General features: G+C 40.0%; 104 protein-coding genes, 2 tRNA genes, 1 pseudogene and 1 riboswitch (2 of these 108 running past the window's edge). Of the genes and pseudogenes, 57 read left to right on the top strand and 50 right to left on the bottom strand.

Annotated features, from left to right (window positions below):
- The 3 genes from OD757_RS14110 to OD757_RS14100 all read right to left on the bottom strand — a co-directional run.
- Positions 1-318: the start of an SCP2 domain-containing protein gene (locus OD757_RS14110; RefSeq protein WP_263032261.1), read on the bottom strand. 351 nt of this gene lie to the left of the window's left edge; only the first 318 of its 669 coding nucleotides appear in the window; it begins with the start codon at positions 316-318; its stop codon lies off the left edge, out of view.
- A gap of 11 nt (positions 319-329) precedes the next feature.
- Positions 330-1277 (bottom strand): bifunctional demethylmenaquinone methyltransferase/2-methoxy-6-polyprenyl-1,4-benzoquinol methylase UbiE, encoded by a 948-nt coding sequence (ubiE, locus tag OD757_RS14105; protein ID WP_004640878.1) that lies wholly within the window; start codon positions 1275-1277, stop codon positions 330-332.
- Between the two features lie 147 nt (positions 1278-1424).
- The gene (locus tag OD757_RS14100) at positions 1425-2132 is read right to left on the bottom strand and encodes an FFLEELY motif protein (protein WP_263032260.1); all 708 of its coding nucleotides are present in this window, start codon (positions 2130-2132) and stop codon (positions 1425-1427) included.
- A gap of 209 nt (positions 2133-2341) precedes the next feature.
- On the opposite strand from OD757_RS14100, the gene OD757_RS14095 reads away from it, so the two are divergent.
- A complete protein-coding gene (locus OD757_RS14095) occupies positions 2342-3760 on the top strand; it encodes a polyphosphate kinase 2 (RefSeq protein WP_009393220.1) in 1419 nt (472 codons plus the stop codon).
- Positions 3761-3782: 22 nt separating this feature from the next.
- Here the strand turns inward: OD757_RS14095 and OD757_RS14090 are convergent, their stop codons facing one another.
- Positions 3783-4289, bottom strand: coding sequence for a hypothetical protein (locus OD757_RS14090; protein WP_009393267.1), 507 nt, complete (start codon positions 4287-4289; stop codon positions 3783-3785).
- 169 nt (positions 4290-4458) lie between these two features.
- On the opposite strand from OD757_RS14090, the gene OD757_RS14085 reads away from it, so the two are divergent.
- The 3 genes from OD757_RS14085 to recD all read left to right on the top strand — a co-directional run bounded on the left by OD757_RS14085 (position 4459) and on the right by recD (position 13659).
- Positions 4459-8094, top strand: coding sequence for an exodeoxyribonuclease V subunit gamma (locus OD757_RS14085; protein ID WP_263032259.1), 3636 nt, complete (start codon positions 4459-4461; stop codon positions 8092-8094).
- A gap of 3 nt (positions 8095-8097) precedes the next feature.
- The gene (locus OD757_RS14080; RefSeq protein ID WP_263032258.1) at positions 8098-11799 is read left to right on the top strand and encodes a UvrD-helicase domain-containing protein; all 3702 of its coding nucleotides are present in this window, start codon (positions 8098-8100) and stop codon (positions 11797-11799) included.
- 108 nt (positions 11800-11907) lie between these two features.
- Positions 11908-13659 carry an exodeoxyribonuclease V subunit alpha gene (recD, locus tag OD757_RS14075; RefSeq protein WP_263032257.1) on the top strand — a complete coding sequence of 584 codons (1752 nt, stop codon included), beginning with the start codon at positions 11908-11910 and terminating at the stop codon, positions 13657-13659.
- A gap of 699 nt (positions 13660-14358) precedes the next feature.
- Here recD and OD757_RS14070 read toward each other — a convergent pair.
- Complete coding sequence (locus OD757_RS14070) at positions 14359-15657, bottom strand: serine hydrolase domain-containing protein (RefSeq protein WP_263032256.1); 1299 nt, start codon at positions 15655-15657, stop codon at positions 14359-14361.
- Positions 15658-15867: 210 nt separating this feature from the next.
- Here OD757_RS14070 and rpsO point away from each other — a divergent pair, with 210 nt between their 5' ends.
- The 3 genes from rpsO (at position 15868) to OD757_RS14055 (ending at position 19780) form a co-directional block, all read left to right on the top strand.
- A complete protein-coding gene (gene rpsO, locus OD757_RS14065; protein WP_002114951.1) occupies positions 15868-16137 on the top strand; it encodes a 30S ribosomal protein S15 in 270 nt (89 codons plus the stop codon).
- A gap of 258 nt (positions 16138-16395) precedes the next feature.
- The gene (pnp, locus tag OD757_RS14060; protein ID WP_171061986.1) at positions 16396-18483 is read left to right on the top strand and encodes a polyribonucleotide nucleotidyltransferase; all 2088 of its coding nucleotides are present in this window, start codon (positions 16396-16398) and stop codon (positions 18481-18483) included.
- A gap of 85 nt (positions 18484-18568) precedes the next feature.
- Positions 18569-19780 (top strand): magnesium transporter CorA family protein, encoded by a 1212-nt coding sequence (locus tag OD757_RS14055; protein WP_009392974.1) that lies wholly within the window; start codon positions 18569-18571, stop codon positions 19778-19780.
- A 246-nt stretch (positions 19781-20026) separates the two neighbouring features.
- Here OD757_RS14055 and OD757_RS14050 read toward each other — a convergent pair whose 3' ends face one another.
- From OD757_RS14050 to OD757_RS14025, 6 genes are all read right to left on the bottom strand, one after another.
- Complete coding sequence (locus OD757_RS14050) at positions 20027-20356, bottom strand: chaperone modulator CbpM (protein WP_263032255.1); 330 nt, start codon at positions 20354-20356, stop codon at positions 20027-20029.
- Between the two features lie 11 nt (positions 20357-20367).
- Complete coding sequence (locus OD757_RS14045) at positions 20368-21324, bottom strand: DnaJ C-terminal domain-containing protein (protein WP_009393078.1); 957 nt, start codon at positions 21322-21324, stop codon at positions 20368-20370.
- 146 nt (positions 21325-21470) lie between these two features.
- On the bottom strand, positions 21471-22082 hold the full coding sequence (locus OD757_RS14040; RefSeq protein ID WP_009392984.1) for a LysE family translocator: 612 nt from the start codon (positions 22080-22082) through the stop codon (positions 21471-21473).
- 138 nt (positions 22083-22220) lie between these two features.
- Positions 22221-23096, bottom strand: coding sequence for an Hsp33 family molecular chaperone HslO (gene hslO / locus OD757_RS14035; RefSeq protein ID WP_009393077.1), 876 nt, complete (start codon positions 23094-23096; stop codon positions 22221-22223).
- A 166-nt stretch (positions 23097-23262) separates the two neighbouring features.
- The gene (locus OD757_RS14030; RefSeq protein ID WP_263032254.1) at positions 23263-25107 is read right to left on the bottom strand and encodes a monovalent cation:proton antiporter-2 (CPA2) family protein; all 1845 of its coding nucleotides are present in this window, start codon (positions 25105-25107) and stop codon (positions 23263-23265) included.
- A 76-nt stretch (positions 25108-25183) separates the two neighbouring features.
- Positions 25184-27412: a primosomal protein N' gene (locus OD757_RS14025; RefSeq protein ID WP_263032253.1), complete on the bottom strand. Its 2229-nt coding sequence runs from the start codon at positions 27410-27412 to the stop codon at positions 25184-25186.
- Between the two features lie 148 nt (positions 27413-27560).
- On the opposite strand from OD757_RS14025, the gene gspF reads away from it, so the two are divergent.
- The 4 genes from gspF (at position 27561) to OD757_RS14005 (ending at position 30471) form a co-directional block, all read left to right on the top strand.
- Entirely contained in the window at positions 27561-28766 is a 1206-nt protein-coding gene (gene gspF, locus OD757_RS14020) for a type II secretion system inner membrane protein GspF (RefSeq protein WP_263032252.1), read from the top strand.
- Positions 28767-28789: 23 nt separating this feature from the next.
- Positions 28790-29374 (top strand): type II secretion system major pseudopilin GspG, encoded by a 585-nt coding sequence (gene gspG, locus OD757_RS14015; protein WP_263032251.1) that lies wholly within the window; start codon positions 28790-28792, stop codon positions 29372-29374.
- 268 nt (positions 29375-29642) lie between these two features.
- Entirely contained in the window at positions 29643-29987 is a 345-nt protein-coding gene (locus OD757_RS14010; RefSeq protein WP_009393060.1) for a hypothetical protein, read from the top strand.
- A 145-nt stretch (positions 29988-30132) separates the two neighbouring features.
- Complete coding sequence (locus OD757_RS14005; protein WP_263032250.1) at positions 30133-30471, top strand: tRNA-binding protein; 339 nt, start codon at positions 30133-30135, stop codon at positions 30469-30471.
- 1 nt (position 30472) lies between these two features.
- On the opposite strand, the gene lnt is transcribed toward OD757_RS14005, so the two are convergent.
- Positions 30473-32032 carry an apolipoprotein N-acyltransferase gene (lnt, locus tag OD757_RS14000; RefSeq protein WP_263032249.1) on the bottom strand — a complete coding sequence of 520 codons (1560 nt, stop codon included), beginning with the start codon at positions 32030-32032 and terminating at the stop codon, positions 30473-30475.
- The gene (locus tag OD757_RS13995) at positions 32029-32868 is read right to left on the bottom strand and encodes an HlyC/CorC family transporter (protein WP_009393056.1); all 840 of its coding nucleotides are present in this window, start codon (positions 32866-32868) and stop codon (positions 32029-32031) included. The genes lnt and OD757_RS13995 overlap by 4 nt, the downstream gene beginning before the upstream one ends.
- A gap of 185 nt (positions 32869-33053) precedes the next feature.
- Between OD757_RS13995 and tusA the strand changes: the two genes are divergently transcribed.
- Positions 33054-33311 (top strand): sulfurtransferase TusA, encoded by a 258-nt coding sequence (gene tusA, locus OD757_RS13990; protein ID WP_263032248.1) that lies wholly within the window; start codon positions 33054-33056, stop codon positions 33309-33311.
- A gap of 47 nt (positions 33312-33358) precedes the next feature.
- On the opposite strand, the gene OD757_RS13985 is transcribed toward tusA, so the two are convergent.
- The gene (locus OD757_RS13985) at positions 33359-35071 is read right to left on the bottom strand and encodes an electron transfer flavoprotein-ubiquinone oxidoreductase (RefSeq protein WP_263032247.1); all 1713 of its coding nucleotides are present in this window, start codon (positions 35069-35071) and stop codon (positions 33359-33361) included.
- Between the two features lie 186 nt (positions 35072-35257).
- Here OD757_RS13985 and OD757_RS13980 point away from each other — a divergent pair, with 186 nt between their 5' ends.
- From OD757_RS13980 to OD757_RS13960, 5 genes are all read left to right on the top strand, one after another.
- Positions 35258-35869: a DUF1285 domain-containing protein gene (locus tag OD757_RS13980; RefSeq protein WP_263032246.1), complete on the top strand. Its 612-nt coding sequence runs from the start codon at positions 35258-35260 to the stop codon at positions 35867-35869.
- 46 nt (positions 35870-35915) lie between these two features.
- Positions 35916-36782: a glutamate racemase gene (murI, locus tag OD757_RS13975; protein WP_263032245.1), complete on the top strand. Its 867-nt coding sequence runs from the start codon at positions 35916-35918 to the stop codon at positions 36780-36782.
- 119 nt (positions 36783-36901) lie between these two features.
- Positions 36902-37906 (top strand): DUF4062 domain-containing protein, encoded by a 1005-nt coding sequence (locus OD757_RS13970; protein WP_263032244.1) that lies wholly within the window; start codon positions 36902-36904, stop codon positions 37904-37906.
- A gap of 73 nt (positions 37907-37979) precedes the next feature.
- Positions 37980-38996 carry a ferrochelatase gene (gene hemH, locus OD757_RS13965; protein ID WP_263032243.1) on the top strand — a complete coding sequence of 339 codons (1017 nt, stop codon included), beginning with the start codon at positions 37980-37982 and terminating at the stop codon, positions 38994-38996.
- Between the two features lie 23 nt (positions 38997-39019).
- Entirely contained in the window at positions 39020-39664 is a 645-nt protein-coding gene (locus tag OD757_RS13960) for an MBL fold metallo-hydrolase (protein ID WP_263032242.1), read from the top strand.
- Here OD757_RS13960 and OD757_RS13955 read toward each other — a convergent pair.
- Entirely contained in the window at positions 39661-39855 is a 195-nt protein-coding gene (locus OD757_RS13955; RefSeq protein ID WP_002114956.1) for a DNA gyrase inhibitor YacG, read from the bottom strand. The two genes, OD757_RS13960 and OD757_RS13955, sit on opposite strands and share 4 nt — an antisense overlap.
- 87 nt (positions 39856-39942) lie before the next feature.
- On the opposite strand from OD757_RS13955, the gene OD757_RS13950 reads away from it, so the two are divergent.
- The 5 genes and pseudogenes from OD757_RS13950 to OD757_RS13930 all read left to right on the top strand — a co-directional run bounded on the left by OD757_RS13950 (position 39943) and on the right by OD757_RS13930 (position 43177).
- The gene (locus OD757_RS13950; RefSeq protein ID WP_263032241.1) at positions 39943-40581 is read left to right on the top strand and encodes a tRNA (guanine-N(7)-)-methyltransferase; all 639 of its coding nucleotides are present in this window, start codon (positions 39943-39945) and stop codon (positions 40579-40581) included.
- A complete protein-coding gene (locus OD757_RS13945; protein WP_263032240.1) occupies positions 40571-41776 on the top strand; it encodes a TIGR03862 family flavoprotein in 1206 nt (401 codons plus the stop codon). The genes OD757_RS13950 and OD757_RS13945 overlap by 11 nt, the downstream gene beginning before the upstream one ends.
- 77 nt (positions 41777-41853) lie before the next feature.
- Positions 41854-42264 (top strand): GFA family protein, encoded by a 411-nt coding sequence (locus OD757_RS13940; RefSeq protein WP_009393039.1) that lies wholly within the window; start codon positions 41854-41856, stop codon positions 42262-42264.
- Positions 42265-42309: 45 nt separating this feature from the next.
- Positions 42310-42376, top strand: a riboswitch (Fluoride riboswitch).
- A 125-nt stretch (positions 42377-42501) separates the two neighbouring features.
- Positions 42502-42882 carry a fluoride efflux transporter CrcB gene (gene crcB, locus OD757_RS13935; RefSeq protein ID WP_005045024.1) on the top strand — a complete coding sequence of 127 codons (381 nt, stop codon included), beginning with the start codon at positions 42502-42504 and terminating at the stop codon, positions 42880-42882.
- 166 nt (positions 42883-43048) lie between these two features.
- Positions 43049-43177 (top strand): annotated as a pseudogene (locus tag OD757_RS13930) (hypothetical protein).
- A 132-nt stretch (positions 43178-43309) separates the two neighbouring features.
- On the opposite strand, the gene OD757_RS13925 reads toward OD757_RS13930, so the two are convergent.
- The 3 genes from OD757_RS13925 to OD757_RS13915 all read right to left on the bottom strand — a co-directional run bounded on the left by OD757_RS13925 (position 43310) and on the right by OD757_RS13915 (position 45547).
- A complete protein-coding gene (locus tag OD757_RS13925) occupies positions 43310-43642 on the bottom strand; it encodes a HopJ type III effector protein (RefSeq protein WP_263032239.1) in 333 nt (110 codons plus the stop codon).
- Between the two features lie 251 nt (positions 43643-43893).
- Positions 43894-44148, bottom strand: a complete 255-nt coding sequence (locus OD757_RS13920) for a type B 50S ribosomal protein L31 (RefSeq protein WP_003654672.1) — start codon at positions 44146-44148, stop codon at positions 43894-43896.
- 100 nt (positions 44149-44248) lie between these two features.
- Positions 44249-45547, bottom strand: coding sequence for an ABC1 kinase family protein (locus OD757_RS13915; RefSeq protein WP_263032238.1), 1299 nt, complete (start codon positions 45545-45547; stop codon positions 44249-44251).
- 257 nt (positions 45548-45804) lie between these two features.
- Here OD757_RS13915 and OD757_RS13910 point away from each other — a divergent pair, with 257 nt between their 5' ends.
- The gene (locus OD757_RS13910) at positions 45805-47052 is read left to right on the top strand and encodes an SfnB family sulfur acquisition oxidoreductase (RefSeq protein WP_263032237.1); all 1248 of its coding nucleotides are present in this window, start codon (positions 45805-45807) and stop codon (positions 47050-47052) included.
- Between the two features lie 32 nt (positions 47053-47084).
- A complete protein-coding gene (locus OD757_RS13905) occupies positions 47085-48335 on the top strand; it encodes an acyl-CoA dehydrogenase family protein (protein ID WP_263032236.1) in 1251 nt (416 codons plus the stop codon).
- Positions 48336-48368: 33 nt separating this feature from the next.
- Here the strand turns inward: OD757_RS13905 and abeM are convergent, their stop codons facing one another.
- Both abeM and OD757_RS13895 read right to left on the bottom strand, forming a co-directional pair.
- A complete protein-coding gene (gene abeM, locus OD757_RS13900; protein WP_034678983.1) occupies positions 48369-49715 on the bottom strand; it encodes a multidrug efflux MATE transporter AbeM in 1347 nt (448 codons plus the stop codon).
- A gap of 32 nt (positions 49716-49747) precedes the next feature.
- Positions 49748-50209, bottom strand: a complete 462-nt coding sequence (locus OD757_RS13895) for a DMT family transporter (protein WP_263032235.1) — start codon at positions 50207-50209, stop codon at positions 49748-49750.
- A gap of 116 nt (positions 50210-50325) precedes the next feature.
- Here OD757_RS13895 and hemW point away from each other — a divergent pair, with 116 nt between their 5' ends.
- Positions 50326-51480: a radical SAM family heme chaperone HemW gene (gene hemW / locus OD757_RS13890; protein ID WP_263032234.1), complete on the top strand. Its 1155-nt coding sequence runs from the start codon at positions 50326-50328 to the stop codon at positions 51478-51480.
- A 45-nt stretch (positions 51481-51525) separates the two neighbouring features.
- Here the strand turns inward: hemW and OD757_RS13885 are convergent, their stop codons facing one another.
- Positions 51526-52281 carry an SDR family oxidoreductase gene (locus tag OD757_RS13885; RefSeq protein WP_263032233.1) on the bottom strand — a complete coding sequence of 252 codons (756 nt, stop codon included), beginning with the start codon at positions 52279-52281 and terminating at the stop codon, positions 51526-51528.
- Between the two features lie 112 nt (positions 52282-52393).
- On the opposite strand from OD757_RS13885, the gene OD757_RS13880 reads away from it, so the two are divergent.
- A complete protein-coding gene (locus tag OD757_RS13880; RefSeq protein WP_263032232.1) occupies positions 52394-53290 on the top strand; it encodes a LysR family transcriptional regulator in 897 nt (298 codons plus the stop codon).
- Positions 53291-53353: 63 nt separating this feature from the next.
- On the opposite strand, the gene OD757_RS13875 is transcribed toward OD757_RS13880, so the two are convergent.
- From OD757_RS13875 to OD757_RS13860, 4 genes are all read right to left on the bottom strand, one after another.
- Positions 53354-53429 (bottom strand) — tRNA-Lys (locus tag OD757_RS13875).
- 22 nt (positions 53430-53451) lie between these two features.
- Positions 53452-53527 (bottom strand) — tRNA-Lys (locus tag OD757_RS13870).
- Positions 53528-53647: 120 nt separating this feature from the next.
- A complete protein-coding gene (locus OD757_RS13865; RefSeq protein WP_263032231.1) occupies positions 53648-55489 on the bottom strand; it encodes a long-chain-acyl-CoA synthetase in 1842 nt (613 codons plus the stop codon).
- A 191-nt stretch (positions 55490-55680) separates the two neighbouring features.
- Positions 55681-59028: an Rne/Rng family ribonuclease gene (locus tag OD757_RS13860; protein WP_263032230.1), complete on the bottom strand. Its 3348-nt coding sequence runs from the start codon at positions 59026-59028 to the stop codon at positions 55681-55683.
- Positions 59029-59749: 721 nt separating this feature from the next.
- Here OD757_RS13860 and OD757_RS13855 point away from each other — a divergent pair.
- From OD757_RS13855 to OD757_RS13840, 4 genes are all read left to right on the top strand, one after another.
- Positions 59750-60682 carry an RluA family pseudouridine synthase gene (locus OD757_RS13855; RefSeq protein ID WP_009392985.1) on the top strand — a complete coding sequence of 311 codons (933 nt, stop codon included), beginning with the start codon at positions 59750-59752 and terminating at the stop codon, positions 60680-60682.
- Positions 60679-61353, top strand: coding sequence for an HAD-IA family hydrolase (locus OD757_RS13850; RefSeq protein ID WP_263032229.1), 675 nt, complete (start codon positions 60679-60681; stop codon positions 61351-61353). The genes OD757_RS13855 and OD757_RS13850 overlap by 4 nt, the downstream gene beginning before the upstream one ends.
- A gap of 67 nt (positions 61354-61420) precedes the next feature.
- Complete coding sequence (locus tag OD757_RS13845) at positions 61421-62113, top strand: helix-turn-helix transcriptional regulator (RefSeq protein ID WP_009393201.1); 693 nt, start codon at positions 61421-61423, stop codon at positions 62111-62113.
- Positions 62114-62162: 49 nt separating this feature from the next.
- Complete coding sequence (locus tag OD757_RS13840; protein ID WP_263032228.1) at positions 62163-62768, top strand: glutathione S-transferase family protein; 606 nt, start codon at positions 62163-62165, stop codon at positions 62766-62768.
- 60 nt (positions 62769-62828) lie between these two features.
- Here OD757_RS13840 and OD757_RS13835 read toward each other — a convergent pair whose 3' ends face one another.
- Both OD757_RS13835 and hcaR read right to left on the bottom strand, forming a co-directional pair.
- The gene (locus OD757_RS13835; RefSeq protein ID WP_263032227.1) at positions 62829-63506 is read right to left on the bottom strand and encodes a DUF1345 domain-containing protein; all 678 of its coding nucleotides are present in this window, start codon (positions 63504-63506) and stop codon (positions 62829-62831) included.
- 269 nt (positions 63507-63775) lie between these two features.
- Positions 63776-64681, bottom strand: a complete 906-nt coding sequence (gene hcaR / locus OD757_RS13830) for a DNA-binding transcriptional regulator HcaR (protein WP_263032226.1) — start codon at positions 64679-64681, stop codon at positions 63776-63778.
- A 657-nt stretch (positions 64682-65338) separates the two neighbouring features.
- On the opposite strand from hcaR, the gene OD757_RS13825 reads away from it, so the two are divergent.
- Positions 65339-66391, top strand: a complete 1053-nt coding sequence (locus tag OD757_RS13825) for an MBL fold metallo-hydrolase (protein WP_263032225.1) — start codon at positions 65339-65341, stop codon at positions 66389-66391.
- 73 nt (positions 66392-66464) lie between these two features.
- Here OD757_RS13825 and katG read toward each other — a convergent pair whose 3' ends face one another.
- The 3 genes from katG to OD757_RS13810 form a co-directional block, all read right to left on the bottom strand.
- Positions 66465-68621, bottom strand: a complete 2157-nt coding sequence (katG, locus tag OD757_RS13820) for a catalase/peroxidase HPI (RefSeq protein ID WP_263032224.1) — start codon at positions 68619-68621, stop codon at positions 66465-66467.
- A gap of 519 nt (positions 68622-69140) precedes the next feature.
- Entirely contained in the window at positions 69141-71435 is a 2295-nt protein-coding gene (ptsP, locus tag OD757_RS13815; RefSeq protein WP_034678987.1) for a phosphoenolpyruvate--protein phosphotransferase, read from the bottom strand.
- Positions 71436-71520: 85 nt separating this feature from the next.
- Positions 71521-72006 (bottom strand): RNA pyrophosphohydrolase, encoded by a 486-nt coding sequence (locus OD757_RS13810; protein ID WP_004794866.1) that lies wholly within the window; start codon positions 72004-72006, stop codon positions 71521-71523.
- A gap of 182 nt (positions 72007-72188) precedes the next feature.
- On the opposite strand from OD757_RS13810, the gene OD757_RS13805 reads away from it, so the two are divergent.
- Positions 72189-72848, top strand: a complete 660-nt coding sequence (locus OD757_RS13805; protein ID WP_263032223.1) for an HAD family hydrolase — start codon at positions 72189-72191, stop codon at positions 72846-72848.
- Positions 72849-72929: 81 nt separating this feature from the next.
- Positions 72930-73181, top strand: a complete 252-nt coding sequence (locus tag OD757_RS13800) for a hypothetical protein (RefSeq protein ID WP_263032295.1) — start codon at positions 72930-72932, stop codon at positions 73179-73181.
- A gap of 5 nt (positions 73182-73186) precedes the next feature.
- Here the strand turns inward: OD757_RS13800 and OD757_RS13795 are convergent, their stop codons facing one another.
- Together OD757_RS13795 and OD757_RS13790 are read right to left on the bottom strand one after the other, a co-directional pair.
- On the bottom strand, positions 73187-74047 hold the full coding sequence (locus tag OD757_RS13795) for a LysR family transcriptional regulator (RefSeq protein ID WP_009393236.1): 861 nt from the start codon (positions 74045-74047) through the stop codon (positions 73187-73189).
- A gap of 115 nt (positions 74048-74162) precedes the next feature.
- Entirely contained in the window at positions 74163-74417 is a 255-nt protein-coding gene (locus tag OD757_RS13790) for a DUF2061 domain-containing protein (protein WP_171056858.1), read from the bottom strand.
- A gap of 237 nt (positions 74418-74654) precedes the next feature.
- Here OD757_RS13790 and leuC point away from each other — a divergent pair, with 237 nt between their 5' ends.
- From leuC to leuB, 4 genes are all read left to right on the top strand, one after another.
- Positions 74655-76073, top strand: coding sequence for a 3-isopropylmalate dehydratase large subunit (leuC, locus tag OD757_RS13785; protein WP_263032222.1), 1419 nt, complete (start codon positions 74655-74657; stop codon positions 76071-76073).
- An 18-nt stretch (positions 76074-76091) separates the two neighbouring features.
- Positions 76092-76739 (top strand): 3-isopropylmalate dehydratase small subunit, encoded by a 648-nt coding sequence (leuD, locus tag OD757_RS13780; protein ID WP_003654711.1) that lies wholly within the window; start codon positions 76092-76094, stop codon positions 76737-76739.
- 112 nt (positions 76740-76851) lie between these two features.
- Positions 76852-77436: a hypothetical protein gene (locus OD757_RS13775; RefSeq protein WP_005302052.1), complete on the top strand. Its 585-nt coding sequence runs from the start codon at positions 76852-76854 to the stop codon at positions 77434-77436.
- Positions 77437-77474: 38 nt separating this feature from the next.
- Positions 77475-78554 carry a 3-isopropylmalate dehydrogenase gene (leuB, locus tag OD757_RS13770; protein WP_151964032.1) on the top strand — a complete coding sequence of 360 codons (1080 nt, stop codon included), beginning with the start codon at positions 77475-77477 and terminating at the stop codon, positions 78552-78554.
- Positions 78555-78607: 53 nt separating this feature from the next.
- Here leuB and OD757_RS13765 read toward each other — a convergent pair whose 3' ends face one another.
- Complete coding sequence (locus OD757_RS13765; protein ID WP_263032221.1) at positions 78608-79015, bottom strand: hypothetical protein; 408 nt, start codon at positions 79013-79015, stop codon at positions 78608-78610.
- A 174-nt stretch (positions 79016-79189) separates the two neighbouring features.
- On the opposite strand from OD757_RS13765, the gene OD757_RS13760 reads away from it, so the two are divergent.
- A complete protein-coding gene (locus tag OD757_RS13760) occupies positions 79190-79561 on the top strand; it encodes a lysozyme inhibitor LprI family protein (protein ID WP_263032220.1) in 372 nt (123 codons plus the stop codon).
- Between the two features lie 51 nt (positions 79562-79612).
- Here the strand turns inward: OD757_RS13760 and infA are convergent, their stop codons facing one another.
- On the bottom strand, positions 79613-79834 hold the full coding sequence (infA, locus tag OD757_RS13755) for a translation initiation factor IF-1 (RefSeq protein WP_001284370.1): 222 nt from the start codon (positions 79832-79834) through the stop codon (positions 79613-79615).
- A gap of 263 nt (positions 79835-80097) precedes the next feature.
- Here infA and OD757_RS13750 point away from each other — a divergent pair, with 263 nt between their 5' ends.
- Positions 80098-81108: an AraC family transcriptional regulator gene (locus tag OD757_RS13750; protein ID WP_009393102.1), complete on the top strand. Its 1011-nt coding sequence runs from the start codon at positions 80098-80100 to the stop codon at positions 81106-81108.
- A gap of 22 nt (positions 81109-81130) precedes the next feature.
- Here OD757_RS13750 and truA read toward each other — a convergent pair whose 3' ends face one another.
- From truA to asd, 5 genes are all read right to left on the bottom strand, one after another.
- Positions 81131-81928, bottom strand: a complete 798-nt coding sequence (gene truA / locus OD757_RS13745; protein WP_009393235.1) for a tRNA pseudouridine(38-40) synthase TruA — start codon at positions 81926-81928, stop codon at positions 81131-81133.
- 14 nt (positions 81929-81942) lie between these two features.
- Positions 81943-82914, bottom strand: coding sequence for an asparaginase (locus OD757_RS13740; protein WP_263032219.1), 972 nt, complete (start codon positions 82912-82914; stop codon positions 81943-81945).
- Positions 82915-82972: 58 nt separating this feature from the next.
- On the bottom strand, positions 82973-84265 hold the full coding sequence (locus OD757_RS13735; protein ID WP_263032218.1) for a hypothetical protein: 1293 nt from the start codon (positions 84263-84265) through the stop codon (positions 82973-82975).
- A 59-nt stretch (positions 84266-84324) separates the two neighbouring features.
- Positions 84325-85677: a FimV family protein gene (locus OD757_RS13730; protein ID WP_263032217.1), complete on the bottom strand. Its 1353-nt coding sequence runs from the start codon at positions 85675-85677 to the stop codon at positions 84325-84327.
- A gap of 148 nt (positions 85678-85825) precedes the next feature.
- Positions 85826-86944 carry an aspartate-semialdehyde dehydrogenase gene (gene asd / locus OD757_RS13725; RefSeq protein WP_009393070.1) on the bottom strand — a complete coding sequence of 373 codons (1119 nt, stop codon included), beginning with the start codon at positions 86942-86944 and terminating at the stop codon, positions 85826-85828.
- Positions 86945-87131: 187 nt separating this feature from the next.
- Between asd and OD757_RS13720 the strand changes: the two genes are divergently transcribed.
- Both OD757_RS13720 and gltP read left to right on the top strand, forming a co-directional pair.
- Positions 87132-88241, top strand: a complete 1110-nt coding sequence (locus OD757_RS13720) for an endonuclease/exonuclease/phosphatase family protein (RefSeq protein WP_263032216.1) — start codon at positions 87132-87134, stop codon at positions 88239-88241.
- A gap of 697 nt (positions 88242-88938) precedes the next feature.
- Positions 88939-90225 carry a glutamate/aspartate:proton symporter GltP gene (gltP, locus tag OD757_RS13715; RefSeq protein ID WP_004794835.1) on the top strand — a complete coding sequence of 429 codons (1287 nt, stop codon included), beginning with the start codon at positions 88939-88941 and terminating at the stop codon, positions 90223-90225.
- A 64-nt stretch (positions 90226-90289) separates the two neighbouring features.
- Here gltP and OD757_RS13710 read toward each other — a convergent pair whose 3' ends face one another.
- The 4 genes from OD757_RS13710 to abc-f form a co-directional block, all read right to left on the bottom strand.
- Entirely contained in the window at positions 90290-91387 is a 1098-nt protein-coding gene (locus OD757_RS13710; RefSeq protein WP_263032215.1) for a glycosyltransferase family 4 protein, read from the bottom strand.
- A gap of 269 nt (positions 91388-91656) precedes the next feature.
- A complete protein-coding gene (locus OD757_RS13705) occupies positions 91657-92592 on the bottom strand; it encodes a lauroyl acyltransferase (protein ID WP_263032214.1) in 936 nt (311 codons plus the stop codon).
- 116 nt (positions 92593-92708) lie between these two features.
- The gene (locus OD757_RS13700; RefSeq protein WP_004794830.1) at positions 92709-93341 is read right to left on the bottom strand and encodes a LysE family translocator; all 633 of its coding nucleotides are present in this window, start codon (positions 93339-93341) and stop codon (positions 92709-92711) included.
- A gap of 225 nt (positions 93342-93566) precedes the next feature.
- Positions 93567-95477 carry a ribosomal protection-like ABC-F family protein gene (abc-f, locus tag OD757_RS13695; RefSeq protein WP_263032213.1) on the bottom strand — a complete coding sequence of 637 codons (1911 nt, stop codon included), beginning with the start codon at positions 95475-95477 and terminating at the stop codon, positions 93567-93569.
- A 32-nt stretch (positions 95478-95509) separates the two neighbouring features.
- Between abc-f and OD757_RS13690 the strand changes: the two genes are divergently transcribed.
- Positions 95510-95755, top strand: a complete 246-nt coding sequence (locus OD757_RS13690; RefSeq protein ID WP_009392991.1) for a SlyX family protein — start codon at positions 95510-95512, stop codon at positions 95753-95755.
- 55 nt (positions 95756-95810) lie between these two features.
- On the opposite strand, the gene OD757_RS13685 is transcribed toward OD757_RS13690, so the two are convergent.
- Positions 95811-96821 carry a zinc-binding alcohol dehydrogenase family protein gene (locus tag OD757_RS13685; protein ID WP_263032212.1) on the bottom strand — a complete coding sequence of 337 codons (1011 nt, stop codon included), beginning with the start codon at positions 96819-96821 and terminating at the stop codon, positions 95811-95813.
- Between the two features lie 99 nt (positions 96822-96920).
- On the opposite strand from OD757_RS13685, the gene OD757_RS13680 reads away from it, so the two are divergent.
- The 10 genes from OD757_RS13680 (at position 96921) to OD757_RS13635 (ending at position 105879) form a co-directional block, all read left to right on the top strand.
- Positions 96921-97298 (top strand): winged helix-turn-helix transcriptional regulator, encoded by a 378-nt coding sequence (locus tag OD757_RS13680; protein WP_263032211.1) that lies wholly within the window; start codon positions 96921-96923, stop codon positions 97296-97298.
- Between the two features lie 148 nt (positions 97299-97446).
- Positions 97447-97896, top strand: a complete 450-nt coding sequence (locus tag OD757_RS13675; protein WP_009393208.1) for a hypothetical protein — start codon at positions 97447-97449, stop codon at positions 97894-97896.
- 35 nt (positions 97897-97931) lie between these two features.
- The gene (gene topA, locus OD757_RS13670; protein ID WP_263032210.1) at positions 97932-100568 is read left to right on the top strand and encodes a type I DNA topoisomerase; all 2637 of its coding nucleotides are present in this window, start codon (positions 97932-97934) and stop codon (positions 100566-100568) included.
- An 88-nt stretch (positions 100569-100656) separates the two neighbouring features.
- On the top strand, positions 100657-101415 hold the full coding sequence (locus tag OD757_RS13665) for a hypothetical protein (RefSeq protein WP_263032209.1): 759 nt from the start codon (positions 100657-100659) through the stop codon (positions 101413-101415).
- 135 nt (positions 101416-101550) lie between these two features.
- Entirely contained in the window at positions 101551-102123 is a 573-nt protein-coding gene (locus OD757_RS13660) for an HdeD family acid-resistance protein (protein ID WP_034678993.1), read from the top strand.
- 114 nt (positions 102124-102237) lie between these two features.
- Positions 102238-104217 (top strand): ATP-dependent helicase, encoded by a 1980-nt coding sequence (locus tag OD757_RS13655; RefSeq protein WP_263032208.1) that lies wholly within the window; start codon positions 102238-102240, stop codon positions 104215-104217.
- A 74-nt stretch (positions 104218-104291) separates the two neighbouring features.
- Positions 104292-104531 (top strand): RNA recognition motif domain-containing protein, encoded by a 240-nt coding sequence (locus tag OD757_RS13650; RefSeq protein ID WP_009393068.1) that lies wholly within the window; start codon positions 104292-104294, stop codon positions 104529-104531.
- A gap of 9 nt (positions 104532-104540) precedes the next feature.
- Positions 104541-104882 carry an ASCH domain-containing protein gene (locus OD757_RS13645; RefSeq protein WP_263032207.1) on the top strand — a complete coding sequence of 114 codons (342 nt, stop codon included), beginning with the start codon at positions 104541-104543 and terminating at the stop codon, positions 104880-104882.
- A 102-nt stretch (positions 104883-104984) separates the two neighbouring features.
- Positions 104985-105488 carry a DUF6586 family protein gene (locus tag OD757_RS13640; RefSeq protein WP_263032206.1) on the top strand — a complete coding sequence of 168 codons (504 nt, stop codon included), beginning with the start codon at positions 104985-104987 and terminating at the stop codon, positions 105486-105488.
- Positions 105489-105600: 112 nt separating this feature from the next.
- Positions 105601-105879: a hypothetical protein gene (locus OD757_RS13635; RefSeq protein WP_002114792.1), complete on the top strand. Its 279-nt coding sequence runs from the start codon at positions 105601-105603 to the stop codon at positions 105877-105879.
- A 36-nt stretch (positions 105880-105915) separates the two neighbouring features.
- Here OD757_RS13635 and OD757_RS13630 read toward each other — a convergent pair whose 3' ends face one another.
- The 4 genes from OD757_RS13630 to OD757_RS13615 form a co-directional block, all read right to left on the bottom strand.
- Positions 105916-107625, bottom strand: coding sequence for a cation:proton antiporter (locus tag OD757_RS13630; RefSeq protein WP_263032205.1), 1710 nt, complete (start codon positions 107623-107625; stop codon positions 105916-105918).
- 151 nt (positions 107626-107776) lie between these two features.
- Entirely contained in the window at positions 107777-107932 is a 156-nt protein-coding gene (gene rpmG, locus OD757_RS13625) for a 50S ribosomal protein L33 (protein ID WP_003654787.1), read from the bottom strand.
- A gap of 12 nt (positions 107933-107944) precedes the next feature.
- Complete coding sequence (gene rpmB / locus OD757_RS13620) at positions 107945-108181, bottom strand: 50S ribosomal protein L28 (protein WP_000048256.1); 237 nt, start codon at positions 108179-108181, stop codon at positions 107945-107947.
- Positions 108182-108348: 167 nt separating this feature from the next.
- Positions 108349-109797: a coniferyl aldehyde dehydrogenase gene (locus OD757_RS13615; protein WP_263032204.1), complete on the bottom strand. Its 1449-nt coding sequence runs from the start codon at positions 109795-109797 to the stop codon at positions 108349-108351.
- Between the two features lie 112 nt (positions 109798-109909).
- Between OD757_RS13615 and OD757_RS13610 the strand changes: the two genes are divergently transcribed.
- From OD757_RS13610 to OD757_RS13590, 5 genes are all read left to right on the top strand, one after another.
- Positions 109910-110602 carry a TetR/AcrR family transcriptional regulator gene (locus OD757_RS13610; RefSeq protein WP_263032203.1) on the top strand — a complete coding sequence of 231 codons (693 nt, stop codon included), beginning with the start codon at positions 109910-109912 and terminating at the stop codon, positions 110600-110602.
- A 76-nt stretch (positions 110603-110678) separates the two neighbouring features.
- Positions 110679-111542, top strand: a complete 864-nt coding sequence (gene purU, locus OD757_RS13605; RefSeq protein ID WP_004794803.1) for a formyltetrahydrofolate deformylase — start codon at positions 110679-110681, stop codon at positions 111540-111542.
- Between the two features lie 380 nt (positions 111543-111922).
- Positions 111923-112684 (top strand): energy transducer TonB, encoded by a 762-nt coding sequence (locus OD757_RS13600; protein WP_263032202.1) that lies wholly within the window; start codon positions 111923-111925, stop codon positions 112682-112684.
- A 42-nt stretch (positions 112685-112726) separates the two neighbouring features.
- Positions 112727-113347: a MotA/TolQ/ExbB proton channel family protein gene (locus OD757_RS13595; protein WP_263032201.1), complete on the top strand. Its 621-nt coding sequence runs from the start codon at positions 112727-112729 to the stop codon at positions 113345-113347.
- The gene (locus OD757_RS13590; protein WP_263032200.1) at positions 113347-113751 is read left to right on the top strand and encodes an ExbD/TolR family protein; all 405 of its coding nucleotides are present in this window, start codon (positions 113347-113349) and stop codon (positions 113749-113751) included. The genes OD757_RS13595 and OD757_RS13590 overlap by 1 nt, the downstream gene beginning before the upstream one ends.
- A 57-nt stretch (positions 113752-113808) precedes the next feature.
- On the opposite strand, the gene msrA is transcribed toward OD757_RS13590, so the two are convergent.
- Complete coding sequence (gene msrA, locus OD757_RS13585; protein WP_005036987.1) at positions 113809-114333, bottom strand: peptide-methionine (S)-S-oxide reductase MsrA; 525 nt, start codon at positions 114331-114333, stop codon at positions 113809-113811.
- 100 nt (positions 114334-114433) lie between these two features.
- Positions 114434-115343, bottom strand: the 3' portion of a protein-coding gene (locus OD757_RS13580; protein ID WP_263032199.1) for a DUF4105 domain-containing protein. The gene runs 146 nt beyond the window's last position; only the last 910 of its 1056 coding nucleotides appear in the window; its start codon lies beyond the right edge, outside the window — the gene reads right to left on this strand; its stop codon occupies positions 114434-114436.

Raw genomic sequence — 115343 nt, 5'->3', positions numbered from 1 at the left:
TGGATCGCTGACCAATAATTTAATCAGTTCGACCACATCTTTAACATGCAAAGTTGCTGTTGCTTCAGAAATTTTGAATTGCGCATCAAAAGGGCGTTGTTCAAAAATAGAAGGCTTTTCACTGTGCCCTGTTGCAGTAGGTTCAAGACGTACTTTTTCTTGGTCAAAGAATACATCGACAGAAAGCTGCGGGCTATCAATCACAACACGCAACATTTTGTCCTGTAACTGATTAAGCTGAATGCGTGTAACCGCATCCAGATCGATCAGATGATGAATGATACGTTCGACTGCACCGAGTGCCAGAATCGACCACATATCGTTATCCCTTACAGTTTGAAGCCACGGTGAACAGCAACGATACCAGCAGTAAGGTTGTGATAGTCACAGTTCTGGAAGCCAGCATTTTCCATCATACCTTTTAAGGTGCGTTGGTCTGGATGCATACGAATTGATTCAGCCAAATATTTATAACTTTCTGAATCATTGGCAACCAATTTACCCATAATCGGTAAAGCAGTGAATGAATAGAGGTCATAAAGTTTTGAGAATGGCTCAAATACAGGTTTAGAAAACTCAAGAATAAGTAAACGACCACCTGGCTTCAACACGCGGAACATAGATGCAAGCGCTGCATCTTTATCTGTCACGTTGCGTAAACCAAAGCTAATGGTGAGTAAGTCAAAGCTGTTATCTGCAAAAGGTTCTAACGTTTCTGCATTGGCAAGTACGAAATCAACATTGGTACAGCCTGCGTCAATTAGACGGTCACGACCTACATTAAGCATAGATTCGTTAATGTCTGAGAGAACGACATGGCCTTGAGGGCCCACTTCGCGGCTAAATACTTTTGCCAAATCGCCTGTACCACCAGCAATATCCAACACATGTTGACCACGGCGTACGCCAGACATGTTAATTGCAAAGCGTTTCCATAGGCGGTGAATACCAAATGACATTAAGTCATTCATCAAGTCATATTTGCTTGCAACCGAGTGGAATACTTCTGCAACTTTTTGAGCTTTATCTTCAGTTTTAACAGTTGAGAAACCGAAGTGTGTGGTTTCTCCCACGTTGCCAGTATTGCCAGCACCACGTGGTAAATTGTATTTCGGTACAGAACCATTCACAGGTGTGTCTGTTAAGGTTTGCTGTAAAGTTTGTTGTTGCCCTTGAGGGGTACCTTGCGGTAAAGGTGAGCTTAGGAATGGGCTAACTTTGTCTGAACTTTGTGCCTGCTCAGTTGGAGATGTTGGCTTTTGGTTTTCGTTAGACATATTGTCTCTCCTAGACTCAAACTCAAGTGAAACGGAATAAGTTCTGCATGATGACAGATTTTGTCTATTTTTACAGGCATCATCATGCAAATATAATGAATAAAATCTCAACTTCGTAAGGTTGATTTTTTCTCTGTGCCGACCTTATCACACTCTAAACGGATTCGGATGCCCTGAATGTACATTTTCAATAATTTGGCGTTCTTTTTCAGTAAAAGTCTTGATAAAGTTCTCGGCTGATTTTAACGGTTTCATCGCGCTAAAACCATCTTGGATAAAATCATACATCAATTCGAAGTGATATTTTTGGGCAATACCTTTACACATTTTAAACGCCGTAAACATCATGAATGAACGCATATATTTATCGAGTGCTGCGCCTAAATCATCAAGAAGAGCAAGCTGTTGATAACGCGCTTCTGCCTGATCAAGTTTGGTGAGGGTTAAGCGCATAATCTCGTCGGTTAATACTGTATCTGCCGGATAGTCCTCAAGAAGCTGTATCGCTACTTGTTCATCAAGTTGAGTTGCAAGCACAGCTAAACTGACCGATTTAGTTCCAGTTTTAATTGCATTCTCAGGCAATACTTTTTCTGCTTTATGGGCATATTTCAATAGACGTTCAATTTGTGCTGCAAGTGCATCAAACTCTGGACCACCATATAAACGATTTAAAAAATACTGTGCCATGAGTTTGTGTTCAGGCAAGTTGAAAAATTCGTGATGCGTATCTTTCATCCGTTCTTTTAGCCATGTTTGTACATCTTGCAACCGTTGGGCAAGCACTGGATTATCGTGATAATTAAATGTTTTATATTGTTGTAAAAGTTCATCAAAAGCAGCGAGTTTAGACATGTAAGACTCTAATATTGGGCTATTTACAAAAAATCATAAGAGGCATTGTAACCTTGTACTATGGCGAGAAGATGTAAAAAAAATGATTCATGCGTCAATTTTTAGACGGAATTTGGTCGCAATGACATAATTTGTATAGCAATTCATCATTTAACCGCATAAGTTAAAGATCATCGAAATTAAACAATAAAATATTAGAGCTGTGGACTATGAGTGAACAACAACCAAAATTTGAAATTCGAGATGAAGAACAGCTTTCAGTCGATTTGATTGAAGCACAATATGCTTTAAAAGAAAGTCGAGGCAAACCAAATGCTAAAAGCACACTGATATTAATGAGTGGTATTGAACTGGCAGGGAAAGGGGAAGCCGTGAAGCAGCTTCGCGAGTGGCTAGATCCAAGATATTTGAGAGTAAAAGCAGATGCGCCACGTGTGCTGACAGATACAGAAGCATTTTGGCAATCTTATTCGGAGTTTATTCCTACTGAAGGCCAAATTGTGGTGATGTTTGGCAATTGGTATAGCGATTTGCTTGTCACTGCAACACATGTGACCGAACCTCTAGATGAAGCACGATTTGATGCTTATGTTGAAAATATGCGGGCATTTGAACAAGATTTAAAAAATAATTATGTCGATGTGGTTAAAGTCTGGTTTGATCTTTCGTGGAAATCACTACAAAAACGTTTAGACAAAATTGACCCGTCAGAGCAGCATTGGCACAAGCTCCACGGCTTAGACTGGCGTAATAAAAAACAATATGACACTTTGCAAAAGTTACGCCGCCGTTTTACAGACGATTGGTACATTATTGATGGCGAAGATGAAAAGCAGCGCGATCAATTTTTTGCTCAGTACCTTTTACAACACATGCGTCAGCTTCCAGAGCATGAAACGGTAGCTAAAGGAAAATGGCAGCAAGCAAAAATTCCAGAGAGTTTATTAAAACCCGCTCAGGAGCAGTATGACAAAGCTGAATATAAAAAAGAGCTCGATAAACTGAGTAAAAAAATTGCTGATGCTATGCGTTTTGATAAACGGAATGTTGTGATTGCTTTTGAGGGAATGGATGCTGCGGGTAAAGGCGGTGCAATTAAGCGAATTGTTAAAAATTTAGACCCACGTGAATATGATATTCACTGTATTGGTGCACCTGAACGCTTTGAAGCACGTCATCCTTATTTATGGCGTTTCTGGAATCGTATTAATGAGGCCGAAAAAATTACGATCTTTGACCGAACATGGTATGGTCGGGTACTCGTTGAGCGTGTTGAAGGGTTTGCTTCGCCTTTAGAGTGGCAGCGTGCCTATGACGAGATTAATCGTTTTGAAAAAGATTTATTTGATAGTCAAACAATTGTAGTAAAAATTTGGCTAGCGATTAGCAAAGATGAGCAAGAGCAGCGTTTTAAAGCCAGAGAAGAAACACCGCATAAGCGTTTTAAAATTACCGCAGAAGATTGGCGTAATCGTGATAAATGGGATGATTATTTAAAAGCCGCAGCAGATATGTTCGAGCGAACCAGTACTGATTATGCACCTTGGTATATTGTCGCAACTGATGATAAATATACGGCACGTTTAGAGGTATTAAGAGCAGTTTTAAAACAGCTGAGAGCAGACTAAGCTCTCAGCTAAAATGCACATATTAATTTACAATTGTGCCACGGCTTTTTTGCTGAATACGTTTTGCAAGATTGTAACTGTCATTTAGATGAGTTTCTGCTATTTTCTTCATCATGAAATAGCCTAAACTTGCTGCTACAATTTGCCCGCCTAGCGGTATAAATTTAGTCACCTGTTTCGTTACGATTTTGCCAAAAAAGCCATTAAATGTTTTTTTAACGGTCGTGCGTGCTACCACAAAGCCTGAAAATTCAAAACCGCGTTTACGCAATTCATCCCAATGAATTGTTTTGGTTTTTGGGTCATAGACACTTACGTGTTCAGGTGCTAAGCCAAAACGGGAATTGATATCTGGAATCAGGTGCGACAATATTCCCAAATCTATCACCACGTCAAAAAAAGGAATCGGTACAATTGCCGCTCCTGCTGAGACGTAAGCTCTTTTTTTGATGAGGTCATGGCACTCATCGCGAATTTGTTCCAGATTTAAGCTAGGATCAATATAGTCAGGAATCTTATCAATTTTCATAATGTTTACCTGTATGAGTTTCTTGATGGCGTCATTCAAACCAAGTGTAAGTGACACTTAAAGTTAAATTATGCTGTGTTTAAACCAACGTGACATAGTCAGATTCAGTTGTATAGTAATGAATGTTTATGATTTTGTGCATAAATTATGCAAGCAGGATATGAAATAAATGGGGATTCATGTTATTCAAAGTCAACGTATTGATGTGTTGTTGCAAGGTGTATTAGCGTCTACATCTCAAGCTTCAACGCATCCATTACAGGTTTTGAAAACCCAACATTTTATTGTTCCAAGTCCTGCGGTCGAGCAGTGGCTGATACAAAAACTTGCAGAACAGCAGGGCATGAGTGCCAATTACCAGTTTCATCAACGGGTACGAGGTTTCCAGTGGTTTGCCTATCAGCAAGTATTAACTGCGCATAAAGAGCAGGTTCGTAAAGCGAACATTCCGCGTTTGATTTTTAAATGGCGGGTGCATCAGGCTTTGCACGAATTTATTCAACCTGACACGATGAGCATTGATACATCGCATCCTTTACATTCTATTGTTCAGCGTATTTATGACAGCGCAGATCGACTCGAACACGGCATAGATAAACAGTTAAAAAAACAAAAAATGCTGTATTGGGTCGCTGAGCAGGTTGCCGATTTATTTAGCAACTATATGATTTATCGCGGACAGTGCCAGCGTGGGTGTGAAAATAGTTGTACCTGTCCAGAAAACTGGTTGTCTGCTTGGGGGCAGGGCCGATCATTAGATATTGAAAAATATATTGTACAAAAAGATGAAGATGTGACTGCTTTTGCATTACATCAAACGCAAGAGCTAGAACGCTGGCAGCGTTGGTTGTGGCAACAACATTTTCATGATGACTTTTTGCAGATGCAGCAAATTGATGCGTTGTTTTGGCAAGAATTAGAGCATCCGGACCGCAGTAAGCGTGCTATTTCAAGATTACCTAATCAAGTGGTGATCTTTACGTTATTAGATTTACCGCCAAGCCAGTTACAGTTTTTACGTCGCTTAGGGCAATACGTTGATGTGCTGATTTTGCACTATAACCCCTCACAAGAATATTGGGCCGATAGTGTCGATCCACTGTGGAAGCAGCGTTATGACCTAGGGGTGAAAGAGCGTTTTATTGCGAAAAACCCCAAGGCAACAGATGCTGAAATTAACGATTTCTTTAATAAATTTACACTCAACTTTAATGCTGAAGCGCGTGAGTCCAGACATCCGCTTTTAACCAGATTGGGTAAACAAGCCCGCGACCACTTTTCGCTATTATCAAATTTATCTACGGGTGAAGAAGGTAAGTGGGTTGATGCTTTTGTAGATGATTTTCCAGAAAGTTTACTCGGTAAAGTTCAGTCAGATATTTTGCATTTGGTGGAACCTCAGGCTAAGCAATACGAGCTTACCCCAGATGATGATTCTATTCAGATTCATGTTTGTCATTCGACATTACGTCAGCTTGAGGTATTAAAAGAGCAATTAATCTGTTGGTTGGCTAAACCGCATGAACAGCCGCGCCGTCCAAACGATATTTTAGTTTTAGTTCCTAATTTGGCCGATATAGAGCCTTTAATTCGAAGTGTATTTCCCGCTACTGCCACTGAGCAGGGCGTGCATCTGCCAGTGAAAATCGCAGGTGTTGTATCACTCGATGCACTGAATGCTTGGCGTGCCGTAATTGGGCGTATTCAGCTGATGCAAGGACGTTTTAGCTTTGATGATTTTGCTGATTGGTTAAGTTTGCATGCGACCCAACAACGTTACGAACTTGAGTATGTTCAGGTCGAGCGAATTTTAAATTTACTTGCCGATGCAGGCTTTAAACGAGGGCTTGATGCAGAACATCTCAAGCGCAGTTTGTGTGACGGTGATGACGATTATCGGTATAGCTTTAAATTTGCCTTAGAGCGATTGGCTCTTGGGATTGCCGTGCCTGTGCATGCGACATTTAATCAGGTGTTGAGTTATGCCAAAGTTCAACCGAATGATTTTGAGCTGATTGGTACACTCATTCAGATTTATCAGGATTTGAATGAGCGCCGTGATTGGTTAACCCTACATGAACAGGGGAAAGTTCACACGGTTGAATATTGGCTTCAAATACTCGGTAAAGATATTGTTGAATTTGAGCAAGTTGGTGTTGCTGCTTTAAAAGCTGTTCGGGAAGTTGTTAAAAAACAAGAACGAATGTTGACGCTCGCAAGTTATTACGCCGAGACAGAAACAGGAACTTTACGTAAAATTACCTTGCCTCTACCTTATATTATTGAGGAAATTCAGCGCACCTTAGAAAGCCAAAGTGCACAAGCTGAACCGACTGGGCAGATTACCTTTGCCCAAATTGGACATATTCGACCATTACCTTATCGCTTAATGGTCATGCTAAATCTGGATGCAGGGCAATTCCCAAACCGTGATACGCATGTTCCATTTGATTTGATGGATGCACTGCGCCAACAGTTAGGCGATCGCTCTCGACTTGAAGATGACCAAGGTGCTTTTTTAGATGCTTTATTATTAGCCCAAGACAATTTATGGCTGTTTTATAACGGGTTTGATGTGAACGATGGCGAGGTACGAGAACCTTCCAGCATTCTTCAAGAGTTCCGTGAGCATCTTGCTTTAATTGTGAAAGCTGAAACTGACGTAACTGAAAATATAGTTATTGAAGGAATCGAGATTCCTTCACAGTTAAAACAACTCTATCACTTACATGATTTACAGCCCTTCGACCCGAAAGGTTTTACTGTAGAAAAAAGTGTTATTCGTTACCAAGATCACTGGTTTAAGGTCGCTTCACAAATTCAGCAAGTCTCAGGAAACAGACAACCGTGGGCGAATACGACCTATCCGCTACAAGCGCCTGATATGTTGGTTCTAGATAGCCAGCAGTGGATACAGGATGTGACATTCCCAGCACGGTTATATTTGAAAACTTTAGGGGTAGAAAATTTAGGAAGTGTCGGAGTGCTCGACCAAAATGAACCGTTATTATTAGATGGTTTAGGGCGTTATGCGATTCGACATTTTTTACAGCAATCTGAGCAGCAAGCACAACCTGAAGTATTAATTGATCAGCTGCCTGTAGGTAAAGTCAAATATAGCGCATGGCAACAAGGTGTGTTTGAGCAAGAATGTTTGCTTGAACGCCTTCATCATTATGCGCCAGCAGTGACACCAACGACTCAGCGTATTTGGCGCATTGCTAAACAGCTTCATATGAATATTACGGTTCCGAAGTCTGAAACTCAGGATTGGGTCTGTATGGAGCCTTCAAGCGCTCGGGCAAAAAGACGCGCTAAAGTCTGGTTGGAACACTTACTTTGGTTAGCTTATTTGAATGAGGGAAGTGCAGGCGCTGAAAAACGTCGTATTGTAGTTTTTAGCGATCAAACTGTGATTTGTAGTGGGGTTAGTTCTGAGCAAGCTCGGCAATATTTACAGCCATGGTTTAAAATCTGGCGCCACGCACAGCAACAACCCTTGGTTCTACCAGCAGCCTTATTATTAAAACCATTAGAAAAAGCCAAAGCATATCAGTGGGAAACAGTAAATCAGGCAGAAAAAGTAAAACTGGATGAGAAGAGCTACGCTGAGCTGTTAAAATACTGGAATGAAACAGGGTCATTTACCACAATGGATATGACTCAAAATGAAGCTTGCAAGTTGCATCGAGACTGGAGCTTTATTTTACAAGAACAAGATGCGCAAGCTTTGCTTCAACATGCTTGTGATGAGTTTGCGTATGATCTGTATCATCCAGTTTTTCAATTTCAACATTCGGAGTAAGACATGAACTCAAGAGTACAGGTGTCTTATCAACCTATTATTGATATTGATTTTAGTGGATTACATTTAATTGAAGCCTCGGCGGGCACAGGAAAAACTTATACTTTATCGAGCTTGATGGTCCGTATTTTTCTTGAAAAGTATTTGCCTAGACAAGTGATTGCAACCACGTTTACCCGAGCTGCCGCTGCTGAGTTAAAAAGCCGTATTCGTGCCCGTTTGGTTGAAACGTATCGTTATTTAGATGCCAAGCGTAGTTTTACAGAACAAGAATTAATTACGCAGGCAGAGCAAGAGCCTGACTTATTACTCCAGCATATTCTAAAGCATTTTGCGACGCGTATTGCCTATGCGTGTGAACGTTTAAAATTGGTCATCGATCAGTTAGACGAGTTATTTGTCGGGACACTCGATAGCTTTAGCCAAAAACTATTACGTGAGTTTGCTTTTGAGAGTGGCAAAATTGAGCGCGCTCAAATTACCGATGATGCCAAAATCTATAGTCGGCAACTGATCCATGATGTACTGCGTGAATGGATACAGTCTCAACCTCAGACTGTGATTGATGCGTTGTATTTGGCAGGTGAGCTTAAGAGTGTTGATAATTTTGTTAAACTGGTCGAGGACTCACTTAATTTTAGTTCGGCTCATTTTAAACTTCCCGAAAAACCAACCATTCAATTTGAACAACTTACGCAGCTCAAACAATTAGCGACAGAAATTGATATCAGCCTTTTAGAAGCATATTACTTGCTTGATGGCGAGCACTATAAACATGTGAACGGGACAGTATTTAGAAATGGGGCATTTAATAAACTATTTAGTGAATGTTTACCGCAGCTACTACAAGTTCTAAAGCAAAGCGAAATTATTTTAGTTTTTGATGGGTCGTTAGCCGCACAACGAGAACTTATTTTTAAGTTTTTAGGTCAACTTGCCGATCAAAAAGTTTTTAAGAAATGTCCTGCTGAAATTTCAGATGGTTTCTATCAGCATTCCTGTATTCAGCAAATTCAGAAGCTGTTTGGTGTGCTGAAAAACTACGCCGAGCAGTTCGACCAGCTTCATATTTATTTAAAAGCCTATTTATGTGTAGAAGTTAAAAAACGCTTACCACAGGTTTTGCAAAATAAAGGTGAAACTACTTTTTCTCAGCAAATTCGTACACTTTCTGAAGCTTTAAAGGGTGAGCAGGGGCAACGTTTTGCTGTATTTGTGCAGGCTCGATATCCCTTAATTTTGGTTGATGAATTTCAGGATACCAACCAAGATCAAGATGACATGCTGGCGAGCATTTGGCGCCATCCAGAGCGCTACAAAAAAGGTTGCATGATTATGGTGGGTGACCGTAAACAGGCGATTTACGGTTTCCGCGGTGGGGATATGCTCACCTTTTTAAATGCCTATAAAGATATTCAAGCCAAACATGGTCGTGAATATAAGTTAATTCATAACCATCGTTCTGTTGCTGATTTGGTTGAAGTGGTCGATGCCTTATTTCAAAGGCAAATCGACTTTGGCGAAGAGGTTCAATATGACCCAATTCGAGCAGGAACTCGGCCTCATCCTGTACTGATTGAGCAGAACAATCATAATCCTCATCCTTTGCGCTGGTTAATGCTCAAAGATAAAGAAACAGAGGCTCAGCAAGTTGCATGGAAGATTCGAGATCTACTTAACCAGTCACATGCTGGAGAGCTATATTTTCAAAAAGATGCACAGACTCAAACCTTAAACGAAGATGATATTGCGGTATTGTCTCGTAATCATGATGGGCTGGATAAAGTTCAATTTGAGCTAGAACGTTTAGGAATTCGGGTTAACAGGCCATCAAAACGAAGTGTTTTCGATTGCACGATTGCTCAAGACGTTGGTGCTTTGTTGACTGCCATACTTCATCCTTACGATGAAGCAAAAGTGAAGCGAGCTTTAATTAGTCGTCTATTTGCTATGGATTTAAAGCAACTATTGCAGCTTGAGCAGACAGCCGAAGGGTTAAGCCGGTTTATGACTGGTTTTGATGCTATTAGAGAATTGTGGTCCGCTCAAGGCTTTTTAGTGGCTTGGCAACAATGCCTCATCCAGTTTGATATATGGCAAAATTTGGTTGCAGCTCAAAGTAAAGATAACGAACGCGTTGTGGTGAACTTACGTCATTTAACTGAAATTTTGAGTCAGCACAGCGAAAAATACTCAGGTGCTCAGAACCTTTATCACTGGTATCTCAAACAGTTGCGTTCTCCTCTTGACCGTGACTGGGAGCTAGAACGTAAATTGTCGAGTGAAGCTGGCGTTCAGCTCATGACAATTCACCAGTCAAAAGGTCTGGAATTTAAGATTGTTTTTTTACTAGGTGCAGACAAGCCTTTTCGAGAAACTAATAAAACTCTCAATTTTTCGACTCAAGATATAACCTTGCCTGAATCCAATCAGACCTTAATTCAACGAGTCGTTGCGATTGCTGATAAGACATATTTGAATGAAATTGAACTGAAACAACACGAAGAGCGAGCACTCGCTGAACAGAATCGTCTTTGGTATGTAGCGCTCACGCGAGCAAGTCATCGTGTTTATGCACTTTTACAAGATCTTGATGGTAAGTCAGTATCGGGTCTCGCGTTTTGGAAAAATAGAGCTGAACCCTTTCAACACCGTTGTTGTACGGATGAAATGGTTTTGGAGCAGATGCCTCAGGCAATTCATTTAGCTAAACAATCAACTGTTATTGAATTAGAAGCGCAGCGTTTTCCTGAACAACGTTTTTATTCTAGAGGGAAAACCAGTTTTAGTTATTTGGCACAGCATTTAAAACATAAGGCTGGCACAGATTTATTGGCAAGTCAGAGCAATGATGCTGTATTGGCAGAAGATGAGTTGGACTTGGTCAACACTGTTGAAACAATCAGTGCTCAGTCAATTGACTGGATAAAGAGTAATTTTCCGAGAGGAACGCTTGCTGGTAATTTCTTACATGAAATATTTGAGCATATCGATTTTCAATGTTCAGATGAATGGATTATAGAAATACGTCGTCGTTTTAAAAATGACTATAGTAGCCTTTGGCAAGATTTACTTAATAATTATAAGGAGAGCTTCCCCGAAGAGGAAGAAGACGCCGAAAATCTGCTTTATCAGTTAGTTGCAGAGTGGCTGAAAGATATTTTGCGAACGCCGCTTTATCAAGGTTTTCGATTGAACCAACTTCAACCAGAGCAGTATTTGTCAGAGTTTCCTTTTTATTTGGCACTGTCAGATCGAGTTTTAGCCATGACACGTATTCAGCAACTCTTTGCTGAATACGGTTTGCATATGCCAGAACTGCTTGAGGCTCGTTCAGCGCGTTACCTTAATGGTTCTATCGATTTGGTTTATTTTGATGGGCAGCGTTACCACATTGCCGATTATAAAAGTAATTACTTAGGTGATAATCTTGCAGATTATCGTAGCGATAGCATTGCCCAAAGCATGTCTTTAGCAAGTTACTGGCTACAAGCAGGTTTATATCTCGTTGCATTACATCGTTATTTGCAAGTCAAAATGCAGAATTATCAAATTGAGCAACATTTGGGTGGGGCAACTTATCTTTATTTACGCGGCATGAATGGTGAGACTGAGCAAGGGTATTATTACTGGCAACCTAGTATCGAGTTTATTCTTCGTCTTGATGCCATTTTAGGGTATTTTGCTGAGGATAAAATAGCGTGAAAAATGCTGATAAAGTATGTAATTGTATTATTAACAAATATTTGGCATGTGGATAAGCCTGTCTATAACCATGTGGACAAGCGTGTGGAAAACTAGGTGGATAAGTGTGTGGACAATCTAAATAGCTCTGAACAAGCGGATTTAAGCTGGTTAACAACGTGGAGTAACTTCTTAAATCAGGCTCCATTTACTGAGCAATCGCAAGTGCCAGAAGCCACTTCTTATTTGCAGCAACTGATTGAAGCGAGCTTACAAGGCGATAGCTATATCGATGTCAGTTCTGAGCAAATTGCAGCACTTGGTCAGCTTGTGATATCTGCTGATCAAGCAACTTCGAAAGTTGCCCCTTGCGTCTACGATGAGCAGGGGTTGGCATTATACCGATATTGGCATCTAGAGCAACGCCTTGCAGAACAAATTTGTAGATTAAAACAACAATTAATCCAACCTGTATCTTGTGATGACTATATAAGCCTACTCACAGACCCTCATCAACAGGCAGCTTTACAAATGGTTGCTCGGCAGAGCCTGAGTATTATTACTGGTGGGCCGGGTACAGGTAAGACCTATACACTTGCACGTATTATTGCTGTGCTCGGACAGGCGATTCCACATATTCGTGTTGCGATGGCCGCTCCAACAGGTAAAGCAGCGCAGCGCATGCAAGAAGCCTTACAAAATTCATTTAACGACCCTAAATTGCTTGAGTCCGGATTAATTAGCGAAGAGCTCAGAAATCAGGGAACACAAACAATTCACCGATTATTAGGGATGGGGCATAGTCAAACGCCACGATTTAATCAAAAACAACCGCTTCCTTATGATGTGATTGTAGTGGATGAGGCTTCCATGCTGGATTTAAATCTGGCAACTCTTTTATTTGAGGCCGTACCAGAGTCTTGCCGGATTATCTTATTAGGTGATGCAAATCAGCTCGCTTCCGTCGACGTCGGAGCGGTACTCGCTGACTTACAACAAATACAGGCACTAGCTGACAACAGGGTACAATTACAAACCAGTCGCCGTTTTGCTGAAGGGGCGTTGATTGGGCAGGTGGCACGTTTTATTCAAATGCAAACCAGTCAGATCAATCATGAGCAGGTTTTGCAGCAGTTTGAAATTGATATTGTTCAGGTTTCTGAATTAAAGCCTATAGCTTTACAAAATGACATGCCAGATGTGGTTCAGCTTGAGTATTTGCCAGAAGGGAATCATACAGAAGTCGAAACTTACTATCAGAAACTCATGTTAGGTTTCCAAGGATATGTAAAGAGTCTAAAAAATTATTTAAAAGAAGAACGCTCGATTGAACAGGTCCAAAACGTCGTAAAAGCATTTGATGACTACCGTATTTTAACGGCTGTTCGTCATGGCCCATTTGGGTTGCAGCAGTTAAATCAATATGCACAGCGTTGGTTGCAGCAACAACTTTCAATAGTGACTCTCGGAGGATGGTATATCGGCCGTCCTGTAATGATGACTTATAACGATTATCAGCTGGGTATTTCAAATGGAGATATTGGTCTGTGTTTTGAACATAGAACTCAGCCACAGCAATTTGAAGTATATTTTCCAAGTCTAAATAAATGGGTAGCAGCAAACCGACTACCTAAAAGTATCCAAAGCGCATTCGCTTTAACAATTCATAAGTCGCAAGGTTCTGAATTTACCCACACAGCTGTCGTTCTCGATCAGGCCGCAAAGAATTTATTAAGCCAAGAACTTATTTACACGGCAATTACACGCGCTAAAAAAGTAGTAAGTCTTTTAGTTCATCCAGAAGCTTTACTGCAGTCGTTTACAGTTCGTACTACACGAAAAAGTGGTTTAGTTCAAAAAGTTAATCGGCTAGTTCGTTAAGCCAAACTTAATATTTTTACCTTTGTAAGAAAAAGCTTACATAGATTCGAGATATTTGCTGCTAGAGTACACCCTACGTTTTTGAGATTATAAACGCACAACGAGCTTGGCACGGAATGTCGGGCAAAATCGCACAATAATAATAACTTAAGTCGAGAGACTGCGAACTTACAATGATGTAGGTGTATAAAGAGGAAACTTACAGCCGCTAAGCCTTGTAGTTTTGGGAGAGACTACAGGGCTTTTTTATATTCTCGATTTTATTTACTTCTAACAGTTATTAGCGAATTCCAGATTTAAGCCTCTATTGAAAGAGATTTTTCTTAAAAATTTATATCAATAATATCAATATATTTATCTGTAATATGATTTTTAAACGGCCATTTTTCCTGTGAATTGTTAAGTTATATGTTATACAGAACTGTACGTTAAATGTTAAAAACCTTGATTTATTAAATATTAGACAGACCTGTACGTTTTTGCTTACATGATGATAAGAAAAATACTACTTTTCTTCATAATTGGATGTGTCACAATGCATCACATAAGGAAATAGAAAAAAACAACGGAAGTGAGTTAAAACAACAAGAAGGATGTGACTAGCATCTCACCAACGATAATAAAAACAGAAATAACACGATAAACAAAAACTACAGCGCCAAAAACCCAAGCAGAAATGCTTGGGTTTTTTATTTGCTTTTACACTAAGTTAGTTTCATGAGAGTCGCTACCAAACAAAGATCGGCGCTGATCTCTAGGGATGCGTGGGCATTGTGTTGAAATCTGATAAAGCAGGTTGGCTAAAGCGGGCAGGTGCGTTCCAACCACAGATTTGCCCGTGGTTAACAAAGACACACTAATATCTCTTTCAGGGTCGGCCCAACATAAAATATTGGAGAACCCTAAATGACCAAAAGCTTGACCTGTCATTGGGCCAAATAAACCAATTGGATTGCTACCTAACATTGGCCCCAAAGCGTAACGCATTGGAATTAATAGAGTACGATCAATGTTAACGCCTGTGGTCGGCAGTGTTGCCCTGAAAATCGTTTTCTCACTGAAGATTTGCTGACCGCCATAGCTTCCTCCACTTAAAAGCATTTCAAAGAAGCGCCCAGCTTGTTCTGCACTGGTATAGATATTTCCGGCTGGGCAAATTGTATCCATAAAACGACTATCGTTCGTCACATCAACTGCAAGTTGCAACCCTCCACCCAATACATGGTTCAGGTAGTGATCTGTCCCAAGGCGAGGGTGTAAACCCGTTGCACAGTTTAAGGCAACCTCTGAGCGGTATTCTGGTTTTAAACCATAATTGAAATAAGGCATTCCCATCGGTTTTTCGATAGTTTGATGCACGAACTCACGTAAATCTTGCCCAGTCACCCGTTCAATCACTTCTCCTAAAATATAACCCGCCGTAACGGCATGATAGGCAAGATGGTTTCCGGCAGGAGACACCGGTCTGGCAGCATATAAACGTTTTAAAATTTCATCTTTATTAAATAGTAGTTCGGGTGTGACATCGCCATCAATATAGGGAATGCCACCACGGTGTGCTAATAAATGAAAGATAGTCGCACGGCGCTTACCATTTACGCCATATTCCGGAATATAGTAACTCACTGGATCAAGCAAATTGATTTCACCTTTTTCATCTAATAGATGAATTAACATGGCGGTGATCATCTTTGATGCTGAAAACAGGCAAACAGGTGTATCTGGAGTCGCAATCAGCGCATTCTCTTGTAGTCCTGTCGGAGAGTTCCCTTGAGCATATCCAATGCTTCTGTTCAGCAAAATTTTACCTTGTCTGCGTAAGCAGAAGGTAATGAGTGGATAATTTCCAGTTTTATATAATGCTTCTACACTGTTCCAGATTTTGTGAATCTGGCGTTCAGTCATTCCACCCTGTTCAGCAGCAACCTCATCCTTACGATGAATAACTTGCTCAAGATTGTCCGGTACTGGACAAGTGTTGGTTGAAAAAAATTTCACACGTCCCTCGCGCTTCTTTCTTTTTATTCAAGGGTAGTGTGCAGGGTTAACATGCTGATGTCAGTGTCTAAAATGACAAGTTACTGAAAACTATTTTGCAATCCACCTATAGATACCTTAAAATAGGCAACTTGCTGTAGTGATGCACGGCAGTCAGTTGCCTCAACTGATTCATATCGTTTACTTTTTTAAGCATCTCGGAGAAATCGAATGGCTTTAACTAATGCAGACCGCGCAGAGATCATTGCTAAATTTGCTCGCGCTGAAAATGACACTGGTTCACCAGAAGTACAAGTAGCTTTATTGACTGCTCAAATCAATGATTTACAAGGTCACTTTAAAGCTCACAAACACGACCATCATAGCCGTCGTGGTTTGATTCGTATGGTTAACCAACGTCGTAAATTGCTTGACTATTTAAATGGTAAAGATCACGGTCGTTACACTGCTTTGATCGGCGCTTTAGGTTTACGTCGTTAATTCGATTTTCACTTTGTTTTCGCTATTTCGCATGTCGCAATGCTTTATCGCTGAAAAGAGAGTTTCACTTAATTTTAGGTTAAGTGATTTTTAGAAGGGGCGCTTGTGCGCTCCTTCTTTGCGTTTAATATTATTTAAAATTTTTGGCCTAGTGTGATGGCTTCTAAGCTTTGTCATTTGTCTATCAATAGTTGTAGTCTGAATGCCAAACCTTAGGGGTCTCACTAGAATAAAATTAGGAAAATAGAATACATGTCAATGTTTAATATCGTTCGTAAAGAATTTCAATTCGGTCAACATCAAGTCGTTTTAGAAACGGGTCGCGTTGCACGTCAAGCAAATACAGTTTTAATCACAATGGGTGGCGTAACTGTTTTAGTTGCAGTTGTTGCTCAACCTAAAGCAAAAGCGGGTCAGGACTTCTTCCCGTTAACAGTTAACTATCAAGAAAAACAATATGCAGCTGGTCGTATCCCTGGTGGTTACGGTAAGCGTGAAGGCCGTGCTTCTGAAGCTGAAACTTTAATTTCACGTCTTATTGACCGTCCAATTCGTCCATTGTTCCCAGAAGGTTACTTCAACGAAATCCAAGTAACAGCAACAGTTGTTTCTTCTGACAAAACTATGGATGCTGATATTGCTGCAATGCTTGGTACATCAGCAGCATTGTCTATTGCTGGTACTCCTTTCCGTGGTCCAATCGGTGGCGCACGTGTTGGTTTAATCAACGGTGAATATGTTCTTAACCCGAACTTTGAACAGTTGAAAGAAAGTGACCTTGACCTTGTGGTTGCTGGTACAGAATCTGCTGTATTAATGGTTGAATCTGAAGCTAAAGAGCTTTCAGAAGACCAAATGCTTGGTGCTGTGCTTTTCGGTCATGACGAAATGCAAATCGCGATTCAAGCAATTAAAGAATTTGCTGCTGCTGCTGGTGCAGTTGAATCAACTTGGGTTGCTCCAAGCAAAAATGAAGCACTTCTTGAGCAATTAAAAGCAGCTTTCGAAGCTAAAATCTCTGAAGCATATACGATTGCAGTTAAGCAAGATCGTTATGCAGCACTTGATGCACTTTATGCAGAAGCTGTAGCTCAGTTCGTTCCTGAAAATGACGAAACTGGTATTGCTGACGAAGTAAACGAATTATTCGAAGACCTTAAATACCGTACAGTACGTGACAACATCTTGTCAGGTAAGCCACGTATTGATGGCCGTGATACTAAAACTGTTCGTGGTATCGACGTTCAAGTTGGTGTATTAGATCGTGCTCACGGTTCTGCATTATTTACACGTGGTGAAACTCAAGCGTTGGTAACAACAACTTTGGGTAATACTCGTGATGCATTAATGGTTGATACATTGTCAGGTACTAAAACTGACAACTTCATGTTGCACTACAACTTCCCTGCATACTCTGTAGGTGAGACTGGTCGTGAAACTGGTCCTAAGCGTCGTGAAATTGGTCACGGTCGTTTAGCGCGTCGTGGTGTTCAAGCAGTTCTTCCTGCAGCTGACCGCTTCCCGTACGTTATTCGTATTGTATCTGACATTACTGAATCTAACGGTTCATCTTCAATGGCTTCTGTATGTGGTGCGTCATTATCACTTATGGATGCGGGTGTTCCACTTAAAGCACCAGTTGCTGGTATCGCAATGGGCTTAGTGAAAGAAGGCGAGCGTTTTGCAGTACTTTCTGACATCTTGGGTGACGAAGATCACTTAGGTGATATGGACTTTAAAGTAGCAGGTTCTGCAAACGGTATTACTGCACTTCAAATGGACATCAAGATTGAAGGTATTACTGAAGAAATTATGGAAGTTGCATTAAACCAAGCGTTTGCTGGTCGTATGCACATCCTTAATGAAATGAATAAAGTCATTTCACGTGCTCGTGCTGAAATTAGTGCTCATGCACCGACCTTTGAAGTTATTACCATTAATCCAGATAAGATCCGTGATGTTATTGGTAAAGGCGGCGCGACTATTCGTCAAATTACTGAAGAAACTAAAGCGGCAATTGATATTGAAGATAACGGTACAGTTCGCGTATTTGGTGAAACTAAAGCTGCTGCTAAAGCTGCAATTGCTAAGATTCAGGCAATTACTGCTGAAGTTGAACCAGGTAAGATCTATGACGGTAAAGTAATCCGTATCGTAGAATTCGGTGCGTTTGTAAACATCATGCCGGGTACTGATGGTCTTCTTCACATTTCGCAAATTTCAAATGAACGTATTGCGAATGTAACTGATGTTCTTAAAGAAGGTCAGGAAGTGAAAGTACAAGTTGCTGATGTTGATAATCGTGGTCGTATTAAATTGACTATGAAAGACATTGAACAAGCATAATTGTTCTAGTGACATGAAAAAGTCCGCTTGATGCGGACTTTTTTTATGGCATGATGCAGGTAATACAAAAACAGATCGTTGTGGTATGCAGGTTTATTACTTTTATCGCCATCAAGCTGAAGGATACGTCTTTTTAAGCCGCGAACAGCATAGTGAACATGTTTTAGAATTTTTCTGGATTGATAGTGTCAGAACGGATGTGGTTAACCATAACGAAGAATGGCAACAAGAAATTCAAAAGCTTTCAGGTGTAGTTATTAATGAATTTCATATGCGGGATATTTCCAACATTGAACATCCCTGTGCATTTGACACGCTTGAAGAATATGACCTGTTAATTTTTAAGAAACTGGTCACACCTGACGATGAAATTAAACATGCAGAATCACAAGACAGTGTTTTTGGTTTAGCGACGACACCGATTAGTTTTATCTTGACGCCCGATGTACTGATTAGTGTACGTGAGCAGGGGAATAAGTCGATTGAAAACTATATTCAACGTCTCGAAAATATTTTATGTAAAACTTTAGAAGAACAAAATAAAACCCGTAAATTGCCGAATTCACCCGTCGATTTATCGTTACGACTGTTAAATAGTATGGTTGATGGTTATCTTGATATTCGATCGCCATTGACGAGAAGAGTCGAGCATTGGCAACAACAATTATTGCAGGGTAATCGCCGTTTTAAACAGTGGCATCAGCTATTCCATGAAAATATGGCCTTTCAACAGGTCGAAAATTTATGTGAAGAACAAATTGAAACCTTACAAGAGTTTCGGGATGAAATTGTAGAAAATTATCATCATGTCGTTGGCGGGCACATCCATAATTCTCAAGATATTTTACTGGTTCGTTTAAATGATTTAATGAGTCATGTGGAACGTATTCAGAAACATACTTTGCGGTTACGTAGTGCAATTCAATCAGCAATTGATTTGCATTTTTCTGCTATTGCGAACCAGACCAATGAGAACATGCGGATTCTTGCGATTATTACGGCAGTCTTTGCACCGCTCACCCTTTTAACTGGCATTTATGGAATGAACTTTGAGTTTATTCCAGGTCTTAAATCACCTGTTGGTTTCTGGATCATGTTAGGGGTTATGCTACTGAGTACGATTTTGCTTTTGTACTATTTTTATCGACAACATTTGGTGGGACGTGGTGAAAAAAGTGTCATTGATTTGTTGGCCCAACAGCATCGCCAAGATCGGATGAATTTGTTTTGGTTTTTGGAATATGAACCGATTAAGCAGACTGTGAAGGAATTAGAGAAAATTACTCGGTTGAAATAAATTTTTATTTTTGCACGTTGGGGTCTTGCTGAGTTGTTATTTAATATAGTCATTAACCTTCGGTTCGACCTACTTTTGTTTCGGCAAAAGTAGGCAAAACCATTGCCATCTGCAAAACCTGTTCAATACTTATTTTTAAATAACAGTATTACAAAAGCACTATCTGATTGATACCACGCAGGTTGCAGATGGCTTTCCCGACTATCAGATTTCAACTAGGGTTTTATGCTGTATTAATGCTATTCCTTAATGAAAATGCTTCAACTGTTTTCTAAGTTGTTGTACTTCATCAATCAAATCTAACATCACTGCAACTGCTGCTAAACTTGCGTCAAAGTCACGTTGCAAACGATAAGCTTTACGAGCGCGAACAACGTCTTCACCCATAAACTGGTGCGATTCAGGTGTATTGTCGACTGATAAAATGTCATATTCAATGAGCTGAATAATCCAGTCAGGGCTTTGACCACAAGCTTGAGCGAATTGTTGTAAGTCAAATGTAGATTGTTCATCAACGACCTCCGCGCTAAAGGTATGGCCGTCATATACAATTTCTCGATAATGAATGGTTGTCATGATCTTGCTCCCTAATGAGATGAACGAGGTTCGAATGAAGCAAAAGCTTCAGCCAGTTGTTGATAGGCTTGTTTTTCTTTTTCAGAATGTGCAGGTGGGAATACAATATTTAAAATTAAATAGAGATGGCCTGGCGTTTTATTTGGTATCCCTTTGTCTTTTAAACGTAGCTGTTGGCCTTGTTTTGCATTGTGAGGCAAATTGACGTTTAGAGGTCCGGCTGGTGTTTTTACTTCAATGCCTTGACCTAGTGCAGCTTCCCACGGAGCTACATCTACAGTCAAATATACATCACTGCCTTCGACATGAACGCGGTCTGTATCTTTATACTGGATTTCAATATAAAGATCGCCGTTGGCACCGCCATTGATACCACTTTGGCCCTGTCCACTTAAGCGGATTTGCTGACCTTCTTTCATACCTTTTGGTATTTTTACCTGTAAGGTTTTACGTTGAACTTCAGGCTCACCATAAGCGTTCATGGTTGGAATTTGCAGGGTGATTTGTTGTGTTGAACCGTGATAGGCAATATCAAGATCGACCTCTATGCTGGCATGTTGGTCTTCACCACGATAACTACGCTGTTGTCTTTGATATTGCTGTTGACCACCACCAAATCCTGCACCAAAGCGACCAAATAAATCTTCAAAACCGCTAAAGTCTGCTTGCTCACCACCTGTAAAGCCTTGACGATAAAACTGTGCACCATCAAAACCACCTTGCGCAGCACCCTGACCAAAATTATTAAAACCTTGTGGATGATCTAACATCTGGTCATATTCGGCTTTTTTATCTGCATTACTTAATGTGTCGTAGGCAACATTAATCGCCTGCATCTTTTCTTCTGCATCTTTTTCTTTGCTGATGTCTGGATGATATTTACGGGCTAATTTTCGATAAGCTTTTTTAATTTCATCAGCAGAGGCTTTGCGTGTAACCCCTAATTCTTCATAATAATTTTTTGCCATAATGTTTTATCACGATGGTGTGGTTTATTTCATTATGAAACGATTTTTAGAGTTTTCAATAAGCTAGATTGTATAAGAGTTGTTCTATTCCGAAATAAAATCGAGAGGAAGAGGCATAGATAAATTAAGGCTATGCCTCCCATGATTTAGATAAAACTCTGATATAAGCCGTAAAGGGCAATAAGTAAAAGTAATAAACCACATAGGCCTAATATTTTTGGATATAAATGACTGTTAGAAAGGCGACGGAAGAATATATAAACCAGAGATAAAGTCAGAAAATCTAAAATAATCCATGTCAGGGTAAGGATAGTTAGACTTAAATTTAATTGGGGGGTAATAGAGACAAATTGCGGAAAGAAAGCCGAGAAAAAAATAATATCTTTAGGGTTTGAAATACCGACGAGAAAGCCTTTTTTAAAGCCCCCATTTTGAGCTGAAACTGTTTGTATGGCTTCTGGATGAGGTGCTTGAAGGACTTCTTTGAGAATACTGAAACCCAAATAACCAATATATAGACAGCCTAAAATCCGAATGATATTGAGGTAACTATCGTTAACACTCAGTACTCCCTTTAAAACAAGTACTGAAATAAAAATTAAGACAAGAGATGCTAGATTTGTACCAAAAATGGTTTCAAGTGCTTTTTTATAGCCCCCTTTAAGCCCAGCGCTTGCAACTAAAATCATGACAGGTCCTGGGGTCGCAATCATAATAACTACGCTAAAAATAAAGAGAAAATAATCAAAATAATTCATGGTATTTAGGTATCTTATTTATTAGGCTATAAAGTAGCCTTATATTATCCTAATTAAAATAACATGTTGAAAATTATCATCAAAAAATACAGGTAAATAAAAAGGCGGTAGATCCGCCTTTTTATAAAGTTAAAAAAATTAACTTAAATGTTCACCAAATAACGCTAAGGCTTCTTCAGCGGTAAAAGTGTATTGTGTATTACAGAACTGACAGTCCATACGAATCGGGTTCTGTTCTTCTAGTGTTTCATGAACAGCATCTACACCGATTTGAATCAGCGCATTTGCACAACGTTCTTTTGAACATGTACAGCCAAATTTTAATGCTTCAATTTCTGGTAAACGAACTTCTTCTTCGTTATATAAACGATATAAGATTTCGTTTGCATCTAAGTTGGTAAGCTCTTCAGCTTTTAATGTTTCGGTTAACATCGTCAAACGTGGCCATAAATCTTCATCAACCAAGTTTTGCTCTTCTTCATCATGACGTGGTAAAAGCTGAATGAGTAAACCACCAGAACGCTTATCTGTACTTGCCAACACAATGCGAGTTGGAATTTGTGCAGACAAATCGTAATACTGCATCAAGCAACCTGCTAAAGTCACTTGATCAAGCGGCACGATCCCTTGGTAACGCTCGCCAAATTCCGGTTCAATATTAATAAATAAAACTGGATTAACTAAAGCGCCAAGAACCGTACTACTATCTGTTGCTTCAATGAAGCGTGGGTCTGTTTCGTAATCAGCTAGAGCACGAACTTCACCTAAATGATTACATTCAGCCATTGCCCACTTAAAGGTGCCGCTAGCCTGGATTTGCAAGCTGATACGGCCTTTGATTTTTAGTGTACTTGCAAGTAATGCAGTCGCACTCAACATTTCCCCTAGCAGAATTTTAACCGCAGGCATGTAGTCACGTTGAGCTAAGATAGTTTGTAGTGCTTCTTCTAGATGAACTACTTCCCCACGAACTGGAAAGTTCTCAATATAAAAGCGTTGGCGTAAATCAGACATAATATTCTCCAGGGCCCTAAGCAGAGTATAACTATTTCGTTTTAATCAAGCTTAGGGAATGCAGCGAAGCCGCAAGCCGGACAGGGGCAGCTTATTGATGCCCATTGTCCAATTATTTAGGCAATGTGAATAAGTCCTTAATATAGCCATTTTTTGAAATCTCAAGTTATTCCAGATGATCTCGTGTAATGTCGATACGATTTGGCTGTAAATGACGCTTTAAATTCACATCATGCTTTGAAGTGGCCTGTTGCTGCGCATCACTTTCAAACAAATGTTCAAGTTCGGCTAAGGCATTACGATGTGTTTCAAAGATCTTCTGTTCATCAGTATAAATACTTTGCTGCTGTATGAGCAATTTCTCATCATAATCCCGAAAGATTTCGATATTGTTATAGGCTTGTTCATCAGAAATGCCGAGTTCTCGCAAGGCACGATAAGCCATGCCTAATGAAGATAAATACGTCTCACGCCAAATATATTCAACTCCTAAATCTCTTAAAAGATGTACATGATGGCGGTCACGAGCACGAGCCAACAGCTTTAAGTGTGGATAATTTAATCTAAGATGACGTGCTACATTCATGGAGTCTTCAACATCATCAATCGCTAAAATAAATACTTTGGCTTTTTCAATACCCGCAGAACGCAGTAAATCGGGTTGGGTCACATCGCCATAATAGAGCTTACCGCCATAGCGTCGAACAAAGTCGACTTGATGAAGATTGTTATCGATTGCAGTAAAGCCTAAGTGTTGTAAGCGGGCAATACGCGCGATGATTTGTCCAAAACGACCAAAACCAGCAATGATAATCGGGTTATCCTGCTGAGGAATTTCATCGTACTCAGGTGGACGTTCTTTATTAAACAGAGGAATGACTTTGGTTGCCATAATCCAGTAAATCACTGGGGTAAGTACCATCGACAACGTCACAATAAGAGTCACTGGCTCTAATAGAGCTTGAGTTAAAATCTTCTCACTTTTTGCAAGACTCAAAATTACAAAAGCAAATTCTCCGCCTTGTGCCAAGCAAGTGCCCAAAAGCAAACTATTGTTCCAACTATATTTTTTATAGCGAGCAATGGCAGTCAATATCAGTGTTTTGATAAGCAATAAACCGACTGCTCCCCCAATAATAAGCAACGGCATTTCAATGAGTAGTGACAACTGGGTGGTCATGCCCACGGTCATAAAGAATAAGCCAAGCAGGAGACCTTTAAACGGTGCAATACTCGCTTCAACCTCGTGACGAAATTCTGAATCTGCTAATAATACGCCTGTGAGGAAAGCACCTAATGTTGTGCTAATTCCTAAAGTATCCATGAGCAAGACAACAGCAAGAATAATAAATAATCCTACTGCTGTAATAAGCTCAGTCGCTCCACTTTTGGCAACAAAACGGAAAAACGGACGCATTACATAACGACTAAACAGAAACAAACCCGTAAAGGTTGCAATAATAGCCGCAAAATAAGCGATCCCATGATGGGTTGACTCTGTGCCTGCCAGTAGTGGAATAATCGCAAGTAATGGAATAGCCGCTATATCTTGAAAGAGCAAAATTGAAAAAGACTGCTGACCATAGGTCGTGCTGAGTTGTTGTTTCTCAGTCAAAAGCTGTAATACAAAAGCGGTAGAAGACAGGGCGAGCGCAAAACCAATGACAAAGCTGACAGAAAGCTGCTGTTGAAATAATAAGAGTACGATCAGCATAAGAACGCCACCGCTAATGAGGACTTGCAGACTTCCCATCACAAAAATGGAATCGCGCATTTCCCATAAACGTTGTGGCCTTAACTCTAAACCAATCAGGAACATCAATAAAATGACACCGAATTCGGCAAGTTCCATAATGGCTTCAGGGTCATGAGCAATATTTAAAACACTAGGACCAAGAAGCATCCCTGTAAATAAATAGCCTAAAACTGTTGCTATCCCTAGGCGTTTGCCAAGAGGGACTAAAATCAGAGAAGCTCCAAGAAAGATAGTTGCTTGCAGTAGGAATGACATCCATTGCCTCGAATGTATTAGTCTCTTTTAAGTGTAAAGCCAAAAAGGCTTCTTCACACCATGATATTCAAATCATCTAATTAAATTCTTGCGGATCGACATCAATTGATAGCCTGAGTTGATGCAGTCTTGGTGCCTGAACCAATTGAGACCACCATTGTCTTAAGTAAAAATGTAGGCGAGCACGGTCAGCAGATAAAATCACCATATGGGCACGATAGCGTCCCGCTTTACGTTCCATCGGCGCTGGAATAGGTCCCCAAATATCAACAATTTCACCAGCGACTTGACGAAGTTGTTCGGCAGCTTCATTTAAGAAATGTAAGGTATAGTCACGATCTTTAGACTCTGCCCGTATTAGTACTGCATAGCGATAAGGCGGCAGCAAAGCAACTTTACGTTCAGCCAGCGTTTGTTTGGCAACCGCGCGATAATCTTTTTCGATGAGTGTGGTGAGTAATGGATGATCAGGTCTTAAGGTTTGTAAATAAACATGGCCTTTGTGTTCACCACGACCTGCACGGCCAGCCACTTGCACAATCAGCTGTGCGGTTCGCTCTGGCGCACGGATGTCTACACTGAGTAAGCCTGCATCAATATCTAAAATGGCAACTAAGGTGACATGTGGGAAATGGTGACCTTTTGCCAACATTTGAGTGCCGAGTAAAATTGTTGGTTTGTTTTGATGAATACGGTCATAGATTTTTTGCCAGCTTCCGACACGACTGGTACTGTCACGATCGACCCGAATCACATCATGTTCTGGAAATAGTTCTTGTAAATGTTCTTCGACTTTAGCTGTTCCTGCACCCAAAGTTTTTAAGCTTTTTTGCTGACATTCAGGGCAATGATCCGGTAAGCGATGAATAGTTCCACAGTGGTGACAATGTAAATAAGAATAAGGCTGAGTGTGCAAAGTAAAGTGCGCATCACAATGTGGACAATTGGCTTGCCATCCACAGCTTTCACAGACCAGTACAGGTGCATAGCCACGACGGTTTAAAAAGATTAAAACCTGTTCTTTTCTAGCTAATGTATGTTTGATTTGTTCAATAAGAGGTTGGCTAATCCCATGTTGCTTTTTGACAATTTTAAGGTCTATTAAATGCATTTTAGGCAAAAGTGCATGTCCAGCACGTTTGTTGAGTTGCAGTGCAGTTAATTTGCCAGTTTCAACCAAATAATAACTATCAATACTGGGTGTTGCCGAGCCTAAAATAACAGGGCAATTTTGCAAGTGACCACGGTACAGTGCGACATCACGCGCATGGTAACGGAAACCTTCTTGCTGTTTATAAGATAGATCATGCTCTTCATCTAAAATGATGAGGCCCAAACGCGGCAGTGGCGTATAGATGGCTGAGCGTGTACCTAAAATAATAGACGCTTTGCCAGTCTGTGCCTGTTGCCATGCTTGTAAGCGTTTGGAATCATTTAAGCCTGAATGTAATAAAGCAATGTCACAATTAAAACGAGACTTAAAACGAGAAATGGTTTGAGGGGTTAAACCAATTTCAGGGACTAGTACCAGTACTTGTTTACCTTGCTTTAGCACTTCGTGCATGATGTGCAGATAAACTTCGGTTTTACCACTTCCTGTTAAACCATCTAACAAAAAAGCTTGGTATTGATGCTGCGCATTTATGACATGTTGGGTTGCTTGCTTTTGGTCTTCATTGAGTGTGAGTGGCATTTGTGCCAATTGAACAGGTGCTGGGCTAAAGTCGTGTGGTTCAAGCGTACAGTCTACCAGCCCTTTCTTTTGAAGTGCTTTAAGGGTAGCTGTTTCTACCCCACTTAAATTGAGAATATTCTCTGTCGTTCCGGAAGGGTGTAACTTTAAAATTTGATACGCATCTTGTTGCTTAACAGAGCGCTTTAGCAGGGCTTCAACATTGTCACAAGGAATAATTTTCCAGAGATGGAACAAAACATCCATCGGTTTGCCCTGACGCAATATGGCCGGAAGAGCGGTTTGCATGACCTCGCCAATTGGAAATTGGTAATATTGTGCGGACCATGTCAACAAACTTAAAACTTGTTCATCTAAAATAGGCTGTTCATCTAAAAGTTCAGAAATGGCTTTAAGCTGAAATTTTCCTGTAAATGGCTTATGTGGATTTACTTTTTCAGTAATGATACCAATCAGGTTTTGCCGTCCAAATGAAATGGCGACGCGTGAGCCGACGTGAGCCCGTTCATATTGTGCTTCGGTGAGTGTATAGTCAAAAGTGTCGTACAGATGCACAGGTACGGCTACACGCACTCGATAAACAACTGAATCAGGCTTTGGCGTTATGGTCATAGAGGCTCATTTCGTCAATTTTAAAAAACGGCATAGCGTCGTGAAGAGGACTTGGGTATTCTACACAGGCTATAGAACGAATATGAATGATTGCGTAGCATAGATGCAACAGCAGCGACTATTATTTTTGGAAAATTAGAACATTACCATGCCTGCATATCAATTTACTGCCATTGATGCTTCAGGGAAGCAGCAAAAAGGAGTGCTTGAAGGAGATTCAGCACGCCAGATTCGTCAACAATTACGCGATAAAGCATGGACACCAATTAGCGTTGACCCGGTTGAACAAAAAGATAAACATCAGAGTCAGGGATTATTCCAAAAAAAGTTCAGTGCTTATGATTTGGCACTCATGACCAGACAACTTTCTGTTTTGGTTGCAGCCGCAATCCCTCTAGAAGAAGCTTTACGTGCGGTGAGTAGGCAAAGTGAAAAGCCGCATGTGCAAAACCTTTTATTATCTGTCCGTTCTCGTGTTTTAGAAGGGCATTCACTGGCACAAGGCATGCAGCAATCTGGTCGTTTTCCTGACCTTTATATTGCAACGGTCGCAGCAGGTGAGCGTTCTGGGCATTTAGATCTGATTTTAGATCAGCTCTCTGATTACACCGAAAACCGTTTTGCCATGCAAAAGAAAGTTCAGGGCGCCATGATTTACCCCATCATTTTAATGCTGATGTCTTTTGGTATTGTGATGGGCTTAATGACTTATGTTGTGCCAGAGATTGTAAAAACATTCGACCAAAGCAAAGATGCCTTGCCGTGGATTACAGTTGCTTTAATGAAAGCCAGTGATTTTATCCGTCATGCTTGGGTGTTTATTATTATTTTTGCAGTTGTGGGAATTTTCGCATTCGTACGATTTTTAAAAACGACTGCTGGGCATTATGCTTTTGATCGATTAACACTCAAATTGCCATTATTCGGTAAACTGTCACGTGGTATTAATTCAGCACGATTTGCCAGTACTTTATCTATTTTGACGCGTTCAGGCGTACCTTTGGTCGATGCCTTAAAGATTGGTGCAGCAGTGACCAGCAATTGGGTCATCCGCGATTCAATTGCCCATGCAGCTGAGCGTGTTACCGAAGGTGGTAACTTGGGTACACAGCTTGAGCGCAGTGGTTATTTCCCACCAATGATGGTACAAATGATTCGAAGTGGAGAGGCATCAGGCGAACTGGACCGCATGTTAGAACGTGCATCGACCATGCAAGACCGTGAGGTTACAACATTTATTTCAACCTTACTGGCATTACTTGAACCACTTATGCTGGTTCTAATGGCAAGCATTGTACTGGTTATTGTAATCGCGGTTATGCTACCAATCGTAAATATGAACAATATGATTTAATAACTTTGATATTAGAGATAATGATGAAAGTAAAAAATATTCAAAGCGAAACAGCGATGGAACAACCTAGTGAATCTGCGGTTTCAAATCAGTTTGAGCCAACGTGTCATTCCGAGCATAGCTCTGTATTAAATGACAGCTCCTCAAGCGTAGCTTTTGGACTTGTGGCACGTTCGAGCGGTGCTCGAATGAAACGGGCCTCAGGCTTTACCCTCATTGAAGTCATGGTCGTGATTGTAATTTTAGGCGTGTTAGCAGCGTTAATCGTACCCAATGTCATGGGGCGTAGTGAAAAAGCTAAAATTGATACCACCCAAATTACATTAAAAGGTGTGGCAGGTGCTTTAGATCAGTACAAACTAGATAATGGCCATTTCCCAACCATGCAAGAAGGTGGGTTAGATGCTTTAGTTAATCAACCTGCAACAGCAAAAAACTGGATGCCGGGTGGCTATGTAAAAGGTGGTTATCCTAAAGACAGTTGGAAAAATGATATTCAATATGTCATTCCTGGGGCAGATGGTCGCGCTTTTGATTTGTATTCATTTGGAGCAGATGGCAAAGATGGTGGTGAGGGTAATGATGCGGATATTTATTATCAGCCTTAATTAAAAATATAATAGAGATTATCAATTCAGTTAAAAAGATAAACCGATAAATTCGAATTGATAATCTCTCTCAATCATAAAAATATAATAAATATATGAAAAATATAAATTAAAATTAATAATGATATTTGAGAGTTATAATAAGAATTATTCCCATATTTAATAGTTACAAGAAAGTTAAAATGTAGAGAAAAATAAGCTATATATTTAAATGAAAGCTTTGCATAATAAATAAAAAGCACTTTATTCAATTAAAAGGAGAGATTAAATGAAAGCATTTCTCATATTAGATGAACTGACTCAGTTTCATTGGGTAATGCTCAAGTCTGTCCTATTGATTTTGGGTTTATTGCCGATTGCTGAAGTTTTTTTAAAGCTATGGCTGAGTACTGAGGGAAGTAGTCAAATTATGATTGGCTTCTTTGCATTAAGTATTGTGAGTGCATGGTTGATGGTAAGCTTCTTTACAGCATTGAAAGCGAGTGTCTGGCAAGCTAAACAAATCTCTACTCAATATGAGCAATGGCTTTTTAAAGCTTATCGCTATGTACCAATGGTCTTTTTATCAAGCCTAGTTGCTTATTTATCTTTGGAACTATCTATCGCTTTTTAATGATATTTTAAAACCAAATTTTTAGATAAAACGTAGACTAAACATCTACGTTTTATTTTTTAACTGGACTTAAAAACAGGGTGTTTCTTTATTTGTACATATTATATGCTTCAAATCAGATAATTAAGAACATGAGAAAAAGTAAATGGAACAAATCGAGTGGAATGATTTTTTAAAGGTAGAACTTCGTGTTGGTAAAATTATTGAAGCTGAAGTTTTCGAAAAAGCACGAAAACCTGCCTATATTTTGCATGTCGATTTTGGTGAAGAATTGGGTGTGCGTAAATCAAGTGCACAGATTACCAAGCTCTATCAGCCACATGATTTGATTGGCAAGTTAGTGGTTGCTGTAGTGAATTTCCCTAAAAAACAAATAGGGCCTATCCAGTCGGAATGTTTGGTGACAGGATTTCACAATGCAGATGGGGATGTTGCGCTTTGTATCCCAGAGTTTGAAGTACCTCTGGGAACAAAGTTATTATAAATTAGCGGCGGGATTTAAAAGAAACGTCAACTTTACGTGGACGATACACCCAACCTAAAATCAGCAGTAATACTGCAAATCCTAACACTGGATAATCACCTAAGCGGTTGTAAAGGGTTTGACCTTGCATGGCAGGTAAATCACCTCTCAAAACGAACTCTTTATCGAGCGGTGCTTGTTCAGTGATATGTCCATTTTGATCAATAAACGCTGTTACGCCTGTGTTGGTTGCACGAATAAACCAGCGACCATTTTCTTTAGCACGCATCTGCACCATTTGTAAGTGTTGCCATGGCCCAGCAGTACCTGTAAACCAAGCGTCATTAGATACAGTCACTAAAAAGTCGCTGTCTTTTGCATTACGTCGGGTAAGGTTCGGATAAGCCACTTCATAACAAATTGCAGCAGCAAGCGCATGTCCTTTAATCATGAGTGGTTTCTGGTTACTCTCGCCACGTGAAAAACCGCTCATGCTAATATCATTTTGCATGGCCGGTAATACCCAAGAGAGTAAACCTGATAGTGGAATATATTCACCAAATGGAACAAGGCGCTGCTTTTTATATAAACCACTTGCATCACTGCCAGAAGCCATAATGCTATTGTAATACAGCGGGCTACCCACTTCATGTGATTTGGTCACATCCCAGTAAGGAATTCCGGTTACCCATGCAGTGTGGTTCTTTTTAGCTTGCGCATCCATTGCATCCAAAAACGGTTCAATATCAGTTTGGAAGAGTGGAATTGATGATTCAGGCCATACAATTAAGTCACGGCCCCATTCAGATTGAGTCAGACCAGCATAAATTTCTAATGTTCTAACTTGATATTCAGTTAACCATTTTAAATCTTGTGGAATATTACCTTGAATGAGCGAAACACTAAGTGGTTTAGCAGCTTTAGGTTTTACAAACTGTATATATGATGCTCCCCATGCGCCTAAAACCAATAGGGCAGATGGGATAACCCAGAAAATACGCTTACGTAAAACTTCAACTAAAGCACAGGCTAATACAATGACAACGAAGGAAATTGCATAAATACCGAATAGAGGCGCATAGCCATCGAGTAAACGTTCAGTAAAAGCGTAACCTACAAACAGCCATGGGAAACCTGTAAATACCCAAGTTTTTGCCCACTCAAAAACAATCCAGAGTGGTGCAAAAGTCAGTGGTGTTTCAGGGAAGAAACGTCGGTAAACCCAAGTCTGAAACGCGGTAAATAAGCCCATCACAAGGGCCATAACTGCAATCATACAAACGCTTAGAAACGCATTAGTATCACCATAGACATGGATTGAAGTGTAGAGCCAAAAAGCGCCTACAAACCATAAGCCGAAGCCATAGCTCCAACCAATCGCAAATGCTTGTTTAGCTGAGCGTTTATGTAGTGATGCATAGAGTAGGGCTGGAGATAAAATTGCCAGCCACCACCAATAATAAGGTGCCAGTGAAAAACTGAATACGGCACCTGAAAATAAAGCAATGAGTAAAGGAAAAATTAAAGGAAGCTGTTTTTGTTGTTGCGAAGAATCTAACAGCTTTTCAAAGTATGCTCTCATTGACGTACAGCTCGAATCAGATGAATAGTGCGGGCATCTGCTTCAACGATTGTAAATAACCAATTTCCAAGCTCAACAGTTTGACCTTGTAAATCACTTACCAGACCAATCTCTTGAAGCAATAAACCGCCGACAGTTTCTACTTCATCGTCAGAAAAATCAGCATCTAAAACAGTATTGAAATGTTCGATTGGTGTAAGTGCTTGCACCATCCATGCATTTGCTACTGTGTGGTCATTGTCAGGAACAATGTACTGTGCATCTTCATCAGCAGTGTCATGTTCATCTTCAATTTCGCCAACGATTTCTTCAAGAATATCTTCAAGCGTAACAAGACCTGCTGTTGAACCATATTCATCAATCACAATGGCAATGTGAGTCTGAGTATGTTTCAACATGCGTAGGACTTGATCTGAACGCGCACTTTCTGGAACAAATAACGGTTGACGCATAAGAACTCGAATATCAACTTTGGTATTCGGTTCGGTGAGAAACGGCAACAAATCTTTTGCGAGCAAAATCCCGACAACATTATCAGGCTGATCAGAAGAGAAGACTGGAAAGCGTGAGTGAGCAGACTCGACCAGTACATCAAGAATATCAAGTAACTGATCATCTTCTTGCAAACTGATCATTGCTGTTCGTGGTGTCATGACTTCACGAATTTTTGTAGCGGGAAGGTCAAGAACACCTTCAAGCATGGCAACAGTATCTGGTTCTAAAAAGCGGCGTGAATTTTGGACTAATTTTAATAATTCATCACGGGTTTCTGGTGCTGTACCTAACCATTTTCGTAAGCCGCGCATTCCCCACGACGGACCTGGTTCCTCTTGCATGATCTTTCCTAAAGACTCAATCTATCAAATGAATACTTTGAATCATACCGAAGAAAACATGCTTATGCATCTATAAAACAAGCTAAAAGACAAAACGCATATTGTTATGTAAAAGCCAGTTACAGTTAACAGGTCAGTAATGTGTTTATGCTAAAATATGAAAATTCTATTTGTTCGAGTTTGTCATGTCGGAACAATCAATTTCTCCTACTGTCCAAATTAATACACGTGGTTTACGTTGTCCTGAACCTGTCATGATGTTGCATCAAGCGATTCGTAAGGCAAAATCAGGAGAAGTTGTTGAAGTGTTGGCAACTGACCCTTCGACTTCATGGGATATTCCCAAGTTTTGTATGCATTTAGGGCATGAATTATTGCTCAAAGAAGAAGTTCTGGATGACCAGAACCATAAAGAATACCGTTATCTAGTACAGAAAGGGTAAGGTTCTTCTAGATTAAAAAAGCCCCGAATAATCGGGGCTTTTTTATATTACATATTTGGATAGTTAGGACCACCGCCGCCTTCTGGCGTTACCCATGTGATGTTTTGAGATGGGTCTTTGATGTCACAGGTCTTACAGTGAACACAGTTCGCTGCGTTGATCTGGAAGCGTTTAGAGCCATCATTATCTTCCATAATTTCGTAAACACCAGCAGGGCAGTAGCGCTGTGCAGGCTCATCCCATTTTGGTAAGTTCACATTCACTGGAATTGAAGGATCCGTAAGCTTCAAGTGAGCTGGCTGGTTTTCTTCATGAACAGTGTTTGAAATAAATACAGAAGACAAGCGGTCAAAAGTCAATTTGCCATCTGGTTTTGGATAGTTTGGCTTAAAGCTAGTGGCATCAACCGTTTTCAATGCAGCGAAGTCTTGCTTCAAGTCATGCAAGGTAAATGGCACTTTAAAGACATTCTGATCGATAAAGTTAAATGCACCACCAATCCACTGACCAAATTTATGCATTGCTGGGCCAAAGTTACGAGAGCTATAAAGCTCTTCTTTTAACCAGCTGTTGTTAAATTTGTCAGTGTATGAAGTTAATTCTTTAGTGAATAAATCTTCGCCTTCAGTAACACGTGCAATCGCAAGATCACCACCTTTTTCCACACCAGCAGCAATGGCTTCAAATACAGCTTCACCACATAACATGCCTGATTTCATAGCAGTGTGTGAGCCTTTGATTTTTGCAAAGTTTAAGAAACCTGCATCATCACCAATTAAGCAACCGCCTGGGAAAGTTAATTTAGGCAATGAGTTGAAACCACCTTTCACTACAGCACGTGCGCCGTAAGAAATACGCTTACCACCTTCTAAAAACTGTTTAATTAGTGGGTGAGTTTTCCAGCGCTGCATTTCCATAAATGGATACATGTGTGGATTTTCATAAGACAAGTCCACAATCATACCCAAAGTAACTTGGTTGTTTTCAGCGTGGTATAACCACCAGCCACCAGAAGAAGCTGTTTCAGCCAACGGCCAGCCAGCACCGTGCATGACTAAACCTGGCTTATGTTTTGCTGGGTCAATTTCCCAAAGCTCTTTAATCCCGATACCGTAGTGCTGTGGATCAACATTTTTATCGAGGTTGTATTTCGCAATTAGGCGTTTACCTAAGTGACCACGGCAACCTTCAGCAAAGAGAGTGTATTTAGCGTGAAGTTCATAGCCCGGAGTAAAGTTATGCGTTGGTTCGCCATCTTTACCAATACCCATGTCACCTGTTTGAATACCTTTTACAGTACCGTCTTCATGGTAAAGCACTTCAGATGCAGCAAAGCCAGGGAAGATAGAAACTTCTAGTTCTTCAGCTTTTTGTCCTAACCAGCGAACCACGTTACCTAAAGAGATCACATAGTTACCATCGTTATGCATGGTTTTAGGAACCATCCAGTGAGGCACTTCTTTTGAGGTGGTGTCTGAAAGCAAGAAGAATGTCTTGTCTTCAGTGACTGGTACATTAAGAGGCGCGCCTTCTTCTTTCCAGTTCGGGAAAAGTTCATTGATGGCACGTGGCTCAAGCACAGCACCAGACAAAATATGCGCACCTACTTCAGAGCCTTTTTCAACTACACAAACAGAAAGATCGGGTAAGTTATTTTCAATCGCTAATTGACGGATCTTGATCGCAGCAGACAGACCGGCAGGTCCTGCACCTACGATGACAACGTCAAACTCCATCGATTCACGTTCGATGTGTTCCATGTAGGACTCCTCAATACTTAAAGGTGGCAACCGTCATATTCAGAAATTCGGTGCTGCCGTGAGTGTTTTAATCCATAGGCGCAAATATGCTATTGTGCCTTTTATCGTTTTGGCTAGTATAGTTTTAAACCATGATCTAGCCAATTGGCTGAGTCGTCATATTTTCTCGTCAGCAAGGCATAAACTATGGTAAATCAAAATAATTCCCCATCGGATATGGGAAAAATACCGTTATCTGATGATAAAAACTTAATGAACATTGCACAATACTTAAAAGGTGTACAGCAAAGTCACAAAAGGTCAATTCCACCTTTAGAGCAGTGGCATCCAAAGCATTGCGGCAAAATGGATTTGACGGTTAAAGCCAATGGAGAATGGTGGCACGAAGGTCAATTAATTAAGCGCCAAGCTCTATTAGATCTATTTACCAGAGTCCTATGGAAAGAAGAAGGGAAATTCTACCTGAAAACCCCTGTAGAACAAATTGAAATTGAGGTTGAAGATGAACCTTTATTAGTCAATCAAGTAGATCAAGTTGAAATTTCAGGTGATCAATTTTTACAACTCACAACGACTAATCAAGATGTGATTTTGATCGATGCTGAACATCCAATTTTTATGCGTGAATATGCAGGGGAGTTACGTCCTTATGTACATGTACGTTTTGGAATTAATGCGCTGATTCAACGCCAGGCTTTCTATCACTTGGTGAACTATGGAACACTCATCGAAAATGATAATGGTGAAACCATTTTAGAGCTAAAAAGTGGTAATTTGCTCTTGCAATTAGGCACTTGAGGTTTAAGCTTTAGGAAGTGAAATTTTCTGACACTTCAGTACAGCCATGACAGCCATACAACCTCTATTTACCGATCTAGAACCTATGCCTAACGCATCTGCTGATGCTCCAATTGGTATTTTTGATTCGGGAATTGGGGGAATGTCAGTTGCAGCAGAAATAGCTAGATATTTGCCAAACGAACGTATTGTGTATTATGCCGATACAGCCTATGTTCCTTATGGCCCACGTTCTGATGACGAAATCAGAGAACTTACGGCTCGAGCTGTTGATTGGTTATATCGTCAGGGTTGCAAAATTGCAGTAGTTGCTTGTAATACAGCTTCAGCATTTAGCCTTGACCATTTACGTGAACATTATGGGGAGCACTTTCCAATTGTTGGGTTAGTTCCTGCATTAAAACCTGCCGTATTACAGACACGCTCTAAAGTAGTTGCCGTGTTGGCGACACCTGCTACTTTTCGTGGTCAACTCATTAAAGATGTCGTCGAGAAGTTTGCTATTCCAGCGGGTGTGAAAGTGATGACGTTAACTAATCTCGAACTTGTTCCTTGTGTGGAAGCAGGACAACAAATGAGTGAGGTATGTTTAAACGCATTGAAAGAGGTTTTACAGCCTGCTGCTCAGCAGGGTGCCGACTATTTAGTACTCGGTTGTACACATTATCCTTTCTTAAATGAAGCAATTCATCATCTTTTTGATAACCAATTCACACTGGTTGACTCTGGGTTGGCAGTTGCCCGACAAACAGCCCGTATTCTAATAAAAAATGAGTTATTATGTGACCAAATAGGTCAGAATGTTGCACGTATTGAATGTTATGTCAGCGGTAATAATGCCGAGGCATTGCAATCTGTTTTACAACATATGATTCCACAAGAGTTAACTTGGGCACTTCATAATCTGAACTGATCTTTTTAGTGTCATTTAAAACATAGTGTTTTTTTTAGATTTATTATTTTATTTGGGGCGGTTCGTGATCTTGGCTGATTTTAAGTCACGTACAGATCATGAGGCGAAAGGGTATTGTTATGCTCGATACACGCTATCAGATTTTTATTTCAACGTCCGGCCGCGATATGCAGCCAGAGCGAATTGTTTTGTCACAAACCTTGGTGGGGATGAGTTTCTTTGCTTGGGGATTAGAATATCGTACACCTTTAACAACTACACTTGCACGTCGACAGATTGATGAATGTGATTATGTAATCTTACTTTTAGGAAGTCAGTATGGAGAGCAATCGATTTCTGGGGTAAGCTATTTGTCTTTAGAATATGAATACGCGTTAAGTCTGGCTAAACCTATTATTGTGTTCATGCATGAACAGCCTGAAAACCGTGAAATACATTTACAAGAAACACATCCACAACTTAAAGATAAATTTAGTGCATTTAGAAAAAAGCTATTACTCGAAGCAGATCATATTTTTTACTTCAAAACCCTACGTGAACTAGAGTTAGCAGTTCGTTTAAATATACCTGTAATGATTGAGCAACATAGGGGACAAGGCTGGGTTCCTGCATATCAAGCTCAGCAGTTAGAAGATGAAATTAAGCTATTAAAAAGTAAAATTTCGCAGTTAGAGCAGCAAGTAACCGAGCCGTCAACACAGTTAAACGAAGTCGCACCGCAAGATATTTTTGTATTTGAATATCAGATTCAAGCATTTCAGGACGGCAACTTTAAAGAGCTTAAACGACAGAGACAAATGACGTGGACTCAGTTGTTAAGCGTGCTGGCAAAGCGCTTTGAAACAGCGATGCCAGAAGAGAATTTTGGAACTTGTCTAAATGAATATTTAAATCAGGCAGGCTTGGAAGATGCTCGTCAGGAATTACCTCGTGCACATGCGGTGGCCTGTGCGCAGATTAATCATAAGGCACTGTTTCGAATTAAAAATCAAATGCAATCACAAGGCTGGATTGTTCCAACTCAAACTGAACAATCATATGGGCTATGGAAACTAACCACCAAAGCTCAAAAGATATTGCTGAGCTATAAATGGAACCATCGGGGCATTCGATTAAAAGCTTAGGGCGATTCAATTTATATATGACACTGAAAACTGTTACATTAGTGTCATAAGATGAACTGAAAGGCATTTACACATGTCGTTTGAACAAAAACCGAAAGTTACTGTCATTTTAGCGAATTTAGGCACACCAGATGAGGCAACTGTGCCTGCAGTGCGCCGTTTTTTAAAACAGTTTTTATCTGATTCACGCGTGATTGAAATACCGAAACTGATCTGGTGGGTTATTTTAAATCTGTTTGTTTTACCTTTTCGCCCGAAAAGAGTGGCGCATGCCTATGCTTCTGTATGGTCAACAGATTCACCCATGCGTGAAATTGTGTATGAACAAACCAAACGTGTGCAGGCTTATTTAGAACAAGAAAATAAACAGTTCGATTTAACTGTTTTACCCGCAATGACTTACGGTAATCCGGGTATTGATGCAATTTTAGAAAAATTGGCGACTAACCCGCAAGAGCATGTCATTTTATTGCCTTTATTTCCTCAATATTCTGCAACATCTACAGCGCCGTTATACGATGCATTTGCAAAATGGATTCCAGCCCAACGTAACTTGCCGGGACTGACCATTATTAAAGACTATTATCAACATCCAATGTTTATTCAAGCGTTGGCAGAAAGCGTTTTAGCCTATCAAGAACAGCATGGTAAACCTGACAAACTACTGATGTCATTTCATGGGATTCCACAGCCATATGCAGACAAAGGCGATCCTTATGCAGACCGTTGTCGTATTACAGCAAAGCTGGTGGCAGATGCTTTACATTTAAAAGATGATGAATGGGCAATTAGCTTCCAGTCACGTTTTGGTAAACAAGAATGGGTTAAACCATATACAGACCAGCTTTTACAAGATTGGGCGAAGCAAGGAATTAAGTCTGTTCAGGTATTAAGCCCAGCTTTTTCTGCCGATTGTTTAGAAACTCTTGAAGAACTCGCGATTCAAAACGCGGAGTTGTTTCAAGAAGCAGGTGGTGCTAGCTATGCTTATATTCCAGCTTTAAATAGCGATCAAGCTCATATTGATTTGCTTGCAGGTTTAGTTCAGGCTAATCTTGATGCCCTTACTTATACCTTAGCCCACCGTTAATTGTGTTTTAGCCAGAGGTTTTTATGCTGCAAGTCAAAATTGTTCCAGTTACTGCTTTTGCTCAAAATTGTTCTTTAGTTTGGGACAGTGAAACAAAAGAAGCAGTTTTGATTGATGCGGGTGGCGACGCTGCTGTGTTGAAAAAAGAAGTAGAAGCCTTGGGTTTAAAAGTGAAGGCCCTTTGGCTGACTCATGGGCATTTAGACCATGCTGGAGCGGTAGGTGAGCTTGCCAAAGAATGGAGCGTTCCAGTTATTGGTCCACACAAAGAAGATCAGTTCTGGCTAGACATGATTCAGGAAGTATCAGCACGTTATGGCTTTCCAATTCCCCAGCCTGTTAAAGTCGATCAATGGCTTGAAGGTGGGGAAGTACTAAAATTGGGTGAAGATGAGTTTGAGGTGCGCTTTGCACCGGGGCATACACCAGGACATGTTATTTTCTATAATAAAAACCATGGCTTACTTTGGACTGGCGATGTTCTGTTTAAAGGTTCGATTGGGCGAACAGACTTCCCACGTGGTAACCATGATCAGTTGATTGAATCGATTAAACGTGAATGTTTTAGTTTGCCAGATGATACTCAGTTTATTTCTGGGCATGGTCCAATGAGTACCATTGGCTATGAAAAACAATTTAATCCGTTTGTCGCGGGTAAAGCTGGTTAATCCTCATAATCATCTTCATTTTGACTACCCTTGTTATGCTGAGGCGCATCTTGGGTAGGCAATCTATATTCATCATTTGCCCAAGCACCTAAATCAATGAGTTTACAGCGTTCAGAGCAAAATGGACGAAATTCGTTACCTTCCCAAACACTTGGTTCACCACAACGTGGGCAGGGGAATGTACGTGGCATAAAGCGATATCCTCAAAGTGAAGAGAAATAGATTAGGCAAAAGTCAGGTGACTTGTTAGACTTATGCCGATTTTTATTTAGTTTGATGTGATTATGCAGATTCGTCAATTTCAAGCACAACGTATGCAAGCGCCTCGCGATTTTACCCCAATTGAAAATACCCCGATTTGTGTAGAAATTGGAGCGGGCAAGGGTAAACATGCTTTGCTTTTTAGCGGGCAACAGCCGCAGCACACATTGTATGCAATTGAACGAACCCGAGAAAAATTCTTGGCAATGCAAAAACAGCACGGTCTGGAACCAAGAGATAATTTAATTCCTGTACATGCGGATGCTTTACCTTGGGTAGTGCATGCTTTGCACCCCGCTCAAGTTGAACATTTCTTTATTCTCTACCCAAATCCAGAACCACATAATCCGGCACAGCGCTGGTTGAATATGCCATTTTTTGAGTTCTTAATCTCACGTCTGCAAACAGGTGGAACCATTACTCTGGCAAGTAATATTCCCGACTATATTGAAGAGGCAGAGCAGCAGTTATTAAATATATGGAAGCTGCCTTACCAAAAAGAAAAAATTGCTCAAACCTCTGCACGTACCCATTTTGAAATTAAGTATTTAGAACGTGGTGAGCTTTGTCAGCAGCTCATTATGACCAAGCCTGAAGGTTATCAAACTCGATTTGATGGGTTCGCGCCATTGCAAGGGCAAACACATGGCGAATAAGCGGGTTGCCATTATTGGAGCAGGCCCAGCAGGTCTTATGGCTGCTGAGGTACTAAGCCAATACGCTTATGAAATTGATGTCTATGAACAAAAACCTTCAGCGGCACGTAAGTTTCTGATGGCAGGTAAAACTGGGTTAAACATCTCGCATGCTGAACCTTTAGCTCAGTTCATTGAACGTTATGACCATGCAGAATGGCTCAAACCGTGGGTTGAAAAATGGGATGCAGTCTGGATTCAAAGCTGGATGAAAAGTCTGGGAATTGAATCTTATGTGGGCACCTCAGGTCGTATTTTCCCTGTCGAAATGAAAGCAGCTCCTTTGCTGCGTGCTTGGCTAAACCGTTTGGCAGAGCAACAAGTTAAATTCTTTTATCGTCATCGTTGTATTGATTTGCAAGGTACTTCGGTGACTTTGGAAAACCAGAATAATCAAAGCACTGAAACTTTTACCCGGCAATACGATGCAGTTGTATTGGCCTGCGGTGCGGTGTCTTGGTCACAACTAGGGAGTGATGGCGCATGGCAGCAATGGGTTGATCAATCTAATATTGAGCCTTTCCAACCAAGCAATGCAGGGGTATTGCACGCGTGGTCCTCTTTTATGGAAAGCTGTTTTGGTGAACCTTTAAAGCGTATCAATGCGTGGGTTAAGCCTAACCAAGTTACTCATGGCGATATTGTGATTACTCACTATGGTTTAGAAAGTGGTGTCATTTATAAACTTGGACGAGCTTTAAGAGAACAACAAAAACAAGGGAAAAGCTTAAATCTATTTTTAGATTTATTGCCCGATGTAGAGTTGTCTCAGTTAATTAAAAAATTGCAGGGTGGAAAAAAACAGTCTCTGACTAATATCTGGCGTAAAGCAGGTTTAGATACGGCTAAAATTAACTTAATTAGAGAAGTCGTTGATAAAGCACTATGGAGCCAACCAGAGGTTATGGCTCAGCATATTAAAGCACTTCAAATTAAGTTAGATGGCTTTAGACCTATTGAGGAAGCAATTAGCTGTGCTGGTGGTGTTAAGCAAGATGTATTAACTGAAAGCTTAGAGCTTAAACAAAACTCAGGTGTTTTTTGCTGTGGTGAAATGCTGGATTGGGATGCGCCTACAGGCGGTTATTTGCTTACGGCATGCTTTGCCACAGGGCGAGCAGCTGGTGAAGGTGTACATTCATTTTTAGAAAAATAAGAACTAATTTGGCGCTATGTTTGATATATGAAAAGTGTTATTTTTGAGCGATCAATAATAATAGGAACTATGAAAACATGTCTCAAGCATCACCAGTCTATCAGGGAAGTTGTTTATGTCAGGGTATTCGCTATGAAATTACAGGCGATATCGGAGATATTATTCAATGCCACTGCCAACGATGCCGGAAAGCCAATGGAACAGCATTTGCCACAAATGCTCCAGTTAAAAGTGCAGATTTTAAAATTACTCAAGGTGAAGACCTAGTCAAAAAATTTGCTGTGGAGGGTGTGTACCGTTGGTTCTGTAGTGAATGTGGTTCACCTTTAATTAGCTCGCGTGATGCACAGCCTGAATTATATCGTTTAAGAATTGGCACACTTGATACACCACTGGCCCAAAAACCAACGATGCATATTTTTGCTGCTTCAAAAGCAGAGTGGGAAAGCATTTGTGATGATTTACCGCAATACGATGAACGTCCATGATTTTAAAAAGTATGTTTAAATCAAATTCAAGATGATCTAATATACTTAAAACAGGGAGATGGCATTCTTCCCTTGAAAAACTGCCGTATTGGCTAATGATGCCTACGTTACCCTCATGTATTTATATCGCTGGGTACGTAGGTTTTTGCGTACTTTGCTTATTTTTTGGAGTACGCCATGTCACGTTATGCTTCATTCTTTTTTACTCTTTTAGCATCTATCTAAAGGGGTGTTCTTATGTATTATTCTTTACTTTCAATTGCTTTAGGTTCAGTTCTCGGGGCATGGTTACGTTGGTTTTTAGGTTTAAAACTCAATCCGATTTATCCGCAAATTCCACTTGGTACGGTTACCGTTAATTTGGTCGGTGGCTTTATTATTGGATTTGCAATTGCTTATTTTGCCCAAAGTGATTTAAGTCCAAACTATAAACTTTTTGTAATTACCGGTTTCTGTGGTGCTTTAACTACCTTTTCAACGTTCTCGATCGAGATTGTGACTTTATTACAAAGTGGTAAGTTGGGAATGGCGATGTTGGGAATTTCCATTCATTTAATTGGGTCGTTAATTTTTACGTGTTTGGGATTGGCGACTTATTATTGGGTAGCGGGCAACTGATTATTCAGATGTTGAAGGCGTGACATATAATGCACAGCCTCGGTTTTAAGATATTCTCCAGTACCATTTGTATAGGCATACCTTACTTTTGAAAGATCAAAAGTAAGCAAAAATCTTTTGTTTCGCTGATACTACATCCATATAGCACAGCAAAACAGCGGCATCCATGCCGCTTGTCACGATAGTAAATGACGAATTAAAAACATAGGATTTATTTTGGGATTTGATACGCGTTAAAGTCATCAACAGCCTGACTGAAATTAGCTATATCTTGTTTTTACAATATATTGGATAAGTGCAAACGGGGGACAGGTTCTGTTGATGACAAATGCCTTTGGTTACTTTGGGCAAAACCAAAGTAACAGAATTAGCTACTTTCATTTGAGAATAAACGGTAAGACTCCGTCGTGTATTCACAAATTATTAATTACTTTTCAGTTAAAGCCTGACCTTCAAACTTCATACCATCCCAACCATTTTGCATAAACTGACGAATATTTTGATGGTCAGTGCCTTCTGGAGTAGCCAATACAGATGCGTAGTGTTCTGCAAATAAACTTAAAGTTTGTGCTTGGTCTAACCCTTGTAACTTGGCAAAAGAGAAAACTTTTGCACTGCCTTGATTTTCAGTAGCAGCATTATGCTGTGCGCCATTTTGAAAAGCCGTTGGAGTATGTTGGTAACGCGCTTCAATATGAGCTAAAACGTCTGAAAATTTTGCTGCGCCTGCTTGTAATTGGGCAAGTAACTCTTGTGCCATTATCTTAAACTTCCTAACAAATGAGGACTTAAGCATAGCATCGAATAGGCGCTTTGGAAGCTTGGTCATTATAAAAATTGAAGAGTTATGGGGAAAACTCAGAAGAGTTTTTATACAACTTGTGGATAAGTTCTCTTTTATACACAACTTAAAAAGATCGAAAAAATGCACATAAAAAAAGAAGCCTAAGTGGAGGAGATAGTCTTAGGCTTCCAATGATTTAAGTGTATGGGTCAAATCTTAACGTAAGATTAACTCTTACGATTAAAGCGAGCGAAGCGTTTATTAAAGCTTGCCACACGACCTTCATTACTGGCTTGACGTACTTCGCCTGTGTAGAAAGGATGTGACGCACTCGAAATATCAAGAGTGACATAAGGATAGACCTGTCCTTGATATTCTTTAGTTTGTTTCGTCTGGAGAGTACTGCCAATTAAGAAGTACACATCTGCATTGGTATCATGAAATAACACTTGTTGATAAGCAGGATGAATATCTTTACGCATGAGAGATTGTCCTAAATTATTTTTGATTAAAGAAATGTTATAACATAACAATTAAAAAGTCAATGTAACCCCCACAGGCTATATAGATAAGTAAATTAAGTTAGTGAGAAGGCGGAACTAGCTCTTCAAATAAATCACTGAGGTTATCATGTACTTTTAAATGAATCAGGTTCCAGTAATGCCCTGAAATGGTTCTATTGACCATGAGCGTATCTGGCGATGGTTTAAAGACATCCCAATACTTCAAAGATTTTTTCACAAGTAACATGCCATCATGATGTGATGAGTTCTCGGCAAAATCATAAGTAGTATTAAGTGGGCGCAATAAAACTTCAATCCAGAGTTTATACAAGTCACTTGGGAATTTGCCTTTTTCAGCAAGAGAGTGCAGTTCAAGTAACTCTGTTTCAATCAGATCAATATTTTCATGGCGAGCTGCATTTACCAAACTTTTAAAGTGCTGCACGAGTTCATTTGAAAGCGTTTTAACACTGCCATAGTCATAAATAATGACACTACCATCTTGGCGGAAAGCAAAGTTCCCAGGATGAGGATCACAGTGAAAACGTTTTAAAAAGAACATTTCCTGGCCTAAAGCACGGATCAAGCGGCGTCCAATGGTATTTCGAATTTCCAGAGGCCAAGCGCTAGCAGTTTCAATGCTGTCACCTTGTTCAAGGCTCAAGGTCAAAATACGTCTTGAAGAGTAATCTTTATAAACGGTGGGGATAATAATTTTGTCATCTAACTGGCTATGAAAGGTTTTAAAAACTTCAAGGTTTTGAGCTTCAATTTCATAATTGAGCTCTGCTGACAGGCTATCTTGAATTTCTTCAAAAAGCTGATCTTGTAGCTTTTTATCAATTTTAAGCACGCCCATTAAACGAAGCGCTAAACGTACTTGTTTTAAATCACTTTCACAGGCTTCATCAACACCCGGATATTGCACTTTCACGACGACTTGTTCACCACTAGGTAGAGTAGCTTTGTGAACTTGTCCAATTGAAGCAGCAGCAAAAGGTTCTTGATCAAAGGATTTAAAGGCAACATTGAGTGGTTTTCCAAGCTCACGTTCAACTTGTTGCTGAATAGCAGCAAAAGGCATGGCTGGGGCTTGGCGTTGTAACTTTGAAATTGCTTTAGCAACTTCGGGTGGAAAAATATCTTTATATTGCGATGCGATTTGCCCGACTTTCATGACGGCACCTTTCATTTCTCCTAAGGTGTCAGCAATTTGCAAACCAATATCCTGAAATAGCTTAGTTTTTGAAGCTAGCTTTTGTTCTTCATCTGCGGTCAAGTTTCGAATCGAGTTAGAAACGGTTTTCGTTGCAATGCTCGCGGTCATTCCTGCAAGTTTCATAAATCGTTTGCCGGGTGAACTTGCATTCTTTGCCATATCTTCGATACCTCAATTGACTACAACATAATATTGCCTAGTTTTGATCATAGGTGACAAAGCTTAAAAAGCCTATATGAAATTGTTTATGTGATGTAAGAAAATTTTCAAAAAACAAAATGTTATTTTTATAGTAAAAAATATGAAAAGCTTGTGAAAATCCATTTCATAAACAAAGCTTTAATATCTATAAAGTCTCTGTTTTTTTGGTGCTAATGTGAATGGCAAGTTAAATAAAAATAGAGATAACAAAAGTTATGACAAGTTTAAATTCGGCCCATGGGCGGTCTCAAGCGGTTCCTTTATCTGTATTTGAGCAGTCAAAAGACGCGCATATTATTCGTTCTGATGAAGAAGCAATTGAGATTGCCAAACAACTTGCCCAAGAGTTTGCACAAGAGGCATCGGAGCGGGACAGAGAGCGCCGTTTACCTTTAAATGAAATTCAACAGTTCTCGCAAAGTGGCTTATGGGCCATTACGGTTCCTAAGCAATTTGGTGGTGCACAAGTTAAATATCGAACCTTGGCTGAGGTTATTAAAACAATTGCGAGTGTTGATCCATCTCTTGCACAGCTTCCCCAAAACCATTTAGCTTTTATTGAGCATTTACGCCTTGATGCGAAACCTGAACAACAACAGTTTTTCTTTAACTTAGTGTTGAGGGGGATTCGTTTTGGTAATGCCTTTTCGGAAAAACATAGTAAAACGGTGGCTGACCTCACTACCACATTACGAAAGACCGAACACGGTTATGAAATTAATGGGAAGAAGTTTTTTGCAACTGGCGCATTGCTTGCACATTGGGTTCCAATTGTCGCTGTAAATGAACAAGGGCAGCCTTATGCGGCACTAGTTCCTCGGGAAACTTCTGGCGTTAATATTATTAATGACTGGTCTGGTTTCGGGCAAAGAACCACAGCCAGTGGGACCGTTGAACTTAATCAAGTTCCCGTACGTGAAGAGTATCTAATTCCGATTTATCAGGCTTTCGAACGTCCTACACCGGCAGGTGCAATTTCACAATTTATTCAAGCTGCTGTAGATGCTGGTATTGCACGTGGTGCAATTGAAGAAACAATCCACTATGTCAAAAATCATAGCCGTGCATGGGTTGATTCAGGTCTGGAGAAAGCGAGCGATGATCCCTATACGATTGCAAACATTGGCGATTTAAAAATAAAACTGCGTGCAGCAGAAGCGGTATTAGATTTGGCCGGAGATGCGATTGATCAAGCGATTGCAGATACGACAGAAGAGCATGTAAACCAAGCCACATTACTAGTTGCTGAAGCAAAAGTACTTACTACAGAAGTTGCGATTTTAGCAGCGAATAAGCTTTTTGAATTGTCGGGAACGCGATCTACTTTGTCTGAGCTTAATCTAGACCGACATTGGCGTAATGCGCGTACCCACACCTTGCATGATCCTGTGCGTTGGAAATATCACATTGTCGGTAATTACTATCTCAATGGTGTTCATCCACCTCGCCATGCATGGAGCTAAAGTGAAGAAAAAATAAGATTAGGAGAATAAAGATGACGATTACCCAAATTGAATTAGAAGAACTGTCTGTCGGTGCTGATTATGAAAAGGTAGCAAGTAGATTTCGTCCAGTTTTTGAAAAAATTGCCCAAGGCGCAATTCAACGGGAAAAAGAACGGATTTTACCTTTTGAACCGATTCAGTGGTTAAAAGAACTGAAATTAGGAGCGGTGCGTGTTCCGGTTAAATATGGTGGAGATGGGGTGTCATTGCCGCAACTTTTCCAACTTTTAGCAGAGTTGGCGCAAGCAGATTCGAATATTGTGCAAGCATTGCGTGGACATTTCGCTTTTGTTGAAGACCGTTTAGTTGCCCATAAAGAGCATTCGCAAGACATTTGGTTTCAGCGTTTTGTACAAGGTGATTTAGTGGGGAATGCATGGACCGAAGTCGGCAATGTACAGATTGGTGATGTCGTTACGCGAGTCACCAAAGATGCTTCGGGTAACTTGGTGGTGAATGGTGAAAAGTACTATTCGACAGGAAGTATTTTTGCTGACTGGATCGATTTATTTGCTTACGATGAAGTGAATGACCGCCATGTAATTGCTGCAATTTATCGTCATGAAACAGGTGTAAGTGTGATTGATGATTGGGATGGCTTTGGACAAAAGACAACAGGTAGTGGCACTTTAAAAGTACATCAGGTTCATTTACCAGCTTCGCACCTTATTCCATTTGACCAACGTTTTAAATATCAGACCGCTTTCTATCAGGTGGTGCATCTTGCAACCCTAACAGGGATTGCACAAGCAGCTGTAGAAACTTTTAGCCAAGAAATACGAGAGCGGAAACGTATTTTTAGTCATGGTAATGGTGACCTTGTTCGGCATGACCCACAAGTTTTACAGGTGGTGGGTAAAGCCTCTGCTCAAGCCTATGCAAGTCTAGCAATTACGATTAAAACAGCAGAAGCATTACAAAAGGCTTATGAAAGTCACTTTAGCGAGTTAGAGGTAAAAGAACATCAGTTTAATGTAGATGCAGAGCTTGAGTCAGCACAAGGGCAGGTGGTGATTTCTAATTTGGTACTGGATTTAACCAGCCAATTATTTAATGCTTTAGGCGCATCAGCAAGTAGTCAGGTTAAACAACTCGACCGCTTCTGGCGTAATGCGCGAACGGTGTCTTCACATAATCCACTCATCTATAAAGAAAAGGTGATTGGAGATTGGGAAGTAAACCGTACCGATTTACCTTTTGTCTGGCAAATTGGAGCAAGCCCGCGGGCAAAGTCTGCATAAAATAAAAAAGCCGATGAATAATCGGCTTTTTTATTAGGTTTTGCTTAAACGTTTGGTATTTAAATAAAGCCTTGAAAGTAATAATACACAGGCAATGCTTAAACCAATAATTAAGCCTAGCCACACGCCAGCTACACCCCAATGGGTATAACGTGCTAAATAAAGCCCAATAGGAAAAGCAATCACCCAATACGCCATGAGTGTAATCCACATCGGTGCTTGGGTATCCTGCATACCTCTTAAACAACCTGCGGCACTCACTTGCAATGCATCCATTAACTGATAAGCCATGGCAAACCAGAGTAAATACATCGCAACAGGAACTACGGTTAAGTCTTGAGTATAAATCGATACAATTTGCGCACGGCCTAGGGCAATAAAAGTCATGGTTAATATGGCAAAAAATATTGCTGTGCTGAGACCAATCTTTTGCACCTGATACATTGCCGCCCAGTTCTTTTCACCATAATAAGTACCGACTCGAATGGTCAAGGCAATGGCTAGTGAAAGAGGAATCATAAACAGCACAGAGGTAACGGAAATTGCGACTTGGTGTGCAGCTATAAAAACCTCACCGAGTGGGCTAAGAACCAGCGCACCTGTACTAAAAATACTGACTTCAAAGAACACAGCTAAACCGATTGGCAGACCAAGCTGTAAAATTCTTTTAACCCAAGTCAGATTAATTTTATCAAATCGGCCAAAAATAGACGTGTTTCGATAAGCCGAAGCTTTATAAATATAGCCGGCTAATGTAATTAGCATTAGCCATTGTAAAATTGAGGTCGCAAAACCACAGCCGGCGCTACCTAGTGCAGGTATTGGCCCAAATCCATGCATAAAAATCATGTTAAGAGGGATCAACACCACTAAAGCTAACATGCTAATAGCTGTTACAGGGCGTGGATGGCCTAATGCTTCTGAATAGCCACGTAAAGCTGCATACATAGTCACAGCTGGCATACCCAAGCCAATAGCATGCAAGAACAAGCTTGCTTTAGGTCGTAAGCTTTCAGGTACGCCGAACACATGCAAGAAAAATGGCATAAGCTGCAAAATGAGCATCGCCATTACACCTAAAATAATGGCGACCCATAATGACTGACGGACAATCACTGGAATTTGGTCCGTATTTCTTGCACCCTTTGCTTCGGCTACCAAAGGTGTCGTTGCAATCATAATGCCACTGAACAGGAGCATGACTGGAATCCATAAACCGACCCCTACTGCAATGGCAGCTAAATCGGTTGCAGATAAATGCCCAGCCATAATAGTGTCAATTAACCCAAAGCCTGCTTGAGCAAACTGGGTAATTAAAATCGGAAGCATTAAGTGGAAGAGTTGTTTTAATTCAGACCGAAAAGATGTGACATTCGACACAAAAGGTACTCTTTTTAAATATAAAAATGAAGCTAACGCTGCAAAGTGAGTACTACACCAACAAAGATGATGACTCCACCAAGAAACCGTTGCCATGTAACAGGTGTTTTTTCTGTGCCCAACCAACCAAAATGATCAAGTAACATAGAAATAACGATTTGCCCAAAAACGACTAGCCCTGTAAAGGTTAAAAAACCAAGCTTAGGTGCAGTATAAATGCTCATGCTGATTGCATAAACCCCAAGAAAACCTCCTGTCCAAAGAAGCCATGGAATATTTGATATTTCACCTAAAGTGGGCTTCTCGGCACTTTGAAAGAAAACCATAACCGCTAAAACAATAGTACCTATGAAAAATGATAATAAAGCTGCCTGCAAAGGTGAGTGTAATTGCTCGCGCAGTTGAGCATTAATTGCAGTTTGAAAAGCCATGGCAACACCGATTCCCATAGCTAAGGGCAAAAACAGGAAAAGTTGGCTAGAGAATTTCATCATTTTTATCAGTATTTAAGAATGTTTAAATTCAGTCTAAAGCAATTAAGGTATGTTTTCATAAGCCCATTGATGCAGTCATGTTAAAATAGAAATATTGTGTAAATTGGACCTGCTCCTTGGCCGTATTAAACCCTGCTTCTATCCCTTTATCTTTATATATCCACATGCCTTGGTGCGTGCGTAAATGTCCATATTGTGACTTTAACTCGCATGCAGTACCAGACGGAGCACTTTCGTCAGAACTTGAGCAAACCTATTTAAAAGCATTGGTCGCCGACTTTGAAACTCAACTAGAGATGGCACAGGGACGTTCGATTCACAGTGTGTTTATTGGTGGTGGAACGCCTTCACTTATTTCGGCACAGGGTTATGTATGGTTATTTGCAGAACTTAAATCATTACTTCAGTTTGAAGACGGCTGCGAAATCACTTTAGAGGCAAATCCAGGAACGGTAGAGCATGATCCGTTTGCAGGGTATTTGGAAGCAGGCATTAACCGCTTATCGATAGGTGTTCAGAGCTTTGATACTGATCATTTGCAAAAGCTTGGACGTATTCATTCTGCAAACAATGCAATTGAAGCGATTCAACAAGCAAAGCAGGCTGGCTTTAAGCGAGTGAATGTAGACTTAATGCATGGTTTGCCTGAGCAAACGCTAGAGCAGGCACTTTATGATCTCAAGCTTGCTGTAGAAAGTGGCGCGACACATATCAGTTGGTATCAACTTACTATTGAACCGAATACCGTTTTCTTCCGTACTCAACCCGTTCTACCACAAGATGAAATGCTTGAAGATATTCAAGAGCAGGGTGAAGCATATCTTAAGGCAAATGGTTTTATAAATTATGAAGTTTCGGCATGGCGTAAAGAGCTGCCTTCAGCACATAATTTAAATTATTGGGAATTTGGTGATTATCTTGCAATTGGTGCAGGTGCACATGGCAAAGTGACGCGACCAGATGGGGTGTATCGTTTCCAAAAAACCCGTTTGCCAAAAGACTATTTGGCTAAGGTTCCTGCTGAACATTTGCAAATGAAAAAGATTGAGGCAGAGGAGCTACCTTTTGAATTTATGATGAATGCTTTACGTCTAAATGATGGGGTAAAAGCTGAGTTGTACGAACAGCGCACTGGCTTAAGCTTAGATCACTTAAATGATGTACTCACTTCGCTACGAGCAAGAAAGCTACTGGTAGACGATGTTTCTCGTTTGGCTTGTACTGAGCAGGGGCATATTTTCTTAAACTCAGTGCTTGAAGAATTTTTATAATTAAATAAAACAAAAGCCGCATCATCAGATGCGGCTTTTTTGATTTTAACGAGTGGTGTAGCCGCCGTTTGCAAATATTGTTTGACCGGTAATCCACCATCCGTCGGTCACCAAAAAGCGAACTAAAGGTTCGATATCTTCAATTTTGGTTAATCCACCTAAAGCTGAAGCTGATTTATGGTAAGCCACTGCCTCGGCAGATTCCTGTCCATAAAAGAATGGTGTATCCATAGGACCTGGCGCAACAGCAGTCACAGAAATCTGGCGATCACCAAATTCTTTTGATGCAGCGCGGGTGTAATGTTCAACAGGTGCTTTTAAGCCTTCATAGGTTGAATAGAGTCCAGTGTAAGCTGCAAGAAGAGAGGTAACGATTGAACAGATTTTTCCGCCGTCATTTAAATGACGACCCGCCGACTGAATAAAGAAATAGGCAATTTTTGAGTTGATATCGCTCATGCTATCAAACTCTTGTTCTGTGGTGTCTAAAAACGATTTCTTTAAAACCTTTCCAACTGTATTAATGGCAATATCAATTCCACCAAAATGTTGCTTCGTGTCTAAGAAGAGCTTTTCAATATTATCAATATCCGTTAAGTCTGCTTGAATTAAAACGGCGTCTACACCGAATGCTGTTACCTCTGCGAGTGTCTGTTCTGCATCTGCTTGAGTTTCAGCGCTATTATAGTGAATTGCGATTTTTGCGCCTTGTTCTGCAAATTTACGGCTAATGAGTCCACCTAAGTTTTTTGCACCGCCTGTAATCAGTACAACTTTATCTTTCAGAGTGTGAGTTGCCATGATGATTGTTCCTATGATGACTTGTTCTAATGTTTTTTTAGTCTAGATTGGCGGTAATTTTTGATCAATTATGCTAGTTTGGTTTAACTATTCAGAAAATACGAACAATTAAATGGATCGGTTGCAGCAATTCTTTATTTTCACAGAAGTCGCTAAACGACAAAGCTTTAGTGAAGTGGCAAATCAGCTTGATTTACCCCGCTCGACAGTGACGAGTGCAATTCAGCAACTTGAAACTCACTATGGAGTACGCTTATTTCATCGTACTACCCGTAAAGTCAGTCTTACCCAAGATGGACAAAGAATATTGCCCGAATGCCAAAATCTATTATTTGACTATGAACAGCTCGAACAACTTATACAGGCGCAAAAGCAGCATTATCGTGGCACGCTAAAAGTTTCAATGCCCAGCCGAATCGTGCATCAAGTGATTATTCCTGAACTTCCCGATTTTTATAATCGCTATCCAGATATCCATTTACAACTGAATAGCTCAGATGACATCACTGACTTGATCGAAAAAGGAATTGATTGCGTTGTTCGGGTGGGGCAGCTAGATAATAGTAGTTTGATCGCGAAGTTTGTTGGCAACTTGATTATGGTGAACTGTGCAAGTTCCCATTATTTAGAACAATATGGTATGCCTGAACAATTAGAAGATCTATCTCAGCACAAGCTTATTAACTACGCAGGAGCTGTAGGGGAAAAACAGGGTATATTTTTATATCAAGATGGAACAGTGATGATGGATAGTGCTTTAAGTATAAATAATACAGAAGCCTATATTGCAGCTGCTTGTGCAGGTTTGGGGATTATTCAACTACCTTACTATGATGTTCAGGATAAAATTGAGCAAGGAATTTTGGTTGAAGTGCTAAGCGCATATACTGCTCAATCATTGCCACTTAATATTTTGTATCCGAACCGAAGTTATATTCCTAAACGTTTAGAAATCTTTATGAACTGGGTTAAAGAAGTTTTATATAAGAAATGCATCGTCATCTTTTAGTCATAAAACTAAAATACGATAACAATAAAAAAAGCCTCTCGCAGTGAGAGGCTTTTTAGAATTTGGTGGGTCGTCCGCGACTCGAACGCGGGACCAACGGATTAAAAGTCCGCTGCTCTACCAACTGAGCTAACGACCCAAATAGGTTCAAAACAGATAGGTGGTGGGTCGTCCGCGACTCGAACGCGGGACCAACGGATTAAAAGTCCGCTGCTCTACCAACTGAGCTAACGACCCGTATCGTTTTGATGTCGCGTATTTTAGCAAGTTATTCAACTAACACAAGAGGTAATTCAAAAACATTTGCATGATTGCCTATAAAAAGCACGATTTCCTCTTGTTTAGTTAAAAAATGAACTAAAAACGGTATTTATATGCCTGAATATTGTCAAAAATTTCAGTTGTGACGTCACAATAACTGTTTGCACCAGGTAATAAAGCGAGTAAACGTTCAGAAGTTTTGCCTGGATTAAACGCATCTTCCTTCAATTTATTCTTTTGATATTTAAAAGTACCTGTTGTTTCAACCTTAGCTTGTACACGTAAAAACACAGGTACTGCGTAAGTAGGTAGGCATTTTTTAAATATAGTGACCATTTCTGTTAAATCAGCGTCATTTAACTCAGCACCATCAGCAAGTGTGATTGCTGCCATACCAGCACGACCATTCGTATTTGGAATTTCTACACCATAAACCACTGCTTCAGCGATCTTGTCATACTCACAAACCATGTTCTCAACTTCAGTAGTAGATACATTTTCGCCTTTCCAGCGGAAGGTATCTCCTAAGCGGTCAACAAATTGGGCATGACGGAAACCAATATTACGAACAAGATCACCTGTGTTGAAATATGAGTCACCTTTTTTAAAGACATCTTTCATAATCACAGATTTATTCTTTTCTGGGTCTGTATAGCCATCAAAAGGTGAGCGACTGGTAATTTTACCGACTAGCAAACCGATTTCACCTGCCTTAACTTTTTTACACCAACCCTTTTTATCGCGTACAGGTTCGTTTTTCTCTTTATCAAACTCAATAATGGCATAGGGCGTAGGAGAGAAGCCTACCGTGTTGTCAAAGTTAAAAATATTACTAAAGCCAACATTGCCTTCACTTGATGCATAAAGCTCAAGAACCTCTTGGACACCAAAACGTTGTTTGAACTTATCCCAGATGTTTGGACGCATGCCATTACCGATCATTTTGGTTACGCGGTGGGCATGGTCAATTTCTGTAGGAGGAGCATCCATTAAGTAACGGCAAAGCTCTCCTACATAGCCAATTGCAGAGGCATTAAATTTCTGAACATCTTTCCAGAACGCGCTGGTTGAATATTTACGTCGAATTGCAAGGGTAGAACTTCCTGCAATCACCCCACACCAGCACACGACGACACCCGTTGCGTGGTACAGCGGTAAAGTGACATACATCACATCAGCTGGACCAAGGTTTAAAATGTGACCATAGGTGCCATATGCGAGCGTCCAGCGACTATGTTTGAAAATAACAGCCTTTGGTAAGCCTGTTGTGCCCGAAGTATAAATATAAAACAGGCCATCATTGCCATGAACAGATTGCGTAGTCGATGGGTTAAATTTTGGAAATTGATCAATTTCTATTGCAAGATTGGCATAACCTTGAGGCGCGGTTCCCGCATCTTGACGTGTTGCCTGATCTGCAAACCAATGGAAACGGTCTGTAGGAACATTTAAGTCCTGACGAATTTCATCAATTACAGCTCGAACTTCTTCACCCGCAATTACGGCAATTGGTTTTACAAGATTGATGCTATGAGCGAGGACCTTACCTACTTGAGAGGTATTAACAAGCGCAATAGTTACCCCAATTTTAGCTAAGCCTACAATTGTGGCAATGAGTTCAGAACGGTTCTCAACCATTACCGCAATCACGTCACCTTTACGTGCGCCGAGAGAGAGATAGTAATGAGAAATCTGGTTAGCCCATTCGTTTAAAGCTTCGTATGAGTAACTTTGATCTTCAAATAATAATGCAATGCCTTGCGGATTTCGCTTAACAGCTTTTTCAAAAGCGACACCTAATCCCGTTGGTGTATTTGCTGTTCTTAAGTAAGCCTGTTTAAGACCATTCAGGATATGGGGCACTTTGGGGATGAAGCTAGGAAGTCTTGTGGCAACATCACCAAGCGTAATGATATCGGTCTGTGTTGTCTGGCTCATATCAATCCTATTTATTTTTCGATCAATCCAAAAAAGGTTGCGTTGGCAAAAGTACAGTATTTTTCATGGTTCACCATGCTTTTAAAACTTTTCTTCTAGTGCAATCAACCTAATTGGTTAAAAATAACAAAAAAAACCTAGTCATCGAAATGACTAGGTTTGTTTAAATTAGTTGCAATTGAGCAAATGATTTACTCAGCTACAGGATTTGCTTTCTTTGGTGGACGACCACGAGGACGACGAGGTGGGCGATTTGGTTTGTCCAGATCCGCCTTAGAATCTTCTGATTCAACCTCAGCAGTGGTTTCTGTTGGTGCTACAGCTTGTTCTGCGGCTGCTTTTGCTCTTGCCGATGCTTTCGGTTGTTTTACAACCGGAGCTTCAACCACAGTTTCAGCTGGTGTTTTTTCGCTTGTTTCACTTTGCGCTACTTCACTCACCTGATCAAGCTCAAGCGGTTGTTGTTTTGACTCAACAGGTGCTTGCGTTTCTGCAGCAGGGGCAACAACAGTTTCTTCAACAGCTGGAGCTACAGGAGTAGCTTCTTCCGGTGCAGAGTGTTGTTGTTTAACTTGCTCAAAAGCTTGTTCAGCAGCAAGTTTTGCTAAACGACGACGCTCACGTGGATCATTAGCAACACGCGGTGTTTGCTCTTTTTGTGGCGTCAATGGAAGTACAGGCGCAGGCTCTGCTTCTTGTGATGGCTTGTTGCTTGGAAGCTCTGCATCACGAGTAACAGGTTTCTTGTCTTCATCATCAGACGCGACTTCGGTTACGAGAGTACTTGCATACTGTTCTGCAAATTTCTGCAATGCACGATTAAATGTTGGGACTAAGCCAAACTGTTCAATCAATACTGTACAGTCCTCACCATAAACATGACGAATCAAGCTACCAATCGTATATTGCGCCAAAGTTGGAATTTGCGATGGGGCAATAGATGGTACCGCAGCTTTAGCACGTTTTGCGTTGCGTTGTTCACGGCGACGCATACGAGGGTCATTACTCGCACGTTGAATTTGCGGTTGATTTTTGTTGTCTGCTGGAGGAGTCGTCGTTTCTTCTGCTTCAGCAGCTACCGTCTCTTCTACAACAGCAACAGGGGCTGGAGCTGACTCTTGAGCGACTTCAACAACAGGTGCTGTTTCAGTGCGTTCAACAGGTTGGTCAGGAGTTAAAGCAATAATTTCGCTTTGTGCCTGATCAACATTGATCACTAAGGCTGTATTCATGACTTCATGCTTTGGAGCATCAATCAAATCAACCTTAATTTGTTTCTCATCAACCACTACTGGTGCGGGCGCATTTTGATTTTCATTTAATACGCTTGGATCGCGATGGCGATTTGGACGGTTCGGACGTTGATTATTACGGTCACGGCGCGGCACAGCATTTTCAGTTTGTTGTCCATCATTTTGATGTTGTGGATGTGGCTGATCTGGGTGCTGACGCTTTTGTTGACGTTTTAACTCACGTTGTTCTTGACGTGATAATTGTACAACTTCTTCATGAACCTGTTGTGGTTGTTGCGGTTGCTGTTGTTGTGGCTCTTGAGCATGGTGATGTTGTTCACGTTGCTCTTTATGCTTACGTTTTTTGTTGTTTGGACGTTGTTGTACTTTATTGTCGTCTTTTTCAACATTCTCACGAACTTCCTGTTTAGCAGGAGATTGTGAAATATAAGCATTGTTAGATGGAGCCGAAACCACTTCAGCAACTGCTGGTACTACGACTTGTCCAAACTGGCCACGGCTTACAGCGCCCGTATTCACCATTTGTTCAATTGTAGCAGCAGCATTTTGTGCCGAGCGAGATTGATCAACAGTTTTAGCTTGTTTTTGAACAAAAAGGTTCTCTAACCATGCACAAGGACTTGCCGCTTTTTGAGTGCTTGATTGAGCAGCAGAAGGTTGAGCTGATTGATTTACTTTCTTTTGTCCGGCAGTGTTTGCAGCAGGAGCCGCATGAGTATGGCCATGATCTGCTTCTTCTAAATGCCATTCAGAAGATTCATAACCTAACTCTTTCTCACTTGAACGAGTTGCTTCAGTACGTTCATAGCTAGATGGTGCAAATCCATCTGGATTGTACTGAATTTCATAGTGAGGTGTTTCTAAGTGTGGGTGAGGTAAAATAGTCACACGAACACTAGAAGTTTGCTCTAAGTAAACAAGGCTGTGGCGTTTTTCATTGAGTAAGAACGCTGCAATTTCAACAGGAACTTCTACTTGTACTTCACCATGACGTTCACGAAGTGCAATTTCTTCTACTTTACGCATAATTGAAAGCGAAAGTGAACGTAAGTCACGAACCATGCCTGTGCCATGACAGCGTGGGCAAACATATCCAGTTGCTTCTTCAAGTGATGGGCGTAAGCGTTGACGGCTCATTTCCATTAAGCCAAAACGAGAGAGTTGGCCAAACTGAATGCGTGCACGGTCGCTTTGTGTTGCTTCACGAAGTTTTGCTTCAACCATACGTTGGTTGCGTTCTTTAGTCATATCGATGAAGTCGATAACAACTAAACCGCCAATGTCACGAAGACGAAGTTGGCGAGCAATTTCTTCTGCTGCTTCTAGGTTTGTATTAAGCGCAGTTTCTTCAACGTCATGTCCACGAGTCGATTTCGCAGAGTTAATATCGATTGAAACTAAAGCTTCAGTCTGGTCAATTACGATTGAACCACCAGAAGGAAGTTTTACTTCACGCTCGTAAGCAGTTTGAATTTGGCTTTCAATACCAAAATGAGCAAACAAAGGCTCGTTTAAAGTATAAGTTTTAAGTTTGTCTAATTGACGTGGCATAACTGCTTTAACAAAGTTATACGCTTCGTTATAGGCTTGTTCGCTATCAATTAAAATTTCTGCAACGTCATCACGTAAGTAATCGCGGATAGCACGAGTCACTACACCAGCTTCTTGGTGAACAAGCATTGGAGATGGACCAGAACTTGCAGTGCCTTGGATTTGTGCCCAGAGGTCAAGCAAATGCTGTAAATCTAACTGTAATTCTTCTTGAGTACGGCCAATACCTGCGGTACGCACAATAACACTCATGCCACGAGGTAAATTTAAAGAAGCTAAAATTTCTTTTAATTCTTCACGTACAGAACCTGAAATTTGACGACTGATACCGCCACCTTTCGGGTTGTTTGGCATAAGAACCAAATAACGTCCAGCAAGTGAGATGAATGTAGAAAGGGCAGCGCCTTTATTACCACGTTCTTCTTTTTCAACCTGAACAAGTAATTCAGTACCTTCAGTGATGAGTTCACGAATGTTTGAAGTTTGTCGCGGGTCTGCTTGGAAATAACTATTCGCAATTTCACGCATAGACAAGAAGCCTTGACGGCCTGCGCCATATTCAACAAACACAGCTTCTAAAGAAGGTTCTACGCGGGTTACATGGCCTTTATAGATATTGGATTTTTTCTGTTCTCGGGTACGATTTTCTAAATCAAAATCGTAAAGACGATTACCAGTGATAAGTGCAACGCGGACTTCTTCTGCGTGAGTTGCATTAATCAACATACGTTTCATGGGTGTGACACCTAATAGTGACCCACACAAACATATCGCACAAACTTAAAGGTTCTGAACGAACATCGAACATGACGGATCATTTCCCAGATCTCAAAATATTTGTGGTCTGAGTCATCTGTTACCGGCTACATTTAGCCTTAACTTCGATTCTCGTCTGTGATGTAGGCAATACTGCTTCAACCTTTAAATCAGACTTCCTTAGTGCTTCACTGGCGGGTGAGCGGTGCATTGGTTAATGACTTTCACTGTCATTGTGCGCGAAGTGACTTCTTTTTGGAAGTTTGATACGGAATGTTCATCGTATCGGTGCTTTCGGCAGTTCCAATGCATCAACGCTTTAGCCTGAAGGCAACATTAAGGAGCGATTTGTCTGATGTGTATCAGTTTACGTTCCATAACCAACTAGAGTTGGTAACATATTTTTTTGAACAAACTGAATTAAACGCAACAGTTTGTCATTTTGCCGATATAATAAGCCTTCGGCGTCGGCATAATTCTTTAGGACCTATCCGAGCTGATGGTGAAAGCATCATTTTGATTGAGGTTTCAATCAGGGAAATTCCCTATTAGATGTTCACTTACGGCGGTATCCGTGCGCTGACTATATCAAACCTTGCAGCATCTGCCTATGGGCTAAGCTTAGATTTCTTGTGAAAAAACTAAGCTAAACGGTCATTTATTAATCAAATTTAGCAAAATTTCAGGTTTAAATATTAGTATGAATTCTACACAGCAATGGCAAAGTGTCACTTGGTTTGAGGTGGATGAACATCAAGCAGGACAACGAATTGATAATTTCCTGTTCTCGCGTTTAAAAGGTGTACCTAAAAGTCGTATTTATCGTTTGATTCGTGAAAGTCAGGTTCGAGTAAATAAAAAACGTGTTAAAGCAGAGACTAAACTTGAGATTGGCGATCAGATTCGTGTTGCTCCAATTCGTTACGAACAAAAAGATGAAACAGCCGCTCCCGTCAGTGATAGTGTAGCACAAGGCTTATTAAGCCGTGTGGTCTATGAAGATGAAGGGCTATTAGTTGTTAATAAACCTTCAGGTATTGCTGTCCATGGTGGCAGTGGTATGGCATATGGTTTGATTGAGGCCCTACGTGCAGCAACAGGCAAAAAATATTTAGAACTTATTCATCGTATTGACCGGGATACTTCAGGTCTGGTCATGATTAGTAAAAAACGTAGCACCTTAAAACAACTACAAGATATGTTGCGTGAGCACAAAATCCGTAAAACCTATGCTGCAATTGTTAAAGGCCAAGTGAGCCTAGACAAACAGCTAATTGATGCGCCTTTATTACGATATGAGCTGGCAAATGGCGAGCGTCGTGTACGTGTGACTAAAGATGGCAAACCAAGTAAAACCGAATGGGTGGTAGCAGAGCGCTTTAAGAATGCGACATTGGTCCATGCGTCGCCTTTGTCAGGTCGTACTCATCAGATCCGTGTGCACGGTTTAAGCATTGGACACCCTTTGATTGGTGATGATAAATATGGACACACGACCGAGTACTCTGGCCCTGAAGCACGTCGTTTATGTTTACACGCAATGCGTTTAGATATTCCGGGCTATCCACCGATTGAAGCGCCGTTACCAGAAGACATGACCCAGTTATTAAAGGCTTTGAGAGTGGCAAAATGAGTCTAAAAACCGAATTAGTTATTTTTGACTGGGATGGGACTTTATATAACTCTGTTGGACAGATTGTTGCTAGCTTGCAACATGCCGCAGAACAACATGAATTGCCTTTAACCGATGAAGCAGCAAAAAGCATTATTGGTTTAGGCTTACCTGAAGTCATGCAAACCCTATTTCCAGAAGCGCCTGAGTTACATGATTCAATTTTAAAGGCGTATGGCGATCACTATATTGCAAACTCTACAAATGATGCATGGTTCGATGGTGTTGCTGAGCTACTACATGATTTAAAAGCGCAAGGTTTAAAACTTGCAGTCGCAACGGGTAAAAACCGTCGTGGACTAGATCGTGTAATCGCAAAAACACAGAGTACTCATCTCTTTGATGTGACTCGAGCAGCCAATGAAACCAGATCGAAACCAGATCCGCTCATGTTACAAGAAATCTTAACAGTCACTGGCGTAAGTGTTGAACGTGCGGTAATGATTGGTGATAGTAGCTATGACCTTGAGATGGCTCAGCGGTTAGATATGCCACGTATTGGTGTGGGTTATGGGGTTCATTCGGTTGAAGTGCTCCAACAATTCAAACCTTTAACAATTGCTAAAGATGTTCAAGAGCTTCATCACTTTTTAAAAGGTTATGCTCAGTTACCTGCTGTAGATTTAGTGTAATTTAAAGCAGCACGAGGGGGATATAATTCCCCCTTATTTGAATTTAAATAACAATAAGAAGAGAAAAATGAGTCGTTCTATTCGTCTATTAAACCTTTTACAACAACTTCGTGAAGCGCGTTATCCAATCACGGCGCAAGTTCTTGCTGAGCGTATGGGAATAAGCGTACGAAGTGTCTACCGAGATATCGATAGCTTACGTGAGCAGGGAGTAGTAATTGAGGCATCGGCAGGTATAGGTTTTCAGCTTAAAGAAGATATTCTATTACCACCAATGACACTCAATGAAAATGAAGTCGAAGCTATTTTCTTAGCATTGTATTGGTTGAAAAGTGTGCCAGATCAATCGTTACAATCGGCATCTACATCTCTATTAGCTAAATTGAATTCTGTTTTACCTGAACATCGCCAATATTTGTTACAGCAAACGACCTTAAGAGCGTTTAATACATGGTTGCCTGTGGATGAAAATCAAGTCGAACAGGTGCGTTTAGCTATTCGGCAGCAAGTCAAAATTTCGATGCATTATCTTGATGAGCAACAACGGAGTAGTGTTCGAACTTTGTGGCCTTTTGCCTTGGGATATTTTAATGACAAAATTGTGTTGGCCGCATGGTGTGAACTCAGACAAGATTTTCGACATTTTAGAATAGATCGTATTCAACAGCTGAGTTTAAGCCAAGAAATATACCCATCATTTAAGCAACAATTATTTCAGCAGTGGTGGGCACAAGAATCGCAGACTACTGACAAAAACTGACAAAGAGGTTTTGTAGACTAGAACCCACGATAAACAAGGAGCCATAAAAATGAGCCTTAAACTTTATACTAACAAAGAGTCACGTGGTGTTGTGATCGACTGGCTTTTAGCCGAATTAGGTGTTGAATGTGAGCGTATTGAGGTTGCATACAGAACCGAAATGAAATCACCAGAATATTTAAAAATTAACCCTTTTGGAAAAGTGCCTGTATTGGTAGATGGCGATGTTGTGATTTATGAGCTAGGCGCAATCTGTGCTTATCTGGCTGATAAATTTTTTGACAAGGGATTGGCTCCTGCACTAGGTGATCCAAAACGTGGTTTGTACTATCGCTGGTTATTTGTGATGGCAGGCCCATGGGAAGCTGCGGGTGTTGATAAAGCCCTTGGAATAGAAGTATCACCTGAGCAAAAAATGTTTGTTGGCTATGGCGATTACAACGATGCTTACCAAGCTTTAGTGCAAGGGCTTAGTGAAGCAAACCCGTATGTATGTGGTGAGCAATTTACTGCTGCTGATGTAAGCGTTGGAGCAATGCTTTTATGGCAATTGAAAATGGGTATGATTGAATCCCATCCTGTCATTACTCGCTATGTGGAAAACATCAAACAACGTAAAAGTTTGCAAACACTAGGTGCAGTTTTCTCCAGCTAAACTTTTAAGTAAAAAGTCATCCAAAAGGATGGCTTTTTTATATTCGGCAAATAAAAAAATTTAGTTGGTAAGAAAGCCAGCAGCAACGTTAATACAGATCGCTAAAATTGTGGTATTAAACCCAAAAGACAACACTGCGTGAAATAAGTTTAAAAGACGCATGTGTTTGGTGGTAATCGAAACATCGGCAGTTTGAGCAGAAGTACCAATAATATAACTAAAATATAAAAAGTCGGGGTAAGTCGGATGTTCTGTGCCAGGGAAATCTAAACCACCACTTTCTTCATTTCTAGACAAAGCCATATAGAAATCATGGGCATAATGCAGAGCAAAAACGGTATGCATAAAAAGCCATGCAGAAACAATGGTAAGTAAAGCTAAAGCGACATGGCCTAACTTGGCAGAATGATCAGAAGGAAGTTGGGAGAGCTGTATTAAAATAGCAACTAAAGACATGGCTAAGGCCAATAAAACAATCAGCATAATGACCCATTTGCTTTCATCTTGTTTTTTAGCTTGCTGTTGCATTTGTGAATGATCAGCACTTTTCATGAGCTGCCAGACATGTAGTAAATATATACTAATGGAGGTATTCCAGCTGACTAATAAAATAGTTGACCACTTCCAAGCAGTTAACCATGTCAGAATACCTGCTGTAATAAATCCCATGAATAAAGCAATAAAGAAATGAGGGCGGTTTAGTACACTACGTCCAAGATGTTGAAATACTGCAACCATTTTTTCCTAATCTCCTTTTACTACGTGGTAAATATATTATTTTTTATTGAATGGTGAAAATAATATCTAGTTTTATATAGATTTTATTTCAAGATTTTCATTTATATTTAAGAAATATTTTCTTTTACCTTGTAAGTAAAATAGAGCAAAATCGCGGACTAAACTGTTTATAAAAAGTATAAAATAAATAAAAATAATATTTACTTATACTTTTTATAAAAGTGCTCTTATTAATCATATGCTTAAAAATAAAAATATAGTTTTCCCAATTATGCTTGATTTAAATTTTTATCCAGATGAAACACTTTAGTGAGTTGATCAATAAACTTTTGAACACCTAAAGACTGTGAATTTTTACGGTAATTTACGAATAAATCGAGTGTTGGTAATTCGATATCGAGCGGGCGAACTACAGTATTTTTGATTCCTAAAGGTGCAACATAGGCGGGTAAAATTGTACAACCTAATCCAGAGCCAAGAGAGTTAATGTTAAACAACATGCTATCCGCTTTTTGAACAATGTTCAGGTCAATATTGTGTGTTTTGGCAAAGTCTAAAATCGTGTTATGTAATGTTTGTGACTGCTCGGCAGCGGGAATAATAAAATCAACGCCGTGTAAAGCGTGGACAGGAATGCGGTCATATTGAGTAAGTGGATGATTTTTAGGAAGTAAAAAAATCAGAGGTTCAGTCAAAACAAATTGGCTTTGGATATCATCGCTATCCGTGTTTTCTCGAGTAAAGGTAATATCTAACTCACCTTTTTTTAAAGCTTTAAGTTGTTCAGTATTGTTTAAGTTAGATAATTCGATGATGAGATCGGGGTGTTGTAGTCGTAGATTAGGAAGAACGTAAGGGAAAATTTTCATTTCTGCGATGGGGACAAAACCGATACGCAACTGTTGCTGTTTGGCTTTAGAAACTTGTCGTGCCATAGCAACTGCTTTTTCAGCTTGAGCAAGAGTTAGGCGAGCATGTTCTAAAAACACTTCACCTTCTTCGGTTAACTCAACTTTACGTTTCGTGCGATTTAAAAGTCGTACACCAACATCTTCTTCTAAATCTTTAATCTGTTGGCTAAGAGAGGGCTGTGCGGTAAAAAGTTTAAGAGCGGCTTTACTAAAATTTAATTCTTCAGCAACGGTAATGAAATATCGGAGGTGGCGTAGTTCCATAAGACTAATCCAAAAAATGTCTTACTATGATTTATGTGAAGTATAAAGCATAAAGGGATATAGCGTGAAGGTACTTTAGGTATTTATAAAATAAATGGAATTTTAATTTTCATTAAACATTTAATATAGAATTATAAGTTCTAGTAATTCATTAAATATATTAATTATTAGTATTTAAATACATTATTTTTACTTAATCAAAGAAAAATTTAAATGTTTTAAATATTCATGTGGGTAATTCTCATATTATGCAAAAATGAAGAAGAATAAATTAAAGTTATAAAATATAAATCGTGTCAGACTGAATCAAATTTAATTGTTACTAAATATTTTGTTTCCTCAGCTGTTAAAAGATTTTAAATTAGAAAAGTACGGCCTATCAAGGTAGGGCAGAGTAACTCGCTGACAACTTCACGTGACTTATTATTGTTATGTTATACAAGTGCTCTTAATAAGAATCGTAATTATCGAAGCATAAACCCAACACATCTATGTATTTTTTATGGCAATCTAATTCAAATTATGTTGGCTGTGACCACAATAAAAGGGATATTTATATGATAAATAAGTGTAAGTGCCATAGCTTAATTTGTTTTAATCGTTAAGATAGAAACCTGAACACATCCATTCTGCCGATGCTAAAACATAGAAAAGCCCATGAAAGACAAGCCGACATTAACATATCAATTGCCGACTCAGTCCTGTTGGACGCATACATGGATAAAACCTCCTTTTTATCATCCCGAGTCAGGGCGTGAATCTGATACACGTTTTTATAATCAACAACCTAAATTACCTGCTCGTGGCTCAAAAGAGCTATTGCGTTGGTTAGTCACACGCGAGTCTTTTACATGGAAAGTGGATATTCAAAATGAATATGATGCTCGTGTAAATACGGCTGTGACACTACCTCAAAATCGACCTCAGGCAGATATAGATGATTGGCAAGTTTGGTTTGTTGGTCATGCAACCGTATTGATTCAGATCGGCCCTTATAACTTTATTACAGATCCAGTATGGTGTGATTATGCAAGCCCTTCACATGGCCGTGGTCCACGACGTGTGTGTCCGGCAGGTTTTGCGCTAGAACAATTACCGACTATTCATGGTGTTCTACTCAGCCATAATCATTATGATCATATGGATTTGGCTACACTTGAGTGGTTACATAAAAAATTCGCAATGCCGATTTATACTGGACTCGGGAATGGCTTTTATTTACCAAAAGAGTTTCATGTGATTGAGATGGATTGGTGGCAAGAAATTCCCTATCATGAATTAAGAATAATCTATACGCCTGCACAGCATGGCTCAGGTCGTGGTCTACGTGACCAGAATAAAGCACTCTGGGGCGGCTTTTCGGTTGTTGCTAAAACTGGTCATTGTTTTTTTGCGGGTGACACAGGTTATGCAGGTCATTTTAAGCAAATTCATGCACGTTATGGCGCGCCAAGGGTTGCTTTACTTCCAATCGGGGCTTATGAGCCACGTGAACTGATGAGTTATGTACATATGAATCCACAAGATGCGCTACATGCGCACTTCGATTTACAGGCACATCGGTCTGTTGCGATTCATTATCGAACTTTTCAGTTGACTGATGAAGATCGAGAAGATCCTGAACATGCATTAGGGCAAGCAATTAAAGCTTCATCGAAACTTGCGAATCCTTTTTATTGTATTCGAGAAGGGCATAAATTGACCGTGTAAAAGTGCATCATTTTATATTTAAGTTAAAAAAGCCAGTTCAATTTGAACTGGCTTTTTATTATTTTGACTAAAATTAAGCTAAGTCAAAACGATCAAGATTCATAACTTTAGTCCATGCTGCGACAAAGTCTTGAACAAATTTTTCTTTACCATCTTCCTGAGCATAAACTTCTACAAGTGCACGCAAGATTGAGTTTGAACCGAACACTAAATCATTACGTGTTGCGGTAAATTTTACTGTGCCTGTTTTACGGTCTTTGCCTTCAAATACTTCACCTGATGAATCAACAGGTGCCCATACAGTAGACATGTCGAGTAAGTTCGTAAAGAAGTCTGTGCTGAGTACACCAACTCGCTGAGTGAATACACCGTGTTGTGAACCATCCCAGTTAGTGCCCAGTACACGTAAACCACCAATCAATGCTGTTAACTCTGGTGCAGTCAAAGTCAGTTTTTGTGCTTTATCAATTAATAATGCCTCAGTTGATGCGCCGACGCCGTCTTTTTTCCAGTTTCTAAAACCATCGGCAAGGCCGAGAAGTAATTGGAAAGACTCGACATCAGTTTGACTTTGTAATGCATCAACACGACCTGCGGCAAATGGAACGGTAATATTGAAACCTGCCGCTTGAGCAGCTTGCTCTACGCCAACGTTACCTGCAAGCACAATTAAATCAGCTAATGACAGTTGAGTTGAGGCTTTGAGTTCTTCAATTTTAGTTAAAGTCTCAACAGCTTTTTTGTTTACTTCCCATTCGCGTTGTGGCGATAACGCAATACGTGCGCCGTTTGCGCCACCACGCTTGTCTCCACCACGGAAAGTTGAGGCTGAAGCCCAACCAAGAGAAACTAACTCACCAGCAGATAGCCCTAGTGCAACGATTTTTGCTTTTGCATCATCAATGCTTGCAGCCGATGGAATAACGCTAGCAGCAGGTAATGGATCTTGCCAAATTAAATCTTCAGCAGGAACTTCTGGTCCTAAATAACGTGCTTTTGGTCCCATATCGCGGTGAGTTAATTTAAACCAAGCGCGAGCAAAAGCATTGGCAAAGGCTTGTGGATCGTTAAGGAAACGACGAGAGATCTTTTCAAACTCAGGATCAAAACGTAAGGTCAAATCTGTAGTCAGCATTGTTGGTTTACGTTTGATTGATGGGTCGAACGGATCAGGGATGATCGCTTCAGCATCTGCTGCTACCCATTGAATTGCACCAGCAGGTGAACGTTCTTGTACCCACTCGTATTTGAAAAGGTTTTCAAAGAAGTAGTTGCTCCATTGTGTTGGAGTCTGTGACCAAATCACTTCTAAGCCAGAAGTGATCGCGTCTTTACCAACACCTGTACCAAAGCTATTTGACCAACCAAAGCCCATCTGTTCAATTGGTGCACCTTCAGGATCAGCCTGCACATGGTCAGCAGAACCAGCACCGTGGGTTTTACCTAAAGTATGACCGCCTGCAATCAAAGCAACAATTTCTTCGTCATCCATTGCCATGTTGCCGAAAGTCGCGCGAATAAACGGTGCAGCCGATCTTGGGTCACCACTGGCTTGAGGGCCTTCAGGGTTTACATAAATTAGACCCATTTCGGTTGCAGCGAGGTTGCTGCCTTCTAATGCTTCAGAATTTCGATGAGCTAACCATTCTTTTTCATCGCCCCAGTTTACATCGTTGTCTGGTTCCCAGACATCTTCACGACCTGCACCAAAACCAAAGGTACGAAAACCAGAAGACTCAAGCGCAATGTTACCGGCAAGAATAAATAAATCAGCCCACGATATTTTTTGACCGTATTTCTGTTTAACTGGCCATAGCAAACGGCGTGCTTTATCTAAGCTCGCATTGTCAGGCCAACTATTTAATGGTGCAAAACGTTGTTGACCGCGACCAGCACCACCGCGGCCATCGCCCATACGATATGTACCAGCAGCATGCCATGCTAATCGAATAAATAAGCCTGTGTAATTTCCCCAATCGGCTGGCCACCAATCTTGAGAATCGGTTAATACATTTTTGATATCCGCTTTGAGGGCATAGTAGTCGAGTTTGTTAAATTCTTTACGGTAATCAAAATCTTTACCGAGTGGATTAGAACGTTCTGAATGCTGATTCAGTAAGTCAACGCGTAATTGTTTTGGCCACCAATGTAAACTAGGCGTGCCACCACCGACCGTTACCTCTGGTTTTGATTTATGGCCTGAAAAAGGACATTTTGATTCGTCTGACATGGTTATATTCTCTCTGGGTAATAATTATTGAGCTCTTGATAAAGTAATAGGGCTCATTTTCCTGGACTTCTGGGTTAAAAACTCATGTTTATCAAATAAAGAAATGAGTAAACAAATGGTGAGAGAAACCGTTTAAAAAATTCTTTTCACTAAGATGTTGGCCCATCATTTTTATTCAATAATGCATCAGATTCCTTTAATTGTTATTCCTCCAATTTACTGGATGAAGGTTAAAAAACAAAAGGAAAAATAAGCTGAAGGCTGTAAATAATGATGCATAGAATTACCTCTTCAATTGCTGGAACAACGTAAGATCTTTTAATAACGCTCTTTAAACATAGTAAAAGTAGAAGTTTTATTTTTCAAATGGATTAAATTGTAAATATTGATTTAAAAAACCGATTGTATTTTTGTTTAAAAAAGCAAGGTGAACAAGAATGGAAAGAAATTTATATATTTAGTCTTATTAAGTTATTTGAAATAAAAAAGGAGAGCATTGCTCTCCTTTTTTATTAGATATTAAACATTTACAATTCGATTTGATTTGACCATGTCTGCTAAGCCGTGAGTTTTGAAATAGTACTCGAGCCAGCTTTTCACAATGAGTGGATTATTCATTTTCATAACATCATCAAGTAATTTTTGTGCATCTGTCATTGGTACATGACAAATTGCTTTTCGTACTCGCAAAATGTTACTCGAACTCATCGAAAGGGTATTAAAGCCCATTGCCATGAGCAAGATTGCCGATAATGGATCACCTGCCATTTCACCACAAATACTGATTGGTTTTTTGTGTTCATGACATTCTTTAACCAAGCGTGTTAAAGCACGTAGAATAGAGGGATGGAAATGCGAGTAAACGTTTGCCACATGTGGATTATTACGGTCAACCGCGAGTAAGTATTGGGTTAAGTCGTTTGAACCAACAGAGAAGAAATCGACGAGTTCGGCAAACTCATCAATTTGTAGCAATACGCTTGGCACCTCAACCATAATCCCGATTTTTGGTTTGGTAATTTTAACTTGTTCTTCCTCTTGCACTGCAATCCAGTCACGCTCAAGTAAATAAAGTACTTCTTCGACTTCACTTACGGTTGTGACCATTGGCAATAGAATATGCAAGTTATTTAAACCAATACTGGCTTTGAGCATTGCGCGAATTTGCGCCGAAAAGATCTCTGGATGGTCAAGTGTAAAACGGATACCACGCCATCCTAATGCCGAGTTTTCTTCTTCAATACTGAAGTAAGGCAGGTCTTTATCGGCACCAATATCTAGGGTTCGCATCACCACAGGTTTATTGGCAAAATGGCTTAACTGCTGACGATAGATTGCACGCTGCTCTTCTTCACCGGGGAAACGTTCCCGTAACATGAATGGAATTTCGCTTCGATATAAACCCACACCTTGAGCGCCGCGTTGTACTCCGCGCACGACATCAATCATCAGGCCTGTATTCACATAAAGCTGAACAGATACACCATCTGGAGTAATCGCTTCTCTTGTCTCATATTGCTTGAGATCTTTTGCAATCTGTTCATCTTCTTTTTGAATTTCTTTATAACGTTGGCGTAAGCGACGTGGAGGATTTACAAAAACACGGCCCTGATAAGCATCCACGATCATTTCTGCATCATCAAGGGTATTCACAGGCAGTTCAGTTACACCAACCACTGTTGGGATACCTAATGCACGGGCAACAATCACCATATGGGAGTTGGCTGCACCTTCTGAGGTTACAATTGCTGCAATATTGTCTACAGGTAGTTCTACGAGTGCCGCAGTACTAATTTCTTCGCCAATTAAAATACTGTCTGGACTAAGCTCGCGGTGGCTAGAATCTTCTTCTTGTAAAGAGGCTAAAATACGACGCCCTAAATCTTTAAGATCAGAAACTCGCTCACGAAGATAGTCATCTTCCATTTGTGCAAATAGGGCAGTGTGCTTTTCAATGACACGACGTACTGCACCTTGTGCCCAGTGCCCATCACGAATGAGTTCTTTAATTTCGGCCGGTAACGCATTTTCATCTAGCATTCTTAAGAAAACACTAAATAAAGCGCGTTCTTCTGCCATTAATGAATCATGCATTTTTTCATCTAAAGAGCGAATCTCTGAACGAACTGATGAAATGGCTTGATCTAAAATTCGAAGTTCATCGCTAATATCTTCTGCTTCGCGGTCGGGTACTGAGCCCAAATCGGCAGGAGGATATAAAATAATAGCGCGACCTAAAGCAACCCCACCTGCACCTGAAGCGCCTTGAAAGGTTTTATAGGCAGGGCCATTACTTGGTTTACGAAATACATCAATATTTCCAACTGCGTGTGCGTGGGCAATAACACCAGAAAGCTGGGCACACAGCGTAACTAAAAAGGACTCGGCAGCTTCACTGAAATCTTGAGGAAGTTTGTTTTGGACGACCAAAACACCCATAACCTTACGGCGATACATGACAGGTACGCCAAGGAATGAGTTGTAAATTTCTTCGCCTGTTTCAGGTAAATACAAGAAACGCTCATGTTTTGGGGCATTGTCCAGGTTAACAATTTCTTCGCGTTGACCCACCAGACCTACCAAGCCTTCACCTAATTGTAGTGAAACATGGCCGACAGACTCAGGATTTAAGCCTTTTGAAGCCATCAAGACATAGCGCTGATTTCGTTCATCGAGCAAATAAATAGAGCAAACATCCACTTTCATGGCCTCAGCAACCTGATTGACCATAATGTCTAACGATTCATGCAAACTGACGGACGCATTAACCTCTTGGACAATGCGCCGTAGAGTGTCGAGTTGCATGTTTGACATGGATGTATACTCCAGTATTTTTTTAGACTATGAATGTATTTATAACAGCACTTTTAACAAAAATCATTTGCTAGATAAATGATTTTTAGGGTAATTGTTGCATCGGCAACTGTGTACACAACTCCACCATGGCTTTGCGATAAACATCACGCTTGAAGTTCACCACTTGTCCAAGAGGATACCAATAGCTAACCCACTGCCACTCATCGAATTCGGGTGGGTCGGAGAGGTTTAACTGAATATTTTTTGCATGCGCAGTTAACTTCAGTAAAAACCATTTTTGTTTCTGTCCGATACATACGGGGTCAGAGTCTGACCGAATGTACCGATGTGGCAAACGATAACGCAGCCATCCTTTGGTTTGCGCAATAATCTGGACATGTTCGGGCAATAAGCCGATTTCTTCTCTCAGTTCTCGAAAAAGTGCCTGTTCAGGGGTTTCTCCAAACTGAATGCCTCCTTGTGGAAACTGCCAAGCATTGTGACCAATGCGCTTTGCCCATAAAACCTGTCCATCATCGTTTGCCAAAATGATCCCGACATTCGGTCGGAAACCTTCTGAATCGATCATTTGGCTACCTAAATATTGTCTATATCGTTGACTTTAATCGCGGGGACAAACACTTTTTTATGTCCAGCTCGAAAAGATCAAAGTAAAATGTTTAAATTGCTACGATCTTAACGAATTTCTATCGACTAGCGGAGATAGATTTACATTTTTTTTCTTAAATTTCAGTTTAAACGAGAATTTTCATGAAACTGGCGTTGTTTGATTTAGACCATACCTTGTTAAATACCGATTCAGACCACTCGTGGGGTGAATTTTTAGTCAATGAAGGTTTGGTTGATCCGGTTCATCATCGTCAGATGAATGATAAATTTTATGAAGATTACAAAGCAGGACAACTTGACCCATATGCTTATAACGAATTTGTCTTTGGGTTTTTAACAAAGCATGACAATAATTACTTAACTGAACTTCACCAGTTGTTCATGCAAAAAGTGATTCGTCCACAAATGCGTCCAAAAGGTTTTGATGCGATCAAAAAACATCAAGATTTAGGTCATACAATTGTCGGTATTACAGCGACAAGCGATTTTATTACTGCGCCAATTTTCCGTGAATTTGGTATTACAGAAATTTTGGCAACTAATGCTGAAGTTGCTGATGGAAAATATACAGGTAAAGTTGCTGGTTTAGCATGTTATCAAAAAGGCAAACTTGCACGTCTAGATGGGTGGCTAGAAGGTCGTAGCGTGTCTGAATCTTGGGCTTATTCAGATTCAATCAACGATCGTTTTTTACTTGAATATGCAACTCATGCGATTGCAGTAAATCCTGATGATCGTCTTGAAAAACTGGCTCAAGAAAATAATTGGGAGATTCAGGACTGGTCAATTTCGCAGGCATGATATTTCTCAATATTTGAATCGCTTTTGCTGCATTGAGAGTAAGGGCGATTTAACTCGGTCGTGATGATGAGTGAGGATATGATGGATAATCAGAATGAGGCTGAAGAAAAGAAGACCCGAAGCGGCAATCTTCTTGAAGAATTTGTTGGGCAGCTAATTGACGGTTTCATCACGCTCCTTGGTGAACTCTTTATTTACATTGTTTTTCTATTATTTTCAGGTACTTTGATCGGCATTGTTGTTGCCGCGATTTTCTTTGGTTGGGGCATATTATTTTTACTGCTGCCTTTTGCTGTTCTGATTTATATTCTTTTTAAAAAATATAACCATTAATAGAATTATTCCTGCATCATTTTAATGAGTTCTTGCATAGCTCTAGATTGAGTACGTGCGGGATGCCATACCATGCCTAATTGACGATTCATTTCTACATCTAAATCAAGTTGCTGCATATCTTGATTTAGCAGAGTTTTTGGTAAAACTGACCAACCTAAACCAATCGACACCAACATGCGAATAGACTCAAGAGGGTTATTACTCATGGTGATTTTTGGTTTAAGCCCTTGTTTTTCAAACTCGGCTAAAGTGATTTGAGCAGTGTAAGTTTGTGCAGCGGGTAACAAGCTTGGGTATTCAATGAGGTCTTGTAAGCTGAGATTCTTTTTTTGTGCCAATGGATGAAATGGGGCAGCAACAAAAACTAAAGGATCATTCCAGATAGTAATGTAGTTAAGGCGCTCATCACCTGAAGGGGGAAGTGTTAAAAATGCTAACTCTAAATCACCAGCCAGCACTTTTTCATGTGCTTGCTCTGAGTCAACAAAATGCACATCTAAAGTAACCTGTGGAAATTGCTGAACAAAGTGTTTAAGGGGGGCGGGTAGATGGTGCAAGCCAATGTGATGACTGGTCCCAATTTTTAAACGACCTTGTATCTGAGTTTGTTCATGGCTGAGGGTATGATGGATGTCCCCAAGTTCATTGAGCCAGTTTTTAACTTTTGGTAATAATGAATGAGCAGCATGAGTGGCCTGAACACCGCGGCCTGCGGACTCAAATAGTTTTACACCAAAATATTCTTCTAAGCTGTGAATTCGCTTGGTAACAGCCGGCTGAGTAATAAATAATTGATCTGCAGCCACAGAGATAGACCCTGTTTCCATAACTTTTACAAAAGCTTCAAAGGCTGCAAGATTCATAATACAACTCAACTTGGAATAGAAAAATCGAGAGGCTAAAGTTGCCAAGCCAAAATCGTATCATGCTTGCAGCAAAACGAGTGAGAAAGTTGTGAATTACCGCCCTAATCTTAGCCTAAGCCGTTGTTTCTTTTTCGGCTAAGGCTGATACGCGGCGATCTTTAGCAGCCCATACTTTTTCATGGAAGAAAAAAGCAAAAGCTTGTACGGTTGGTTCAAGCATACTTAAGGTTAAAGCCATCCATATATTACCTGTTACAAAGTATGCAACTATCATTGCTACACTAATATGCATAATGTAATAGCTGAAGGTTTTCTTTAAGGTACGTTGATTATTTATAACGAATTTTTGAATATTAGCCATGATCATTCTCTTTAGCCACTTTAGATATTTTTAGTATAGAGATGAGAGTATAAGATTAAAAATTGATTATGCAAATGATAATCATTAACAAAAGCGATTTATTAAATTTGTGGTACCTCAAAGGAATTATAATTTATTCCAAAAAGTTTTCTAATTTATAAAAATGATAAATTAGATTTATGTGAAACTCTGGCTATAATCGAAGAAAGATTAGAATTACCCAGTCCAATGGAGCAAGACGACATGGCAGGCAAAACTTTATATGACAAATTGTGGGATGACCACGTTGTTTCACAGCGTGATGATGGCTCATGTTTACTTTATATTGACCGTCATTTATTGCATGAAGTGACCAGTCCACAAGCATTTGAAGGTTTGCAACTTGCAGGTCGTCAACCATGGCGCTTAAGTGCAAACGTTGCTACACCGGACCATAACGTTCCAACGTCTAAAAAAGAACGTGACCAAGGTATCGCAGGTATTGAAGATGATACATCTCGTATTCAAGTTCAAACCTTAGATGACAACTGTAAAGCCTTTAATATTGTTGAATTCAGTATTAATGATATCCGTCAGGGTATTGTGCATGTGGTTGGGCCTGAACAGGGCTTAACTTTACCGGGCATGACAGTCGTATGTGGTGATTCACATACAGCTACTCACGGTGCTTTCGGTTGCTTGGCGCATGGTATTGGGACATCTGAAGTTGAACATGTGTTAGCAACACAATGTTTGATCCAGAAAAAATCTAAAAACATGTTAGTACGTGTAGATGGCGTATTAGGCAAAGGTGTAACACCAAAAGATGTTGTTTTGGCAATCATTGCTAAAATTGGTACTGCTGGCGGCACAGGCTATGCAATCGAGTTTGGTGGTCAAGTTTTCCGTGATATGTCGATTGAAGGGCGTATGACGGTATGTAACATGGCGATTGAAGCGGGTGCTCGTGTCGGTATGGTTGCTGTTGATGACAAAACTATTGAATATGTGAAAGGCCGTAGCTACGCACCAAAAGGCGAGCAATGGGAACAAGCAGTTGCTTACTGGAACACTTTGCATTCAGATGAAGCTGCAGTGTTTGATGCAGTCGTTGAGCTAAATGGTGCAGAGATCGAGCCACAAGTGTCTTGGGGAACTTCACCAGAGATGGTTATTCCGGTCACAGAAGCTGTACCAACTTTAGAACAGGCGAAAGATGACGTTCAACGTAATGACTGGACGCGTGCTTATCAATATATGGGCTTAAATGCAGGTCAAGCATTAGCTGATATTCAACTTGACCGTGTCTTTATTGGTTCTTGCACTAACTCTCGTATTGAAGATATTCGTGCTGCGGCTGAGGTAGTTAAAGGTCGTAAAGTAGCCTCTAGCATTAAGCAAGCCATGATTGTTCCGGGTTCAGGTTTAGTGAAACAACAGGCAGAAAAAGAAGGATTGGATAAAATCTTCTTGGAAGCTGGTTTTGAATGGCGTGAACCGGGTTGTTCAATGTGTTTAGCAATGAATGCAGATAAGTTACAACCGGGCGAACACTGTGCATCGACGTCTAACCGTAACTTCGAAGGTCGTCAAGGCAATGGTGGTCGCACTCATCTGGTGAGCCCGGCAATGGCGGCAGCGGCTGCAATCGCAGGTCACTTTGTTGACGTTCGTTCATTTTAATTCGGTCTGGAGCAAACCATGAAAGCTTATACAGTTGAACAAGGTATCGTTGCACCATTAGATCGTGCCAATGTTGATACAGATTTAATTATCCCAAAACAGTTTTTGAAATCAATCAAACGTACTGGTTTTGGCGATAACTTATTTGATGAACTTCGTTATTTAGATGAAGGCTATCCGGGACAAGATAATTCAGTACGTCCTAAAAATCCGGATTTCGTTTTGAACCAGCCACGTTATCAAGGCGCAAATGTTTTAATTGCTCGTACTAACTTTGGTTGTGGTTCAAGCCGTGAGCATGCGCCTTGGGCATTAAATGAATACGGTTTCCGTACTGTTATTGCACCAAGCTTTGCTGATATTTTCTTTAATAACTGTTTTAAAAATGGCATGTTACCAGTCATTTTGTCAGAAGAAATTGTTGATCAATTATTTAAAGAATGTGCGGCAAATGAAGGATATCAATTAACAATTGATTTAGCTGCTCAGGAAGTACGTACGCCAACAGGGGAAGCTTTTAAATTTGAAGTTGACCCATTTCGCAAGCATTGTTTGTTAAATGGCTTGGATGATATTGGTTTAACTCTTCAAAATGCTGATGCAATTCGTGCTTATGAAGAAAAAACTAAACAGGTTCGTCCTTGGGTATTCCAAGAGTTAAATTAACCTTTTGGTACATTTTAAACATAGCCATGGCGTAGTGTTCAAACTCTTGCTAACATGCTAAAGCATAAAAACACCTTAAAATTATGCACTAGATGAGGATTGGGCTTGAACAATGAAGAGGAACGTTACTCATAGCTTTTTGTTGAGCCTGTGCGCAATAACACTCAGTGCTTGTCAGAGCACGTACAATGTAGTGGATACTGTCCGTATTAAGCAGGCTGAACAAGAAAATTTGGGGCAGAATGCAGCAATATATTGTTCGGGCGCGAAGAGTTGTGAATTTGAACGACTAAATGATATTACTGTAGTGGATGCGCAAACACGACGAATTAGTAATCAGGCAATTCATCAAGGAATTGTACGGTTGCACGGTTCAGTGCTTGGCCAGACCAACAGTTTATATTTATCTGTGCCTGCTAAACAATATGAAGTGGTGATCCGTTTCTATCCGATTTCTCCAGATCGGGCAGAAACATTTCATGTGATTCACCAGTTTAATGCCAACCATCGCTATACATTTAAAATGTACCGAGACAAATCTAACCGTTCGGGTAGTTTGCTCAATGTTTCTGTACCAGATCCATTATGTGTCGATTTAGATCAGGATGGGCGTGTAATTCGCCGTTTTTGTCGACCATTTGATGTAACAACAGGGCTAGGCGAGTTCCTTGAACAGAAAAAACTAACACCGCGGTAATCATAACGCTGCTTGTTTTTGGAAAATGGAAAAAGTTCATGTCTAAACAGATTTTAATTTTAGCTGGTGATGGTATTGGTCCTGAAATTGTTGGGGCAGCAGAAAAAGTATTAAATACAGTAAATGAAAAATTTAATTTATCGTTGACTTGGGAACATGGCCTATTGGGCGGCGCTGCAATTGATGCACACGGTGAACCATATCCAGCTGTAACGAGTGAACAAGCAAAAAAAGCAGATGCAATTTTATTAGGTGCGGTAGGCGGACCAAAATGGGACACCATTGAGCGCTCTATTCGTCCTGAACGTGGTCTTTTAAAAATTCGTAGTGAACTCAACTTGTTCGCTAACTTGCGTCCAGCCATTCTTTATCCGCAATTAGCAGATGCTTCTAGCTTAAAACCTGAAATTGTTGCTGGCTTAGATATTTTAATTGTTCGTGAATTGACTGGCGGTATCTATTTCGGTCAGCCACGTGGTATTCGTGAACTCGAAAACGGTGAAAAACAAGGCTATAACACAGACGTTTATTCTGAAAGCGAAATTAAGCGAATTGCGAAAGTGGCTTTTGAACTTGCAGGTTTACGTGGTGGTAAAGTTTGTTCGGTCGATAAAGCCAACGTTTTAGAAGTTACAGAACTTTGGAAGCAAACAGTTACTGATTTACAGCAAGCAAGTTATTCAAACATTCAGCTTTCACATATGTATGTCGACAATGCTGCAATGCAACTTGTACGTGCGCCTAAACAATTTGACGTGATCGTAACGGGTAACTTGTTTGGCGATATTTTATCTGATGAAGCAGCAATGCTTACAGGTTCAATCGGTATGTTGCCATCTGCATCGTTAGATGAAAATGGCAAAGGTATGTATGAGCCTTGTCATGGTTCGGCGCCTGACATTGCGGGTCAAAATGTGGCCAACCCATTAGCAACAATTCTTTCTGTTGCAATGATGCTTCGTTATACCTTCCGTGAAGAAGCTGCTGCAAAAGCAATTGAAGATGCAGTAGGTCAAGTGCTTGATCAAGGCTTGCGTACAGCAGATATTATGTCTGAAGGCATGACAAAAGTTGGTACAGCCGAGATGGGTGAAGCAGTTGTAGCTGCTCTTGCTTAAAAGCTTCTTATAAAAAAACGCAGCTCAACGCTGCGTTTTTTTGTGCCTATGTTTTAACAGGCTTTGCCTTCATATTGAATAGACTCGGCAATATCATTCTTAAGCTGAAAAATAACTTTGCAGTTGAAATTCACATCGTAAGAATTGCCACTCAGATTACCTGACTGTATAGCGACAGAATTCCCTCTCATGTCGACATTAGTCACCATCGGAATTGGAATGTTTAATGGACGCAAAATCGTGTAAATGAGTTGATTAGATGTTTGCTGTGGGGCACTAGAAACTTGAAAACCCAGACTACGTAGATTGATATCTTGCTGAATGGTTGCAGAGGATTTGCCTAGAAAGCTTTTTAAATATTCTTGTAAATCTACCGATTGGCGTGGATGGCTAGTACAAGCGCTCATATTCATGACGATTAAACAGAGTAGGCCAATGGGTAATCGGGTATCTATATTCATTTTTATCTCAATAAAAAAATTATATTTATTATTAAAGAACAATAGGTTGTATTTACAATCTTGTAAAGTAAAAAAGGAAGTTTATGATAAATGAAAGGTGAACTTACCTTTAGACTTATATTTAAACTCAAACCGTTCTAATAATAATTTTGTAGAAAACTAAGGGAAAATACGATGAGAAAAATTGCTTTTGCATTTTTATGCAGTTTAGGAATGACTGTCGTCTATGCCGATAACTGTGATAGTGCCCGAAATACTTACGATGATATTTACTGTACAAATAAAATTTATGCGAGTGCAGATGCAGATCTGAATAAGAATTATCAAGCATTGAGAGTAAAGTTGAATACCACGCAGAAAAATATTCTTAAGAAGTCTCAGCTTGCATGGATACGTCAACGTGATGCAGATTGTACAGATTCAAATAGAAATAGCGTAGACGTGCAATGTCGTTTACAGACAACGCAAGAAAGAAACCATTGGCTGCAAGAAAGATTGCGTGAATGCCAAACGGTGGGATGTAAAACCAGTCGCTTAAGTGAATAAACAACGCAATAAAAAAGCCACATCATGAAGTGGCTTTTTTGCATTCACTAATTAGCGAGCACGGTACGTAATACGACCTTTAGTGAGGTCATATGGAGTCATTTCGACTTTTACACTGTCGCCAGTAAGAATACGAATATAATGTTTACGCATTTTACCAGAAATGTGTGCAATAACTTCGTGACCGTTTTCAAGACGTACACGGAACATCGTATTAGGAAGCGTTTCGGTGACAACGCCTTCGAACTCAATGAGTTCCTCTTTATTGGCCATAGCCTACCTGATGATCAAATTGGAAAGGCGCAAATTATAGTCAATTTTTTTAAAAAAAACAAGATAGACACGCTTCTACTCAAGCATCTGGTTAAAGTATGACTAATAAAAAAAGATGTAATTTTTTTCACAAAAGGAGAGTAATTCTGTTGTCAGTTTGGTCAATCAACGCTAATCTAAAATCATAGTTATTAGGGACTGTTAATTGCGTAAAGGTCAACAGCCCTAAATATCAGTGAAGTATCTACATGGAAGGGCACTGCGTGGGTCAGCTAACAGATGCATCAGTTGTATTACGCTTTGGCTACCAAGCGATTCGTCGTGCGGGTTTGCCAACAGAAGAAATATTAACCAAAGCGGGAGTTGCTTTAAATCAGGTTGATACGAATGCACGTACACCGTTAAGTGCACAGTACGCCTTTTGGACTGCCGCTCAGGAAGTCAGTAAAGATCCAGATATCGGTCTGCATTTAGGCGAGCATTTGCCTTTGTACCGTGGTCAGGTCATTGAACATCTATTTATTAGTAGTGAAACCTTTGGCGAGGGCTTAAAACGGGCTTTGGCATATCAACGACTGATTAGTGATGCATTTGATGCAAAACTCGTCATTGAGGAAGGACGTTGTTATTTAACCAATGGCGAACAGATTGGTGCTGATAATCTTGTTAATCGACATTTCTCGGAATGTGCAATTTCGGGCATATTGAGATTTTTTAAGTTCATTACCGAAGGGCAATTTCATCCGATCTTCATCGATTTCAATTTTAGCGAAGGGGCCTCTGAGGATGAATATTTCCGCGTATTTGGCTGCCCGGTCAGTTTAGGTCAAAAAGAGACACGTTTATATTTTGATGCAGCTATTCTAGATTTTCAGCTTTGGCAAGCAGAGCCTGAGTTATTGCAGTTGCATGAGCAGCTTGCAATTGAAAAGTTACAAGAACTGGCTCGTTATGATTTAGTGGGTGAAGTTCGCCGTGCGATTGGTTCAACGCTGGAAAGTGGAGAAACAACCTTGGAAACGGTTGCGGCTCAGTTGAATATTACCCCGCGTCGCTTACGTACTCAGTTAAGTGAAGCCAATACCAGTTTTCAGCAAATTTTGTCAGATTATCGCTGCCGTTTGGCTAAAAAACTTTTGGCCAATACCAATGAGAGTGTTGAACGAATTGTGTATTTAACAGGCTTCTCTGAACCGAGTACGTTCTATCGTGCATTTAAGCGTTGGACGAATGAGACGCCAGTTGAGTACCGTAAGCGTAAACAACATCGGTAGAAATATAGAGCGCTGGCTAAGCTTACTCAGGTAAGTTTAGCCAATGTGGCCCAAGCGGGGGCTGTGGCAAATCAAACTGTTCAGGATAATTACACTGAATAAAATAAAGACCGTCGGGTGGGGCAGTTATTCCGGCCGCCTTACGATCTTGTGCAGCAAACATTGTATCGATATGATCAATTTCATACATACCTTGACCAATTTCGAGTAAACATCCAACAATGTTGCGAACCATATGGTGTAGAAAACCATCTGCTTCAATATCTAAAACCAAATACCGTCCATGTTCAAATAAACGGCAATGTTTTACATGTCGTACAGGCTGATTTGATTGGCAAGCTGCTGCGCGGAAGCTTTCGAAGTTATGAGTGCCTTCAAATTTACTTGCCGCTTCGATCATCTTTTTCACGTCTAACTTTTGGTAAACGTGAGTAACCTGTTTATGCAAGAGTGCAGGGCGATGAGGCGTGTTATATATAACATAGCGGTAACGTCGAGCAGTCGCTTTAAAGCGGGCATGAAAACTTTCATCCATCAGCTTAATCCACTGAATGGAAATGTCTTTAGGTAGCTGGCTATTTGCCCCTCTTAACCATCCTGTTTCTGGACGAATGGCGTGCGTGTCGAAGTGTGCCACCATATTGGTTGCATGTACTCCTGCATCGGTACGACCAGCACCATGAAGTGCTATGGGTTCATTTGCGACTTTGCTAAGCACACGTTCAATAGTTTCTTGTACGCTGGCAACGCCTGGCTGTTGTGTTTGCCAACCTCGATATTGAACTCCGCTAAATTCAATACCGACTGCATAACGTTGCATGGTTTTACCTCTATTTAATGCAAATTTTCGTTCCAATGGCTGAGCCACTGTTCTGGGGTTGAGTATTTTAAATAGATTTGAAGCGCTTTTGCATAGAGATCTGCATGACTATGTGCATCACTAATGACAATTTTTGCAGTTTTGGCCCATGCACTAATTGCATAGCGCTGATCAATACCACCAAATGTCACCTGAGTTGTTAGAATCGGAACGCAGCCATGTGCATAGAGCTCATCTAATGTGGCAAGTAGTTCTTGGTTTACTGCAATATTACCTGTACCAAAACCTTGTAATACTAAGAATTGAGGGGGAGCTGGTAGCAAGTTTCGTAATTGTTGAACCAGTTGAGCGGTTGCAATAGGTTGCATCATCCAATTCAAAATTTGAAAAGATGCTGCACGCTCGATTTGCGTATCTTGCACAATCAATTCATTTTGCTGAGGTGTAAACTCAAACTCAGCTTTAAGACCAGAAAAAGCATCAAGTTCAGTTGTATGAGTTTTTAATGCAGTTTGTGCATGGAATACTTGATGGTGGAATGCGAGATAAGCGCCTACAGGTAGGGCAATCACTTGTTCTAATGCAAGATATAAGTTCTCAATTGCATCAGTAAATTCACGGGTATTATCACCTTGAATATTAAGTAATGGATATTGGCTACCAGTAATCACAATATGACAGCTTTGGCCCAAAAAGCGGGCTAAGGTTGCAGCCGCATAACTGAGCGTGTCTGTACCATGAATAACAACGAAATGCTGGTAACCTTCAAGTTGTAGTTGTTGTATACGTTGAATCAGACGTAACCAGTCAGGTGCCGTACATGCACTGCTATCAACAATATTGGGCGCAGCAAAGCAGTCAACTGTTAAGTGGGGGGGAATCACTTTTTTAAGTTGAGGTAAGAATTGGTCATAAGGCATAGGAGCTAAAGGTTCACCGATGCAACCAAAAGTACCACCCATATAAAATAAGGCTATTTTTTTCATATTTTTGCAGGCATAAAAAAGCAGTCATCTCTGACTGCTTATGGTAAATCGAACAGTTCTAAGAAGCTATGTGATTAAGTAGGTTTTTCGCACGTTGTTGTTGTTCTGTGTTGAATTTTTGCTCATTACTTGCCAATAAGGCGTGAGCTGCTGGGTAAGCACCTAACTTGATGTATTGCTCAGCTAGTTTTAGATCAAGTTCATTTTCATCTAACTGTTTTAATTCTGGAAAAGCTTCTAGAAGGGGATCTTTAGTTTGATCTGGGGTAATTACTTCGCCTACTAAATCTACATGGTTTTGAGTTTCAATCTCTGGTGCTATAACTAACGCAGGCTCATCTAAAGAAAATTCAAGAGAGGTGATTGAATTTGAGTCTAATGGAGCTTGTTCTACGAGTGTAAGTTCAACTAATGATGGAGCTTGTTCAACAAATTTCGTCTCTGAACTTGAAGGATTTAAGTCAAGGTTAAAATCTAAAGCATTGACGCTATTCTCTTGATCTGCTTTTACCTCTAATGCTTGAGTTTTTTCCTTAGTTTCATGCAGAGGTGCCAAGTCAAAAGAAAACTCTAAATCAGCTAGCTCATTTGTTTCTTGAGATGACGATACTTCTGGTACTTGCTGAGATGTTGATACTTCTGGTTCATGTACAGGTTGGCTGGTAGTTTCGGTAGCAGTAGTTTTTTCGAGTGAAAAGTTAAATTCTAAAGGTTTAACTTCAACAGCAGGTTCTTGTTTTATCGGTGTATAGTCTTTCTGCAAGTCATCAAAAGAAGTTTCAGAAGAACTTGTTGTTAACTGGTCAAACTGAGCTGTAGTGTCTGGTGTATTTTTTGGTTCTTCGTATGTTTGAGCTTGAGGAAAATCGATGGCATCAGGTTGTCTTGATGACTCATATTCTTTTTGTCTGACTTCCGCCTGATTCACTATTTCATTGAGTGCTAGACTTCGAATATGACTAATCAGTTGGGTTATAGCAAATTCATCTTTTTGTGCAATATGAACTTCAAGCAATAATAAATAAAGTTCATGTTGTGTATTATCTTTTTTTAACGCCTGATTCACTTGAGCTTCAGCAGCTGAATATTGCTTTTCTTGAATGAGCTGTTGGATTTTTTGACGTACAGCTTCTGGAACAGGGTTGCTTTGTGGAGTCGATGGAAGTGTTTCTTCTACCACATTTATTTTACTTTTTTCTCGAGAGTTTTTACTCGATTTAGAGTTCGTTTTTTTATTGGTTTTTCTATTTACCGTTTTCGGGGAAGTGGCCTCTTGTTTCTGGCTATTCTCACGTTTTTTTAAAATGACAGCGACCACGAGTAATATGATGAACGGAATCACATATAACATTATTTTCCCCTTAAAAAATAAATATTTGCAATATAAAGCGTGCTCACTCTGGTTTTAACTTAATGTTTTTGCTTGTGAGTGTGTTGCTGTGCTTGTAACTGCTGTTGTAACTCTGCCAAACGTGCATTCAAAAGTTGAATACGTTGGTCTTTTAAACGTAAAGTTTGATTTAGTTTGGTTACATTCCTTTGTAATGTAACGGTTTTTTCTCTTTTTGTCATAACTTTTACTGCTAACTCAGTATTGTTTTGACTTTGTTGTGTGTTCTTTTTAGCACTTCCATGCGTAGAATTTTGGCTGTTTTCAGCCACGATGCTCATTTCTGCTTGTTGCAAGCGGTATTTAGCTTGGCCAGAAGGTGATTTTGCAGCATGCGTTATTTCTGCTTTTGATTTATTTTGCTGAGTTTTTGCGACAGGAGTATGGGTAAGTTTTAGAGAGATTCCCTGACGTAAACGGTTTACATCACCTTGAATAAAAGCATGCTGGTTTTGTTGTTGGATATCATGCATGACTTTGGCAACTGGCTGTTTGGTTTTCGCTGCAATACGATTAGCGATGCTCCATAAAGACTCATTGTGTTGTACTACATATTTACCTGAAGTTACTGATCCCTTTGGCGGGCTCAGGGTTTGTTTCTTTGCAGTAGTTTGACTGAGCTTTTTGGATGGAACAGATTTCTTTTGTACTGCTAAATTTTTAACCCCCGTTTTTGGCGGATTATTTGCATCTGACTTGTTGATAGCAGGTTTAATTTGTGTCTGGTCAGGAGTAGTAGTGCTTGTTGCAATTTGTTGAGTTACTTGAACCGAAGAGTTTTCACTAACTGAGGTAGATGAATTTGGATTTATTACTGGAGCAGACCCAGAGGTAATATTAAGGCTGTGCTCACTATTCGAGTTCGTTATCGTTGTAGCTGAAGTTGATGAAGCATATTGGGTACTTTCTGGTAGATTTAAAGCAATATCCTTTTCATTGACAATAAATTGAGGGGATAAAGTACTTTCGTTATTTTCGGTCTTTTTTATAGAAGAAGGCTTAAGTACAGTTTTGATATGCTGCAAACGCGTTGCAGAACCTTCACTGATTTTTACAACAATATTGAGTTCAGGATCAATAACAGGGCGAGACGAGGTAATCACAATAACCCCAGAACCTTGACCATTTTGGCGGGTGTAAAAATTAAGATTTCCCGGTGGCTGATGAGTTACACCCAAAGCACTTAAATCTTCAGGAGTCGCTAAACTGACTTGTAAAGTGGCATTAGGGTCAGCTTGTTGGAAATTCATTTCTGCATATAACAAATCTCCGGGAGCGGACTGAATTTGTATAGGGTCTAATGTAATCGCATAAATAGAAGGCGAAGACATAATGGTGAAAATGGCAATTTTTAATTTGTTATAAACAGTCATCTCAATCCATGACCTAATAAGTCGTAAAGTCGTTCAAAATTATACAATAATGAAATGTAAATAAATTGTAAAATTTTCACAAACCAGTTACGAAAAAGCCGATCTAGTGTGATCGGCTTTTTATTTTGAGTGAATAATTCAGATCAAATTATGAGTTTTTGTATTCTACTAAGATGCGTAACATGCGACGTAAAGGTTCAGCAGCACCCCAAAGTAACTGATCACCTACTGTGAATGCGCCTAAATATTCTTTACCCATGTTAAGTTTACGCAAACGGCCAACAGGTACAGTTAATGTACCAGTTACAGCAACAGGTGTAAGGTCAGTCATAGACGCTTCACGAGTGTTTGGTACAACTTTCGCCCATTGGTTAGAAGTACGAATCATATCTTCGATTTCATCAAGTGGCACATCTTTTTTCAACTTGATCGTCAACGCTTGAGAGTGACAACGCATTGCACCAATACGAACACAGTGGCCATCGATAGGAACAATTTGTGAGTTACCCAAGATCTTGTTGGTTTCAACCTGACCTTTCCATTCTTCTTTTGACTGACCGTTTTCAAGTTGCTTATCAATGTACGGAATCAACGATCCAGCTAATGGCACGCCAAAGTTAGCAGATGGGAAACCTTCGCCACGTTGTAGCTCGGCAACTTGTCGGTCAATATCCAAAATTGCAGATTTAGGATCATCTAACAATGTTTTGGTATTGTTATATAAGTAGCCCATACCAGTAATTAGCTCACGCATGTTTTGTGCGCCAGCGCCTGATGCTGCTTGATAAGTCATAGCAGTCATCCACTCCACCAAATTGTTTTGGAAAAGTGAACCTACACCCATCAACATAAGCGATACAGTACAGTTGCCGCCTACGAAAGTTTTGGTGCCGTTCACCAAACCGTCTTTGATGACGTTAAGGTTTACTGGGTCAAGAACGATGATTGCATCATCTGACATACGTAAAGTAGAGGCTGCATCAATCCAGTAGCCATTCCAACCAGTTGCTTTTAACTGTGGGAAAACTTCAGACGTATAGTCACCACCTTGACAGGTAATAATGACATCCATTTGCTTCAGACTATTAATGTCTGTAGCTTCCATAAGTGCTGGGGCAGTCTTACCACCAAATGAAGGAGCTTCACCACCTGCATTACTGGTAGAGAAATAAAATGGCTCAATATGAGCAAAATCATTCTCTTCAACCATACGTTGCATAAGGACGGAACCGACCATCCCGCGCCAACCGACCAGACCTACTTTCATGTCATTTTGCCTCGGTGCGTTAAAATTATTAGGGGGAGTTGAGTGTATCAAAAGTGTCCACAACTGCAAGCGTTACAGAAACAAAACACCATGTTTATTGAGTAGAATATCTTGTTTATGTTACATACAAAATTGATAAAGATGACAAAAACTTTAAAAATCAAATCATCTTAAAAGAGAAAATTCAATGATTTATATCGAAGTTTTAGCTGGTCTGGTGATTTGGTTAAGTTTCTGGTCACTTATTCCTCGTGATGAGTGGTGGTTTCGCGGTGCCGACTTCCCACGTTTACAGATTCTATTTATTGGTTTATTAGCCTTTATTGGTATGTTGTTTTGGCCCAGTGAATGGAATGCGTGGCGTGAAATATTGCTTGCTGTGCTTATCGCTGCCATCGCCTATCAGCTTAAAATGGTTTTGCCTTATACCTTGTTCTGGAAAAAACAGGTTAAGCAGGTAAAATCATCTCAATTAGACCCACAAAAGCAAATTTCATTAATTGTATCGAATGTTCTGACCCCTAATGATAAATATCATTTACTTCTTGAGCAGATCAAGACATTAAAACCAGATTTACTACTTACACTGGAAAGTGATAAGACGTGGGAAAACGCTTTAAAAGAAATTGAAGAAGATTATCCTTATCGCGTTCCAGTGCCTTTAGATAATTTATACGGCATGCATTTATATAGCCGGTTACCTTTATCGGACACTGAAGTTAAATTTATTTTAAGTGACGAAATTCCCTCTATTCATACCACTGTGACTTTACGGTCTGGTATGCCAGTTCAACTCTATTGCTTGCATCCTAAGCCACCGAGCCCAACTGAGGCGAAAGATTCGACTTTACGGGATGCGGAACTTTTAATTGTGGGTGATCAAATTAAAGATCTAGATGAAAGCTGTATTGTGATGGGAGATTTAAACGATGTAGCATGGTCACGTACTACGCGTTTATTTCAAAGGATTAGTGGGTTACTTGATCCACGGGTTGGTCGACATTTTATTAATACTTTTCATGCAGATTATCCATTGCTGCGTTGGTCTTTAGACCATATTTTTCATAGTACCGATTTTGGTTTGGTTAAAATGAAACGGTTGCCACATATTGGATCTGATCATTTTCCAGTATATGTTGTTTTGCAGTCTGGACGTATATTTGAACATCTTCAAGAAGAATTGGAACAAACCCAAAGCGATGAAGAAGAGGCTCAAAGCGCCATACAAGAAGGAATTGCGAAAGCTGAAAAAGAAGAAAAAATTGTGACTGATAAAATTGCGCAGCCTTATAAATAAAAAAAATATAAAAATTGATGTAAGCAATATCGTACAAAGATTTGAGTCTAGGGCGAATAGGCAGAGGGTGATAAAAACCTTATTCTACATTCATCGGCACACGGAAACGGGAATGGACGATCCCACGTAAGGATACATAAAGCTGATATGGAATAGCATCATGGATAAGATGCTGGAATGGAAACAATAAGAATAACGATCAACCTGAAAGCACAACCTCATTTACCCGAGTTTTGCAGGACGCAGAACTCGGGTTAATATTTTATATATCTTAATTAATTTATTGTAAATAAAAGAAATATTTTTAAGCTAATCTTAATATTAAAATCTATTTAATAATAGGTAAACATCTATGCGTTTTTATATAAATCTGAGCAATTTCCAATGAAAAAAGATACAAAAAATTTTTCTGATAAGTTTTTGTTTTTATAGATTATTGATGAATAAATATAGTCGTTGATCTATTTAGATATAAATTGGACTTGTTTAATTAATAAATCTCAATAGAATGTGCCGATCGTTGACATGTTGGATCGTCAACAGGCATTGTTGTTTATCTCGCCGGATCGGCGAGTTGTGATTTGTTTGTACATTTAAATTTCTGTTTGGAAATTACTGTACATATTGAGGTTTCACTCTTAGTTAGTGGTCTTCTCCCTCTCATATTTGATACTTTGCGGTGCATAAGGATTGTCTTATGAAGAATTTTAAATTTAGCCTTGCTTGGCAAATTTTAATTGCTTTAATCCTAGGGATAGTTGTCGGGGCTGTTTTACATAACCAGCCTGAAATCAAAGACAGTATTGTAACTAATGTTCTTACGCCACTTGGTAAGATTTTCATTAGCCTGATTAAAATGATTGTAATTCCAATCGTTTTCTCTACCTTAATTTTAGGTATTGCAGGTGTTGGCAGTACGAAAAGTTTAGGGCGACTTGGTTTTAAAACCATTCTCTATTTTGAAATTATTACCACTATTGCTATTTTGGTTGGCTTGGTTGCAGCGAATATCTTCCATCCAGGTTCAGGCATTGATATGTCTCAACTGGTTCAAACTGATATTTCTCAATATAAGCATACAACTGAAGAAGTTCAGTCACAGTCTCATGGCATCATGCAGACAATATTATCGCTTATTCCAACGAACATTATTAGTTCAATGGCGCATGGCGAAATGTTACCTGTGATTTTCTTTGCTGTGTTATTTGGTATTGGTTTGTCTTCATTACCAGCAACAACTAAAGATCCATTATTAAACGTATTTCATGCTGTATCGGAAACTATGTTCCGTGTAACGCACATCATCATGAAATATGCGCCAGTGGGTGTGTTTGGTTTGATTGCAGTAACTGTTGCAAACTTCGGTTTCGCTTCGCTTATTCCTTTAGGCAAGTTAGTCGTGTTGGTATATGGCGCGATCTTGTTCTTTGCCTTGGTGGTACTTGGTTTAACTGCAAAAATGTTCAGCATCAATATCTTTACTTTGTTTAAGATTTTGAAAGATGAATTAATTTTGGCATATTCAACTGCAAGCTCTGAAACAGTTTTACCGCGTATTATGCAAAAAATGGAAGCTTATGGCGCGCCTAAAGCAATTTCTAGTTTTGTTATTCCAACAGGTTATTCATTTAACCTTGATGGCTCTACGCTTTACCAAAGTATCGCGGCAATCTTTATTGCACAGCTTTACGGTATTGAAATGTCAATTAGCCAACAGGTCATTTTAGTTGTAACTTTAATGATTACTTCTAAAGGTATTGCAGGTGTTCCTGGCGTATCGTTTGTTGTGTTATTAGCAACATTAGGTAGTGTTGGTATTCCTGTAGAAGGCTTGGCATTTATTGCTGGTGTTGACCGTATCATGGATATGGCACGTACCGCGTTGAACGTTGTAGGTAATGCACTTGCAGTACTTGTGATTAGTAAATGGGAAAAACAATACGACTATGAAAAAGCAGCAGCTTATGAAGCATCGCTTAAATAAAGCTGACTTTTTATTGTTGTAATAAAAACCCGCGTTGATCGCGGGTTTTTTTTATGGGCTTACTTCACAGTACAGATGCATATAAGGCCAGTGTTTGATCACACATGTCTTTCAAGCTAAACATAGTAACAGGGGCAACGACTTGAGGCTGTTCAATATGCTTTCTCACTGTTTCCAGTAGAGCCGTTTCATTTCCTACTTCAACAAGACCTTGAGGATAGACATTAGATAAGATCTCGGCAACACCTCCACGGTTCCAGCCAACGACTGGAGTACCGACTGAGAGCGCTTCTAATGCTGTTCTACCGAATGTTTCTGCTTGATTGGATAGAGAGAGCACAATATCGCTAAAAGCGAGCCATTCGCGAATATCTGAGCGATGGCCTACGAAGGTAATTTTATCTGCAAGTCCTTTACTTTGAATGGTGCTTTGCAACTCGTTTAAATAGGCCTGTTTTTTTGCATCGGCACCACCAACAACCACAGCATGTAGCTGAGGATATTGTTCACCTAGTTTTTGCATCAGTTCAATTAAACTTTCATGTCCTTTTAAACGTGTAATACGGCCAGGTAAGCAAAGTAAAAACTTATTTTCGAGTTCAGGAAAGTCATTAAAAACTTGATTAAACCATTGTGCTGATGGCTGATAATTATGTGGAAACGCGGCTGGGTCAATTCCACGATAAATTCGAACAATATCTTGGGGAGGGCAGTTTTTATAATGTTCAGTGATGTATTTAACCACACTGTCTGAAACAGCAATTACTTTTTCGGCCTGCGTCATAATCGCACTATAACGATTGACTGAATAAAAGCCATGCACTGTGCTAATGAGGTGAGGGCGTTTGTTCGCAGGTATTTTTCTTAAGGCAAAGTGAGTCAGCCATGCAGGTATACGTGAGCGTACATGAACAATATCTGGTTGATGCTGTTCAATTAACTGACGTAATGGACGGATTTGCCACAAGCTTGAAAGTGATTTTTTATGAATTGGTAGCGTTAAGTGAGTAGAACCTTCAGCTTCGAGCTGTGAGACCAAGCGTCCACCGTTTGAAACAACTAAAGATTGGTGGCCTTGTGCAACGAGCGCACGTGCAATTTCGAGTGTGCCGCGTTCTACGCCACCGCTGTTGAGTTCTGGAAGAAGTTGCATCACTTTCATTATTTTTTGCCTGTAGGTTGTAGCAAAGCGGGATCTTGCGATTTTGAAGTCGAAATTTAGAGATTAACCTTCGGTTCGACCTACTTTTGTTTTGGCAAAAGTAGGCAAAACCATTCTCATCCACAAAACCTGTTCACTGCTTGTGTATATCAAATTATATCGCAGAAACAGTATCTTCACTGATTTTGGGCAGGTTGTGGATGACGTTTCCGCGAGTCATATAAATAATGTTGTGCCTACTATCAATTTAAAATCATTACAGCTTTATCTTAATAGATCTCTTCATATCCCTCAGGACGTGTCTTAAATCGACGGTGGAACCACATATATTGAGTTGGTGCAATACGAAGCTGATTCTCAATAATCTTATTAACGCGTGTTGCATCATCAACTTCATCTTCACTTGGCATATTATTGACCGCAGGTTCAATCAGAACATGATATTTCGGATTTTTAATATCTCCATGGCGGTAGAAATATAAAGGCACGGCGACTGCTTTTGATATTTTTAATAAGCGGCGGTGTGCTGTTACTGTGGCTGCAGGTACACCAAAAAACGGTGCCATAACACCTTGTTTGAGTCCAAAATCTTGATCGGGGCTGTACCAAATTGCATCGCCATCTTTAAGATGACGAATTAAACCACGCATATCATCATGATCGATTTGTGCTTTATAAATCGTGCCACGGCAACGATAAATCAGCATATCGAGCAATGGGTTATTTTGAGGACGATAGACAACATCTGGTTCGAAATATTGAGCGCATACGTAACCACCTGCATCAAGAAGCGTACTATGTGTCCCCAGTAATAAAACACCTTTGCCTTGAGCTTGGGCATTGGTAATGTGCTCTAAGCCTTCAATCGTAACTCGGTTTTTAAACCAGCGTGGGCTGTACCATGCATTTAAGGTTTCAAACACCCCAAGCATCATATCGACGAAAACTTGTTGAGCTTGTTGTTGAACTTTATCGTGAGACCATTCAGGAAAGCAGACTTCTAAATTACGAATAGTGGTTTTACGGCGTGATTTTAGATATTTCCAAGCCAGATGAGCTACGCCATGCGCCAGACGCCATTGTATGGCCCAAGGTAAAATAGCCAAAAGCATTAAAAAGACAATAGCAATCCAAACACCCCAATATTTAGGCAATAGAAAGGACCATTGAAATTCACCGGGCGTATAAGGCTGCTTTTGGCTCATAACGATATAAAGATTTCAAAAAGTTAAAACTGGCAAAAGTGTATCACGAACTGAATTTATCGTCGTAATACACTGTTCAATTGAGTGTTAATAGAGGATGAAATAAGAAGATTGAGTTATCGGCGATTTTCTAAAAGAATTTTAACAGCAAGTCCAGCGAGTACAGTTCCCATAAGCCAGCGTTGTATATTTGCCCAAAGCGGTTTTTGTTGTAGAAAAAGAGCAATGCTACCCGCAGAAAGTACAATAAGCGCATTTACTGAAACGCTTACAAAAATTTGAATCGTACCGAGTTGAATTGATTGCCACAAAATACTGCCTTGTTGTGGATGAATAAACTGTGGCAGTAAAGATAAATACATAATAGCAATTTTGGGATTAAGCAAGTTGGTCGCAAAACCCATTAAAAAGAGTTTAGCAGGGGAATCTACTGATAAATCTTTTACATTAAAAATAGGAGCTGCGTTTGGACGGAGTGCTTTCCATGCCAGCCAGAGTAAATAAATTGCCCCAGCAATACGAATAGTGTCGTAAGCATAAGGAACCGCTACAATTAACGCTGTAATACCAAAAGATGCGCAAAGCATATAAAAAATAAAGCCTACAGCTACGCCACCTAAAGAGATAAATCCGGCGGTTTTCCCTTGGCAAATTGAGCGTGAAATAAGGTAAATCATATTGGGGCCAGGAGTGAGTACCATCGCCAAACAAATTAGTCCAAATGCCAAAATTTGAGAAAGCTCTAGCATGCGAAAAGACTCCAATATTATTATACGGTTAGATATAACATAATTATTTCTATAAGTCTTATATTCAAGCACAAGGCTATTTTTAAAATACTAAAAATAGCGAAGATATAATCCATTATAAAAATGTGTTTTATAAATTTTGAGTTTTAAAAAGCTTTTATTTGCAATATAAAAAAAGCCCCCTTAATTTAAGGAGGCTTTTTTTATATTTTTTAAGAAAGAGGATTAGTTTCCTTTGCTCATTTGTTCAAGCACGTCCCAACGTTCCAATTTCTCAAGTAATAACTCGTCAATTTCTGTAAGACGTTGGCTTGCTTTGGTTGCTGCATCAGCATCTTTAACAAACCATGAACCGTCTGCAAGTTTCTCAGAAAGTTCTGCTTGCTCCTTTTCTAAGTTTTCAATTTCAGCGGGTAATTGTTCAAGTTCACGCTGATCTTTATAACTCAGTTTTACCTTTTTAACGGTACTTTGGGCCGCAGCTTTTTCCGCTTCAGCTTTTGCCTGAGCTTTTTTTACATCAGATTTCTGATCTACTACTTTGTCATCTGGACGTTGTTGCAAATAGTCTTGGTAGCCACCGATGTATTCTGCAATATTGCCTTTGCCATCAAATACCCACGTAGAAGTTACTACGTTATCCATAAATGCACGGTCATGGCTAATGAGAAGCAAGGTGCCTTTATAATCAGACAACATTTCTTCTAGAAGCTCTAGAGTCACCATATCCAAGTCATTGGTTGGCTCATCCATTACGATCAGATTCGATGGTTTAAGCAGCAATTTAGCCAATAAGATACGATTTCTTTCACCGCCAGAAAGGGCTTTTACCGGAGTACGGGCACGTTCAGGTGAAAATAAGAAGTCTTGAAGATAGCTATAGATATGACGACGGTTGCCATTCACATCAACAAAGTCAGAGCCTTCTGAAACGTTTGCCATTACGGTTTTTTCAAGGTCTAAGGCATTACGTAACTGATCAAAATAGGCCACTTCTAACTGTGTACCTGTTTTAACTGAACCGCCATGTTCGATTTCACCTAAAATGGCTTTAATTAACGTCGTTTTACCAACGCCGTTATCACCTACCAAGCCAATACGATCGCCACGCATAACAAGGGTAGAGAAATCTTTGATCAGTAAATTATTATCGTAAGCGACACTTAAATGTTCGATATCAAATACTAATTTACCTGAACGATTTGCATCTTGGGTTGCCATACTCACTTTGCCTTGTTGTGAGCGGCGTGCTTTCGATTCTTCACGTAACGCTTTTAAGGCGCGCACACGACCTTCATTACGGGTACGACGTGCTTTAATACCTTGGCGAATCCAAGCTTCTTCTTCAGCTAATTTTTTATCAAATAAAGCATTCTGTTTTTCTTCTGCTTCCATTTGCTGAGCTTTTAGCTCTAAATAGCGAGAATAATTGCCCTCATAACCTCGCAGAATACCGCGGTCGAGTTCCACAATTCGAGTTGCAATGCTATCTACAAAAGAACGGTCATGCGAAATAAACAGAAGCGTTAAATTATTTTGATCTAGTAAGAATTTTTCTAGCCATTCAATACTTTCAACATCTAAATGGTTCGTTGGTTCGTCTAGAAGTAATACATCTGGTTGTGTCAAAAGAGCGCGAGCTAATAAAACACGGCGTTTACGTCCACCTGACAGGTCTGCCAAGTCGGCATTTGGATCGAGACCCATTTTACTTAAAAGAGCATTTACTTTATTTTCGAGTGCCCAACCGTCTAGTTGGTCTAGCTTATGCTGAAGGTTGCCCATACGGTCACAGGCTTCCATATCTCCTAGCATACAAGCATCGGTCGCTTCATGATAAGCTCTGAGTACTTCAGAAGCTTCGCCTGCACCATCTGCCACAATGTCGGCTACTTTGCCAGAGTCCATTGGTACGTCTTGGGCTAACATTGAAACAGTTAGACCATTTTGAATGGAAACTTCACCAGAATCTGGTAATAGGCTTCCCTCGATCAGTTTAAGTAAAGTAGACTTACCTTCACCATTACGACCAATTAAACAGACTCGTTCGCCACGTTCTAGATTAAAGTTCGCGCCATCGAGCAAGGCAGGTCCGCCAAAAGCAAGTTGGACATCCCTTAGGGTAATATAGGCCATAATGTTTTCCAGAATCTCAAATGAGGATTTAAATGACTAAACCACCATATCATGATGATCAAGCGTCATTGTCCGCACCCATTGAAGATTTGCAAGTGCGAATTACATTTTTGGATGATTTAGTTGAACAATTAAATCAACAACTCGCTATTCAGACTCAAGAAATAGCTGATTTAAAAAAACAAATGCAATTTCTTTATCAACGTGTGGAATCATCGGATTTATCGGAAGGTATTGCACCTTTTGATCCATTAACCAATAAGCCTCCCCACTATTAATAAAATGGCAAGTTCAATACTTGCCATTTTATTAGGGGATATTGAGAAATTTTGCTTAAAAACGATGTAATACGATTTTCCCTTTTGTTGTACCGCTTTCAATTTGCTGATGAACTCGTTTTAAGTTTTTAGCATTAATGGGGCTTAAAACTTGCGAAACAGTAGTTTTGATTTTCCCTTCATCAACCAGTTTGCTGACTTCATTTAATAGTTCACTTTGCTTTTCCATATCTTCAGTCTGGAACATTGAACGTGTAAACATAAACTCCCAGTGCACCGATACAGACTTCGATTTAAAAGGCTTAATATCTAACTGTTCTGGATCATCAATTAAGCCAAAATGACCTTGTGGTGCAATCAACTCTACGATATCTGATAAATGTTGATCTGTTTGAGTGGTCGAGAACACATATAAAGGTGCGTTTAAACCTAATTGCTTGATTTGTCCTGTTAAAGGTTGACGATGATCTAATACATAGTCGGCGCCAAGTTGCTTAACCCATTCTTTGGTTTCTGTTCGTGAAGCTGTCGCAATAATCGTCAGATTAGTCAACTGTTTGAGCAGCTGAATTGTAATTGAGCCTACACCACCAGCTCCACCAATCACTAATATTGTTGTATTTTCTGGGGCAACTTTTGGTACTTGTAATCGATCAAATAACATTTCCCATGCTGTGATAGCCGTTAAAGGGAGAGCTGCCGCTTCAGTTGCTTCTAAAGTTTTTGGTTTATGACCCACAATACGTTCATCAACCAACTGTAATTCACTATTACTGCCTTGGCGATTGAGTGCGCCTGCATACCAGACTGCATCTCCGACTTTAAATTGTGAAACTTGACCTCCAATCGCTTCAACGACGCCTACTGCATCCCATCCAAGAGTTTTCCATTGATTATTCTCTGGGTTTACGTTGTTGCGGATTTTAGTATCTACCGGATTCACAGAAATCGCCTGAACACGAACAAGTAGATCATGGCCCTGTGCAACTGGCGTATCGAGTTCAATATCAACGAGTGCCTCTGGCGATGTAAGGGGACCTGCTTTTTGATATGCCACAGCTTTCATAAGAATAATTCCTCTTGTTGGGAGTTTGATCATAACGTAAGCTTAAATTTAGTGACTACAGACAAATAACGCTCATAGTGTCAAAAAGGATACTGTAAAATGGCAAAACTACGACATTCAAGTTTTGATTGCTCTCCGGGTTGTTCAGTTGAGGCGGCCATTAGTTTGATTGATGGAAAGTGGAAGTGCGTCATTCTTTGGCATTTATTTAATGAAGGCACTTTAAGGTTTAATGAAATTAGAAAACGTGTTCCGAGCATTACCCAAAGAATGTTGACAAATCAGCTACGTGAGTTAGAACAGGACGGAATTATTCATCGGGAAGTTTATCCTCAGGTTCCGCCTAAAGTGGAATATTGCCTGACCGATTTAGGACAAAGTCTTGAGCAGATTCTATTTGCTTTAAAACTGTGGGGTGATGCCCATATTGACCGATTTGGAAAATTAGCACTTGTTAAGGATGATCAAAACTCTTAAATATATTTGAGCTACATTATGGCAATTTGCACTGTGAAATACCGATATTTTGGGTCTTGCGATCTTATCGTGCATTATTTTTATGATGTAACTTGCGTTTTCTGGTCAGCTTATGCAACTCTAATAAAAGAGATTAATAGGTTTTGCTATGGACAATATGGGAATTTGGGTTACCGTTATCATTGTTCTTTTCGTACTAGGCTCCATTTTTGGTTTAAGAGTGAGCCCACGTGAAAAGGCACTTGGTATTATGCGTGATAAAGCACGCAAAATGGGATTACACCCACGTGTAATCGTTGCACCTGAATGGACACATGTCCCAATGGCGACTGAAAAACGTGCCAGCATGGTTGCTTATTATAGTGTATTGATTCCTGATGCCCGTTTATCTTTAATGCGTGCTCGCGTTATAGACGGCAAATTAAAAGTGGTGCAGGGCGATGAGAAATTTAATGATTCTCCCATTGCATTAAAAGGGATTTATGCTATTGATATGCAGGCAAACTGTGTAGGGCTTTATTGGGATGAGGAATCAGACCTGAGAGCAACACAATTAGATGAGATGAAGGCTTATCTGTTGACCTTGGCTAAAGCCTGATTTTTAAATTTATTGGTATAGGAATAACATTTTATATGGCGAATACCTCGCGCTCTGCATCTCAAAGCACAGCATCTACTGCACCTGCTGCACATAAACGTGCCTTAGTGATTGTGGAGTCGCCTGCCAAAGCGAAAACCATCAATAAATATTTGGGTTCGCAATTCATTGTAAAGTCTTCTGTAGGTCACGTACGTGACTTGCCAACAGGTGGCAGTAAATCAACAGAGAAAAAGCCGGCTGCCCGGACTAAACTCACCGAAGCCGAAAAAGAACAAAAAGCTAGTCAGGCTTTAGTTAATCGTATGGGGGTTGATCCTGAACATGGTTGGGAAGCTCATTACGAAGTTCTGCCAGGTAAGGAAAATGTTGTTGCTGAACTCAAAAAACTCGCCAAAGATGCCGATGCAATCTATCTCGCAACGGACTTGGATAGAGAAGGGGAAGCCATTGCTTGGCACCTAAGAGAAGTGATTGGTGGTGATGACAGCCGTTATCACCGCGTAGTATTTAACGAAATTACCAAAAATGCCATTCAAGAAGCATTTAAACAGCCAACACGCCTAGATTTAAATCGTGTGAATGCTCAGCAAGCACGCCGTTTCTTAGACCGTGTTGTGGGCTTTATGGTTTCACCACTACTTTGGGAAAAAATTGCCCGTGGTTTATCTGCTGGACGTGTGCAGTCAGTAGCAGTGAAACTGGTTGTAGAGCGTGAGCGTGAAATTCGTGCTTTTATTCCAGAAGAATATTGGCAAGTTTTTGCAGATACCCAAGCCAAAAAAGATGATATTCGTCTTGAAGCCTTTAGACAGGCTGGTAAAACCCTTAAACTGAAAAATAAAGCTGAAACTGATGCTTTATTAGATGTTTTAAAAGATGCTGAATATAAAGTTGCACAGCGTGAAGATAAACCAACTAAGGTTAATCCAAGTGCACCTTACATCACTTCAACTTTGCAACAGGCTGCAAGTACACGTTTAGGCTTTTCTGTGAAGAAAACCATGATGTTGGCTCAGCGTTTATATGAAGCCGGTTTTATTACCTATATGCGTACTGACTCAACTTTCTTGAGTGATGATGCAGTAAGTATGGTGCGTGCCCATATTGAAAGCCAATATGGTGAAAAATATTTACCAGCAAAGCCAAACCGTTATGGTAACAAAGCGGGTGCTCAAGAAGCCCATGAAGCGATTCGTCCATCAAATGTTGCACTTACTGGTGATCAGCTTGCGGGTGTAGAGCGTGATGCTCAACGTCTATATGACTTGATCTGGCGTCAGTTTGTTGCGTGTCAAATGACACCAGCAGAATATTTATCTTCTACTTTAATTGTTGAAGCAGCGAATGTTGAGTTAAAGGCAAAAGGCCGTACGCTTGTATTTGAAGGCTTCACGAAAGTACGTGGCGCGAATAAGTCAGATGACGATATTATTTTACCTGCTATTAAAGTAGGCGAGATATTAAAATTAGAAAAGTTAGATCCAAGTCAGCACTTTACTAAACCACCTGCACGTTTTACTGAAGCATCTTTGGTTAAAGAGCTTGAAAAACGTAGTATTGGTCGTCCTTCGACCTATGCAGCGATTATTTCTACCATTCAGGAACGTGGTTACGTTAAGTTAGAAAACCGTCGTCTTTTCGCCGAAAAAATGGGTGAGATTGTGACGGATCGTCTCGATGAAAGTTTTAATAACTTGATGAACTATGCCTTTACGGCAGACCTTGAAGGACAGCTTGATAAAGTTGCAACAGGCGAGCGTAATTGGAAAGAGTTACTGGACACTTTCTACGGCGACTTTAAGAAACGTCTTACCAATGCTCAAGGTGAGCAGGGAATGCGCCGTAACCAACCAGTTGAAGTACCAGCAGTACATTGCCCTGAATGCTCACGTCCAATGCAGATTCGTACGGGTACAACAGGTGTATTCTTAGGATGTTCTGGCTATAACTTGCCGCCTAAAGAGCGTTGTAAGGGTACATTGAACTTAACACCTGTTGAGTCTTTAGCTGCGCTCTCTGATGATGATGGTGCTGAAACTGCTGACTTAATGTCAAAACATCGCTGTGCGAAATGTGGCACAGCCATGGACAGCTATGTGATTGATGGTGGTCGTAAGCTTCACGTATGTGGTAACAACCCTGACTGCGATGGATTTGAGCTTGAAGAAGGCGAGTTCAAGATTAAGGGTTATGATGGCCCAACGATCCCATGCGATAAATGTGATGGTGAAATGCAGCTTAAGACGGGACGTTTTGGTCCGTATTTCGCTTGTACAAGCTGTGACAATACTCGTAAAGTCTTGAAGAGTGGTCAACCTGCGCCTCCACGTGTAGAACCGATCAAGATGGAACATTTGCGCTCAACGAAACATGATGACTTCTTTGTATTGCGTGATGGTGCGGCGGGCTTATTCTTGGCAGCAAGTAAATTCCCGAAAATTCGTGAAACACGTGCGCCAAAAGTTGCAGAGTTACGTAGTGTGGCAGCTCAGCTTGATCCAAAATATCAATTTATTTTACAAGCACCAGATGTAGATCCTGAAGGTAATCCAACAATTGTGAAATTTAGTCGTAAGAATCAATCACAATATGTCGGTTCGGAAACCCCAGAAGGCAAACAAACTAAATGGAGCCTAGTTTACCAAGATGGTAAATGGGTTGAGGGCTAATCAAGTCCAACATAAAAAATGCTAGCTCAGCTAGCATTTTTTATGTCTAAAACAATAAAAGAAAATTTTAATTTTATGGGGAATAAGAATGTGGAAAAACATTCGGGTCTTATGCTTATTAATTATTTTATTGATTGTTGCTGTTCAAGCATGGCGAGATCAAAATCAAGATTGGAATCAGCCAGTTGTCGTTATTTTACATCCAGTTAATGCAGATAGTTTAGAGACAACCCAGAGCTATATACATCAGTTAAAAAACGAAGATTTTTGGGCAATTAGCAGCTATTTAAGTGAGTGGTCACAGCATTATCGTGGGCAATCAGGAAACTTTACAATTCGCCTAGGACAACAGTTACAGCAACGACCGCCTGAGGTTCCTCAAAACGCTAATATTTTGCATATTATTTGGTGGAGCTTAAAATTTCGTTTCTATGCATGGCGACATCAACAACCTGAAGATAGTGGTGCCTCACTTAAACTTTATTTAAATTATTATGATCCCAACTACCAAAAAGTCTTGATCCATTCGACTGCTTTAGAAAAAGGTCGAATTGGTAGCGTGAATTTATTTGCGACCAAAACACAAGCTTCACAAAATCAGGTCGTGATTGTTCATGAGTTATTACACGGCTTTGGGGCACAAGACAAATACGATTTAAAAACTGGACAGCCTGTTTACCCTTTAGGTTATGCTCAACCTGAAAAAGTGCCTCTATATCCACAGACTGATGCCGAAATCATGGGGGGTCGAACACCTTTATCTGAACAGAGCAGTAAAATGCCGAATGGTTTACATGAAACATTAATTGGTTTACCTACAGCCCAAGAAATTGGCTGGGTGAAATAAAACTGTGGATAAATACTGCTTTATCCACATCAATTGTTAAAAAACGATGCAGATTTTATACAGACAAAAAATGTGAAGTGCATCACTATTATCAGGTAGATGAAATTCTAATGCCTGATAATAAGAGTAGCCATGATGAAAACTGTAGGTAATGATTTGGTACGTAATCAGTTACATGCTGACCGTAAATGGTATTTGATATTAGGGTTTGTGCTTATTGGTTTTGGTCTGATTTTATTTAGTTCATTACCATTTGCGACCTTTTCTGTTGTTTTTTTATTTGGAATACTCATGATGGTTGGCGGTGTTTTACACCTTGTCGCAGCTATGAGTGTTTTTAAAGGCGCAAGCCGATGGTTGTGGGCAATCTTTGGTGTGCTTTATTTAATGGCTGGTTATTATGCGTTTTCTACTCCAGTCACTACAGCAGTGGTGCTGACAAGTCTATTGTCTATAGCGCTGATTATTGCTGGTGCTATACGTACTATAAATGCAATTTTACTTAAGCCCATTACTGGATGGGGCTGGACCTTATTTTCAGGATTACTTACTCTGTTTACGGGTATTTTAATTTTAGTTTCTAAAGATTCACCTTTTTGGGTATTAGGAATGTTCCTTGCTATTGATATCTTATTTCAGGGAATTAACTTTTTAGGTTTGGCATCAGCTATCAAACATCTTCCATCTAGTTCAAAAACAGTATCTTAAAAATCAATATTGAACCAAAGAGCACTTTAGGTGCTCTTTTTGTTTTTAGGGAGGTGGCCCCATCAGTTGTCGGGGTCTGTTAAACTATGTCTTGGTGTTTTAGCGATATGTGTTATGAGTCTTGCAAAATTAATTAATGAACTAAATGCTCAGCAAAAAAAAGCAGCGACTACGTCTGCACAGAACTGTTTAGTTTTGGCGGGCGCTGGTTGTGGCAAGACTAAAACCATTGTTGCTCGTGCAGCCTATTTAATTGATCAAGGCTTGCCAGCGAACCAAATTCAGATTTTAACGTTTACTCGGCGTGCTGCGAGTGAAATTGTTGCAAGAGTAGAGCAGCATGTAGGAGCACAAGCAAAGGGTCTGCGAGCTTCAACTTTTCATACTTTTTGTATGTATTTACTACGCCGTAATCCACAAGCTTTTGGATTAAATCAATTTAGTATTATTGATCGCGATGATCAGTTACTGATGTTTCGTTTATTAAGAGGCAAAGATAAAGATAATGTCTTGCCTAAAGCTGCAGAGCTTTGTGATTTATATTCTTATGCCCGAAATACTCAAACAAAGCTTTCTGAAGCATTAATTAAACAGCTTCCAGATGCATATGAGCATAAGACTCAAATTGCAGATTTAATGAAAACCTATGAGCAGCGAAAAAGAGAGCGTAATTTTTTAGATTACGACGATATTTTATCAATTGTGGCTGTTCATTTACAAAACTCTGAGGCACTCACCAACTGGGTGGCAGGATTTTGTCAGGCATTGTTAGTTGATGAAATGCAAGATACAAACCCTTTGCAATGGGCTTTATTACAACCCCTGATTGGCAAAGTGAAGTTGTTTTGTGTGGGCGACGATGCACAGTCGATTTATGGTTTCCGTGGTGCCGACTTTGAAAATATCCATTCTTTTAAAGAGCGAATACCTGATGCAGTCATTCATACACTGGATTTAAATTATCGCTCGACTCAAGAAATCTTGGATTTATCAAACTGGTTGTTGGCGCATAGCCCCATTGATTATCAAAAACAGCTACAAGCGCATCGTGGCCAAGGGCAAAAGCCTCAGCTACACCTATTTGGTAATGAATATGAAGAAGCAAACTGGATTGCACAGGACTTAATAACGCGACATCAGCAAGGGGCAAGCTGGCACGACCATATGGTTTTGGTGCGTTCTGGTTATAGTGCACGATATCTGGAAGGGGCTTTTATTGCTGCTGAAGTACCTTATCGTTTTATTGGTGGGGTAAAACTTCTTGAGTCTGCTCATGTGAAAGACGTACTTAGCCTGCTACGTATTGTAAGTAACCCTCACGATGATTTGGCGTGGATGCGTTTTTTAACCTTGTGGGATGGTATTGGTGATGTTGGTGCGAGTAAGCTCGCTCAAGAGCTGATGGGTATTGTTGATGTTGAAGAGCGCTGCAACCGTCTAGAACGCCATGGAAAAGTCCCTTTACAAGCGATTTTAATTTTAAAGCAGCTAGATGTATTACAGCAGCATGTTGAAGCAAGTATTGGCTTAGCACTCGATGCTTTAGGTGAACAGCTAGAGCAAAATTATAAAACTAAAGATTGGTCACGCCGATTAAAAGACTTTGATTTGGTCAAGCAACTTGCCCGTAAACATGCGTCTTTAGGTGAATTTCTCGAAGAATATGTTCTTGAACCTATTTCAGTTTCTGAAATTGAGAAAGCAGCTGATCAAGATTTAGTGACTTTAATTACGATTCATTCAGCTAAGGGTGCTGAACAAAAAGTCTGTTATGTACCTCATGTATCGCCAAATCAATATCCTTATGCAAGGGCGCAAGGCGATTTTGATGATGTCGAAGAAGAGCGCCGTGTATTGTATGTTGCGCTAACACGTGCAGAAAATGAATTAATTTTGACGAAGCAAAATCTCAATACATGGTCAGAAGACAATTATGACGAACAAGGACGTAAAATTGAAAGCTACTTCCTAAATGATCTTCCTGCACATTTGGTTCAGGCAAAGATTCATAGGCAAGTGCCGCAGCCATTTGCTAAAAAACAATGGAACCGTTCATCTACAGTAAATTTAGGTTTTGGTATCGATCTGGATTAAACTACTGTATAAGACACTGTGATTACTTAAATATATATTGGCTGCTCCCTTTAATTGCCAATTAAGGTTAGAAAATGAAGATATTAGTTCGTAATTTAGATCGTGCTGTGAGTGAAACTGAAATTTTAGAGTTATTCAAAGCATATGGTAAAGTTGATACGTGTGTTCTTGTTACTGATAAAGACACAGGTAAATCGAAAGGTTTTGGTTTTGTTGAAATGCCTAACCCACGTGAAGCAATTAAGGCAATTAAAGGCTTAAACCTGCTTAAAGTTAAAGGCAATGGAATTCGCGTTAAAGCAGCCGAAGAGTAAGTCTATAGTTTGAAAAGACAGTTTTTAGCTCTTTCGATTGTAACGCCAAATGGTACTCGTATCGCTGAAGGTATCAAAACACTCGAAGTGCGTTCATGGGTACCTACAAAACTGCCAATCAAAGATCTATTAATTTTCGAAAATCAAAACTTTCTTTTCGCAGATACAGATGAAGAAGAAGGAGTTGCTGTCGCTTTGGTTGATGTCGACTCTATTCATACTTGGCGAAATGATGAGGTCAAGTTGGCCTGTGCATCTACTTGGAGCGAAGGGTATTTCGCGTGGGTCTTAAGTAATGTTCGTCCTATAAAGCAACCACTAAAAGTTTTAGCGAAACGTAAAATTTATTAAGTTGAGCTGGATTTACCATAAATAACGTTGATTTTATTAATGGAGTCGGTAAGCTAAAGAATAGCTGTTGCAATAGCGATTTTAAAACAGGAAAGTTTAGTTATGTCACGTGTTGCTCGTTATCATGCCGATCGTACCAATCAGAAGCTCTATTTTGCGCGCTTAGCGTGTCAACAAGCAGAACAGACTGATCATGTGCAGCAGATACAAGCCTACCGTGAAGCAGCTGTATTTCATTTACATGGCGCAATGTTAGCGTTCTTACAAGAATTGGTACGTTATTACCGTTTAAATGAATTGCAACCCACTTTAAAATCTATTGAAGAACATATGGCGGCAAAAGGACAGGTGTCTCCAGAAGTGTCCGTTTTGCAACAATTAGCAAAAGATGGTTTTATCGCAGAGCTCAAACGAGCTTATCGTATGTGTCAATATGCACCAGAACCTAAAGAGCCGACCCCAGAAGAAGAAACATCTTCTAATCTCATTATCAAAGTGACTCAAGGTCCTCAATCTTGGTTGCCAGATGTTAAGATTTTGCGTGAATGGCATCGCGAATTAAGCCATTTAATTGATGGTTTTCGTAATGAAATGGTCGAGTTCTAAAATTAAACTGCCCGAGTGCTTGAAATTTAATGCGGGTGTGCCTATATAAATAAGACAAGAGATGCAAAGTGCAAGGGTGCTTTGCCACCATGTTGAAACATGGAGGAATTATATGTCTATACAGCAATTGAAAGAGTTATTTGGAAATCAAGAAGCCGTTTTGGAATTAGTCCAACTCGAAGGTGGCGAACTGGCCTTGCGTAATGCAGGTTCTGAGAATGAACCCTTGGTTAAAATTCAATTTAGCGATGAAGTAAAAGCAATCTTGGGTGAGCAAACGCCAGTTGTTGCTCAGCATATGATTCAGGCTGCACTATTTGGCCTGCTCGAAAAGCAGGTAAACGAGTGGCAGGCTGAGGTATTAGACGAACAGCCTAAATTCTTAAGTTAAAAAAAGCGTACTCTTGAGTACGCTTTTTACATAGGGTTAATGAATAGTTGACTGATGAGCAAGCTCGATCTGATTTAATATATGATGGCTCATATTCTTTGCCATTTCCTCTTTGGCATAGAACACTTCACCAATATTTTCATCTCTGATTACTGCGGCTTCTTCTTTACTTTCTGCGCAAATTAACACCTGAATTTGAGGATTTAATTGCTTGGCAATCGCCACAATACGGTGAATATCTAAAATATCCATTGGTGAGATCACCAAGAGTCTTGCATGCATGATGTGTGCTTGAATTAAAACACCAGGTTCGGTTGCAACACCACTCACAGCAGCAATATTCGACTGACGTAGCTTTTCTACGATTTCACGATTCTCTTCGGCAATAACGACTTTAATATTCTCATTAATTAAATTTTCAGTAATACGTCGTCCTACACCGCCATATCCAACAATGACAACCTGATCGCGTAAATAAGCTTGATCAACTTCATCGGGTAACATTGCTAATGGGTCACCACTACGTTCCAGAAGACGAGCTAAATGAGAGCGCTCACGAATCCAGCGTTGTACAGGCTCAATGGCTGAGAATATAAAAGAGTTCAGCGTAATTGAAAATAAAGCACCAGCTAGAATCAAGTTTTGTGCTTCTAAAGTTAATAGGCCTAATGAGACACCGAGAGTCGCTAAAATGAACGAGAACTCACCAATTTGGGCCAAACTCGCGCCAACTGTAAGGGCTGTATTAATTGGATAGCGAAAGAATAAAACCAAAGCCATTGCAGCAAGTGTTTTCCCTACCATAATAATTGCGATAACGGCCAAAATATGGAGTGGACGTTCAACAAGAATATGTGGATCAAACAGCATGCCCACTGAAACAAAAAACAGAATTGAGAAAATTTCGCGTAATGGAAGTGTTTCCTCTTCTGCACGGTGGCTAAAGTCTGATTCTTTAACAACCATCCCCGCAAAGAAAGCCCCTAATGCCATTGAAACCCCAAAGATGGCATAAGACCCATAGGCAATTGAAACAGCAGCGGCAACAACAGTAAGAGTGAATAACTCTCTTGAACCTAAACGAGCAACAAACTGCATAATAATAGGAACAACACGTTTACCTACAATCAGCATAAAGGCAATAAAGCCAATTACTTTTAATAAAGTGAGTCCAAGAGTTAACCAGATATTACCATCTGCACCTTCTGGTGCTTTCCCGCCGAGTAAAACTGCTGTAGCTGGAAGGAGCACTAAAACAAGTACCATCACTAAATCTTCGACTAACAGCCAACCCACAGCAATTTTGCCGTTAACTGAGTCTAAAAGACCGCGGTCTCCTAAAGCTTTTAATAATACAACCGTACTCGCACACGACAAGCTTAAGCCAAAAACAAGTGCAGAACCAAAGCTCCATCCCCAGAGCATGGATACACCAACCCCTAATAGGGTAGCGACCGCAATTTGCAAAATCGCGCCTGGTAAAGCAATACGTCGAACCAGCAGTAAGTCATTTAATGAAAAGTGCATCCCCACACCAAACATCAGAAACATGACCCCAAGTTCTGCAAGCTGGTTAGCAAGATGAATATCTGCTTCTATGCCAGGTGTATTTGGACTAATAATAATTCCGGCAATTAAATAGCCGATAAGAGGGGGGAGTCGTAATCGGGCTGCAATATAGCCAAAAATGAGGGCAACGCCGAAACCAACAGCAAGTAAAATAATTAAATCTACGTCATGCGGCACTAAAAACTCCTTTTACGTGAGTTAGGCTAAAGACAAGCATAAAAAATGCCAAGGCGAAATATGTGGAAAGTTTAACAAAAAAAAGCTACGTATAAAAAAAATGCAAAAAAAAACGACTTCATTGTGAAGTCGTTTTTTTTCGAGGCTAAAATTATTTGATTTTAGCTTCTTTGAAAATCACGTGTTGACGGATTTTTGGATCAAATTTTTTGATTTCCATTTTTTCCGGCATAGTACGTTTGTTTTTAGTCGTGGTATAGAAATAACCTGTACCAGCTGTAGAAACGAGACGAATCTTATCACGCATTGCTCAGACTCCTTAGATCTTTTGACCTTGAGCACGAAGGTCTGCAACAACCTTTTCGATACCCAATTTGTCAATAATACGCATACCTTTAGTGGTTAAACGAAGACGTACAAAACGTTTTTCGCTTTCTAACCAGAAACGGTGGTGGTGCAGGTTCGGCTCGAACCGGCGCTTGGTTTTGTTGTTGGCGTGTGAGACGTTGTTACCAACGACTGGACGCTTGCCGGTAACTTGGCAAACCTTAGACATGGTGTAACTCCATTGATTCAGCCAACAGCAAATCTGTGGCCAGTCATACTAAATGTAAACGGATGAATTCATTCAAGGGGCGTTTTATACCAAAAATACGATTAAAAGACAAGCGGAATTGGTAAAAACGAGGCATGATTTAGTATAACAGATCATGCCTTGATCAGTTAGCGCAACAAGGTTTTCGAAATGAAACGATGAATGGGCTTATTGAACGGTGGAAGAATGTATTTAAGGCTATAAAGTTTTGGATTTGACATCACCGAACGTTCATGAGAAAGGCTAAAAAAGCCCTCTGGTCCGTGATATTTACCCATACCTGATGCACCAATTCCCCCAAACGGTAAATCATCTTGAGCCACATGGGTAATCACCATGTTGATTCCAAAATGCCCTGAGTGGGTGTGCTGTGCAATATAGTCAGCACGCGCCTGATCATAGTCAAAATAATACATCGCTAAAGGACGTGGGCGACTATTAATGAATTCGACGACTTCTTCTATTTGGTCATATTCCAAAATTGGTAGGATAGGTCCAAAAATTTCATTTTGCATAATATCCATTGCAGTCGTTACACCTGTAACTAACGTCGGCGCAATTTTACGGACATCATCTAAAATTTCATTTTGTGGATTAATTTCAACAATACGCGCGCCTTGATCACGAGCATTTTCAAGGTAGCCCTGAATACGGTTGTATTGTTTGTCATTAATAATAGAAGTGTAGTCTTGATTATTGCGGAAATGCGGGTACATCCCAGCCACAATCAATTTAAAGTTTTCGATGAACTCGGCAGTTTTTCCGCGTGGTAAGAAAATATGGTCAGGTGCAACACAAGTTTGTCCCGCATTCCATAATTTACCTACAGCAATACGTTGAGCCACATCTTTCATATCCATAGAGGCATGTACAAGAGCCGGAGATTTTCCACCTAACTCAAGAATAACTGGAACAAGGTTTTGAGCTGCGGCTACCATCACTGTTTTACCAACAGACGTTGAGCCTGTGAAAATCATTTTGTCAAAAGGCAAATGACTAAAAGCATCTGAAATAACACCGCCACCATTTACCACAGCAACTAACTCTTGTGGGAATGCTTCTGCTAAGGCACTTTCAAGCACTCGCCCAAAATTTGGAGAAGCACTCGAAATTTTGATCATGGCATGGTTGCCCGCTGCCAGAGCACAAATTAATGGCCCCACTGACAGAAGCAACGGGTAGTTCCATGGTGTAATAATACCAATCACACCCATAGGTTGATATTGTACCCAACCTTTTGCTGGCTGATGTAATACACTGATATGGCGTTTTGAAGGTTTCATCCACGCTGTCAGATGTTTACTGTAATATTTGATTTGTTCCAAACTAGTGAGTAACTCACCAATTTTTGTTTCCATAACTGCACGATTGCCATAATCAAGGTTAATTGCGTCGGCAATCTGATCTTGATATTTTACCAAGACTCTTTTAAGACGAGCTAAACGATCAATACGCTCTTTAGCAGTGGGTACCGGATGACGTAAATAAGCAAGCTTTTGTTGTTCAAGCAAGTCATGTAAATGCTTAACATCATAAGGGAGCTGAGTCTCTGGATTTGTTTTTGTTTGACTGTTCATCGGCACTTACCAAATACATTGATATTTTTATTTTTTAGAGTAAATACTCTAAATAGTCAAGTCAGTTTATGTGTTCAAGTCTTAACCATGTGAATTATTAAAGGTTATTAAAATGTCTCAACCTAAAGCTCTGAAGACAAAAGACCGGATTTTACAAATCAGTTTGCAGCTTTTTAACGAGCGAGGTGAACGGTCGGTTACAACCAATCATATTGCTGCGGAGTTAGGGATCAGTCCCGGAAACTTGTATTATCATTTCCGGAATAAGCATGAAATTATTAAGGAATTAATGCATCAATATCAGGCCGAGACTTTGGAAATGCTTTCTTTGCCTGAAGATAGGCCATTAACGACCAATGATAAAATTAACTATTTTCAAGTGCTCAGTGGCCAGTTATGGAGTTATCGTTTTATTCATCGTGATGTTTATCACTTAGTTGAAAGTAACGAAGACTTTAAAAAGATTTATCCGCGTTTTGCGGGACAGGTCATGCAGCAGGGGCAAAAAATTTATCAAGCCTTTGTCGATGCGGGTCTTATGAAAATGACGCCATCTGAAATTGAAGCGTTAATTATTAACCTCTGGATTGTATTAACAAACTGGACCAACTTTTTGTATATGTCTGGCCATATTAGTGACAATAACCATTTAGAAGAAAAATGGGTTTGGCAAGCTTTACGCCAAATGGTTTTCCTTGAAGGTCCTTATTTGATGGGGGAAAGCCGAGCGACTTATGAGCAGTTGCTTGAGTCGCTTGGCCCTTCAGATCTATTTGCCAGCTTATCATCCTTGAAAGATGAATAGTTGTGCTTGCTTATTTAGGGCGCTAGAATACCCGGCCTATTAAAAAAATTTGTCTCAATTAAGCGATATTAACCAAATGAATATGACCACTGCCAATACAGCCCGTTTACTGATTACTTGTGAAGACAAGCCTGGGATCGTACAAGCGGTATCGAGCTTTTTGTATCACCAAGGTGCAAACATTACCGCGCTTGATCAGTACGCGACGGAAGCTCAGGGCGGACGTTATTTCATGCGGGTTGAATTTGAGCTTGACCACTTACAGTCACGTAAAGATGCCTTAATTCAAACTTTTGCTGCGAATGTTGCTGAGCGTTATGGCATGCAATGGCGCCTTGCTTTCGTAAACGATGTTAAAAAAGTTGGTATTTTAGTTTCTAAAGTGGACCATGCATTGCTTGAGTTATTATGGCGTCATGCACGCGGTTCGTTACCTTGTGAAATCACTCATGTTATTTCAAATCATGAAGACTTACGTGAATCTGTGGAAAACTTCGGTATTCCATTTACTGTAATTAAAGTCACTAAAGACAATAAAGCTGAAGCTTATGCGCAAATTGATGAAATGATGCAAGGCAACGATTTATTAGTTCTTGCACGTTACATGCAGATTTTAAGTGAAGATTTTGTTGCGAAATGGGAAATGAAAATCATCAATATTCATCATTCTTTCTTGCCAGCTTTTGTAGGTGCTAACCCCTATAAGCAAGCTTATGAAAAAGGTGTGAAGTTGATTGGTGCGACAGCTCACTATGTAACTGCTGACCTTGATCAAGGCCCAATTATTGAGCAAGACGTTGAGCGTGTAAGCCACGATTATAATGTTGAGCAATTACGTGAACTTGGTGAAGATGTAGAACGTAATGTATTGGCTCGTGCAGTGAAGTGGCATTTAGAAGATCGTATTATTGTTGATGGTAATAAGACCGTTGTTTTTTAAATAGCAAGTATTCTAAAAAAGCACGCTTCTTGCGTGTTTTTTTATATCCAAAATATATTTGAAATGATATAACGTATCAGTATTAAGTGGTTTTATGGTAGGATTTGATCTGTTCGTTGTGCAATTAGCCTAACTATTTAAGTTTGACTAAACAAATTATGAACAGGGGATATCTATTGATGTAACTATGAGAAAATTAAAGCAAAGATACTGAGCCACTACAAAGTCATGAGGCAGAGTAAATGTTTTTCTCAAAAAATAGTTGCAAATGAAAACACTTCTCATTTATTATTGTGGCACTTTATTGTTCTATCCGATGTTTGAAATCGTTTCTATAAATAGAAAGCTGAAATCATCATCCATTAGGTAATTAGATTCTTATGAGTCAATCTTCCGCAGCCTTAAACTCTCCCAATCCGATGAAAAAGAAAGTCATCACTGCACTAATTGCGGTTGCAATTGGTCATATCGGGGTCTTATGGGCAGTTAGCCATATTAAGCCTGCTGAATTAAAGCCAATCGATAAGAAACCTTTACAGGTCCGTTTCGTAAAAATTCAAGAGCAACCAAAACCACTACCTCCTAAACCAAAAGAACCGCCTAAAAAGCCGGAACCGAAGAAAGAGGTAAAAGAAGTTAAAATTGTTGAAAAGCCTGTGACACCACCGAAAAAAGTGGAAAAAATTCAACAGGTGAAAAAAGCTGAGACACCAAAAGAAACAGTAAAGACAGAACCTAAAGTTGAAACCAAAGTGGTGACAACGACGACAACAACTGTTGTTAAAAAAGTAGATGAAACCCCAAAACCAGTGATACCAGAAGCACCTAAAGCTCAACCTGCTCCAGATCCATCACCAAAACGAGTTTCATTAGGTGGTTCGGGTGTACAGTGGAGTCGATCACCAAAGGTATCTATAACAACGAAAGAATTAGATAATAAAGCTTGTTCTGCAAACGTTTCTATAGATGCGGATGAGAAAGGTAGAGTGACTGATGTTCGCTTCTTGCGTAGTAACTGTCCTCCTGTTGTAGAGGCAAAAATTTTACGTGCTGTAAAAAGTGCGAAGTTTAAACCCTATATGGAGAACGGGGTTGCTTATCCAATTAAAGGTCCAGAGCAACCATTTGATTTCGTTCCTTAAATAAATTTGAGTCCCAACGGCTAACCTTAATCAGGAGTTCATATGAACTTTTCAATCTATTGGCAACATGCAGATGCAGTGAGTAAAACCCTGTATTTCATCTTATTGGCAATGTCGATTGCTACCTGGACAGTTTTCATCTTACGTTTGATGGGGACTCGCCAATTAAAGCAACAAGCTTATTCTCAACTTTCTCAGGCTATCACTTCGCTAAAAGCAAAGTTACAACCTTTAAGTTTTGAGCAACGTAAAGCAGTTGCAGAGCAGGCTCTACTTCGTCAAATTTCTGCTGAAAAAGTCAATGCTGAAAAGGGTATCTCTGTTTTAGGAACAATTGCTTCAATTGCACCATTCGTTGGTTTGTTTGGTACAGTATGGGGTATTTTCCATGCACTTGTTGCAGTCGGTAAAAGTGGACAAGCAGGTTTGGCTCAAGTGGCTACACCAGTAGGTGAAGCACTTATCATGACGGGTCTTGGTCTTGCAGTTGCGATTCCTGCAGTATTGGCTTATAACATTTGTGTGCGTGCTAACCGTGGTCTTGCGCATGACTTACAAGATCAAGCGCACAGCTTATTAATTGATACGATGTTGCAGCAAGACTCAACTGTGAAGTCTGATGTTAAAACTGCACAGCAAAGTTATGTTGGAGGTCAAGCTTAATGGCTTTTCAATTGGGTGAAGACCACGATAGTGGCATAAATGAGATGAACCTCATTCCGCTAATCGACATTATGTTGGTGTTAATGATCATCTTTTTGGTCACAGCAACAGTTGCCAACCCATCGATTCCATTAACGCTTCCTAAAACAACTGCTGAAATTATTGATCCACCACCAAAAGCAATTACGATTAGTATTAATGCAAATGGTGAAGTGGCTTGGGATACTCAAGTAATTAGCCTTGATGAGCTTCAAAAACGTTTTCAAGAAGCAGGTCAAAGTGATGTTAAACCAACAGTTCAGCTTCGTGCAGATAAAGAGTCTAAGTACGATACTGTTGCACAGGTAATGTCTCGCGCCAGTGAAGCCGGACTGAGCGATATTGCCTTTGTCAGTGAAAACTAGAATTTAGTTTACCTCATAAAAAAGCAACCAAATCGGTTGCTTTTTTATTGCTCTAATTTATTGATCTTTCATAAGATGCTGGAATTTACTATATAGCTTGAGCAACTTAGGTGGAATCGCAAAGTTGCAATAACCTTGTGAAGGATTCTTTGCATAGTAATTCTGATGATATTCTTCGGCTGGATAGAACGTCGGAACAGGAGACAACTCAGTCACAATATCAAGATCATCATCTTTTAGCGTTTGAATCGTATGTTCCGCTGCCTGCTTTTGCTCTTCATTGTAATAGTAAATAACAGAGCGGTATTGCGTGCCGATATCATTACCTTGGCGATTTAAAGTCGTTGGATCGTGAGTCGCGAAGAACACATCGAGTAACTGGGAGTATGTTACTTGCTCTTCATCAAAATCAACCAAGATCACCTCAGCGTGCTGGGTATCTCCTTGACATACTTGCTCGTAGGTAGGGTTAGTCGTGTGCCCACCTGCATAACCACTAGTTACTTTTTCTACACCGCGTATTTGTAAAAATACAGCTTCGACGCACCAAAAACAGCCGCCGCCAAATAATGCCTGTTGCATTGTTTTTCCCTCTATTTCCTGCCTATTACAATAGGGTTTATGTATTTAAAATACAAAGTAAAGCATGTATAAAAAAGTAAAGAAAAGTGCATTACTTATTTCATTTTGCTTTAGGTAAACCTTGTCGAACGATTTGAGAGAAGTGTTCACTACTCTGATCTGAAAGCTGTTCAAAATTTTCAGTACGTGGGTTGATATGTGCAATTTGATACCACTGTTTTAAACTGATAGTTTGATTAAGTGCTTTAAGATCATATAAATAATTAGGTAAGTAACCTGACGCGATTAGACGATAATCTTTAGGAAGCTCATATGGATTAATGGCTTGAACCATATCAAAAATTAGAGTTGTACAGTTACTTGTGAGTGTATTGTACCACTCTGGTTTTGTACGTAACTCATCTGATTTTTTAAGATATTCTAAAAATAAAGCTTTTTGCTCAGATCGCGGCATGTTGATAGGAAAATTATAAACTTGCTCTTTGCGAATGTTACTGCGGGTGTACACAATATCTTTTTCATCAGAAGCAATTAAGCTAAGTTCATATTTTCTAAAAAAACCACCAATTGCCGAAAACTCTTCAGTTTTTTCTTTGCGAATCTCGATTGAGAAGACTAAAGGTTGCTGATTCTTAAACTCAAAACTCACGAGTGTATGGGCAATTTGTGGCCCCATCCAGTAAGAGGCAATAATGTTTATGCCATTTAATTGCTTAAGGTCAAATGTTCGAGTTTCCCATCGTACATCATAAGTTCCATCAGGATGCCAGTTGAAGTTACGAACATTGTGTAAAGTAATCACATCGCCGTGCTTTTCGTAACTCAGCATATTGGCAACTTCAGGGTTCCAATCACGGTCTTGACGTGCAGTAATCGAAAAATACCAAACGAGAGAGCAAGCAAATGCTAAAAGGTAAATCAGGATGTCTGTACGGCGGCTAATAAGATGACCTTCAACATATAAGCCCGCCATACTGAGCGCAAAAGCAATCCAGATACCGATGAGTATG

It is taken from the genome of Acinetobacter sp. AYS6, assembly GCF_025630795.1.
Classification (GTDB): Bacteria; Pseudomonadota; Gammaproteobacteria; order Pseudomonadales; family Moraxellaceae; genus Acinetobacter.
The sequence above is the reverse complement of the archived record's forward strand: the minus strand, read 5'-3'. Positions and strand labels throughout refer to the sequence as shown.

What these genes read in the sequence shown, in the direction of transcription:
- OD757_RS14005 (WP_263032250.1), top strand. Translation starts at nt 30,133, where the DNA reads ATGGAACAAATCGAGTGGAATGATTTTTTAAAGGTAGAACTTCGTGTT.
- OD757_RS13800 (WP_263032295.1), top strand. Translation starts at nt 72,930, where the DNA reads ATGGATAATCAGAATGAGGCTGAAGAAAAGAAGACCCGAAGCGGCAAT.
- OD757_RS13880 (WP_263032232.1), top strand. Translation starts at nt 52,394, where the DNA reads ATGGATCGGTTGCAGCAATTCTTTATTTTCACAGAAGTCGCTAAACGA.
- OD757_RS13600 (WP_263032202.1), top strand. Translation starts at nt 111,923, where the DNA reads ATGAGTCAATCTTCCGCAGCCTTAAACTCTCCCAATCCGATGAAAAAG.
- OD757_RS13840 (WP_263032228.1), top strand. Translation starts at nt 62,163, where the DNA reads ATGAGCCTTAAACTTTATACTAACAAAGAGTCACGTGGTGTTGTGATC.
- OD757_RS13735 (WP_263032218.1), bottom strand. Translation starts at nt 84,265, where the DNA reads ATGTTATATGTGATTCCGTTCATCATATTACTCGTGGTCGCTGTCATT.
- OD757_RS13680 (WP_263032211.1), top strand. Translation starts at nt 96,921, where the DNA reads ATGGCAAAACTACGACATTCAAGTTTTGATTGCTCTCCGGGTTGTTCA.
- OD757_RS13615 (WP_263032204.1), bottom strand. Translation starts at nt 109,797, where the DNA reads ATGAACAGTCAAACAAAAACAAATCCAGAGACTCAGCTCCCTTATGAT.
- abc-f (WP_263032213.1), bottom strand. Translation starts at nt 95,477, where the DNA reads ATGGCCTATATTACCCTAAGGGATGTCCAACTTGCTTTTGGCGGACCT.
- OD757_RS14090 (WP_009393267.1), bottom strand. Translation starts at nt 4,289, where the DNA reads ATGAAAATTGATAAGATTCCTGACTATATTGATCCTAGCTTAAATCTG.
- OD757_RS13860 (WP_263032230.1), bottom strand. Translation starts at nt 59,028, where the DNA reads ATGAAACGTATGTTGATTAATGCAACTCACGCAGAAGAAGTCCGCGTT.
- OD757_RS13940 (WP_009393039.1), top strand. Translation starts at nt 41,854, where the DNA reads ATGTCTCAAGCATCACCAGTCTATCAGGGAAGTTGTTTATGTCAGGGT.
- OD757_RS13760 (WP_263032220.1), top strand. Translation starts at nt 79,190, where the DNA reads ATGAGAAAAATTGCTTTTGCATTTTTATGCAGTTTAGGAATGACTGTC.
- OD757_RS13845 (WP_009393201.1), top strand. Translation starts at nt 61,421, where the DNA reads ATGAGTCGTTCTATTCGTCTATTAAACCTTTTACAACAACTTCGTGAA.
- OD757_RS13955 (WP_002114956.1), bottom strand. Translation starts at nt 39,855, where the DNA reads ATGCCACGTACATTCCCCTGCCCACGTTGTGGTGAACCAAGTGTTTGG.
- tusA (WP_263032248.1), top strand. Translation starts at nt 33,054, where the DNA reads ATGTCGGAACAATCAATTTCTCCTACTGTCCAAATTAATACACGTGGT.
- OD757_RS13995 (WP_009393056.1), bottom strand. Translation starts at nt 32,868, where the DNA reads ATGCAAGAGGAACCAGGTCCGTCGTGGGGAATGCGCGGCTTACGAAAA.
- OD757_RS13810 (WP_004794866.1), bottom strand. Translation starts at nt 72,006, where the DNA reads ATGATCGATTCAGAAGGTTTCCGACCGAATGTCGGGATCATTTTGGCA.
- OD757_RS14010 (WP_009393060.1), top strand. Translation starts at nt 29,643, where the DNA reads ATGAAAGCATTTCTCATATTAGATGAACTGACTCAGTTTCATTGGGTA.
- leuB (WP_151964032.1), top strand. Translation starts at nt 77,475, where the DNA reads ATGTCTAAACAGATTTTAATTTTAGCTGGTGATGGTATTGGTCCTGAA.
- rpsO (WP_002114951.1), top strand. Translation starts at nt 15,868, where the DNA reads ATGGCTTTAACTAATGCAGACCGCGCAGAGATCATTGCTAAATTTGCT.
- purU (WP_004794803.1), top strand. Translation starts at nt 110,679, where the DNA reads ATGAATATGACCACTGCCAATACAGCCCGTTTACTGATTACTTGTGAA.
- OD757_RS13675 (WP_009393208.1), top strand. Translation starts at nt 97,447, where the DNA reads ATGGACAATATGGGAATTTGGGTTACCGTTATCATTGTTCTTTTCGTA.
- OD757_RS13895 (WP_263032235.1), bottom strand. Translation starts at nt 50,209, where the DNA reads ATGATGAAATTCTCTAGCCAACTTTTCCTGTTTTTGCCCTTAGCTATG.
- gltP (WP_004794835.1), top strand. Translation starts at nt 88,939, where the DNA reads ATGAAGAATTTTAAATTTAGCCTTGCTTGGCAAATTTTAATTGCTTTA.
- OD757_RS13980 (WP_263032246.1), top strand. Translation starts at nt 35,258, where the DNA reads ATGGTAAATCAAAATAATTCCCCATCGGATATGGGAAAAATACCGTTA.
- OD757_RS13970 (WP_263032244.1), top strand. Translation starts at nt 36,902, where the DNA reads ATGCTCGATACACGCTATCAGATTTTTATTTCAACGTCCGGCCGCGAT.
- OD757_RS13905 (WP_263032236.1), top strand. Translation starts at nt 47,085, where the DNA reads ATGACGATTACCCAAATTGAATTAGAAGAACTGTCTGTCGGTGCTGAT.
- OD757_RS14045 (WP_009393078.1), bottom strand. Translation starts at nt 21,324, where the DNA reads ATGGCAAAAAATTATTATGAAGAATTAGGGGTTACACGCAAAGCCTCT.
- OD757_RS13720 (WP_263032216.1), top strand. Translation starts at nt 87,132, where the DNA reads ATGATTTATATCGAAGTTTTAGCTGGTCTGGTGATTTGGTTAAGTTTC.
- hcaR (WP_263032226.1), bottom strand. Translation starts at nt 64,681, where the DNA reads ATGGAACTACGCCACCTCCGATATTTCATTACCGTTGCTGAAGAATTA.
- leuC (WP_263032222.1), top strand. Translation starts at nt 74,655, where the DNA reads ATGGCAGGCAAAACTTTATATGACAAATTGTGGGATGACCACGTTGTT.
- OD757_RS13705 (WP_263032214.1), bottom strand. Translation starts at nt 92,592, where the DNA reads ATGAGCCAAAAGCAGCCTTATACGCCCGGTGAATTTCAATGGTCCTTT.
- OD757_RS14055 (WP_009392974.1), top strand. Translation starts at nt 18,569, where the DNA reads ATGCAGGTTTATTACTTTTATCGCCATCAAGCTGAAGGATACGTCTTT.
- lnt (WP_263032249.1), bottom strand. Translation starts at nt 32,032, where the DNA reads ATGAGAGCATACTTTGAAAAGCTGTTAGATTCTTCGCAACAACAAAAA.
- OD757_RS13730 (WP_263032217.1), bottom strand. Translation starts at nt 85,677, where the DNA reads ATGACTGTTTATAACAAATTAAAAATTGCCATTTTCACCATTATGTCT.
- OD757_RS13775 (WP_005302052.1), top strand. Translation starts at nt 76,852, where the DNA reads ATGAAGAGGAACGTTACTCATAGCTTTTTGTTGAGCCTGTGCGCAATA.
- ptsP (WP_034678987.1), bottom strand. Translation starts at nt 71,435, where the DNA reads ATGTCAAACATGCAACTCGACACTCTACGGCGCATTGTCCAAGAGGTT.
- OD757_RS13710 (WP_263032215.1), bottom strand. Translation starts at nt 91,387, where the DNA reads ATGAAAGTGATGCAACTTCTTCCAGAACTCAACAGCGGTGGCGTAGAA.
- OD757_RS13690 (WP_009392991.1), top strand. Translation starts at nt 95,510, where the DNA reads ATGACTAAACCACCATATCATGATGATCAAGCGTCATTGTCCGCACCC.
- OD757_RS13920 (WP_003654672.1), bottom strand. Translation starts at nt 44,148, where the DNA reads ATGCGTAAAGATATTCATCCTGCTTATCAACAAGTGTTATTTCATGAT.
- msrA (WP_005036987.1), bottom strand. Translation starts at nt 114,333, where the DNA reads ATGCAACAGGCATTATTTGGCGGCGGCTGTTTTTGGTGCGTCGAAGCT.
- OD757_RS13825 (WP_263032225.1), top strand. Translation starts at nt 65,339, where the DNA reads ATGAAAGACAAGCCGACATTAACATATCAATTGCCGACTCAGTCCTGT.
- OD757_RS13865 (WP_263032231.1), bottom strand. Translation starts at nt 55,489, where the DNA reads ATGAGCCAGACAACACAGACCGATATCATTACGCTTGGTGATGTTGCC.
- OD757_RS13850 (WP_263032229.1), top strand. Translation starts at nt 60,679, where the DNA reads ATGAGTCTAAAAACCGAATTAGTTATTTTTGACTGGGATGGGACTTTA.
- OD757_RS13985 (WP_263032247.1), bottom strand. Translation starts at nt 35,071, where the DNA reads ATGGAACACATCGAACGTGAATCGATGGAGTTTGACGTTGTCATCGTA.
- katG (WP_263032224.1), bottom strand. Translation starts at nt 68,621, where the DNA reads ATGTCAGACGAATCAAAATGTCCTTTTTCAGGCCATAAATCAAAACCA.
- hemH (WP_263032243.1), top strand. Translation starts at nt 37,980, where the DNA reads ATGTCGTTTGAACAAAAACCGAAAGTTACTGTCATTTTAGCGAATTTA.
- OD757_RS13635 (WP_002114792.1), top strand. Translation starts at nt 105,601, where the DNA reads ATGTCTATACAGCAATTGAAAGAGTTATTTGGAAATCAAGAAGCCGTT.
- OD757_RS13915 (WP_263032238.1), bottom strand. Translation starts at nt 45,547, where the DNA reads ATGGCAAAGAATGCAAGTTCACCCGGCAAACGATTTATGAAACTTGCA.
- OD757_RS13790 (WP_171056858.1), bottom strand. Translation starts at nt 74,417, where the DNA reads ATGATCATGGCTAATATTCAAAAATTCGTTATAAATAATCAACGTACC.
- murI (WP_263032245.1), top strand. Translation starts at nt 35,916, where the DNA reads ATGACAGCCATACAACCTCTATTTACCGATCTAGAACCTATGCCTAAC.
- OD757_RS13795 (WP_009393236.1), bottom strand. Translation starts at nt 74,047, where the DNA reads ATGAATCTTGCAGCCTTTGAAGCTTTTGTAAAAGTTATGGAAACAGGG.
- OD757_RS13805 (WP_263032223.1), top strand. Translation starts at nt 72,189, where the DNA reads ATGAAACTGGCGTTGTTTGATTTAGACCATACCTTGTTAAATACCGAT.
- hslO (WP_009393077.1), bottom strand. Translation starts at nt 23,096, where the DNA reads ATGTCTGATTTACGCCAACGCTTTTATATTGAGAACTTTCCAGTTCGT.
- OD757_RS13765 (WP_263032221.1), bottom strand. Translation starts at nt 79,015, where the DNA reads ATGAATATAGATACCCGATTACCCATTGGCCTACTCTGTTTAATCGTC.
- OD757_RS13700 (WP_004794830.1), bottom strand. Translation starts at nt 93,341, where the DNA reads ATGCTAGAGCTTTCTCAAATTTTGGCATTTGGACTAATTTGTTTGGCG.
- rpmG (WP_003654787.1), bottom strand. Translation starts at nt 107,932, where the DNA reads ATGCGTGATAAGATTCGTCTCGTTTCTACAGCTGGTACAGGTTATTTC.
- OD757_RS13650 (WP_009393068.1), top strand. Translation starts at nt 104,292, where the DNA reads ATGAAGATATTAGTTCGTAATTTAGATCGTGCTGTGAGTGAAACTGAA.
- truA (WP_009393235.1), bottom strand. Translation starts at nt 81,928, where the DNA reads ATGCAACGTTATGCAGTCGGTATTGAATTTAGCGGAGTTCAATATCGA.
- OD757_RS13590 (WP_263032200.1), top strand. Translation starts at nt 113,347, where the DNA reads ATGGCTTTTCAATTGGGTGAAGACCACGATAGTGGCATAAATGAGATG.
- OD757_RS14040 (WP_009392984.1), bottom strand. Translation starts at nt 22,082, where the DNA reads ATGAATTATTTTGATTATTTTCTCTTTATTTTTAGCGTAGTTATTATG.
- OD757_RS14050 (WP_263032255.1), bottom strand. Translation starts at nt 20,356, where the DNA reads ATGACAACCATTCATTATCGAGAAATTGTATATGACGGCCATACCTTT.
- gspF (WP_263032252.1), top strand. Translation starts at nt 27,561, where the DNA reads ATGCCTGCATATCAATTTACTGCCATTGATGCTTCAGGGAAGCAGCAA.
- OD757_RS13610 (WP_263032203.1), top strand. Translation starts at nt 109,910, where the DNA reads ATGTCTCAACCTAAAGCTCTGAAGACAAAAGACCGGATTTTACAAATC.
- OD757_RS14095 (WP_009393220.1), top strand. Translation starts at nt 2,342, where the DNA reads ATGAGTGAACAACAACCAAAATTTGAAATTCGAGATGAAGAACAGCTT.
- OD757_RS13855 (WP_009392985.1), top strand. Translation starts at nt 59,750, where the DNA reads ATGAATTCTACACAGCAATGGCAAAGTGTCACTTGGTTTGAGGTGGAT.
- OD757_RS13835 (WP_263032227.1), bottom strand. Translation starts at nt 63,506, where the DNA reads ATGGTTGCAGTATTTCAACATCTTGGACGTAGTGTACTAAACCGCCCT.
- rpmB (WP_000048256.1), bottom strand. Translation starts at nt 108,181, where the DNA reads ATGTCTAAGGTTTGCCAAGTTACCGGCAAGCGTCCAGTCGTTGGTAAC.
- OD757_RS14080 (WP_263032258.1), top strand. Translation starts at nt 8,098, where the DNA reads ATGAACTCAAGAGTACAGGTGTCTTATCAACCTATTATTGATATTGAT.
- infA (WP_001284370.1), bottom strand. Translation starts at nt 79,834, where the DNA reads ATGGCCAATAAAGAGGAACTCATTGAGTTCGAAGGCGTTGTCACCGAA.
- OD757_RS13595 (WP_263032201.1), top strand. Translation starts at nt 112,727, where the DNA reads ATGAACTTTTCAATCTATTGGCAACATGCAGATGCAGTGAGTAAAACC.
- OD757_RS13910 (WP_263032237.1), top strand. Translation starts at nt 45,805, where the DNA reads ATGACAAGTTTAAATTCGGCCCATGGGCGGTCTCAAGCGGTTCCTTTA.
- OD757_RS13640 (WP_263032206.1), top strand. Translation starts at nt 104,985, where the DNA reads ATGTCACGTGTTGCTCGTTATCATGCCGATCGTACCAATCAGAAGCTC.
- ubiE (WP_004640878.1), bottom strand. Translation starts at nt 1,277, where the DNA reads ATGTCTAACGAAAACCAAAAGCCAACATCTCCAACTGAGCAGGCACAA.
- OD757_RS13885 (WP_263032233.1), bottom strand. Translation starts at nt 52,281, where the DNA reads ATGGCAACTCACACTCTGAAAGATAAAGTTGTACTGATTACAGGCGGT.
- OD757_RS14025 (WP_263032253.1), bottom strand. Translation starts at nt 27,412, where the DNA reads ATGACCATAACGCCAAAGCCTGATTCAGTTGTTTATCGAGTGCGTGTA.
- OD757_RS13660 (WP_034678993.1), top strand. Translation starts at nt 101,551, where the DNA reads ATGAAAACTGTAGGTAATGATTTGGTACGTAATCAGTTACATGCTGAC.
- OD757_RS13945 (WP_263032240.1), top strand. Translation starts at nt 40,571, where the DNA reads ATGGCGAATAAGCGGGTTGCCATTATTGGAGCAGGCCCAGCAGGTCTT.
- OD757_RS13960 (WP_263032242.1), top strand. Translation starts at nt 39,020, where the DNA reads ATGCTGCAAGTCAAAATTGTTCCAGTTACTGCTTTTGCTCAAAATTGT.
- OD757_RS13740 (WP_263032219.1), bottom strand. Translation starts at nt 82,914, where the DNA reads ATGAAAAAAATAGCCTTATTTTATATGGGTGGTACTTTTGGTTGCATC.
- OD757_RS14085 (WP_263032259.1), top strand. Translation starts at nt 4,459, where the DNA reads ATGGGGATTCATGTTATTCAAAGTCAACGTATTGATGTGTTGTTGCAA.
- OD757_RS14030 (WP_263032254.1), bottom strand. Translation starts at nt 25,107, where the DNA reads ATGTCATTCCTACTGCAAGCAACTATCTTTCTTGGAGCTTCTCTGATT.
- crcB (WP_005045024.1), top strand. Translation starts at nt 42,502, where the DNA reads ATGTATTATTCTTTACTTTCAATTGCTTTAGGTTCAGTTCTCGGGGCA.
- OD757_RS13665 (WP_263032209.1), top strand. Translation starts at nt 100,657, where the DNA reads ATGTGGAAAAACATTCGGGTCTTATGCTTATTAATTATTTTATTGATT.
- asd (WP_009393070.1), bottom strand. Translation starts at nt 86,944, where the DNA reads ATGAAAGTAGGTCTGGTCGGTTGGCGCGGGATGGTCGGTTCCGTCCTT.
- OD757_RS13925 (WP_263032239.1), bottom strand. Translation starts at nt 43,642, where the DNA reads ATGGCACAAGAGTTACTTGCCCAATTACAAGCAGGCGCAGCAAAATTT.
- gspG (WP_263032251.1), top strand. Translation starts at nt 28,790, where the DNA reads ATGAAAGTAAAAAATATTCAAAGCGAAACAGCGATGGAACAACCTAGT.
- OD757_RS13685 (WP_263032212.1), bottom strand. Translation starts at nt 96,821, where the DNA reads ATGAAAGCTGTGGCATATCAAAAAGCAGGTCCCCTTACATCGCCAGAG.
- topA (WP_263032210.1), top strand. Translation starts at nt 97,932, where the DNA reads ATGGCGAATACCTCGCGCTCTGCATCTCAAAGCACAGCATCTACTGCA.
- OD757_RS14100 (WP_263032260.1), bottom strand. Translation starts at nt 2,132, where the DNA reads ATGTCTAAACTCGCTGCTTTTGATGAACTTTTACAACAATATAAAACA.
- OD757_RS13655 (WP_263032208.1), top strand. Translation starts at nt 102,238, where the DNA reads ATGAGTCTTGCAAAATTAATTAATGAACTAAATGCTCAGCAAAAAAAA.
- pnp (WP_171061986.1), top strand. Translation starts at nt 16,396, where the DNA reads ATGTTTAATATCGTTCGTAAAGAATTTCAATTCGGTCAACATCAAGTC.
- leuD (WP_003654711.1), top strand. Translation starts at nt 76,092, where the DNA reads ATGAAAGCTTATACAGTTGAACAAGGTATCGTTGCACCATTAGATCGT.